This window comes from Gardnerella lacydonensis (assembly GCF_048545055.1).
GTDB lineage: Bacteria > Actinomycetota > Actinomycetes > Actinomycetales > Bifidobacteriaceae > Bifidobacterium > Bifidobacterium vaginale_C.
Genome location: NZ_JBKQXT010000001.1, coordinates 288,358 through 403,700, shown reverse-complemented (window position 1 = coordinate 403,700; position 115,343 = coordinate 288,358). Strand labels below are relative to the sequence as shown.

General features: G+C 42.7%; 98 protein-coding genes and 10 tRNA genes (1 of these 108 running past the window's edge). 18 read left to right on the top strand and 90 right to left on the bottom strand.

Annotated features, from left to right (window positions below; translation table 11 throughout):
- The first annotated feature begins 102 nt into the window (after nucleotides 1–102).
- Nucleotides 103–175, top strand: a tRNA-Thr gene (locus ACJV45_RS01850).
- 36 nt (nucleotides 176–211) lie between these two features.
- Nucleotides 212–292, top strand: a tRNA-Leu gene (locus ACJV45_RS01845).
- Between the two features lie 89 nt (nucleotides 293–381).
- Here the strand turns inward: ACJV45_RS01845 and ACJV45_RS01840 are convergent.
- From ACJV45_RS01840 to ACJV45_RS01815, 6 genes are all read right to left on the bottom strand, one after another.
- On the bottom strand, nucleotides 382–2,310 hold the full coding sequence (locus tag ACJV45_RS01840; RefSeq protein WP_419397513.1) for a glycoside hydrolase family 25 protein: 1,929 nt from the start codon (nucleotides 2,308–2,310) through the stop codon (nucleotides 382–384).
- 175 nt (nucleotides 2,311–2,485) lie between these two features.
- Nucleotides 2,486–2,559: transfer RNA gene (locus tag ACJV45_RS01835), tRNA-Gly, on the bottom strand.
- 320 nt (nucleotides 2,560–2,879) lie between these two features.
- Nucleotides 2,880–3,356: a holo-ACP synthase gene (locus ACJV45_RS01830; RefSeq protein WP_419397512.1), complete on the bottom strand. Its 477-nt coding sequence runs from the start codon at nucleotides 3,354–3,356 to the stop codon at nucleotides 2,880–2,882.
- A gap of 257 nt (nucleotides 3,357–3,613) precedes the next feature.
- Complete coding sequence (locus ACJV45_RS01825; protein WP_419397511.1) at nucleotides 3,614–13,279, bottom strand: fatty acid synthase subunit beta domain-containing protein; 9,666 nt, start codon at nucleotides 13,277–13,279, stop codon at nucleotides 3,614–3,616.
- A 153-nt stretch (nucleotides 13,280–13,432) separates the two neighbouring features.
- Nucleotides 13,433–15,085, bottom strand: a complete 1,653-nt coding sequence (locus ACJV45_RS01820) for an acyl-CoA carboxylase subunit beta (protein WP_419397510.1) — start codon at nucleotides 15,083–15,085, stop codon at nucleotides 13,433–13,435.
- Nucleotides 15,082–16,929, bottom strand: coding sequence for an acetyl/propionyl/methylcrotonyl-CoA carboxylase subunit alpha (locus ACJV45_RS01815; protein WP_419397509.1), 1,848 nt, complete (start codon nucleotides 16,927–16,929; stop codon nucleotides 15,082–15,084). The genes ACJV45_RS01820 and ACJV45_RS01815 overlap by 4 nt, the downstream gene beginning before the upstream one ends.
- Before the next feature lie 150 nt (nucleotides 16,930–17,079).
- Between ACJV45_RS01815 and ACJV45_RS01810 the strand changes: the two genes are divergently transcribed.
- The gene (locus tag ACJV45_RS01810) at nucleotides 17,080–17,745 is read left to right on the top strand and encodes a biotin transporter BioY (protein ID WP_419397508.1); all 666 of its coding nucleotides are present in this window, start codon (nucleotides 17,080–17,082) and stop codon (nucleotides 17,743–17,745) included.
- Between the two features lie 411 nt (nucleotides 17,746–18,156).
- Here ACJV45_RS01810 and ACJV45_RS01805 read toward each other — a convergent pair whose 3' ends face one another.
- The 3 genes from ACJV45_RS01805 to ACJV45_RS01795 all read right to left on the bottom strand — a co-directional run bounded on the left by ACJV45_RS01805 (nucleotide 18,157) and on the right by ACJV45_RS01795 (nucleotide 21,006).
- Complete coding sequence (locus ACJV45_RS01805; protein ID WP_419397507.1) at nucleotides 18,157–19,179, bottom strand: linear amide C-N hydrolase; 1,023 nt, start codon at nucleotides 19,177–19,179, stop codon at nucleotides 18,157–18,159.
- Nucleotides 19,180–19,225: 46 nt separating this feature from the next.
- Nucleotides 19,226–20,197 carry a DMT family transporter gene (locus ACJV45_RS01800; protein ID WP_004114440.1) on the bottom strand — a complete coding sequence of 324 codons (972 nt, stop codon included), beginning with the start codon at nucleotides 20,195–20,197 and terminating at the stop codon, nucleotides 19,226–19,228.
- 65 nt (nucleotides 20,198–20,262) lie between these two features.
- Nucleotides 20,263–21,006: a glutamine amidotransferase gene (locus ACJV45_RS01795; RefSeq protein WP_004114439.1), complete on the bottom strand. Its 744-nt coding sequence runs from the start codon at nucleotides 21,004–21,006 to the stop codon at nucleotides 20,263–20,265.
- A 275-nt stretch (nucleotides 21,007–21,281) separates the two neighbouring features.
- Between ACJV45_RS01795 and ACJV45_RS01790 the strand changes: the two genes are divergently transcribed.
- On the top strand, nucleotides 21,282–22,268 hold the full coding sequence (locus ACJV45_RS01790) for a LacI family DNA-binding transcriptional regulator (RefSeq protein ID WP_116692303.1): 987 nt from the start codon (nucleotides 21,282–21,284) through the stop codon (nucleotides 22,266–22,268).
- 567 nt (nucleotides 22,269–22,835) lie between these two features.
- Here the strand turns inward: ACJV45_RS01790 and ACJV45_RS01785 are convergent.
- The 3 genes from ACJV45_RS01785 to ACJV45_RS01775 form a co-directional block, all read right to left on the bottom strand.
- Nucleotides 22,836–23,750: a hypothetical protein gene (locus tag ACJV45_RS01785; protein WP_415681240.1), complete on the bottom strand. Its 915-nt coding sequence runs from the start codon at nucleotides 23,748–23,750 to the stop codon at nucleotides 22,836–22,838.
- A 171-nt stretch (nucleotides 23,751–23,921) separates the two neighbouring features.
- Nucleotides 23,922–25,397, bottom strand: a complete 1,476-nt coding sequence (locus ACJV45_RS01780; protein WP_419397506.1) for a hypothetical protein — start codon at nucleotides 25,395–25,397, stop codon at nucleotides 23,922–23,924.
- 497 nt (nucleotides 25,398–25,894) lie between these two features.
- Nucleotides 25,895–27,130: an ROK family transcriptional regulator gene (locus ACJV45_RS01775; protein WP_020761145.1), complete on the bottom strand. Its 1,236-nt coding sequence runs from the start codon at nucleotides 27,128–27,130 to the stop codon at nucleotides 25,895–25,897.
- Nucleotides 27,131–27,365: 235 nt separating this feature from the next.
- Here ACJV45_RS01775 and ACJV45_RS01770 point away from each other — a divergent pair, with 235 nt between their 5' ends.
- Nucleotides 27,366–28,874: a xylulokinase gene (locus ACJV45_RS01770; RefSeq protein ID WP_419397505.1), complete on the top strand. Its 1,509-nt coding sequence runs from the start codon at nucleotides 27,366–27,368 to the stop codon at nucleotides 28,872–28,874.
- Nucleotides 28,875–29,095: 221 nt separating this feature from the next.
- Here ACJV45_RS01770 and mmsB read toward each other — a convergent pair whose 3' ends face one another.
- The 10 genes from mmsB to ACJV45_RS01720 all read right to left on the bottom strand — a co-directional run bounded on the left by mmsB (nucleotide 29,096) and on the right by ACJV45_RS01720 (nucleotide 44,095).
- Nucleotides 29,096–30,325: a multiple monosaccharide ABC transporter permease gene (gene mmsB, locus ACJV45_RS01765; RefSeq protein WP_004116257.1), complete on the bottom strand. Its 1,230-nt coding sequence runs from the start codon at nucleotides 30,323–30,325 to the stop codon at nucleotides 29,096–29,098.
- Nucleotides 30,326–30,391: 66 nt separating this feature from the next.
- Complete coding sequence (locus tag ACJV45_RS01760) at nucleotides 30,392–31,936, bottom strand: sugar ABC transporter ATP-binding protein (protein ID WP_032834003.1); 1,545 nt, start codon at nucleotides 31,934–31,936, stop codon at nucleotides 30,392–30,394.
- A gap of 132 nt (nucleotides 31,937–32,068) precedes the next feature.
- Nucleotides 32,069–33,181 (bottom strand): substrate-binding domain-containing protein, encoded by a 1,113-nt coding sequence (locus tag ACJV45_RS01755; RefSeq protein WP_004120993.1) that lies wholly within the window; start codon nucleotides 33,179–33,181, stop codon nucleotides 32,069–32,071.
- Nucleotides 33,182–33,401: 220 nt separating this feature from the next.
- Nucleotides 33,402–34,751: a xylose isomerase gene (xylA, locus tag ACJV45_RS01750; protein ID WP_004120995.1), complete on the bottom strand. Its 1,350-nt coding sequence runs from the start codon at nucleotides 34,749–34,751 to the stop codon at nucleotides 33,402–33,404.
- Nucleotides 34,752–35,443: 692 nt separating this feature from the next.
- The gene (locus tag ACJV45_RS01745) at nucleotides 35,444–37,564 is read right to left on the bottom strand and encodes a glycoside hydrolase family 36 protein (protein ID WP_419397504.1); all 2,121 of its coding nucleotides are present in this window, start codon (nucleotides 37,562–37,564) and stop codon (nucleotides 35,444–35,446) included.
- A 49-nt stretch (nucleotides 37,565–37,613) separates the two neighbouring features.
- Nucleotides 37,614–38,663, bottom strand: coding sequence for a LacI family DNA-binding transcriptional regulator (locus tag ACJV45_RS01740; RefSeq protein ID WP_004116267.1), 1,050 nt, complete (start codon nucleotides 38,661–38,663; stop codon nucleotides 37,614–37,616).
- Nucleotides 38,664–38,747: 84 nt separating this feature from the next.
- Nucleotides 38,748–39,521, bottom strand: a complete 774-nt coding sequence (locus ACJV45_RS01735; RefSeq protein ID WP_419397503.1) for a carbohydrate ABC transporter permease — start codon at nucleotides 39,519–39,521, stop codon at nucleotides 38,748–38,750.
- Between the two features lie 128 nt (nucleotides 39,522–39,649).
- A complete protein-coding gene (locus tag ACJV45_RS01730) occupies nucleotides 39,650–40,537 on the bottom strand; it encodes a carbohydrate ABC transporter permease (RefSeq protein ID WP_004573746.1) in 888 nt (295 codons plus the stop codon).
- A 133-nt stretch (nucleotides 40,538–40,670) separates the two neighbouring features.
- Entirely contained in the window at nucleotides 40,671–42,014 is a 1,344-nt protein-coding gene (locus ACJV45_RS01725) for an ABC transporter substrate-binding protein (RefSeq protein ID WP_192382370.1), read from the bottom strand.
- Nucleotides 42,015–42,598: 584 nt separating this feature from the next.
- A complete protein-coding gene (locus tag ACJV45_RS01720) occupies nucleotides 42,599–44,095 on the bottom strand; it encodes a hypothetical protein (protein WP_419397502.1) in 1,497 nt (498 codons plus the stop codon).
- 233 nt (nucleotides 44,096–44,328) lie between these two features.
- Here ACJV45_RS01720 and ACJV45_RS01715 point away from each other — a divergent pair, with 233 nt between their 5' ends.
- On the top strand, nucleotides 44,329–44,751 hold the full coding sequence (locus tag ACJV45_RS01715) for a hypothetical protein (RefSeq protein ID WP_419397501.1): 423 nt from the start codon (nucleotides 44,329–44,331) through the stop codon (nucleotides 44,749–44,751).
- A gap of 22 nt (nucleotides 44,752–44,773) precedes the next feature.
- Here the strand turns inward: ACJV45_RS01715 and ACJV45_RS01710 are convergent.
- The 42 genes from ACJV45_RS01710 to ACJV45_RS01505 form a co-directional block, all read right to left on the bottom strand.
- Nucleotides 44,774–44,859 (bottom strand) — tRNA-Ser (locus ACJV45_RS01710).
- A 99-nt stretch (nucleotides 44,860–44,958) separates the two neighbouring features.
- Nucleotides 44,959–45,891, bottom strand: a complete 933-nt coding sequence (gene truA, locus ACJV45_RS01705; RefSeq protein WP_004122857.1) for a tRNA pseudouridine(38-40) synthase TruA — start codon at nucleotides 45,889–45,891, stop codon at nucleotides 44,959–44,961.
- 87 nt (nucleotides 45,892–45,978) lie between these two features.
- Nucleotides 45,979–47,259 (bottom strand): Mbeg1-like protein, encoded by a 1,281-nt coding sequence (locus ACJV45_RS01700; RefSeq protein ID WP_419397500.1) that lies wholly within the window; start codon nucleotides 47,257–47,259, stop codon nucleotides 45,979–45,981.
- A gap of 222 nt (nucleotides 47,260–47,481) precedes the next feature.
- On the bottom strand, nucleotides 47,482–47,916 hold the full coding sequence (gene rplQ, locus ACJV45_RS01695) for a 50S ribosomal protein L17 (protein ID WP_004114389.1): 435 nt from the start codon (nucleotides 47,914–47,916) through the stop codon (nucleotides 47,482–47,484).
- 79 nt (nucleotides 47,917–47,995) lie between these two features.
- A complete protein-coding gene (locus tag ACJV45_RS01690) occupies nucleotides 47,996–48,991 on the bottom strand; it encodes a DNA-directed RNA polymerase subunit alpha (protein ID WP_004114387.1) in 996 nt (331 codons plus the stop codon).
- Nucleotides 48,992–49,070: 79 nt separating this feature from the next.
- Nucleotides 49,071–49,469 carry a 30S ribosomal protein S11 gene (gene rpsK, locus ACJV45_RS01685; RefSeq protein ID WP_004105468.1) on the bottom strand — a complete coding sequence of 133 codons (399 nt, stop codon included), beginning with the start codon at nucleotides 49,467–49,469 and terminating at the stop codon, nucleotides 49,071–49,073.
- Between the two features lie 83 nt (nucleotides 49,470–49,552).
- Nucleotides 49,553–49,930: a 30S ribosomal protein S13 gene (gene rpsM / locus ACJV45_RS01680; protein WP_004105472.1), complete on the bottom strand. Its 378-nt coding sequence runs from the start codon at nucleotides 49,928–49,930 to the stop codon at nucleotides 49,553–49,555.
- A 133-nt stretch (nucleotides 49,931–50,063) separates the two neighbouring features.
- Nucleotides 50,064–50,177, bottom strand: a complete 114-nt coding sequence (gene rpmJ, locus ACJV45_RS01675; protein WP_003842636.1) for a 50S ribosomal protein L36 — start codon at nucleotides 50,175–50,177, stop codon at nucleotides 50,064–50,066.
- Between the two features lie 21 nt (nucleotides 50,178–50,198).
- A complete protein-coding gene (gene infA / locus ACJV45_RS01670; RefSeq protein WP_004105485.1) occupies nucleotides 50,199–50,417 on the bottom strand; it encodes a translation initiation factor IF-1 in 219 nt (72 codons plus the stop codon).
- Nucleotides 50,418–50,565: 148 nt separating this feature from the next.
- A complete protein-coding gene (locus ACJV45_RS01665) occupies nucleotides 50,566–51,126 on the bottom strand; it encodes an adenylate kinase (protein ID WP_004114385.1) in 561 nt (186 codons plus the stop codon).
- A gap of 62 nt (nucleotides 51,127–51,188) precedes the next feature.
- Nucleotides 51,189–52,529: a preprotein translocase subunit SecY gene (secY, locus tag ACJV45_RS01660; RefSeq protein WP_004573731.1), complete on the bottom strand. Its 1,341-nt coding sequence runs from the start codon at nucleotides 52,527–52,529 to the stop codon at nucleotides 51,189–51,191.
- A 202-nt stretch (nucleotides 52,530–52,731) separates the two neighbouring features.
- Nucleotides 52,732–53,187, bottom strand: a complete 456-nt coding sequence (rplO, locus tag ACJV45_RS01655; RefSeq protein WP_004114381.1) for a 50S ribosomal protein L15 — start codon at nucleotides 53,185–53,187, stop codon at nucleotides 52,732–52,734.
- 2 nt (nucleotides 53,188–53,189) lie between these two features.
- Entirely contained in the window at nucleotides 53,190–53,372 is a 183-nt protein-coding gene (rpmD, locus tag ACJV45_RS01650; RefSeq protein WP_004114379.1) for a 50S ribosomal protein L30, read from the bottom strand.
- The gene (rpsE, locus tag ACJV45_RS01645) at nucleotides 53,372–54,100 is read right to left on the bottom strand and encodes a 30S ribosomal protein S5 (RefSeq protein WP_415684405.1); all 729 of its coding nucleotides are present in this window, start codon (nucleotides 54,098–54,100) and stop codon (nucleotides 53,372–53,374) included. The genes rpmD and rpsE overlap by 1 nt, the downstream gene beginning before the upstream one ends.
- Complete coding sequence (gene rplR / locus ACJV45_RS01640) at nucleotides 54,097–54,468, bottom strand: 50S ribosomal protein L18 (RefSeq protein ID WP_004114376.1); 372 nt, start codon at nucleotides 54,466–54,468, stop codon at nucleotides 54,097–54,099. The genes rpsE and rplR overlap by 4 nt, the downstream gene beginning before the upstream one ends.
- 1 nt (nucleotide 54,469) lies before the next feature.
- A complete protein-coding gene (rplF, locus tag ACJV45_RS01635) occupies nucleotides 54,470–55,009 on the bottom strand; it encodes a 50S ribosomal protein L6 (RefSeq protein WP_004122847.1) in 540 nt (179 codons plus the stop codon).
- Between the two features lie 16 nt (nucleotides 55,010–55,025).
- Nucleotides 55,026–55,424, bottom strand: a complete 399-nt coding sequence (rpsH, locus tag ACJV45_RS01630) for a 30S ribosomal protein S8 (RefSeq protein ID WP_004114372.1) — start codon at nucleotides 55,422–55,424, stop codon at nucleotides 55,026–55,028.
- A gap of 82 nt (nucleotides 55,425–55,506) precedes the next feature.
- Complete coding sequence (locus ACJV45_RS01625) at nucleotides 55,507–55,692, bottom strand: type Z 30S ribosomal protein S14 (RefSeq protein ID WP_004114370.1); 186 nt, start codon at nucleotides 55,690–55,692, stop codon at nucleotides 55,507–55,509.
- Nucleotide 55,693: 1 nt separating this feature from the next.
- Entirely contained in the window at nucleotides 55,694–56,266 is a 573-nt protein-coding gene (gene rplE / locus ACJV45_RS01620) for a 50S ribosomal protein L5 (RefSeq protein WP_004114368.1), read from the bottom strand.
- Complete coding sequence (rplX, locus tag ACJV45_RS01615) at nucleotides 56,263–56,598, bottom strand: 50S ribosomal protein L24 (protein WP_004114367.1); 336 nt, start codon at nucleotides 56,596–56,598, stop codon at nucleotides 56,263–56,265. The genes rplE and rplX overlap by 4 nt, the downstream gene beginning before the upstream one ends.
- Nucleotide 56,599: 1 nt before the next feature.
- Nucleotides 56,600–56,968, bottom strand: a complete 369-nt coding sequence (gene rplN, locus ACJV45_RS01610; protein WP_004114366.1) for a 50S ribosomal protein L14 — start codon at nucleotides 56,966–56,968, stop codon at nucleotides 56,600–56,602.
- Between the two features lie 90 nt (nucleotides 56,969–57,058).
- Complete coding sequence (rpsQ, locus tag ACJV45_RS01605; RefSeq protein WP_004114365.1) at nucleotides 57,059–57,325, bottom strand: 30S ribosomal protein S17; 267 nt, start codon at nucleotides 57,323–57,325, stop codon at nucleotides 57,059–57,061.
- Nucleotides 57,326–57,327: 2 nt separating this feature from the next.
- Complete coding sequence (rpmC, locus tag ACJV45_RS01600; protein ID WP_004105502.1) at nucleotides 57,328–57,579, bottom strand: 50S ribosomal protein L29; 252 nt, start codon at nucleotides 57,577–57,579, stop codon at nucleotides 57,328–57,330.
- Nucleotides 57,579–57,998: a 50S ribosomal protein L16 gene (gene rplP, locus ACJV45_RS01595; protein ID WP_004114362.1), complete on the bottom strand. Its 420-nt coding sequence runs from the start codon at nucleotides 57,996–57,998 to the stop codon at nucleotides 57,579–57,581. The genes rpmC and rplP overlap by 1 nt, the downstream gene beginning before the upstream one ends.
- A 4-nt stretch (nucleotides 57,999–58,002) precedes the next feature.
- Nucleotides 58,003–58,818: a 30S ribosomal protein S3 gene (gene rpsC, locus ACJV45_RS01590; RefSeq protein WP_004114360.1), complete on the bottom strand. Its 816-nt coding sequence runs from the start codon at nucleotides 58,816–58,818 to the stop codon at nucleotides 58,003–58,005.
- Nucleotides 58,819–58,820: 2 nt separating this feature from the next.
- Nucleotides 58,821–59,180: a 50S ribosomal protein L22 gene (rplV, locus tag ACJV45_RS01585; protein WP_004114358.1), complete on the bottom strand. Its 360-nt coding sequence runs from the start codon at nucleotides 59,178–59,180 to the stop codon at nucleotides 58,821–58,823.
- 16 nt (nucleotides 59,181–59,196) lie between these two features.
- Entirely contained in the window at nucleotides 59,197–59,475 is a 279-nt protein-coding gene (rpsS, locus tag ACJV45_RS01580) for a 30S ribosomal protein S19 (protein ID WP_004114357.1), read from the bottom strand.
- Nucleotides 59,476–59,490: 15 nt separating this feature from the next.
- Entirely contained in the window at nucleotides 59,491–60,321 is an 831-nt protein-coding gene (gene rplB / locus ACJV45_RS01575; RefSeq protein WP_004114355.1) for a 50S ribosomal protein L2, read from the bottom strand.
- A 34-nt stretch (nucleotides 60,322–60,355) separates the two neighbouring features.
- Nucleotides 60,356–60,652 (bottom strand): 50S ribosomal protein L23, encoded by a 297-nt coding sequence (rplW, locus tag ACJV45_RS01570; RefSeq protein WP_004114354.1) that lies wholly within the window; start codon nucleotides 60,650–60,652, stop codon nucleotides 60,356–60,358.
- Between the two features lie 5 nt (nucleotides 60,653–60,657).
- A complete protein-coding gene (gene rplD / locus ACJV45_RS01565) occupies nucleotides 60,658–61,323 on the bottom strand; it encodes a 50S ribosomal protein L4 (RefSeq protein ID WP_004114353.1) in 666 nt (221 codons plus the stop codon).
- A 5-nt stretch (nucleotides 61,324–61,328) separates the two neighbouring features.
- A complete protein-coding gene (rplC, locus tag ACJV45_RS01560) occupies nucleotides 61,329–61,979 on the bottom strand; it encodes a 50S ribosomal protein L3 (protein ID WP_004116043.1) in 651 nt (216 codons plus the stop codon).
- A gap of 15 nt (nucleotides 61,980–61,994) precedes the next feature.
- Nucleotides 61,995–62,303 carry a 30S ribosomal protein S10 gene (gene rpsJ / locus ACJV45_RS01555; RefSeq protein WP_003808013.1) on the bottom strand — a complete coding sequence of 103 codons (309 nt, stop codon included), beginning with the start codon at nucleotides 62,301–62,303 and terminating at the stop codon, nucleotides 61,995–61,997.
- 365 nt (nucleotides 62,304–62,668) lie between these two features.
- Nucleotides 62,669–65,374 carry a bifunctional acetaldehyde-CoA/alcohol dehydrogenase gene (adhE, locus tag ACJV45_RS01550; RefSeq protein WP_004122846.1) on the bottom strand — a complete coding sequence of 902 codons (2,706 nt, stop codon included), beginning with the start codon at nucleotides 65,372–65,374 and terminating at the stop codon, nucleotides 62,669–62,671.
- Nucleotides 65,375–65,745: 371 nt separating this feature from the next.
- The gene (rpsI, locus tag ACJV45_RS01545) at nucleotides 65,746–66,234 is read right to left on the bottom strand and encodes a 30S ribosomal protein S9 (protein ID WP_004114350.1); all 489 of its coding nucleotides are present in this window, start codon (nucleotides 66,232–66,234) and stop codon (nucleotides 65,746–65,748) included.
- 20 nt (nucleotides 66,235–66,254) lie between these two features.
- Complete coding sequence (rplM, locus tag ACJV45_RS01540; protein ID WP_004114349.1) at nucleotides 66,255–66,704, bottom strand: 50S ribosomal protein L13; 450 nt, start codon at nucleotides 66,702–66,704, stop codon at nucleotides 66,255–66,257.
- 266 nt (nucleotides 66,705–66,970) lie between these two features.
- Nucleotides 66,971–69,139 carry a 4-alpha-glucanotransferase gene (gene malQ, locus ACJV45_RS01535; RefSeq protein ID WP_419397499.1) on the bottom strand — a complete coding sequence of 723 codons (2,169 nt, stop codon included), beginning with the start codon at nucleotides 69,137–69,139 and terminating at the stop codon, nucleotides 66,971–66,973.
- A 109-nt stretch (nucleotides 69,140–69,248) separates the two neighbouring features.
- Complete coding sequence (locus ACJV45_RS01530; protein WP_415684407.1) at nucleotides 69,249–69,917, bottom strand: AbrB family transcriptional regulator; 669 nt, start codon at nucleotides 69,915–69,917, stop codon at nucleotides 69,249–69,251.
- 94 nt (nucleotides 69,918–70,011) lie between these two features.
- Entirely contained in the window at nucleotides 70,012–70,653 is a 642-nt protein-coding gene (locus ACJV45_RS01525; protein ID WP_419397498.1) for an IMPACT family protein, read from the bottom strand.
- A gap of 79 nt (nucleotides 70,654–70,732) precedes the next feature.
- Entirely contained in the window at nucleotides 70,733–71,026 is a 294-nt protein-coding gene (locus ACJV45_RS01520) for a metal-sensitive transcriptional regulator (protein WP_004114342.1), read from the bottom strand.
- 165 nt (nucleotides 71,027–71,191) lie between these two features.
- Entirely contained in the window at nucleotides 71,192–74,695 is a 3,504-nt protein-coding gene (locus ACJV45_RS01515) for a hypothetical protein (RefSeq protein ID WP_419397497.1), read from the bottom strand.
- A gap of 321 nt (nucleotides 74,696–75,016) precedes the next feature.
- Nucleotides 75,017–75,103: transfer RNA gene (locus tag ACJV45_RS01510), tRNA-Ser, on the bottom strand.
- Nucleotides 75,104–75,222: 119 nt separating this feature from the next.
- Nucleotides 75,223–76,161, bottom strand: a complete 939-nt coding sequence (locus tag ACJV45_RS01505) for an EamA family transporter (protein ID WP_415705014.1) — start codon at nucleotides 76,159–76,161, stop codon at nucleotides 75,223–75,225.
- A gap of 112 nt (nucleotides 76,162–76,273) precedes the next feature.
- Between ACJV45_RS01505 and dinB the strand changes: the two genes are divergently transcribed.
- Nucleotides 76,274–77,608, top strand: a complete 1,335-nt coding sequence (gene dinB / locus ACJV45_RS01500; protein ID WP_004122837.1) for a DNA polymerase IV — start codon at nucleotides 76,274–76,276, stop codon at nucleotides 77,606–77,608.
- Here dinB and fdxA read toward each other — a convergent pair.
- The 10 genes from fdxA to ACJV45_RS01450 all read right to left on the bottom strand — a co-directional run bounded on the left by fdxA (nucleotide 77,605) and on the right by ACJV45_RS01450 (nucleotide 84,683).
- A complete protein-coding gene (gene fdxA / locus ACJV45_RS01495; protein ID WP_004114327.1) occupies nucleotides 77,605–77,925 on the bottom strand; it encodes a ferredoxin in 321 nt (106 codons plus the stop codon). The two genes, dinB and fdxA, sit on opposite strands and share 4 nt — an antisense overlap.
- A gap of 180 nt (nucleotides 77,926–78,105) precedes the next feature.
- Nucleotides 78,106–79,716 (bottom strand): APC family permease, encoded by a 1,611-nt coding sequence (locus ACJV45_RS01490; protein WP_353582914.1) that lies wholly within the window; start codon nucleotides 79,714–79,716, stop codon nucleotides 78,106–78,108.
- Nucleotides 79,717–79,929: 213 nt separating this feature from the next.
- Nucleotides 79,930–81,213 (bottom strand): FAD-binding protein, encoded by a 1,284-nt coding sequence (locus ACJV45_RS01485; protein WP_419397496.1) that lies wholly within the window; start codon nucleotides 81,211–81,213, stop codon nucleotides 79,930–79,932.
- An 87-nt stretch (nucleotides 81,214–81,300) separates the two neighbouring features.
- Nucleotides 81,301–81,471: a 50S ribosomal protein L33 gene (rpmG, locus tag ACJV45_RS01480; protein ID WP_004114322.1), complete on the bottom strand. Its 171-nt coding sequence runs from the start codon at nucleotides 81,469–81,471 to the stop codon at nucleotides 81,301–81,303.
- 50 nt (nucleotides 81,472–81,521) lie between these two features.
- Nucleotides 81,522–81,595, bottom strand: a tRNA-Met gene (locus ACJV45_RS01475).
- 4 nt (nucleotides 81,596–81,599) lie between these two features.
- Nucleotides 81,600–81,671 (bottom strand) — tRNA-Thr (locus tag ACJV45_RS01470).
- A 1-nt stretch (nucleotide 81,672) separates the two neighbouring features.
- Nucleotides 81,673–81,754 (bottom strand) — tRNA-Tyr (locus tag ACJV45_RS01465).
- Between the two features lie 128 nt (nucleotides 81,755–81,882).
- Complete coding sequence (hisC, locus tag ACJV45_RS01460) at nucleotides 81,883–82,977, bottom strand: histidinol-phosphate transaminase (RefSeq protein ID WP_419397495.1); 1,095 nt, start codon at nucleotides 82,975–82,977, stop codon at nucleotides 81,883–81,885.
- A gap of 185 nt (nucleotides 82,978–83,162) precedes the next feature.
- Entirely contained in the window at nucleotides 83,163–83,456 is a 294-nt protein-coding gene (gene groES / locus ACJV45_RS01455; RefSeq protein WP_004114319.1) for a co-chaperone GroES, read from the bottom strand.
- Nucleotides 83,457–83,648: 192 nt separating this feature from the next.
- Entirely contained in the window at nucleotides 83,649–84,683 is a 1,035-nt protein-coding gene (locus ACJV45_RS01450) for a hypothetical protein (RefSeq protein WP_019261911.1), read from the bottom strand.
- Nucleotides 84,684–84,923: 240 nt separating this feature from the next.
- Between ACJV45_RS01450 and ACJV45_RS01445 the strand changes: the two genes are divergently transcribed.
- Nucleotides 84,924–85,100: an FmdB family zinc ribbon protein gene (locus tag ACJV45_RS01445; protein ID WP_004114314.1), complete on the top strand. Its 177-nt coding sequence runs from the start codon at nucleotides 84,924–84,926 to the stop codon at nucleotides 85,098–85,100.
- 171 nt (nucleotides 85,101–85,271) lie between these two features.
- On the top strand, nucleotides 85,272–85,943 hold the full coding sequence (locus ACJV45_RS01440) for a CpaB family protein (protein ID WP_419397494.1): 672 nt from the start codon (nucleotides 85,272–85,274) through the stop codon (nucleotides 85,941–85,943).
- 7 nt (nucleotides 85,944–85,950) lie between these two features.
- Here the strand turns inward: ACJV45_RS01440 and ACJV45_RS01435 are convergent, their stop codons facing one another.
- The 9 genes from ACJV45_RS01435 to ACJV45_RS01395 form a co-directional block, all read right to left on the bottom strand.
- Entirely contained in the window at nucleotides 85,951–86,154 is a 204-nt protein-coding gene (locus tag ACJV45_RS01435; RefSeq protein WP_004114310.1) for a hypothetical protein, read from the bottom strand.
- A gap of 20 nt (nucleotides 86,155–86,174) precedes the next feature.
- Nucleotides 86,175–89,996 (bottom strand): helicase, encoded by a 3,822-nt coding sequence (locus ACJV45_RS01430; RefSeq protein ID WP_419397493.1) that lies wholly within the window; start codon nucleotides 89,994–89,996, stop codon nucleotides 86,175–86,177.
- Between the two features lie 18 nt (nucleotides 89,997–90,014).
- Nucleotides 90,015–91,472 (bottom strand): FHA domain-containing protein, encoded by a 1,458-nt coding sequence (locus ACJV45_RS01425; RefSeq protein WP_419397492.1) that lies wholly within the window; start codon nucleotides 91,470–91,472, stop codon nucleotides 90,015–90,017.
- A gap of 402 nt (nucleotides 91,473–91,874) precedes the next feature.
- A tRNA-Gln gene (locus ACJV45_RS01420) sits at nucleotides 91,875–91,946 on the bottom strand.
- A 39-nt stretch (nucleotides 91,947–91,985) separates the two neighbouring features.
- Nucleotides 91,986–92,058: transfer RNA gene (locus ACJV45_RS01415), tRNA-Glu, on the bottom strand.
- 183 nt (nucleotides 92,059–92,241) lie between these two features.
- The gene (gene gltX / locus ACJV45_RS01410; RefSeq protein ID WP_419397491.1) at nucleotides 92,242–93,804 is read right to left on the bottom strand and encodes a glutamate--tRNA ligase; all 1,563 of its coding nucleotides are present in this window, start codon (nucleotides 93,802–93,804) and stop codon (nucleotides 92,242–92,244) included.
- A 27-nt stretch (nucleotides 93,805–93,831) separates the two neighbouring features.
- Nucleotides 93,832–94,821 (bottom strand): hypothetical protein, encoded by a 990-nt coding sequence (locus ACJV45_RS01405; protein WP_419397490.1) that lies wholly within the window; start codon nucleotides 94,819–94,821, stop codon nucleotides 93,832–93,834.
- Nucleotides 94,822–94,913: 92 nt separating this feature from the next.
- The gene (locus tag ACJV45_RS01400) at nucleotides 94,914–95,546 is read right to left on the bottom strand and encodes a histidine phosphatase family protein (RefSeq protein ID WP_419397538.1); all 633 of its coding nucleotides are present in this window, start codon (nucleotides 95,544–95,546) and stop codon (nucleotides 94,914–94,916) included.
- Between the two features lie 23 nt (nucleotides 95,547–95,569).
- Nucleotides 95,570–96,079 carry a GtrA family protein gene (locus ACJV45_RS01395; protein ID WP_410312811.1) on the bottom strand — a complete coding sequence of 170 codons (510 nt, stop codon included), beginning with the start codon at nucleotides 96,077–96,079 and terminating at the stop codon, nucleotides 95,570–95,572.
- Nucleotides 96,080–96,195: 116 nt separating this feature from the next.
- Between ACJV45_RS01395 and ACJV45_RS01390 the strand changes: the two genes are divergently transcribed.
- Nucleotides 96,196–96,543: a phenylpyruvate tautomerase MIF-related protein gene (locus ACJV45_RS01390; RefSeq protein ID WP_004124315.1), complete on the top strand. Its 348-nt coding sequence runs from the start codon at nucleotides 96,196–96,198 to the stop codon at nucleotides 96,541–96,543.
- A gap of 104 nt (nucleotides 96,544–96,647) precedes the next feature.
- On the opposite strand, the gene brnQ is transcribed toward ACJV45_RS01390, so the two are convergent.
- Both brnQ and argS read right to left on the bottom strand, forming a co-directional pair.
- Entirely contained in the window at nucleotides 96,648–98,162 is a 1,515-nt protein-coding gene (gene brnQ / locus ACJV45_RS01385; protein WP_419397489.1) for a branched-chain amino acid transport system II carrier protein, read from the bottom strand.
- Between the two features lie 213 nt (nucleotides 98,163–98,375).
- Nucleotides 98,376–100,172, bottom strand: a complete 1,797-nt coding sequence (gene argS / locus ACJV45_RS01380; RefSeq protein WP_419397488.1) for an arginine--tRNA ligase — start codon at nucleotides 100,170–100,172, stop codon at nucleotides 98,376–98,378.
- A 112-nt stretch (nucleotides 100,173–100,284) separates the two neighbouring features.
- Between argS and relB the strand changes: the two genes are divergently transcribed.
- The gene (gene relB / locus ACJV45_RS01375; RefSeq protein WP_115794039.1) at nucleotides 100,285–100,521 is read left to right on the top strand and encodes a type II toxin-antitoxin system RelB family antitoxin; all 237 of its coding nucleotides are present in this window, start codon (nucleotides 100,285–100,287) and stop codon (nucleotides 100,519–100,521) included.
- On the top strand, nucleotides 100,505–100,771 hold the full coding sequence (locus tag ACJV45_RS01370) for a type II toxin-antitoxin system RelE family toxin (protein WP_101890004.1): 267 nt from the start codon (nucleotides 100,505–100,507) through the stop codon (nucleotides 100,769–100,771). The genes relB and ACJV45_RS01370 overlap by 17 nt, the downstream gene beginning before the upstream one ends.
- A gap of 96 nt (nucleotides 100,772–100,867) precedes the next feature.
- Here ACJV45_RS01370 and valS read toward each other — a convergent pair whose 3' ends face one another.
- The 4 genes from valS to ACJV45_RS01350 all read right to left on the bottom strand — a co-directional run bounded on the left by valS (nucleotide 100,868) and on the right by ACJV45_RS01350 (nucleotide 107,010).
- Entirely contained in the window at nucleotides 100,868–103,630 is a 2,763-nt protein-coding gene (gene valS, locus ACJV45_RS01365) for a valine--tRNA ligase (RefSeq protein ID WP_419397487.1), read from the bottom strand.
- A 132-nt stretch (nucleotides 103,631–103,762) separates the two neighbouring features.
- A complete protein-coding gene (locus ACJV45_RS01360) occupies nucleotides 103,763–105,346 on the bottom strand; it encodes an ABC transporter substrate-binding protein (RefSeq protein WP_419397486.1) in 1,584 nt (527 codons plus the stop codon).
- A gap of 157 nt (nucleotides 105,347–105,503) precedes the next feature.
- On the bottom strand, nucleotides 105,504–106,205 hold the full coding sequence (gene nth / locus ACJV45_RS01355) for an endonuclease III (protein WP_004122803.1): 702 nt from the start codon (nucleotides 106,203–106,205) through the stop codon (nucleotides 105,504–105,506).
- 31 nt (nucleotides 106,206–106,236) lie between these two features.
- Nucleotides 106,237–107,010, bottom strand: coding sequence for a response regulator transcription factor (locus ACJV45_RS01350; protein WP_004122801.1), 774 nt, complete (start codon nucleotides 107,008–107,010; stop codon nucleotides 106,237–106,239).
- A gap of 189 nt (nucleotides 107,011–107,199) precedes the next feature.
- Here ACJV45_RS01350 and ACJV45_RS01345 point away from each other — a divergent pair, with 189 nt between their 5' ends.
- The gene (locus ACJV45_RS01345) at nucleotides 107,200–107,925 is read left to right on the top strand and encodes a hypothetical protein (RefSeq protein ID WP_004122799.1); all 726 of its coding nucleotides are present in this window, start codon (nucleotides 107,200–107,202) and stop codon (nucleotides 107,923–107,925) included.
- Between the two features lie 98 nt (nucleotides 107,926–108,023).
- Here ACJV45_RS01345 and ACJV45_RS01340 read toward each other — a convergent pair whose 3' ends face one another.
- A complete protein-coding gene (locus tag ACJV45_RS01340; protein WP_004105658.1) occupies nucleotides 108,024–108,518 on the bottom strand; it encodes an inorganic diphosphatase in 495 nt (164 codons plus the stop codon).
- Between the two features lie 430 nt (nucleotides 108,519–108,948).
- Between ACJV45_RS01340 and ACJV45_RS01335 the strand changes: the two genes are divergently transcribed.
- From ACJV45_RS01335 to ACJV45_RS01315, 5 genes are all read left to right on the top strand, one after another.
- The gene (locus tag ACJV45_RS01335; protein WP_419397485.1) at nucleotides 108,949–111,387 is read left to right on the top strand and encodes an acyltransferase family protein; all 2,439 of its coding nucleotides are present in this window, start codon (nucleotides 108,949–108,951) and stop codon (nucleotides 111,385–111,387) included.
- Between the two features lie 96 nt (nucleotides 111,388–111,483).
- A complete protein-coding gene (gene zwf, locus ACJV45_RS01330) occupies nucleotides 111,484–113,064 on the top strand; it encodes a glucose-6-phosphate dehydrogenase (protein WP_410312094.1) in 1,581 nt (526 codons plus the stop codon).
- The gene (locus ACJV45_RS01325; RefSeq protein ID WP_419397484.1) at nucleotides 113,061–114,014 is read left to right on the top strand and encodes a glucose-6-phosphate dehydrogenase assembly protein OpcA; all 954 of its coding nucleotides are present in this window, start codon (nucleotides 113,061–113,063) and stop codon (nucleotides 114,012–114,014) included. Before zwf ends, ACJV45_RS01325 begins: the two co-directional genes overlap by 4 nt.
- Nucleotides 114,015–114,046: 32 nt before the next feature.
- Complete coding sequence (pgl, locus tag ACJV45_RS01320; RefSeq protein WP_419397483.1) at nucleotides 114,047–114,868, top strand: 6-phosphogluconolactonase; 822 nt, start codon at nucleotides 114,047–114,049, stop codon at nucleotides 114,866–114,868.
- Between the two features lie 262 nt (nucleotides 114,869–115,130).
- A protein-coding gene (locus tag ACJV45_RS01315) for an ATP-binding protein (protein ID WP_419397482.1) crosses the window boundary here: on the top strand, nucleotides 115,131–115,343 show its start. The gene runs 1,125 nt beyond the window's last position; 213 of the gene's 1,338 nt are visible here — the first part of the coding sequence; the start codon lies at nucleotides 115,131–115,133; its stop codon lies beyond the right edge, outside the window.

Sequence of the window (115,343 nt, the reverse complement as noted above, 5' to 3'; positions counted from 1 at the left end):
AACACATGCGAACATTTGCGGCGCGTCATGCTAGACAAATTGCAAATATTAATATATAGTATTTGATTTGTGCGCGAGTCGCGAATGCTTCTCGGGCAAATCGCCACTTTAGCTCAGTCGGTAGAGCGTCTCACTCGTAATGAGAAGGTCGACAGTTCGATTCTGTCAAGTGGCTCTTAAAGTTCTTTTTCGCTTGTTTTAGGCGATTTAAGCGCGAGTGGCGAAATGGTAGACGCGCAGGATTTAGGTTCCTGTGTCTTACGACATGTGGGTTCAAGTCCCATCTCGCGCACAAAAAACAAGGACCAGATGTTATTAGCATCTGGTCCCTTTTTTCTCTTAAACGGAAAACTGGAGAAAATATTTACTCTTAGTCTAAAACTACACTCCAAAAGCGTAAGTCTTAGTATCTTTGAGTATACCACTAGATGTGTACGCTTCAAAGTGTGTCCAATAAATTCCAGGTTTAGGACTCCACAAAGCCCACGGACCCTTAAATTGGCTCACCCATTGTTTGGCGTTATAGTCATATATTTTGATAATAGTGTAACCATTAGGGTTATTTGTAGTAGCACCTAGTAAAACATTGCTACCACGCCAAGCCGCATAAGTGCCAGAAACCACTGTGTCACCTGTAAAAACAGGGGCTGGTGCATTCTGAATCTCATAGTGGAAAGCAATGGTTTTGTTACCCAAAGGCTTCTTAGTGAACGAATCACGAACATCACAATGAAGCCAATAATCACCATTGCTCGTCACCCAAGAAGCCCAATTACTAACGGACCAGTCAGAAATAGTTTTCCACTGCTTATTAAGCAAATCGTAAGCAAGCCAACGGTATTCCATGTGATTGTAAATACTACTGCTTGCTGCAGCACCTACAGCTATATCGTTACTGCGAACAATCCACGTAAAATCTATGTGAGCACGACTTGTAGCAGTAGTTGGTCTAGTACCGAATGCGTTTAAATCAACATTACCTTGAATTCCAGAGACAGAACCGCTAGAAGTGTACTGCCAACCACCTAATGGTGTTGTAATGTTAAAAAGCGTAGTTGCACCATAGCTAGCAACCCAGCTTGTGCGATCGTGAATGTATTGGGAATTAAGCGGACCGTTTAAATAATTCGCATAAGAATAAACACCTAGATTAATGTATCCAGCAGAAGCCAGCTGATTCCACCACGATGCGACAATATTCTGATAAACGTATGGATCAGTAGGTGGTTGATGCCCTGCCCACTCCCATCTTTCCAAATCGTAGTAAACAGGGTATGAAAGGTCACTTGGATTAACTCCAGCACCTTGCAAAAGCCTTGCAACATCGGCACCTTCGGAAGCGCCATCAGAAGGCGTTTCAGCGTAGGAATAAACATAAACTCCAAAAGGAATACCTAAACGCTTGCATTCGTTGATATTTCGCACAGCATACTTATCGTAGCCATTATCCCAACCGTAGCTGATGCGAATTATTGCACCTTCTACTCCAGCGGCTTTAGCAGCAGCCCAATCAATTTCATGCTGATGTTCAGAAACATCTATAACACCTCTAGCGTTATAAGCAAACATGTTTCCGTTGCCATCAAAGAATGATTGAGAACCATTGTAATCTTCCCATTCCACGCCATAATTTGTTACAGGCAAATAGGCTTTGCGAACAATACCATCAGTTGTTGTGGCTGTTTTAGAAGACAATATTGTTGAATCTTTTGCTTTAGCAGAAGATTTAGATTCGTCTGGAATAGGCTGATTTGAGCTTATTAGACGAACCGCGGAAGGATTGGCGGAATTGGCAGAATTGGCAGAATTCGTAGAATTGGCAGGATTGTAGCGCTTAATTGCTTTTCGCAAATCTCCAACAGTAATAGGCGTAAAACGTCTTCCATCGCTCTTAGCAAGAGGATCTGGCTGCTTGTCTTTAGTGCCAATAATTTTAGGATCAGTAACAATATCGCCAGTTTTAAGAGATTTCAAATGACCAGTAGATGTAAGAGCATATTTTGAAGAAACTACTTCGTCACTATTCTTAAATGACGACGCCACTTTTGAAGGCAACTTGAAATCAGGATTATTGGCATCACCATCGGCGAAACCATTCAAACGATTATCTTCAGCAGAATTACCATTTCCATTATCTGCACTTTTTATTGCATTATTTTTGGCACTTCTTAACGAACTTCTTGATGAACTAGAAGCAGAGCCTTCAAAAACATCACGTCCTTCAACATTAATAGATGGAGAAACGTTCATAACAAATGCAGTAGCAACAGAAACTAAACTTGCAATTACACGTACAATAATTTGTCCCACAACTCCTCCAGAGATATGTTTTTACGTGTTTTTACCTCATATAACCATAGCAATATGCGCAAACAGTAAAGAAACAAGTCGCGAATCATATTGAATAACGAAAAACACAAAAATAACTAGGACTAATCACGCCATACTTAGCACAATCGGAATCGAAGAAATCACGGAAATCAAATGGAGCGGATGACGGGAATCGGACCCGCGTCATCAGTTTGGAAGACTGATACTCTACCATTGAGCTACATCCGCAATTGCATGTAATGGAATTTTTATAAGACCCCAAAACAGCGACTCGAACAATTATACAGATGATTTTGACATAAAACAACTAACGACACTCCACTTAGATACTCAAGAGCGTTACAGCACACGATAACATGCCTGCTTTTGTTTACCATCTGACCCAAAACGGAAACAAACACGGGCAACTATTCCTGCTTTTGTTTACCATCTAACCCAAAACGGAAACAAACACGGGCAACTATTCCTGCTTTTGTTTACCATCTAACCCAAAAAGGGAACAAACGCGGGAAAAATAAACAAAACCATACAGTGCAAATCGCAAATATCTAAGCTATTTCTAGAATCACAAACGCAGATGCGATTGCAGATGCGTCTTCAAGCAAACCATCGTGGCTCAAAGAAACATGCCATCTAATAGAAAAGCCATCCTGTGCATTAATCATAGGAACCGTGCTCAAAGATTGCATAAGCTTTTCATTAACAGCAGCATCAAGATGAACACTTGGACAACCACGAGAATCATCTAAAATCTCAATACTCGCCCACGGTGTGTTATCTAGCGTGTAAGGATATTTTGCATCTCCAAACGAAGATAAAGCCTCGCACCAAGATTTTATAACAGCCTCTTTTCCAGCCCAGCGCGCTGCAATATGCATCGCCTCAGCGTCGTTTTTTGAGTGCGCTCGCATGGCGCACTGTCTAAGCTCACGCGTAGAAAATAGCGCGCGCCAACCATCGCCATCATGCATCTGTTGAGCGAATTGTGCAATCTGCACTATGTCGTGTCCAATGCCCGCAATCATCAAACTCACTTCCTAATTACTCGCTAGTGCGCTACTTAGCGTAGGCTATGCGGTGCTTTTGCCCCCGCGTTTGTTCCCATATTGGGCATTTTGGAAAACAAACGCAAGATCACTCCCCCACGTTTGTTCCCATATTGGGCATTTTGGGAAACAAACACAAGATCACTCCCCCGCGTTTGTTCCCATTCTTGGTGTTTTGGGAAACAAACGCGGGCAAAAAGAAACAAAAGCCGCTAGCAATCTAGAAATCTAGCAATCTAGCAATAGTAGCCGCTGGCATCTAGTCGAGCGTCTGGGTTTAGCAGCATAGCTTTTTCTGCCTCATGCCCATCGTAGCGCGACCCGTCTGGCATACGCGTACCGTCTTTAAGCAAACGGCGATTTTCCGCAGGCTCAAACAGTTGCACATGACCCATCATGCCCTCTTGCAAACGTCGCTGACCTGCAGCAAGACGCGCATTCGCCTTGGCTCGCCATTCGCTAAGCGCATCCGCACCTGCAGTAGCAGCCACTGCCGCCTCAAACGCACCAGGATGCACAAGAGCCACAAATCCGCTAACATGCCCGAATCCAAGCGATGTAGCCAGAGCCGCTTTAACCATGCCAACTCGCATTGGGTTTCTCAACCACACCATATGATCATCATGCGCGAGCTTAGGATCCACACAATCAAGCGACATATTCCCAGGAATCACGCCACTTCTAAACAGCTGCGTTAAACCGTTGATTTGGAATATGCACGCACCGCCCTTTGCGTGTCCGGTAAGCGTCTTTTGGCTAATTACAAACAGTGGATTTCCGCTTGTGCGCCCAATAGCATGAGCCAAAGTATTGTGCAGTTCGGATTCGTTCGGATCGTTTGCGTTCGTAGACGTATCGTGCTTAGAAACCACAGCAATATCGTCTGGTGTAACTCCAAGCGCCGCCAAATCGTGCACAAGCTTGGATTCGCGCCCACCCATTCCTGCAGCTAGCGCACCCAATCCTGGAGCTGGAATCGAAGTGTGCACACCATCTGCATAAGAGTGAATAAATCCAACTACGCCAGCAACAGGCAAGCCGAGTTTAAGCGCAATATCTCCTCGCGTAACGAGAATCGTGCCGCCGCCTTGCGCTTCCAAGAATCCTCCGCGTCGGCGATCGTTTGCTCGCGAGAAGAATCGTGGATTTATGCCCTTTGCATACATTTCCTCGCTGTTTGCAGTTGCGTTCATGTTGCCGAAACCAACCACGGACTCAACGCCAATATCGTCAATCGCGCCCGTTACAACAAAGTCTGCTTTGCCGAGAGCAATCTTATCGACGCCTTCTTCAAGCGAAACTGCAGCAGTGGCGCATGCTGAAACTGGCTGAATCATGTTTCCGTAGCCACCAATATATGTTTGCATTACGTGCGCTGCTACGACGTTTGGCAATGCTTCTTGCAATACGTCTGTAGGGATTTCGTGGTTTAGGAAGCGATCTAGATACAGTTTTCGCATAGACGTCATTCCGCCAAATCCTGTGCCTTGAGTCGATGCTACAAGGGACGGATGCACGGCTTGCAAAATTTCCGAAGGCGTGAAACCAGCGGAAATGTAGGCGTCTACGGTTGTTACGATATTCCACAACGCAATCGGGTCTACACTTCCCACCATCGAAGCTGGAATTCCCCACTTTAATGGGTCGAAGCCTTTAGGGAATTGTCCTCCAACAGTTCGGGTCATGGCTGCGCGCCTTGGTACGCGTATCATTGAGCCAGTTTTGCGCGTAACGGTCCATTCTCCCGATTCAGCATCTTGCATAATCGTAGTGTGTTCTTCATCTAGCGCCACGTATTCGCGAGCAATCGTTTCTGTTGGCACACTGAAGCTCACGTCGTGGTCGAGGAAGATTTCGGCTTCTTCTTCGTTTGCTCCGTCTTTGTAGTCGCCACCCATGCCGGTTTCGAATGGTCTAATACCAGAACGTGCAACTACCTCATCTCGATACTTTTCTGCAATATCTTCTTCTGGCACAAGCGTGCCGTCCGCATCATACCATCCTGGTTTTGGCGAGTCTTGCCAAGTTAGCAAGCCCATGTTCCAAGCCAATTCCAATACTGCTCCTGCAGAAATATCAACGGAACCGTCTTCTTGTATTCCAAGTTCTGCTTCGAATCGTGTTCGCCCAGATCCCCATGGTCCAAGTTCTCCAACAGATACTATTACAATCTGGTTTTCTGGTCGCGCTGTAACGTTCTTCCAATCCGCTAGATTTACGTGAGGTTGTTGCAAAGCGTATGGTGTTGGAAGTGCTTTGTTTGTTATTTTTATAGAAGACTTTGCGTTTGGATATGACTCGTCTAAAGCTTGCGACTTTTGAGCGTTAGTTTGGGATAAGTCGCAAGCAGCCGCGCGTTCTTGATCCGCAAGCGCTTCTGCGCGAAGCGCGTTCAAATCAAGAGCATCCTTACCTAATCCTCCTGTAAAATCAACGTCCAGAGGTGCGATTGCAGACTGTTCGCGCGCTTTACGAGTGCACAAATCTAGCAAACGGTTTGCCATTTGTTGAGTTGAATACGTTGTTATGCCGTGTTTTTCTACGACTTTAACAAGCGGATCATTTCCGCCCATTAAGCCGGTTCCACGCACCCATCCAATCTTAGGATGAGCGAATGTAACGCGATCCGACCACACACTTTCTGCATGCGCACGGTTCACAATTGCATCGAATGCGCTCTTGACTTCGCCGTAAGCGCCGTCGCCGCCGAACATACCGCGGTTTGGAGAGCCAGGTAACACAACGTGCATACGATGTTGCACATCTGTATCTGCTCCGATTTGCGCGAATCCTGCGATTGCACGTTCCACACCCCATAGCATTAGGCGAGATTGAGATTCGAAAAGCGCACCAGAATCAGCCAAAGTGCCGTGAACTGGAGGTGCTGCAAACGGGAAGAACATGCTTGGCTCATAAGCTGGCTTCAAAATGGTGGTTGTTGCGCCGCTGACTTTCTTTGAAACTGTGCCAACCCACTTTACTAGAGCATCTACATCTCGGTAGCTAGATAAGTTTGCTGGCACAAGCCATAATTTAGCTCCCATAACAGCGTTTTCACGATACGCTTTTTTCGCCCATGCTTTAACGCTTGGCTTAAAACTGTGAGATGTTGCTATAACTGTTGCTCCACCTCTTAGTAAACCGCAGACGACTGCTGCAGCAATTGAATTTGGTGCAACGCCTGTTACAACCGCAACATCTGATGCGAAGCGATTTGAGAAAATAGGACGAGAATCAAGGTTTTCGCTATTAACTTCTTTAGTATCTTTAGGAAGATCATTAATATCTGTTAATGCATCTTTAGATATGCGCTTGAATACGCAACTCAAATCATTAAGTCCGGTTGCTTGAGACTTTTGAGCGAACCATAATGCTTCTTCAGCAATAGTTTTGCCCGTGCCAACAAAACAACCAAAATTGTTGATTTCAGATAAACCATGGTTTGAACCAGAATTTGAACCAGAGTTTGAACCAAACCCCTGATTAGCCTTATTCGCGTAGTATATTCTAGCCAAATCTTCGCGAGCGCTAGCCCAGCGATCATCGAATAGAATCGCCTTGCGCTCATCGAATCGAGGCTCCACTTGCTTTGGCCAATCCGCTCCAAGCTCAGCTTCTACAGCTGCAACAACAGCCGCATTTTCATCGCTCTCAGCTTCTGCTTTAGGAGCTTCAACACCAAGCTTTGCTAACACGAATTTAGCAGTAGCAGCCAAAACGCCGTCAGCACCAACAACCTTCTGCGCAAACTCGTCTAAGGCTGCAGAATCAACTACTGCGCCGCCTGCTGTGCCCGCGGAACCTGGTTGAGCGAGAGCAATTCCGTGCTCTTTAGCAACCTGATTAATAGCAGAATCGATCAAATCTTGCGCTGCAGAAGTATTCTTTGCTGGCTCTGTAGAAAGTTGCGCCAAGTCGCCTCCGCGTACGCTTGCTCCTTCTCGCGTTTGCAAAATAAGAGCAGCCAAAACGTGTGCTCGCCAGCCTTCACCTAGCTGCCATACTTGTTCAATTCTCTTATCTATTTGCGTAGGCTTAAATCCAGCTGCGCCGAAGAGTGCACGCAAGCGTTCTCTCACAACGTCTGAAAGAACCGCCCCAAAAGCTTTATAACGCGGAGCAACAGAATCCACTAACTTGTTTAGCGCGCTCATCGGAGCTTCTGCAGCACCATCTACGCTTGCCACTCCCAGCTCGGAGCTTATGTCCATTAAAAGCTGGTTTCGTCTAGAGGATACGCCGTTTGTTAGCGTGTCTGTGGTGTCTGCGTCGCCGATTTGGTCGGCGCGAATTTTTGCACTGTAAGCTATAAGTGTTTTTATAGCATCAGACGCTTTAAACTCAATATCTGCCACAGACCCAGATTGCACATTTTGCACATTTTGCACATTTTGCACAGAATTATCTGCATTTATTTGAGTAGATGCTGCACTTGCCGTGGCGGCTGCTTGCGATTTTTCCGCGTTAGTTTGTGATAAGTCGCCAGCAACCGTTGCTTCTGCAACCATAGGTTCTTCGTCTTCAAAAACTTCTGGCACAAGCGAATCCGTGTCTGTCATATAAACACGACCCTCGTCTCTACCAACGTTATAAACGGTAACTTTCTGTCCGCTAAACTGTGGCATAGAAAGCGTTTTTGCTCCAAGATTTGCCAAAGTTGGTGCGTTTCCTAAACCAACCTCAACATATTCTTCTACGCCTAATCCACCGCATGCAGCGCTTTCAAACATAAGCGCCTGCGTTTCAATCCAGCGAACAGGGGAAGCAAACTGCCAGGAAAGAAGCTCCGTAAGCAGCAACCTGCCGAGTTTTTGCTCATCAGCTGCATAAGAATCCCAAATTTCGTCATTTTCTAGCGCAGCCTTAATACGTTCTGAAGGAACAACGTCTAGAATCTTTTGCGCAAATTCGCGCGTAAACTCAAACGGGCATGCAACCAAGTTTGGTATATAACGATCAACCAGCACAGAGTAGTCAATATGTGCTGGAAGCAGAGAATCCAGCTTATCGCGAAACTCTGGCACACCTTTTCTAAGCAGCTTGGAATGGAAAGGCACGTCGATTCCTGGCACAAGCATAAATGGAGGCTTACCGCCATACTCTTTAGCTCGCTTGGCAGAATCTTGAGCCAAAGCTTTCAAACCTTTTATTGTGCCTGCTATTGCGTATTGTTGACCTGCCAAATTGTAGTTTACAATCTGCAAGAATTCGCCAGTTTGCTTAGAGATTCCTTCAACGTACGCGTTTACACCATCATCGTCCACACCGAACTGGTTTGGACGCAAAGCACCCATTCGATAGTTGGATCGGCCTTGCGCATCTCGCTCAATCAAGTGATGCATTGTAGATCCGCGGTGGAACACGAGTTCCAACACGGTTTCTAGCGGAATAATTTGAGCGAAAGAGCTTAGCGCATTGTATTCGCCAAGCGAGTGACCAGCAAAATACGCAGGCCAAATATCGCATCCTGCTTCTCTTAAGCGCGCGGTTTGCGCAAAAGCAACAGTAGCGAGCGCAACTTGAGTAAATTGCGTTAAGTTGAGCAAGCCTTCTGGATGACGATATGTTACGCCATTTGCTGTTAATTCCTTAGGATTATCTCGCACTACAGCAAGAATTGAGAATCCTAGTTTTTCGCGAGTAAGCTTGTCTGCACGCTCCCAAGTTTCGCGCACAGCTGGCGATTTGGCGCGCTCATCCAATGACATTCCTTGTTTTTGAATACCTTGTCCTGGGTATACGAATGCTGCTCGCGGCGCGCGTGTAAGTGCGCTCGCTTTAGAAACTATTTGCCCGTTTACTCGGCATGTGATTTCTAGAGCTAGCCCTCCGCGGCGTACTTTCCCTACTCGTTCTACGGTAATTTCTACCTCGTCGTTAAGCTGCACCATGCCGTACATGTTGTACGTCCAGCCAACAAGATCATAGTGTGCGCCTTTTTCATCCAATGCTTGAGCAACATGCTGAGCTGCTGCTGAAAGCCACATTCCGTGTACTAGAGGTGCGGAAAGTCCAGAGATTGCGGCTCCTCTTTTGGATGTGTGTATTGGGTTAAAGTCACCTGATGTGCGCGCAAAAGCTGTCATGTCTTTAGGTGCGCGAATTACGACGCGTCTAAGCGCTCGTCTAGGCGTGTTGTCTACGCTAAATCCGTGTAATTCTGCCGCATCTCCGTATTCTGGAGCAGACTTTGGTAGTGCTGCACTGTAGCTTCGCCCACGAATCGCGAATCGTTCTGTTTCGTGCGCGATTTTTGTTCCGTCTTGCGCATTGTGAATTATGTGTATTGTCACTACTCGCCCAGAAGCTGATTCGGCGTAATCTTCTGCCCAACCAGTGAGGTTTATGCGTGTTCCAACATATTTTTGCAGGTCGTCTGTAGATACATCTAGTTCTATTAGGTGGTCTAAATGTACTGCGTTGAGTAGTCCTTCAATTACTGGGTATCCGTCTACCATTACGGATCCTAGTGCTGAGTATATTGTTGGCCATGCTGGACCTACTAGCGCGTCTGGCACGATTCTTGATGCTTGTAAACCTTCTGGTAGGCGTCCAGCTGTAGCGGATTCGTGGTCGATTCCTAGGTTTCTAGAAAGCGTGTATGCTGATTTAACCACGCCAAACGGCATTTCGCAGGCTGTTTCACATGTTGTTTCACAGGCTGATTTGTTAGCTTTTCTACAAGCTATTTCTTTTTTAACTTGTTCGCACGCTTCTTGGCTTGCGTCTACTTTTGGCATTTCGCTTAAAACATCTCCAGTAATCGCAGTATTTCCAATGCCTGCGGTTGCTGCCAACATGTTATAAACGTGTTTTGGTAGTCGCTCGCGGTCTACTACTGGTATGCTTCCAGCACGCTTTGCGTCTACAATAAGCGGAATTACTATATCTCTAACAGCATGATTTTTGCCGCTGTTCTTTACGCTATTCTTGCCGCTATTTTCATTGTCTGATTCGTGCTCATCCCAGAACGTGTCTAGTTTAATGTCTAGATCAAGCTTAATTACGCTATTTTCTTCACTTATTACGGTTATAACATAGTTTTCACTATTATTTTGCGTTTTATAAGCAGGATTATTGGTTACGTGACCAATCCAAGAAATATTCGGACATGAGCGTACATATTCTTCAATATTTTGCGCACAATCTATTTGGCTAAACGCGTTTTGATTAAAGCCCAGAGGCAAGTCGCAAGCAGCCGAACGATTTATAACCGCAGCCTCAAATCTTCCTAAAATATCCGCGATTGGCTCATCCATTGTGGTTATTCCTGCAACAGAAATAGGTCCTGGAATTACTCGCACAGCATCCGCAGAATAGCGCGAATCTTCCGACTGCCAAAGCTGATCCTGACCCCACCAGCGAAGAAGATCATTGTCAATTACTGGCACAAATGGCATTGGCTTAGGATATTCACGCACCAAGGTTGGGAACCACGCAGCATCCATTGGAACAACGTTCATCGTGCTCGCATTAGGAAAAACTTGCACAAGAGAATCGAGAGCAGACTGAGGATTTTCAGCAACCTGCTTAATATCTGGCAAAATCGAAGTAAATTCGCCAGAATCTTGGCTTATTAAACGCGCTTCAATTCTCTGCAACAAATGCAGGTAGCGATCCGCGTAAGTAGGATCTGCCCAAGGATAGCTTAAATCAAGGAATCGCTGCGCAAACTGGGTATATGTCATATTTTCAACATCGCCAAAATATGGCTTTGCTGTAGAGTTAAGCGCAGCAATAACCTCGTCTTTACGTAACTCAAGCTCTTCTGGATGCTTCATCATATGAACAAGAAGACGACCACAGCGCGCGGACGCGTTTTCAATCTCGTAAATATCCGCGTGCAAATGGCTTAATCCGCTTGTTACTCCGCCAACAACCTTTCCAGAAGGCACCCAGCGCTCGCCAATAGGAGCAAACGGATCTTCACTTGCGCCAAGACCTTCCACACATGCATCATTTGCTTCTGTGATTCCAGGCGTCTCCACCAACATGCGCTTAACTTGCGCGCTTGTGTGCGCTTCCTTTGCTGTCATTGCTGCAGTGCCGATCATCACAGCATCTACTGGCATATTTGGCAAACCGTATTTATTGGACCATTCGCCACTAATGTAATCGGCAGCTCGCGAAGGAGTGCCGATTCCGCCACCTGCTACAAGCACCAAATTATTGCATTCGCGCACTTGAGCATAAGTGCTAATCAGCAAATCGTCTAGCGACTCCCAAGAGTGGTGGCCGCCTGCAGATCCGCCTTCTACTTGCGCAATAATTGTTGCTGGTTTAACAGCTTTTGCAATGCGAACTACTTGGCGAATCTGCTCTACTGTTCCTGGCTTAAAAGCAACATATGGGAATCCGTCGGCTTGAAGAGTTTCAACAAGTTCTTTTGCCTCGTCTAACTCTGGGATTCCTGCAGATATTACTACGCCGTCGATTGGTGCTCCAGAAGCACGCTTTTTTGGAACTATACGTTTGCTGCCAAATTGTAAATTCCACAAATAGCGGTCCATAAACATGGCGTTGAATTCTACGGTTGCTCCTTCTTGCAATTGCCTGCTCAAAGAGTCCATGTGCCTGTCGAATACTTCTTCTGTTACTTGTCCACCGCCTGCAAGTTCTGCCCAATATCCTGCGTTGGCTGCGGCGGCTACAATTTCTGGGTCTACTGTGGTTGGAGTCATGCCAGCAAGAAGCACAGGAGCTTTGCCTGTTAGCTTGCTGAATTTTGTTACAACTTTCTTTCCAGCTGGAGTATCGATTACTCGCGGCGCAAAATCCGCCCAGCAGCCAGTACGCAATAATTCAGCTTCTGCAGCGCTAGTTGTGCTTGCTTTTGCGCGCGCGTTCATTGTTCCAACTTCTACTACGCCAGCTCCGCTTCCTTGTAGTAGCACGTTTGTTAACTTGCCAAGCACTTCTCCTGGACCCATGTCTAGTACGTATAACTCTCGCGCATTCACGTTATTTAAAACTTTTTCTATTTGCTTCGCCCAATCTACTGGCTCTACTAGCACAGCGTTTGCAATCTTTAGTGCAAGTTCAGCATCTAATCCTGCGTCCTTTGCCCAGGCTTCAACTTGCTCTACAGCAGGTTTCATGATTGGAGAATGGAATGGCACTGTAACATCTAAATACTCTGCGATTGGCGCAAAAACCGATCCGCCTCGTTCCTTCATTTCGCGCATTTTTTTGGAGCGCTGCGACTCTTTCTGTGCCTGATTTTGCACGGCTTCCATGTCTTCTGGATATCCTGATAGCACAATGTGATTTCGCGAGTTTTTAACTGCGATTGATATAACGCCTCTGGTTCTTTCTACTCGCTTAATCAAGGCTTTCGCCTGTTCAAACGTAACGCCTTTTAGCGATAGCATTGGTGTTTTTTCGCCGTTTCCACTGATTTCTAACATTCGCGCTTCGCGGTCTGCTGCCGCTCCGATTATGTATGCGATTGCTATAAGTTCAGCTATTTGGTTTTGCGCGTTTTGCCATGACCCTGCTTTTATACGAGCTTCTACTATTTTTGCGGCTATTATGCCTTGAGAGTGTCCAAGGCTTGCAATCGGCTTGTTTACTTCAAAGTTGTAGCCTAAGTTTGTTAGGTCTCTTACGCTTGCAAGCTGAGCAATTGTGATTCCTGGTACGCTTAATTGTGCGCTGGCTGTGTTGATTTTAGGATTTTCTAAAGCATCGAATACGTTTATGTCAGTTCCAGCATTTGCTAATAACTGTGGATATATGTTTGATAGTAAAGTTTTTGCTAATTTGTTATATTCGCGTAATTCTTTATTTAATTCTGCATCGTTTTGTGTTTCTTTTAAGGCTTGCACCCATGGTGTGGATTGTCCTGCGAAGGTAAGAATGTGTGGTGTTTGTGCGAGCTGGTCAAATAAGTATGTTGTCATTTTATTTTCCTTTGTTCGTGGGTTTAAGTTTTATTTTTAAAATTTATTTGTGTTTTTTGGATTTATTTATCTTTGGTCGCTTTATGCGCGGTTGCTGGCGACTTTTGAGTGTTTTCCAAATAATTCCCGAATTATTCTCGAATTATTCCCAAATCACATTGGCTGGTTTCCATGATGCTTCCCCGTTCTCGAAACACGTTTTTTACTTCTTAAAATCTTCAAAGAATTAGCAATAACATCTCTTGTTTGCTCTGGATCTATCATTGCGTCAATCTGGCCAGTTTCCAGCGAAAGATTCGCGTTTACAGTGGTATTTTCGTAATTCTCAACAAGCTTTTTTCTTAAAGCGTCAACATCTTGTCCGCGCTCTTTTGCTTTTTGCAAATCCTTGCGATGAATAATGTTTACAGCTCCTTGAGCACCCAAAACCGCTATCTGGCTGGTAGGCCAAGCGTAGTTAAAGTCTGCACCCATAGACTTTGAGCCCATTACAATGTATGCTCCACCAAAAGCTTTGCGCAAAATCACAGTAACAAGCGGAACTTGCGCGTTTGCGTACGCGTAAATCACTTTTGCGCCTCTGCGAATAATTCCAGCGTGCTCCTGATCCGACCCTGGCTTGTATCCAGGAGTGTCTACAAGAGTTACAACAGGAAGATTAAACGCGTCGCACAATCGCACAAATCGCGCTACTTTTTCGGAAGAATTAACGTCTAGAATTCCAGCATTGACTTTAGGCTGATTTGCCACTATTCCAACAGGATGACCTTCTATGCAAGCAAAACCGACTACTGCGGATGCTGCGTAAAGCTCTTGAACTTGCACAAATTCGCCATAATCTACGATTGCGCGAATAACGTCTAAAACGTCGTACGGCTGGCGATCATTGCTCGGAACAATAGTCGCAAGCTGCTTAGCGGTTTCTCTGTCTGCGCGCGTGGCAGCGTATGCGAATGTTGGCGGATTTTGATTGCAATTTTGCGGCAAATAAGCCAAGATTGTGCGCGCATAGTCAATGGCGTCCGCCTCGTCTTCGCCCAAGTAGTGAGCAACGCCCGAAGTGGAGTTATGCACATATCCACCACCCAAATCGTCCATGCTAATCGACTCGCCTGTGGCAGCCTTAACAACATCTGGACCAGTTACAAACATGTTGGAGTGTTCGCGAGTCATGATTATAAAATCCGTAAGAGCAGGGCAATAAACTGCGCCACCGGCACAAGGTCCTAAAATCAAGGAGATTTGTGGAATTAAACCGCTTGCTTCACAAGTTTTTTTGAAGATTCTGCCATATTGCGTAAGTGCGTTAACGCCTTCTTGAATGCGAGCGCCGCCCGAGTCGATTAGCGCAACAACTGGAACTGCAAGCTGCAACGCCATGTCTAGAAGATGGCAAATTTTCTGGCCTTCAGCGCGTCCAAGCGTGCCGCCACGAACGGAAAAATCCTGAGCATAAACTGCCACTTTTTTGCCGTACACTTCGCCAAAGCCCGTGATTACTGCGCATCCTGCAATATCGTTATTTATGTCTCCACCGTTAAAGCGGCCTATTTCTTCAAACGTTCCCGTATCAAAAAGCAAATCCAAACGCTCTCTTGCCGTGGATTTTCCCTTTGCATGCTGGCGCTCTAAAGCATTCTGCTCGGCGTCTCTAGCAAGGCGAGCCGCGTGTTCTACGGCTGCTTTTCCACGCTGAGGCTGCGTAGGCTGCGCATTTTGCATAGTTTGTGAGTCTTTATTAACTTGCGCAGCATCTTTATTAACATCTTTTGCAACTTGTGTAGCATCTTTAGTAAGCGCACTCATTTTGCACTACCGCCTTTAGTCACGTCAATTGTTACAAGCTTTTCGCCTGCTTCTACACCATCTCCAGGCCCTACAAAAATGCCAGTAACTACGCCAGCTGCAGGTGCATAAACGTAGTTTTCCATTTTCATGGATTCAAGAACAGCAAGTAAATCGCCTTTTGCTACGCTCTGACCTTCCGCAACGTTTACGCGTGTAATCACAGCTTGCATTGGAGCAGAAATCACGCCAGGAGCATCCTTTGGCGTTTCCGACTTGTGAGTATCTCCTCTTAATCCTCGTCCTCTAAGCGGCTGCGATGCGCGAACCGTGCTTCTAACTCGCGCAGAGCCAGTAAGATTGTCTACAATATCTTGCGGAATCGTAAGCTTTACGCGCTTATTGTCTACTTCTATTACAAAAGACTCCATTTTAGTTGTCTTATTTTGTGATTCTTCACCAGACTTATTGGAATCCAAAGAAGCAGGCTGTCCGCCATTTGCCGCTGCAGCAGTGCGGTTCAAATACTTGCGTTCAAGCCATTTTGTAGAAATATCAAAATCGTGATCTTGCGCCGTAAAATCAGGATCGTTAAAAATTTGCTCAAAAAGCTTCGCAGGAGTAGGCACTCCCTCGATGCAAAGCTCCTTAAGCGCGCGTCTTACACGAGCAATCGCCGCATCGCGATTTTGAGCCGTAACAATAAGCTTGCCCATCATGGAGTCGAATTTTGGAGACACGCTATCTCCAACTTCTACGCCAGAATCCACGCGTATTCCAGGTCCAGATGGCCACTCTATTTTTGTTAGCGTGCCTGCGCTAGGCGTAAGATTCGTTGCTGGGTCTTCCGAAGTGATTCTAAGCTCAAAACTATGCCCGCGCGAAGGATGATTTTGCGTAAGCTCACCGCCGTCAGCAATCGTAAGCTGTTCGCGCACAAGATCTAGTCCGCTAACTTCCTCACTAACTGTGTGCTCCACTTGCAATCGTGGGTTCACTTCCAAGAAGTAAACTTTGTGTTGAGATGTCACCATATATTCGCACGTGCCCAAACCAACGTAGTCAACAGCTTCAAATAGGTTACGAGAATATCGGTGAAGCTGCGCGTTCTCGTCATCGGTAAGGAATGGCGCTGGTGCTTCCTCAACCAACTTTTGGTTTCGGCGCTGCACCGAGCAGTCGCGCGTGGAATATATGGTGAAGTTTCCATGAGAATCGCGGCCAACTTGTGTTTCCACGTGGCGCGCCTTGTCTATAAAACGCTCAATAAAGTACTCGTCAAGGTCGCCGCCTTGCAAAGCGTCGTGGTTCATGTAGAATCCGCGAAGCTCGTCATCGTTGTGCACAACGGTTATTCCGCGACCGCCGCCGCCATCCGTGCGCTTCATCATAACCGGGTAGCCGTGTGTTTGCGCAAAAGTCAACAATTCTCGAATGTCTTTTACAGGCTCCGATATGCCTGGTACGGGCGGCACTTTAGCGCGAGTTGCCACGCGGCGAGCGGTTATTTTATCCCCTAAATCAATAAGCGCTTCTGGCTTCGGGCCAATCCACACAGCGCCAGCATCAATCACCTTTTGCGCAAAACTAGCTACTTCCGATAAAAATCCGTAGCCTGGGTGTACAGCATCCGCTCCGCTTTTATGCAAAATGTCTATAATCGCGTCTTCGTTTAAATAAGTGTCTCTGTACGTGTCTCCAGAAAGCGCGTACGCTTCGCTTGCCATCTCAACATACTGTGCTTGACGGTCGGATGCCGCATAAATAGCTACAGTTTGTATTCCCATTTCTTGAGCAGTGCGAATCACTCTAAGCGCGATTTCGCCGCGATTTGCCACAAGTATTTTTTTGATATTCGTAACCATACGTTACAAGTTATAGGAAATTTGGCTTATAGTATCCGTGAATTTGAACAAAACATTATGCGATTTTTTGTAAACTTCTCCAACGCGCAGCGCTCGATTTTTGTCTAATCTTTGATTCAGCAACGAAAAACAATACGAAAGAAGGATATCGTGGCTAATTTTGAATCTAACTCTGGTGCAAACTCTGGCGCAAGCTCTAGCGCAGTTGCATCTAAGGCTTTTGACGTTAATCGTTTGGCTGTTCCATTTGCTAAGGCGTTTTTGTTTACTGTTCTTATTAGCGCAGCAACTATGGCTGGCGCATTGCCGATTCCTGGAACTCCTGTTCCTGTAACTTTGCAAACTTTGGTTTTGGCTTTGGCTGGTCTTACTTTGACTTGGCGTCAGGCCGTTAGCTCTGTGCTTATGTACCTTGCGATTGGTGCTGCTGGAATGCCAGTGTTTGCAGGCGGAAAGAGCGGCGTTGTGGCTTTTGCAGGTCCTAGCGTTGGATTCCTTGTTGGATTCGTGTTTGGTGTGGCTGCGATTGCGCTCGTAAAGTCTGCGCTCGAAGGCGTTGTTAATGCCGCTATGCCAGAGGATTCTGTTGCTAAGAAATTTGCACGATTTGGCGCGTATTTTGCCGCATCTGTTGTTGGTTCTCTTGTGATTTACGCATTTGGATTTGTAGGTCAATCGCTTATGATGCATTTGCCTGTTTGGACAATCGCCGTTGCTTCCACTGGCTTTATTGTGGGCGATATTATTAAGGCTGCAATCGCTAGCGCTGCTTGCGCAGGATTGTATGGCGCGTTTAAACGCAATCACAATGCGTGATTAATCGCGATAAATCGCGTAATGCGTAACTAATCGCAAGCGTAACGCGCTAACTATCTAAGACCGCAGTCTCGTCGCTGCGGTCTTTTTTGTTCTAAACGCTAATCGCGCAATCCACACTCCCACATTTGTTCCCCATCAACGTAAATCCGACCACAAAACCAAGAACACCTCCCCGCGTTTGTTCCCCAAATAGCCAAATCCGACTACAAAACCAAGACCACTTCCCCGCGTTTGTTCCCAAAATCGCCACATCCGAAAACAAACGCGGGCAAAAATAAACAAACGCAGGCTATCAGAATCAACAAAAAACACAATTATATTAAAAACTTAAATTAATACGACAATACAATGGTGTGCATGCTACGCATATTTACTATGCAAAAGCATGCACACCCAACTTATTTCTAATTACAATTCTTCTTCAAATGGTTCATATGTTTGTTTCAAAACAAAATCAAAATATCTTACATGATCCCATTCGTCAGGATTACCAAAATGTAATAATTTCAAATTGTGATTATCATACGAAAATGCGTATAAATCTTTATTACTTATGTCGTATGCAGACGTATATTGAGTCCATGGGACCAACATCTCATCATCTACCGATATTCGTAGAACTCCCTTAGGGGTGTTCTCCATTGACAACAATTGAAATACTTCATTAATCGCATTCCCGTCATCAACTGGCATAGACATTAATTTTGCATAAGCCGCTCTCAAAAATCGACTTTCTGGTTTATAGTCGCTAGGTATATCGAGTAATCCACTTATGTTCTCATCCAATCCTACATTATTCACAGCTTCATTGTTGTCATAAAGATATTTGCGATTGGTAGAACGTTCAAGATGAGCCTTCAAATTATTAAGATGCCAGTCAAAGGTCGGAGCATTTGTAAATACACCAACTGTATTTTCAAATATTTTAAAACCATTAGAAATAGAAGGTTCTACAACTATAGATCTCCCTGTTTCGTCGGAAAAAACAGCATGTTGCGGAACAGACATCCCCATCATTGGACCAGGTTCATTAACTATTCCTAAATCCGAATTGAGTGAATTAATGATCTCATCGAGAGAACGATACTGAGTTAATATCCATGTAACTAATTCTTCTCCACGAAGCGCAATTTTATTAGAATCATCAATTTCTTTCTTACTCACATATCGGAAGAAGTGATCGAAATAGAAAGACCCACCGCATATTCCGTATTCATTTATTCCATCTAAAATAACAGGGTTCTTATGCACATCTTTAGCCCAAGCAACACCCATTACCGCACATTTAGTAATAAATGGTGTATAGGTTGATTCTATAGAGGTACCAGACGGTATCTTCATACCAGCATATTCAAACTCTTGTTCAAAATCTTGGGTTCTTCCCCAATATGAATTTCCTTGTTTGCTTCTTATTCCAATTCCAGTACACATTGTTATTACTCCTTTATAATAACTAACTGAAAATAAAAACTTTTTATCAATTGACTTGTGAGACTAATTCATCCTGATCATTACGAGCAGAAGGTATTGCAGCTATAACAGCACCTACTAGTGCTACAACTGTTCCAATAAGTGTAATAACGTATACTTTTGCACCTAACGCTGGAACAAGCCAGTCGATCAACACAGACCCAAGTAATTGTCCAGCCGTCGAAGCTAGTCCTAGAAGAAGTAGACCTAATCCTCTCACCAATAAAGCCATTAATGCTATAGACAATAATCCAAGCGGACCACCTAAGTACATCCACCAAGTCAATGGAAGATGGAAAGAAGTCTGACCTGTAGCGATTCTAACAATAAGAGCAATTGCTAGTACGGAAAAACCTACTATAAAGTTCCAAGTTATAGAAACTAACATAGAACCAGTTTCATTAGCCACTGCCGAATTACCAGCAGGTTGCCATCCCGCTAAAAGACCAGCAGCAAATGGTAGAACAGCTAGAAATACAACCGACGGAGCATGCCAGCTTGGTGAAACAACCATAATAGTTGCAACAATTGCAAGAATTGCACCAGATATACGAGGTAAATTAAACGGTTGCTTTGTATCTACACCTATTCCAAATCTATCGCATAATAATCCAGACAAAACCATTCCGCAGATTAAAGTTGTCTGGAATGTTGCAACACCAAGTACGGACGCAGATGCTCCTTCAGAAAAAACAACCATAGCTCCACATAATCCAGCTAGCCAACTCCACCAAGGTATATTATTAGAGCGAATTTTCGAAGGAATTGAAGCAAATTGTTGTCTTGTAGACGCTCGAGAGAGAATTATGATAAACATAACAACAAGTCCCGAACCGAATGATACTACTGCGCAAGCATTGCCATCAGCTAATTCTTTTCCCAATTGTCCATTCACAGCAGATTGCATTGGAGAAAGCATACCAGCCAATACCGTTCCAATGAACAATAAAGGAACCATGTAACGTTGTTTACTATTCATAATGATTATCTCCTTTCATATAATTCTTCACTCTTATAGTGAATAATAATTTTAATTTGCAATTATTAAATTTCTTTAGAAAGCCACTTAACACAATTAGAAAATAGTTGACCATATCCACTCCATTGCATAAACGCTTCCGGAGCCCAATGAGGAGCTATATCTGATGCAAAAGCAATACTTCTGCCTTTATCTACCTCATTAACAATGAGCAAAGGATTATCATCAACTTTCATGAGAATATTAGAACTTTCTTTAGCTAAAAGCTTTTGATATCCAAGAAGAATTGGAATAGGACTCAAATCATTCACAATTGGATGATTGGATACTATTTTAGGAATTACACCTTGAGGCTTTTCAGCTCTATCATCAAATGGACTTATTTCAACAGGAAGCACATCTTCAATAGATGTACCATGATAATGAGCTTTACCTTCAAATCCAGCAAAGGAAAGATATCCGCCTGCCATCATCAGTCCATGGCCTTCACGAACCCATTTAGCTAATAAATCTAAACGATTTACGCATCTTTTTCCTTCACCAAATACCCTATTAGGTAGTAAAAATGAATTACTTCCTATATCTGAAAGTATCACAACATCGTATTTGTTTAATTCATCCATTGTCCATGGAAAGTTTTCTGGAACATCATGAGCTTTTAGATGTGTAACATCGTGACCAAACTTTCTAAGAGCATCAAGAAATTCCACGCAACCAATTTCTAATTTAGTGGATGTGAATTCATCAAAACCTTTATATTCTGTAGTGGATGAAATCCAAGATTCTCCAGCTAGTAAAACTTTTGTCATATAAACAGCTCCTTTGCTTTTAATGAATAAAAACATCTCTACTTTGTAAATCTCACGCATTAAGGATGTTCTTATAAAAAATAATAAATCTTTTGCGCAAATAAAACAAACACAAAAAACGCTAAAAATATGGGCTAAAAGGGCTTCATTGCTAGAATACTATAATATTTTTGCGCAAATTTTTCTATTGTAAAAGTTTTTGCGCAATAGTAGCATTAACAGTATTAAATTACTTATTAAACTATTGCTTTTTCAATAAAACTTATGGAGTCTATATGTCAATTGTTCAAGTGGCTAGAAGAGCAAATGTATCTACATCTACCGTATCGAGATATTTGCATGGTACGTTAAACGTAGAAGACTCTACAGCACAAAGAATTGACGAGGCTGCACATTTCTATAAATACACAACTAAAATAAACTCAAAGACAACTTACAAAGCACTGGCGCTTGTTATTCCTGGATTAAATAACCCATTCTATAGTGAACTATGTCAACAACTATCAATGGCAGCAGATGGTTTAGGATATGCATTAAATATTAAAATATCGCAAGGAAATCCAATAAAAGAAAGAAATATTGTTGAATCCATAATTAAAGAGCAAAAGTATATTGGACTTATATACGCTGGATTAAATAACAATAATATAGCTTTGCGTAAAGTAATACCTTCTGGAATGAATGCCGTTCTAATAGATGAGCAAATGAATGATGAAAAATTATCTAATATATCAACAGTAACTGTTGACAATTACTCTGGAGCATACCAAGCCGTCTGTTATCTACTTTCCCTGGGACATAAGAGAATAGCCTACGTGTCAGGACCAGATGGATTAAGCACAACCTCAGACAGAAAACATGGCTATTTATCCGCTTTATCAAATAGCAAAATATTATACGACGATTCTTTAATATTTTCTGGTCCATATACTGAGGAATTTGGAGAAAGTATATTCCCATACATAGTAAGTAACCCAGATCCACCAACCGCAATATTCTGTAGCTCAGATATTTCAGCACTAGGGTTACTTGGAGCAGCTGAAAGATATGGATTAAAGATACCAGATGATTTATCTGTAATAGGCTGCGATGGAATTCATATTGGCAAATGGGCGCATCCTAGCTTAACAACATTGCAGCAACCATTTGAAGCTATTGCTAAATCTACTTTAGAATTAATAAGTTTTAATGGAGAAACAAAACATATTCAATTACCATTAACGTTAACTATTAGAAATTCTACTTGCAGAATAAAAAATTAAATCATCTGAAATATACGTTTGTTACAAGCTCTCGTAAAAACAGTAATTCATATTGATACCCACGAAAATATTGGAAATAAGATCATATACAACGGCTCATTCGACTACAAAACCAAGAACACTTCCCCGCGTTTGTTTATCAAACCACTAAATTCGACAACAAACGCGGGCAAAAATAAACGAACGCGGGCTATCAGAATCGACAACGTAACATTAAAACAAAGGATTACGAGTATAGTACTCTTTCAAAGAACGATATGCACTTCTCTTTAATAAGTAAAAAGATTATATTGAGTCCGTTAAAACAACCACTTTTTATTAGAACACATGCTTAAAATAAGCAATGTAAATCTAATTTATAAATCTACATTGCTTATTCTGTATGCGCACTATGTCTTATGCACACTTCTTCATGTCTTATTAACAATAAGATATGACTCATGATTGTTCAGAGTAACAACACATAAATCCAGTATTAGCATTGCACTATTCTACATTTTTGCGCTTTTTAAACTTACAGATGTATCTATGGTTTCGGTAAGTATGAACTTCATGCTTAATACTTTTTTAATAATCTAGATGTTTTTCTATAAATTTCTTTATTGATTTTTTACACATGAAAAATATTAGGCATGTTATAGCGTAAAAAATTAGAAAAATAATTATTAAAAATAATCCATTCCATGCATATGAATCAATATTGCAACATTTTAAAAAGTTTTTATTTTTTCCGCCACAATAATTTTTATATAAGGAATTTAGGCATACCATTGATAAAACAATCAACACTTGAGATAGAAGAATCAATACCTTAGTCTTAATTAATTTATATTTATTTTCTTCTGTGTCTTTTATATTTAATCTAAATATTTTCCTAGCCAAAACAGTCAAATTTTCAAAGCTAACTAAAACTGTAAAAAATCCTATTAAGGCAGTAATAAAGAAGGAAATATCATTATTGAATATTCCTCTACTACTAAAAATAATCCCTAAAATTATAGGCAAAAAGGATATCGGTATTATATATTTTGTATTTTCTTTCAAAAAAATTTGGAAAAATCTGTATATAAGAGAACATGTTATTGCAAAATAAATGGCAGCAACTAATATAGCAATAAAATCTCCGATGATAGGAATACGTTGGATAATATTATTCAATACATCCATATACGCAATAGAACATATATACGCACTAAGACTAATTGTAAAGCCACGTATATAACGATCTCTGAAGAATAAATTTATAATAAAAGCAGATACCAGCAATAAAATTAATGAAAAAGCCTCACACGTAGAAAGTTTAAAATTATGTGTAAATATTATTAATATGATAGAAGTAGATAAAAGTACAGTAAATATAATACCTAGAACATTCAATATTGTAGATTCTTTAGGATGATCAGTAATTTTCTTAATACTATTCTTATACAAATCATTCTTATTAGACGAATATGAAGTATCGTTTACAGTTTTATTAAACATAGGCAACGTCGCCTCGATTCAATGAGTAATTTATTTTAGATACAAAAATGGGGGCTGAGAGAACCCAGCCCCCAAGTGATTTAGCGGAACTAAACCACTGAAAGTTGCAACTTACTCAGCTCTACTGCAAGAGCATACGCTCTTAGTTTAGTAAAGCCAAGTAGGTAGTGCTTAGTGACGCATCTTGCGAACAGCAGCACCCATACCAGCAAGCATAGAAGCAGCCAAAGCAGTCAAAGCAACACCAACACCAGCATTACCAAGCTTCTCGCCAGCCTTACCACCATGGCCATTGCCACCCTTGGTAGCAAGCTCACCCTTAGCAGCAGCGGCACCAGCCTTACCAGCGGCAGCAGCTGGAGCAGCAGCCTGAGCCTTAGCCTCAGCCTTCTGAACAGCCTTCTGAGCAGCAGCACCAAACTTACCAGCCAAAGCATCAGCATAAATCTTCTGAGCCTGAGCAAGCTGTGGGAAAGCAGGAGACAATGGATCAACAGCAGTCACAGAAGGAAGCAAAGCAGGATTCACACCAAGCTTGATAGCAGCATTGTAAGCCTCATCATAAGCATCCTTAGCAGCCTTATAAGCAGCCTGAGCAGCCAAATCAGCAGTCTTAGCATCATTGAAATCAACCAAAGCCTTGTTGAAAGCATTAGTAGTACGAACTACATGAGCTTCAGCACGAGCAACAGCCTCTTTCAAGCTCTGCAACTTAGCAGAATCATTCACGCCAGAAGCCTCAAAATCAGACAAAGCCTGCTCTGCAACAGCCTTATCATGCTGAGCAGCATCAAGCTCAGCCTTAGCAGCAGCCAAAGTAGTAGCAGCCTTGGTGTAAGCTTCCTTCTTCTCAGCAAAGTTGTGCTCAGCAGCATCAACATCTACCTTCTTAGCAAGAACATTCTTAATAGCCTCAGTCTTAGAACCTGGCTGAGCTGGCTGAACAGGGGTAGTGTGATCTGGCTTAGTGTGATCTGGCTTAGTGTGATCTGGGGTTGGGGTTGGGGTTGGAGCTGGCTTCCTACCTTCCAATACATCAAGTTCAGCCTTAAGCTTATTCCTCTCAGCAACGACAGCATTGTACCTAGCGTTGAAAGCGTCGCGCTTCGCGGAAGCATTGTTAAAAGCTTCCTGAGCTTGCGCATACTTAGCCTGTGCATCTGTCAAAGCAGCATAAATAGATTTTCCAGTTACATCACCAGAATTATCTACCTTCCATGCACCATCCTCAAACTTAAACTTAACAGTTTCGTCTTTTGTAAAGGTCTTATTCTTATTGGCAGAATCACCGTAGAATAATCCACGAACTGTGTCATAATCACTGGAAGCTTTGCTTACAGCGCTATCAGCCTCACCAAGAGTCTGCTGTGCTTTGTCAAACTCAACAACTACTGCGCTAGAATACAACATCTCGTTGCCATAAGCAACGCCTTCATCACCGTTCTCAAGAGCATTAATCTGCTTCTCAACCATAGGAAGCTGCTCTTTAATTTCCTTGATACGCTGAGCCTTAGCTGCAGGATCAACCTTAGTTTCAGCAGTTTTAGCATCAGTCTTAGCACCAGCGAATGCTGGGGTTGCCATTGCGAAGCCAGCAAGCAAAGTAGCGCCAGCAGCGAAAGCGGCGATAGCCTTCTTATTCATCATTTTAATTTCCTTTCTTCTTCTCCTCCGTGCTAGGAACACGAAAAAGAATTTGCCTTATGCGGTTTCCCGCGTAGCACCAGTTGAACTAGGGATTCACTGGTTGCTGATTCAAAAGATACAACATGCTTTAACAAAAATCAACCAAAACATTCAGCTTACATTCAGGTTTGTTTTGAAGTTTTTCTGAAAATACATAATAATATACCCAATAAAACGTAAAAATTACGACTAATCATATTTAAAAACAGAAAAATATCCAAGACACGCCGTATATAGACTTTTTTTAAGATTCTTTCAGGTTTTTTTAAGGTTTGCATTTAATTGGCGTGTCGTCTATAGCACACTGCCATAGTTATTGCTATTAAAAACTACACAACAATATCTATTCAGACTCATCTACACAACTACAAATAACGCAACAATTATGACAAAAACGAGAAAATTATGATAAAAACAAGATGACTACGATAAAAGGTATAAAATTATAAATTCTCACTTCATTCGTCAATGCTTGATTGCTCAATATAATCTAATGGTTTATCAATAAACCTTCGAAGCGCGACTTGTGCTGCTCCAAGCAATGCAGACCTTCCACCAACTTCTGACATTAATACTCTAACATTTACAGCTTCGCTGCATAATACTTCAGAAGTAAGTTCTTTACTAATTCTTTGCGTAAGACCAACACCAAATCGCTGCCAAATACCACCTAAAATAACCGTATTAATATCCAGTAGATTCACAGCAGACCCAATTACAGATACTAAAGCTTCTACTGCTTTATCGACAGCGCTAACGACTATCTCATCACCAGATTTCCAACGTTCAAGTAAAACATTTACAGCTTCAATTTTTGTTGCATCACACCCACTAGCAATGTGAGCAGTTTCAACCAATGCTCTCCTACCAGCAAATGCTTCCAAGCATCCACGCCTTCCACACCTGCAAACAGGACCATCTAAAGACACAGACACATGACCTATTTCTCCAGCAAAACCATTTTCACCATAAACAACATGGCCATCTCTAACAACAGCACCACCAATACCAATATCTGTTGATATGTAGATAAAAGAATCCGAAGGCTTCATAATGCTATCGTTTTTACGCTGCGTAGCAAAACCAGGAATCTGCGCTATAGCCGCAAGATTAGCTTCATTTGCAGCAAACACATTAAGTCTCTTAACAAGCTCATATTGTCCAAGATTAAGGTTTTTCCATCCTAAATTCGGCGACGCCAACAAGATAGATCCATCAATCACAACACCAGGCAAAGCTAATGCACCGCCGAGTATAACATACCCTAATTCTCTAGCTTTTGTTTCACTATCAAGCACAATATTATTTAAATTATCAAAAACTTCATTAGCGGTGAGCTGTTCCATATCGCAATCAACCCATTGCTCGTCAATAACATCACCATTTATATCAACAGCAGCAAAACCATAACCATCAGTATTTATTTGTAATCCAAAAGCACAAAAACTTCCAACGCTCACAGCAAGTGACGTACCAGGACGACCATAATGCACAGAAACGCTATCTGCCTCATGAAGAACCTTACTAGATATAAGTATTTGCACAAGCAAAGATATTGTAGCCTTGGTTAAACCAGTTGCGCGAGCCAATTCCGCACGAGTCATAGGCTCTACAGAGCGCAAAATAGTGTCTAAAACAACAGACAAATTATGATTGCGCAAATCATCCTGATTTATACTTCGTAAAGCTGACATGCTACCTCTTTCATTACTTGACAAATTCTAATACGACACATAAATCTAACGCACAAGTAATCAACCTGTAAGCCACAAGACTAATGGAAAATTCTCATAAACCGTGTTAAACTTTATTTTAGTTCATTCATCTAACTAATTGCAAATCAGCGAGTGCAGTTTTTGCGCAATTGCCTTCAGATGAATAGAAAAAATAAAAATGTCAAAAAGAATAACAGTCTACACAGGAGTAACTATGACACAAATACTTGTTGCTGGAATTGACACATCAACTCAATCAACAAAAATACGAATTACAGATGCCGAAACAGGAAAATTAGTACGTTTCGGACAAGCAAAACACCCAGAAGGAACCAGCATACACCCAGATAGATGGTGGGAAGCGTTCCTAAAAGCAAAAGAACAAGCCGGAGGACTAGATGACGTCAGCGCACTGTCAGTCGGAGGTCAACAACATGGTATGGTACTTCTAGACAAGCAAGGAAACATCGTTAGAGATGCACTACTATGGAATGATACTCGCTCAGCACCAGAGGCTACACAGTTAATCGAGAGTCTACAAGGTAAATCAGAAAAAAACACTGATAAACAAAGCCAAACCCTTGAAGGAAAGCGCAACTGGGTTCGTGCAGTTGGATCATCCCCTGTAGCGTCATTCACTGTAACAAAAATTGCTTGGGTAGCCAATCATGAACCTGAACTAGCAAATAAAGTAGCGGCTATTTGCTTACCTCACGATTGGCTAAGCTGGAGAATTGCAGGATATGGTCCATCTAGCTCTTCTAATCCTTCTAATAGGGATACTATTGGACTTGATAAACTTTTCACGGATCGCTCAGATGCTTCTGGCACAGGATACTTTGATTCAACCACTAATAACTACAGACGAGATTTGATAAAACTTGCATTCGGTAGAGACGATGTAATTTTACCTAAAGTTTTAAACCCTAATGAAATAGGAGCATATGCAGATCCAGAAATAGCAGGTAAAAATGTGGCTGGAGGATGCTTAATAGCTCCCGGAGGCGCAGATAACGCTATGGCTGCTTTGGGTTTAAACATGGGAATTGGAGATGTATCTATATCACTAGGAACATCAGGAGTAGCCGCAGCCGTTTGTCAAACACCAATATACGATATGACTACTTCAGTTGCAGGTTTTGCCGACTGCACTGGGCACTGGCTTCCATTAGCATGCACAATTAATGGTTCGAGAATAATAGACGCTGGATGCAAAGCGCTAAGCGTCGACTACGAACAATTCGCAAATCTATCAGCACAAAGCATACCAGGAGCACAAGGAATTACACTTATACCATATTTTGACGGAGAACGCACTCCAGATAGACCAAATTCTACGGCTAGTATATATGGGCTAACATTAGCAAACACAAAACCTTCTAACATAGCGCGCGCTTTTACAGAAGGATTGTTATGCTCTCAGCGCGATTGTTTGGAATTAATAAAATCACTAGGAGTCACAGTAAAAAAGATTCTACTAATTGGAGGTGGCGCAAAATCATCAGCAATACGAGCATTAGCACCATCTATATTAGGAAGTGATGTCACTTTACCAAAAACCGACGAATATGTTGCTATCGGTGCTGCAAGACAAGCAGCTTGGACTCTTTCAGGTAAAGAGTATCCACCTATTTGGCAGAATGAAATAGAAACAACTTTGTCTGGAGAACCTAACGAAGAAATATATAAAAAGTATTTACATTACCGCAACTTAGAAAAATAAATAAAATAAATATTCCAATAAGACATTTATTTGAAAATGCTCTGTTATAGCACATTGTTCAATGTAATATAACAGAGCATTTTAATATATGCATGTGTATTTAAAAATATAAAAAGTGCATGCACCTTACGATACATGCACAATTTTGATTACAATAATTTAATTACAATAATTTAATTACAATAATTACTAAAGCTACTTAAGTACATTAATTAATACAATTACTTTTTGCGCTTCTTGCTAATCAAATCATAGGCAACAGCAGCCACAACCACCAAACCTTTAATAGTTTTGACAATAGCGGCATCCGCACCCATAATAGACAAGCCCTGATTGAGAACACCCATAATTAATGCACCAACCATAGCGCCAGGAATCGTACCAGTTCCACCAGAAACAGCAGCACCACCAATGAAGCATGCAGCAATAGCATCCATCTCAAATTCTTGCCCAGTTGCAGCGGTAGCAGATGCAAGTCGAGACAATGTTACGACAGACGCTATTGCTGTAAGAACACCCATCGTTAAGAAAATCTTGAAATCAACCAATTTAGTATTTATGCCAGAAAGAATAGCTGCTTTTCTATTTCCACCAACAGCATAAATATCACGACCAAAAATCATGCGATTCAACACGAACCAAAAAACTCCAACGAGAACCGCAATAATAACCAATACTATTGGAATACCGCCTTGCTGAGAATTTCCAGAAGATGCCAATAAATAAGTAATAAAACCAATAGCTGCAACAGATACAACAATTTTCGTAATAGTAAACGAAAGTGGCTCAATCAATAATCCAGTCTTCAACGACTTCGCTCTCTTACGCAGCTGCACAACAATTACGCCTACAATGGCAAGAGCACCTACAACGATAGTTAATCCATCATATCCGCCCCAGAATCCAAAAATATTAGGAAGATAATCTTTTGCAATAGCTCTGAATTCGCGAGAACGTAATGGAATAGACTCGCCTGCAACAACAGTTGCCAAACCTCTAAAGATCAACATGCCACCTAAAGTGGTTACGAATGCAGGAACTTCAACATACGCTACCCAGAATCCATGCCAAGCACCTATTAGTAAACCTATGAAAAGCATGAAAGCGATTGCAAGCATCCAATTCATTCCCCAATGCTTCATAGCAAAGGCACCTAAGCCGCCAATGAATGCAACAGCAGATCCAACAGATAAATCAATATGTGTAGCAACAACAATCATAAGCATTCCGATTGCCGTAATCATAACATATGCATTTTGTTGGAATAATGCAACAACATTATTTGGATACAACAACCTATTTCCAGTCAACACTTGGAAAATAATGATAACAGCAACGAGAGCAAGATAAATACCGTAAGAACGAGCATTCCCCAGCAATAGCTCTTTTAATCCAGGAGCACCAATAGCTGTATTTTTCTTCTTTGAATAAGCAGATATTGATCCAAACATAATATCCTCTTTCTTTGCTACGCAACGATGCGAAGTTTAATTACTAATAAAATCTGATAGATTGAACTATTCAACGGTAAATGACTTCTCATATTCCAATGGAACATCACAAGTCATATACTTCATTAATTCTTCTTGATTTGTCTCATGAGCATTCAAACAAGCTGTAATTTTGCCTTGACTCATCGTGTATATACGATCACATATACCAAGCAATTCTGGCAATTCCGAAGAAATAACAATTATTGCACTACCAGAATCCGCTAACTTGTCGATAATCTCATAAATGTCATACTTAGCGCCTACATCAATGCCACGCGTAGGCTCATCAAGGATAAGAAGCTTAGGCTGAGTTGCCACCCATTTTGCCAATACAACCTTCTGCTGATTACCACCTGAAAGATTGCCAACAGGCATTTCAATAGTGTTACACTTCATACGAAAATCGTGACGATATTCTTCAGCAACTTTCGCTTCCTTATGTCTATCAATAACACCCAGATTACTAACTGACTTTAAATTAGCTAACGACGTATTTTCTCGAATAGAAGCTAATAAATTCAATCCGTAAACTTTACGATTTTCTGTAGCGTATGCCACAGCATGATCAATTGCAGAACGAACAGAATTGAATTTAACCTCTTTGCCATCTAAGTACAATTTACCAGACGCATTAGTGCCATATTGCCGACCAAAAACACTCATCGCAGTTTCAGTTCGTCCTGCACCAATCAATCCAGCTAAGCCAACAATCTCACCCTTACGCACATTGAAACTAACATCATTAGCAACTAATCGTTTTTCATCCAACGGATGATGCACTTTCCAATGTTCTATTCGAAAAGCCTCATTACCAATTTTTGCAACATGCTCAGGATACCTATTAGTAAGAGGACGACCTACCATATGGCGAATCAACTCATCTTGATCCAATGGATGCTGATCATCAACATCAATATGAGTAATTGTCTTACCATCACGTATCACTTGTACAGCATCAGCAATATAAGCTATTTCATTAAGTTTATGAGAAATAATAATAGCTGTAATACCACGCTCACGACGCAAACGATCAATCAGATGAAGCAAATTTGCAGAATCCTCATCATTTAAGGCTGCAGTAGGTTCATCAAGAATTAAAAGCTTTACATCTTTAGTCAAAGCTTTCGCAATCTCAACAAGCTGTTGTTTACCGACACCAATGTTAGCAATAAGATTACTTGGATCTTCATCCAATCCAACAGTTTTCATAACTTCGCGAGCAATACGATATTGTTCAGTATCATCTATAGCAATTCCCTTTTTAATCCTATTGCTGAGGAAAATATTATCAGCAATACTCATATACGGCACTAAAGCTAACTCTTGATGAATGATAACAATTCCTTTTGCCTCAGAATCACGAATCGTTTTAAATTTACAAACATTACCTTCATAAATAATGTCTCCCTCATATGTTCCATGAGGATATACACCAGAAAGAACATTCATCAACGTTGATTTACCAGCGCCATTCTCTCCACATATTGAAAATATTTGTCCACGTCGGACTTTCAATGTTACGTCTTCAAGCGCTGTAACCGAACCAAAACGTTTCACGATATGACGCATTTCAAGGATGACATCTTGTTTGTCAGTCACTGATTTTTTCCTTTCCTAATGAAATACGATATTGTCGCAACTGAACCAGTATCAAATGCACTCGGCTACATAATTGTTTAGCAGCCGAGTGCTCAACTAGTATCACAAACCAGCATCAGCTGCCGAGATATAGCCAGAATCAACAAGCTCTTTCTTGGCATTTGTTTTATCTACAGATACTGGTGACAGAAGAACAGAAGTAACATCCTTATTACCGTTATTAAAGACATCCTTTGTATTTGGCTTCTTACCATCAACAAGATCTTTAATCATTTTTGCTGTAGCCTTAGCGAGCTTACGCGTATCTTTATACACTGTCATCGCCTGTTTGCCTTGAACAATTGCGGCAACATTAGCCTTTTCAGCATCTTGACCAGTAATAATTGGGAAATAATTCCATCCAGCAGACTCAACAGCGTTGACAGTACCCAACGCAATAGCATCATTTGGCGCAAGAACTGCATCTAACTTCGTACCATCGTTATAGAAGGAATTAATGCGGTTTTCCATTTCAGCCTGTCCCTTTTGCCTATCCCAATTGTCAATACCTATTGACTTCCAATCATCAAGACTCTTTGGAACTTTGCCGGACTTAGATTTCAAGACACCAGATTTAAAATAAGGCTCTAGCACTTTCCAAGCACCTTCATAATAATATCTAGCATTATTATCTGTTGGAGATCCAGACATCAATTCGACATTAAATGGTCCCTTTTTACCTTCCTTAAGACCAAGCTTGTCTACAATGTACTCTCCCTGCATACGACCAACATCTGTCAAAGAGAATGTAGCATAATAATCAACAGCATCAGTGTTCATAATCAAGCGATCATAGGCAATAACTTTTGCACCATTAGACTCAGCAAGCTCAGCAGCGGCTCCAGTAGCAGTTCCATCGATTGATGCAATAACTACATAATTTGCACCTTGATTTGCCATATTCTGAATTTGAGAAGACTGTAAATCAGTTTTACCATCAGCATATTGCAGGGTGACTTTATAGCCAAAATGCTCAAGTTCTTTCTTAAGATTCTCGCCATCAATCTGCCAGCGTTCCAATTGCTGTTCTGGCATAGAAATTCCAACACTAATCTTTCCAGTCTTATTAGCAGCTCCACTAGCACCACCTCGAGTAGAAGGAGCTCCGCAAGCAGCAAATGGCAACAACATAGCCAATGCACCGGCGATACCAATAATCTTTTTCCACTTTTTCATCATTATCCCTTTCGGCTTTGAACGGAATATTATTTAGTAAATAACGACAAATTGTAAAATATCTTTTCAAATACTTACATACAACCAAGCGTGTCACCCCGAAAAAATCAGAGCGACACGCCAAGTTAGGAGGAAGGAAGAGAATGACGCAATAACTCTAACAAATATTTTGTTATTAAATATTCATACTTTTACTCAGTCATACTAGATACAGTTTGAATCACCCTTCTCTTAGAGCATCAATAATATAATTGTTAATCGTTGCCTTCACTGATTCAAGATGATCAGATTTAGTTGCAGCAATCAACTTTTCTTGAGGAATATCCAAAGCATATTCTTCAAGAGACGACAAGCTGGCTGTGCCGTTTTCTACAGTTAAGCCAATACCAGAATCATATGAAGAGTAACGATCTGCCTGTAAATTCTCAATGAATTTATCTTCATGCATTTTTGCAGCTACCAACAAACCTGCTGCAAATGAATCCATACCAGCAATATGAGAACGGAACAAATCCTCAGCATCAAAAGACGTACGACGTGGCTTAGCATCAAAATTAAGACCACCATGAGGACCAATCGACCCTTCTTGCAAAACTTCCCACATTACAGTTGAAGTTTCATAAAGATCGGTTGGGAATTCATCCATATCCCACCCAATAAGCTTGTCGCCTTGGTTTGCATCCAAAGATCCAAGAACACCTGCTTCTCTAGCAGTACGAATCTCATGTTGATAAGTATGACCAGCTAAATTAGCATGATTACCTTCGAGATTCAGCTTAAATACATCCATCAAATCATATGTTCTCAAGAATGCGATTGCAGTCGAAGCATCAAAATCATACTGATGCATCGTAGGCTCTTTAGCCTTTGGCTCAATCAAGAATTGCGCATCGAAACCAATTTCCTGCGCATAATCATGGCACATGTGGAAGAATTTTGCCATATGTTCTTGTTCGCGCTTCATTTGTGTATTCCACAGGTTTTCGTATCCTTCACGACCACCCCAGAATACATAATTTTCAGCACCTAAGCGTTTGCCAATCTCTAAACTATGCTTTAGCTGACCTGCAGAGTATGCATAAATATCCGCAAATGGAGACGTTGAAGCGCCAGACACAAATCTAGGATTTGTAAACAGCGACGAGGTATTCCATAGCAATTTAATACCTGTTGACTTCATATTCTCTTCAATTTTATCAACTACACGATCGAGATTACGATTGGTTTCACGAAGAGTATCACCTTCTGGAGCTATGTCGCGATCATGGAAGCAGAAATATCCTACCGACAATTTCTGGAAAAGCTCAAATGCATAATCGACTTTAGCTAAAGCCTCATCCATAGGATCACTATATTTGCCATAATACGGTCTATGAGCTGTACCAGTTCCAAATGGATCAACAAGAGTTTGGTCGAAAGTATGCCACCATGCAACAGCAAAGCGCAACCAATCTTTCATCTTTTTTCCAGCTACAACTCTATCTGCATCGTAGTAGTGAAAAGCTAGACCCTCCTTTGGACCTTGCGCTCTACCTACATATTCGATCTTATCAATATCCCATAAACTCATATTGCTCCTTTGCTCAAACCAGCACGACTTCATGCCGATATCAATATAGTAAAATGATTAACCTAAGTTTGTCAAATGATTTTACTATTTCGGCGTTTCTTACAAATTTACTTGAGACTAGAAAAATAGCTTAATTAAATCAGCAAGCAACACATGCCAATGGACCGATAACTCACAAATGTAAATTGCACACAAAATCAATGAATTATACGATACCAAATACACAACAATATGATCAAAAGGTCAAAACATGAGAACATAAGGATTAAGCCCGCGTTTGTTCCCTTTTTTAGCAAATATAGGAACAAATGCGGGAATACTTGCTCGTGTTCGTTTCTTTTTTCCCGAGATTGTTTACGTATTTGGTGATTTTGGAAACAAACACGGGCGAATCTACGACTTCGTTCTTAAACCGCGCGAGCGACATGACCACGCTTTACACCAGATTCAACACAAAACATGCACAAATACAAGCAAAGCGGCATGAAGCTCATGTAAAACACAAACTTCATGCCGCCCTATAGGAGAAAGCTACGAGAATTTTGGTTTGCCACTTATACCGTCCACCATAAATCACTCGTAGCCGCGATGACAATGAATCAATAAGTCACATATATAAACCCTTAATTCCGAATTATCAAAAACATATCAATTTTTAAACGCTACATTAACCCCTGCAAAATTTTCTCATTTTAGTCAAAAACAATAACAGCCGCTTCAAAATCATGAAGATTACTTATACACAAGCTATCGCCATCGAACGATATTTTCATACTTTCTGACATAAAAGTTTCTATATTTTTATTCACAAATTGATGCGGAATAGGCAATATAACTTTACAAGGTGATTTAGCAAAAGTATGCAGCACAACAAACAGAGGATTATTACAATCCATAGGTTTCCTTATGATTGCTTGCCAACCTTTAGGACTACGATAGCTGACTATTCCACTACCAATCCAACTGCTTATACCACAATCGATTGTTTTATTAATTTTTTGATACAGACCTATAGCCTTATCTATTAACCTCCATTGCCAATCAGATAAACTTTCAACATCCCCAGATAGGCACAATCTACCTAGAAAACCCGTACAAAGCCTATAAATGACAGCATTCTCATCGAGATTTTCCCTCATCACTGCCCAAATTTGCGATTGTCTCGGCAAAATCATCCTATGCATATTGGCTGCAATGATAGGAGATTCAATACATTCATGTGCATCAGAGAAGCTAGCCATTGAAGCAATTTGCATAAAAGATTGAACTAATCTATGACCACCAGCTGAACATATTTCAATAACAAGATTAGGTAAAGATTTTCGTATTTCATCAAAGAAAGACATAGTAGCTTGAATATGCGAGTAAAGACCATCACCAAGAGAGTTACAATCACACCTATAATCGCAATCTAAGGTTTCACAACCTATGCCTATAGAGTCATTGTAATCCACTTTAAGGTAATCAATTTTATTTTCTTTCAAGAAATTAATTACTCGCACACGTAAGTATTCTCTTACATTTTTATTTCTCATATCCCAAAAACGACGTTGCCCTGACGTTATAGGAACACCATCCCTTTTAAGCAGCCATTGCGTACGATTGAATAAGGATTCTTCATCTTCTCCCACTGCTTCAAATTCAAACCATATTCCAACTTTTAAACCTAAGTTATGAAGCCTTTCTACAACATATTTCATACCGTGAGGAAAAGATTGCTTATCAACACACCATTTTCCGAACCTTATTGCAGTATCAAACGACTCATGATCAAACCAACCAGCATCAATAACAACATAGTCAATATCATGCTTACTTATTATTTTAGATTGCGAAAGAACACTTTTCTCAGTAGGCAATCCCCATGTTGAGCAATATTCATTAAAAATTATAGGAAGATATGCCTTCTCATTTTTCGGCAGAGATAAATTCTCACGAGTATGCTCCAATAAACATTGAGATGCTAAGTCAACTCCACCTTGCACTACAGTTGCGATAGCAGAAGGAGCAGTAAAAGATTCCCCAGGGTTAATTGTATGCATCCAATGACCAAACTCACGATCTGCAATACCTCCAGATATAGAAAGACCATTATCGCGCCTATATATTTCCATCTGCCAGCTAGAAGCATGAGTTGTTGATACAGCCCATGTAACATTATTTACAATATCTTCTATTGCAATAAAAGGAGCCCACTCTCTCACAGGGAAAGACCCTACACTTCCAAACCGTAAAGAATTTGCACTATGTTGTTGCCAATCAGGCTCTAGCTGAAGATCTTCTGGTCTTTCTGTGATTAAACGTCCCTCTGCACTCCAAGTACTATGAAGTCTGTGTATTCTCATGCTTTCTGCTGCAAGACCTGTCAATAATGGCGATAGAGAACCTAAAGTAAAACTCGACAACATCTCTAACGTAACGGGTTTATTTCCACAATTTTTTACTTCTGTAGCGATCTCTATAGTTGACGAACAAGCTCCAAATTGCAAATTATGAATATACTGTACATGTCTACTGTCTTCTAATACTGTAGTAATAAACGAAGATTTGCCTCTCATAACGCAATTCTGAGAAACAAAATGCATGCCCTGCACCGTAGATGAATTTCTCATTGTTCTGCCTTGCGCGAAACCATCTGGATAAGAATCACCAACAATTTTCGCTTGTACTAATGGTTCTGGCTTGCAATCATCACGCATTGCTTTATCGGCAAAGTTCTCTGGAACCAATATAAAATCAACGTTATCGCAACCTATATTTCGATAAATAACCGATATCCCATTATTTGTAAAAATTTTAGTTTTCAACACCATATTTATTCTTTCACCTGATTAACCACTAGCAACACAAGAGCCATATAAACTATCCATTTTTACGATAACGAGTAGATTCACGAATAACTAATTGCTCTGTATTATGACCTATAAAATGTGGCTCATCTTTATCTATTACTGCTTTACCATTTGACTGATCTAGAATTATCTGAGCAGCATAAGCTCCAAAAAGTTCAAAATCTTGGTGCCATGTAGTTAATGCTGGAACAGATAATCTAGCAATTGGGTTATCGTCAAATCCAATAACATTTATATCTTCAGGAACATGTTTACCAACTGAATATAAACCACGCATAACTCCTAAAGCAATTTCATCATTACCAGCAAAAATAGCAGTTACATCATTGCGCCTGCCAAGAGACACACCAATTTTTTCAGCATCTAATGGATCCCACGAGGTTTTATATGGATTTGGTATTACTGCTCCAGCTTCCTCTAAGGCTTTTTTCCAACCAGATTGCCTAGTTTGCTCTTCATCTTCTTCTGGAGGCGCAACATAATAGACAGTATCTGATCCGAGAGATAACAAATATTTTGTTATCGCATATCCACCCTGATCATCGTGAGTGAACAATTGATACTGTCCCTTACGCCTATTCCCACCAATAAGAACAATTGGTAAATCTTTCTGCGCATTTCTAATAATTTCATCACACGCTATTCCATATCGAGGTTGATCAATTATTATTCCCAATGGATTAGTACTTAATGCTGACTTAATACATTGCTTAAGAGTATAAGGAGATTGATGCTCATCAAACAAAATAACGTTAACCACAACTCCTGATTGCGAAGCTATTCTTTCAACGCCTTTTATGCAACCAACAACGCCATATAGTAAATCTTGACCAGCGAAAAATGTTATTACATTAGATCGCTTTGAAGCTAAACCTTGCGCCAGCAATGACGGATGATAATCAAGTAATTTAATAGCATTAGCAATACTTTCCCTCTTAGCTGGCGTTAAACTCTCAGAATGATTAAGATACCTAGATACAGACGATGTAGATACTTCAGCAAGCTTAGCCACATCACTAATAGATGGCGGTTTATTATTATTGTTCGACCTCTTTGTCACAATATAATCTCCCATCAAAACCACAATTTAATATTAAAACTACTAATTAAATCTAACAACCAATGCAACCACAAATAGCAGCTACTACTTTACTGCACCTCCAGTAATACCACTGATTATCTTTCGCTGTGCTATACCAAAAACTATAAGCAATGGCAGACTCATAAGAACTATATACGCAAAAATCAAATGCCAATTATTAAGATACAATCCAGCGCTAGCAACATTATACAAATTAAGAGGCAATGTACTCATCTTTCCAGAAAGTATAAATAGAGCGTAAAAAACGTCATTCCATATATAGAGTATAAGAAGAATGGTTGCAGTAGCAATTGTTGGTGCAAGAAGCGGAAGAATTAGCATGAAGAATATTCTAATAGGCGAAGCACCATCTACCCTCATCGATTCTTCTAAAGCCGTAGGTATAGTACGAATAAATCCAGTTACAAAGAATATAACTGTAGACAAATAAATACCAACATAAACGCAAATCATTCCTACTGCAGTTCCAGAAAGACCAATCATTTTCAACAGCATCATTACTGTAACTACGGCAGGAGGCAATATTAGCCCAGATATACCTACAACATACAAAGCTGCAACAGGCTTAGTTGCACGTCTTGCTAAAACCCACGAAGCCATTGACCCGACAAATATAGCAATAAACACAGATGGTAATGTAACAATTATAGATCCAAAAAATGCCGCTAACATTTTCCCATCACGTATAACAGTCAAAAAATTTTCAAGCAAATGCCATTGTTTAGGAACAGACATACCAAGTTTCAGTGCTTCACTCTGTGTTTTACCAGCGGTAATTATCAACAGCCAAAATGGAATTGCAAGAAATATAATCATGATAAAAATTACAAAAATATCATGAACTACACGTCGAGCAACGCGATTAATCTTTGATAATCTAACAGAACTATTGGAATTTACAATCGTCCGATTGCGAAAACATAAATTTAACAAACGCATTAACATCAGAAAATATTCCTTTCCCTACGGCGTAGAATATATATAACAGGTAAAGCAATAAGTGCTACTAAAATGAAAAGAATCATACTCATTGTTGTCGATTGAGCATATAATCCTTGCCCAAATGTACGCCAAATAAAGATGTTAAGAATTTCTGTAGAACCACCAGGTCCACCCTTTGTCATAGCCTGCACCATATCGAATCCATTTAATGAACCAAGTAAACTTGTTGCAACATTAAACGTGAATGCGGGAGCTAACAGAGGGAATTTAATTTTCCAGAAAATCTGACCGCTACTTGCACCATCGATATAAGCAGCTTCAAGAACATCTGAATCAATAGTTTTTAATCCTGCAAGGAATATAAGCATTGACAAACCCATCCACTTCCATCCTTGAACGAACGCAATTGTAATGATTGCAGTATGGGTATTAGCCAATAATCCAGTAGTTATACTATGACCAAATATACCTGAGAGAATCTGATCTAGCGCACCTGAATTTTTTAAAACTGCCTGCCAAATATATCCAACAGCTAATGCAGACATAATTACAGGGATAAAAAACATTATTCTTGCTAATCTATTTAACAGAGTATCCTTTTCTAACAAAACAGCCAAGAATAATCCAAATACATTTTGAAAAATAGCAATACATATGGCATAAAACAATGTTATTTGTATATCTTTCATTAAGATTCCGTTTTGGAATAATGAAAGAAAATTATCAAAACCATTAAAATTAATCGTATTTTTAAAAGCAGACCAATCAGTAAATGCATAAACAAAATTCATAATTGTTGGAGCAATAAAGAAAACTGTCAGCATAACACCTGCAGGAATCAAAAAAGCTAAGGGGTAATTTTTTCTCATTAAACTACTATGAGTACCCATAATAAATACCTTTCAAATAACTTCACGCAGACAGATGAATATAATTCAATACCCGCTATAGGTGATTAAGAGATTTAAAAAATAAATCTCTTAATCACCTCATTAATGAATATTTTTAAGAATCAAAACTCTGTTAGAATCCTTTTGCACCCTGTGCTTTTGCAATCTGGGCAAACTGATCTTGCGTTGCTTTAGCTACTTGTTCTGGATTCACAGTTCCATTTATCATGTTAGCGAGATTCAAATAAAGATCTGGATTAGCAATAGCAGCTGACTGCATAGATGGAGCACTATGACCAATAGAATTAGCAGCATCAATCAAAGCTTGAGGAACAGTTGATGGAGATGCAACAGTCTTAAGAGCGGAAACAAGGTTACGATCATTAACAAAATTCTTATAACCAACAGACATCCAGAAATTCAAGAATTGTCGTGCAGCAGATTCACGTTGCGCATCACCAGTCTTGAAAGCTACTACTGCGCTTGAAGCTCCAGGAGACAACGACGAAATATTACCAGAAGCAGAAATCGGCAAGAACCCTAAAGTATCATCTATAACTTTCTTATCATTATTGGCTAATGCAGCAGCAATATTAAATTGAGCGTTATTACCAAAAATCATACCTGCTTTGCCTTCAAATAATGCTGCAGCTTGATCATTAAGCGTTGCAGAACCAGCATCATTATTAAACAATCCATCATCAAATAACTTCTTATAATTCTTTATAGCAGTCATAATGATTTTGTCTGTAAACTTCTCTTTGCCGCTATTTACACGATCCCAAAGTCCAGCACGAGCCGATTCTGCAAGTTGAACCTGAACACCCCACTGAGTACCCCATTGAGAACCACCCATTTCGAAGAATGGAGACTGTGCTGCATGCGTCTTTTGTATTTTCTTAGCAGCCTCAAGCAATCCATCCCATCCTTTAGGAAGATCAGTAATACCAGCTTTTTCAAATACTTTCTTGTTGTACCAAACGCCCATAACATTAACTGGGGATATCAAAGCTGCATATCGATGACCCTTTGTTTTCCCTAATTCAGAAATACCAGACGCATAATTTTTAACCCATGGAGCGTGATCCAACTTCTGTAATTTTCCTGTACTAACAAACCCAGCAAGCATAGAATTTGTAGGTTCCCAAGTCGCTAAATCTGGCATATCTCCAGTAGTAATCTTTGTTTGTACATTATTTTCATAAGTGTCTGGAATTGTTTGTAAATCAACTTTTGCGCCAGTAGCATGTTCAAAATCCTTTATAACACGCACAGGTACTTTATTATCAGATTGACCAACCCAAAAAGTCAGCTTAACTCCTGATAATTTCCTATTTGCATTCGGCCAATAATTTGCAGAAGTTGTAGACTCATCAGAATTATTACTCATAGCAGCAGGATTACCACATCCCGACAAAGTCAATCCTAGACTGAGTACACCAACTAATGCCAGCTGTAGAATAGTTTGCCTTTTCATTGAATTCTCCTTTGAACCTTCTTGGCAATAAACTCATACGCCACTCGACAAAGCTTGTGACACCTTTATAGTAACGCATATTGTTTGAAAGCGCTACCAAAATAATAAAAATAATAAAAATATGATTTTTTCTTTATATATAATGGCTTTATTGCAGTTAACGATAAACTTAATAATAAATTTGAAAACGTTTTCAAATAAAAATCGCTGCACTAGTAAGATCAATAATTATTATTAAAAGCTCAAAATTTATATAAAAATTAATTTTTAAATTCACTATCGAAAAATTAATACTCATAGAGTATTAATTATAAAAGCTATCACACACAATAAGCTCTTAAAAACAAAAAATGCTTCCGGTTTTGCAAGCCCCTAGTAGCAAACAAAACCGAAAGCAACAACACTCAACACCCAAAACCCAATAAGCTAAACGAATCAACACTGGGAAGAAAAGAAAAACAATAGCAAACCAATGTTAAAACAATAAAACCAAAGAGAATCGGGAATAAACCAGTGTGATGTTTCCCTACAAAACACCACACTAGTCGTTGAGCGCAAACCTTAAATAAGGTGGTAAATAGTGCTTAGTGACGCATCTTGCGAACAGCAGCACCCATACCAGCAAGCATAGAAGCAGCCAAAGCAGTCAAAGCAACACCAACACCAGCATTACCAAGCTTCTCGCCAGACTTACCATGACCATTGCCACCCTTGGTAGCAAGCTCACCCTTAGCAGCAGCGGCACCAGCCTTACCAGCAGCAGCACCAGCAGCGGCTGGAGCAGCAGCAGGAGCCTTAGCCTCAGCCTTAGCTTCAACCTTCTTAGCCTCAGCCTTAGCAGCAGCAGGAGCAGCAGGGAAATCAGTAGAAACTGGGTTCAAAGTGTTAGGATCAGCAAAGCCCTTAACAGCAGAAGCCTCAACCTCAACAGCCTTATTATAAGCAGAACGATAATTCACAAGAGCAGCATTATAAGCAGCAGCAGCAAGCAAAGCCTTACCACTCTTCTCGCCGAAATCCTTCTCAGCATTGGCATACTCATGAGTCCTATAAGCATTAGCCTTAGACTGAGCAGCCTTCAAATCAATAACAGCAGCCTTGTAAGCATCAGTATCAGTCTTACCAGCCACACGAAGAGCCTCTTCACGATCAGCAGCAGACTTCACCTGAGCATCAAAAGCAGCCATCTGAGTCTTAGCAGCCTCAAAACCAGCCTTAGACTTAACAAACTTCTCCTGAGCATCCTTATTAGTAGCATCAGCCTCAGCCAACACAACCTGAGTACGCATCAACTCAGCAGAAGCAGCAGACTTAGTTGGATCAGCAGTCTGAACAGGCTTGGTGTGATCTGGGGTAGTCTGATCTGGCTTAGTTGAATCTGGCTTAGTCTGATCAGGCTTGGTCTGATCAGGCTTGGTCTGATCTGGCTTAACATCTCCACCAGTCAAAAGCTTCAAATACTGCTGATCAAAATTAAGAGTATTCTGAGCAGCATCGAACAAAGCCTGCTGAACTTCAACATTAGACTGAGCAGAATCAGCAATAGCCTTAAGCGCATCAGTTACATCGCTAAGCTTCTCACCACTTACAGTCTTACCAGCAGCATCAACATAAGAATGAGTCTTAGCATCAACCTTAGCCTGAGCATCAGTTACAGCCTTAGTAAGCTTTTCACGTTCAGCCTTAACATCATTATCTTTATCATAAGCTGTTTTCCACTCTTCGAAGTTCTTAGTCTTAGCAGTATCAGATTTAATCTTCTTCTCTGCGTAAGCAGTAGCAGCATCATCCTTAGCCTTCTTAGCATCCTCAACAGCCTTATTGGCAGCATCAGAAGCAGCCTTAGCAGCAGTATAACGACCATTTGCAACAGCAAGCTCGCCCTTAGCAAGCGCAAGTCTACGAGCAGCCTTATTAAGCGCTCTTTGATCTTTGTGAACATTCTTTTGAGCATGGATCAAACTGAGTTGATCATGAAGATGCTCAGTCTCTTCACTAGCCATTGCTGGGGTGGCCATTGCGAAGCCGGCAAGCAAAGTAGCGCCAGCAGCGAAAGCGGCGATAGCCTTCTTATTCATCATTTTAATTTCCTTTCTTCTTCTCCTCCGTGCAGGTACACGAAGAAAAATCTTAAACATCCAACAACATTCAAAACATTGTGGATAACCACCATCTAGAGCATCTAGCTAGCAGCTGTTATTAACATACCCCCCCCCCGTTTAAAAAAGTCAAGTCCCAACCACACAAAACAAACAGAAAAAAATAATGTTACACACAAACTAATCCACACTAAAAACTATTTTCACCATAATATTTGTGGATTAACACTAATAAAACCGTAAAAACACATTGTTTCAAGGTTTTTAAAGAATTTTCCCAGACTTTTCTCAGGAAACTACTCAAACAAGAACATCAACACTATAAAACCATTGAAAAATCAACATTCCTCACAACCCACACACGCAACACGCCGACACCACATCAACATCAAACTGGCACCGCACAAACATCACAGCAAACCGAATACCACACCGGCGCCACATCAAATGCCACGCTACAAGACAATCGCACACAATTAACTTCCCGCGTTTGTTCCCTTTTTGACCCATTTGGTAAACAAAAGCAAGAACACTTGCCCGAGATTGTTTACGTATTTGGTGATTTTGGGAACAAACACGGGATAAAAGAAACAAACGCAGGCAAAAATACACAAACGCGAACAAAAAAGGGTTTCTAGCAAAAGCCAGAAACCCTATTCGCGGATGAAGCGAGATTTGAACTCGCGGAGGGTGTAACCCTCACACGCTTTCGAGGCGTGCTCCTTAGACCGCTCGGACATTCATCCATTTTGCGCGAACTGCAAAACGCAGAAAGAAACGCAACTTTTCAATTGTAAACCAACCCTAGAATATACACAAATTTGTGTTGATAATTTTGCAAACAATCAATCAAGCTCTTCAAGAGTTCGACGAGCGCGAATCGCATTAGCCCTATCTTCAAGTTGATCTTTCGGAGGATATTCAACATATTCCAAAGTCAAACCATTAGCCGCAATAGGACCAGTAGATCCTTCTCGAATCGGATTTTCAATCTTATCCTTAAACCAGTCAACAGAACGCTTACCGCAACCAACTTGTACACAAGCCTGAACAAGAGAACGAACCATATTATGTGCAAACGCATCAGCAACAATAGTAAACTCAATCAAACCATGCTCAATAGGTGGAATATTGCCAGTTGACCTAGAAACAATAGACGAACCAACAGACTCGCAACCATCCGAACAAACGCGATTCCAAACCGCTTTTTTAACACAGCGAATCGTAGTTCCACCAGGATTTGGACGAGCAAAAGACCCAAAATCATGCAAACCAACAATCATCTGTGCTGCCTGATTCATAGAATTGACGTCTAAATCGTAATCAATTTGCAACACAAAACCACGCATACGCGGATCTAAATTCGCGCGATTTGCAGCATCACTAATCCTATACACGTATGTGCGATCAAGCGCAGAAAAACGAGCATCAAAACCGCTTGGCGCAATGCTTACACTGTGAATCGAAATATCTTTAGGCAAAACCCCACGAAGCCTATATTCTAAAGCTTTTACAGGCGTCAAATTTGTGTGTCCAACACAATTTTGTAAAATATCATTTTCTACATCTAAATGACAAACCTGATAAGAAGCATGAACACCAGTATCCGTGCGACCAGCAACTGTGAGTCGAAGCGGAAAACAAGAATCGCCATCATGCACACGCAAAACTTTATATAAAGCGTCTTCCAAAGTGCCTTGCACTGTTCTTAAATTCGGCTGCCTAGCCCAACCGTAAAAATCACCGCCATCATAAGCTAAATCCAAACGAAGACGCATCAAAAAAACCTTCCAAAACAATTATTATAAAAACCGAATATTAGTTGCCCTAGTCGCCCTAGTCTCCAGACTGCAACAATAATCTTTTCAATTCTTATGTTCTGATCCACCAACACCAGTAAACGCACTCATAATATTACGAATTAACTCATAAGTCTTTGAATCCATATGCGTTGCTATGCTCAATATTTTCGGCAAAAGCTCCGACCAATGCGCAGAAATTTCATCAAAAGTAGGATATCCTAAGCTAGTTAAAGCGTTGTAAACACCATCAATTCTGCGTTTTCTTTCTTCGAAAGACAAATTCAACATCCAATCATTAGCAGCTTTAGAAACAGCAAGCGCACGCGGAGTTACATGATCACAATAGTCAAAATCTCCGTCTTTAACCTGCCAATACATGCCAAAATGTTGCATCAATCCAATCGACTCAGCAACCGTAACTTTATACGGTACGCCAGTATCCATGATCAATCCAATAAAAGCAGATTGTGGAACAACTTTTTCAATCCTAGAAACAACGCGAGAAAAAACCTTTGGATCAACAACATCCGAGCCAAAACTAGGACCGTCCATAGAATAAATTTTACTGACAAGATCACCAAGTTGTTGATTTTCTGCGTCCAAACGCATTGCCGCATATGCAGCCATATTCCCGCCTTTTGAATGACCCACAACAAAAATATTAGAATCATTATTTTGATTCACAATATCGTTTTGCAGCGTATCAGCTTGCGACATATCAGCTTGCTCTGGCTTCTTCCCAAACAAATTCGCAAAATAACCAAAAATCCTATGAAAAATATTATTCTTAACGCTATTATTGCAATAATTTTTATGCACACGCCTTGCTATCGAAAGCAAATATTCTGCAGCAGACTCTTGAGCTGGAACTGGGCAGCGAAAAGCCATATTAAAATCTTCTTTCCACCCAACAAGCGTGTTATCAGTCCCCCTGAAAGCAACAACAAAACATCTATAGCCAACACAATCAGTCAAGTCAAAAGTTACTGCAGCAAACTGCTGTTCACACGAATCGTCAATATTCGACTCATCAAAACGCTCAAGAACCTCACCGACGCGTATTCCCCTATATCGCGGACTAGCCGCAACCGCAAGAAGAAGACTCTTTCGAAAATCATCAACTTTAGCTGAACCAGAGCTAAACATTGAAGAAAAATCCTCAGCGCGCAGCAAGTCGCACAAAGGAACAGTATTCAAATTATCCGAATCATCATAGTATTTTGGAATAGAATCAGGCATGCAAATATAAGCCAGTTCGCAAAAAACGAGCGAATCAACAGCATTAAATTTACGATTAGTAAAATCAGTAAAATCATTGCTCACTAAATCGAGAATATTTGGCATAACTCAATAATAATCGATACTTGATATTACTTAATATTATTTGATGTTGCTTGATACTAAAAGACGTCAGAAACATCAGAAGACATTAAAAGACATTAAAAGATAACTACAAAAACATAAAAACGGGCTGGAGATAAAACTCCAACCCGTTCAATAAATCTAAAACACGACGACTATTCGTCGAAAGATTTACTTACCGATGCATCAAGATGCTAATCTAAACTACTCGGCTGCTTCTTCTTTAGCAGCAACCTTAGCAGCAGACTCAGCTTCCTTAACGACAGCCTTCTTTGGGCTTACTGGCTCAACAACAAGCTCAATAATAGCTTGTGGAGCAGTATCACCACGACGAGGAGCCATCTTAACGATGCGGGTATAGCCACCTTCACGCTGCTTCATCTGCTCAGCAATCTGAGTGAAAAGCATGTGAACAACGGACTTATTGCGAATCACGCGCAACACACGGCGGCGCGAATGCAAGTCGCCACGCTTAGCGAATGTAATCAAACGCTCAGCAAGTGGACGAAGACGCTTTGCCTTTGGCAAAGTAGTCACAATACGACCGTGCTGGAAGAGGCTAGTAGCCATGTTGGCCAGCATCAGGCGCTCATGCGCTGGGCTAGAAGCCAGACGAGGCCCTTGTTTCGGTGTAGGCATTATTACTCCTTATTGTCGCAGAATTCAGGTGGGCAAAAACCCGAACATCCAAAAACCACGACGATTGGCGGTGGATTGTTTACTCGTCTTCTGGCGAGAAGAACGTGCCACCTTCGAGATTATTGGCGTCAAAGCCAAGCGGCGAGGCCTTAAGAGACAATCCCATAGACTGCAATTTCTCTTTAACCTCATCGATGGATTTCATGCCGAAATTACGAATATCGAGCAAATCCTGCTCAGTGTGTACTACCAGCTCGCCGACAGTGTGGATTCCCTCACGCTTCAAGCAGTTGTAGCTGCGCTGCGTAAGATTCAAATCCTCAATCGGGGTAGCCATCTGAGAATCAACTTCTCCCATGACTGGAGCTGGACCAACTTCAACACCTTCTGCATCGACGTTAAGCTCACGGCAAAGACCGAAAAGCTCAACCAAAGTCGAACCAGCAGATGCAACTGCATCTCGTGGTGTAATAGCTGGCTTAGTTTCCACATCCAGGATGAGCTTATCGAAGTCCGTGCGCTGTTCCACGCGGGTAGCTTCGACCTTATAGCTCACCTTCAAAACTGGTGAGTAGATCGAATCCACTGGAATGCGACCGATTTCGCTGTTTTCCTGCTTGTTCATCTGAGCAGGCACATAGCCACGACCGCGCTCCACGGTGAACTCAATTTCAAGCTCGCCATCTTCAGCAAGTGTAGCGATATGCATCTCTGGATTGGCAATAGTGACGCCAGCAGGAGGAGTAATATCTCCAGCTGTTGCTTCACCCTTGCCGCTCTTGCGAAGATACATCACTACTGGCTCGTCATACTCACTTGTAAGTACGATACCCTTAATGTTCAGCAGGATTTCAGTGACATCCTCTTCAACACCTGGCAGAGTCGTGAACTCATGGAGAGCGCCAGAAATGCGTACCGAAGTTACGGCAGCACCTGGAATGGAGCTCAACAGGGTACGACGCAGCGAATTGCCGAGCGTGTATCCGAAACCTGGTTCCAACGGCTCAATTGTAAAGCGAGAACGCTGGGGATTCAGTGATTCCTCGGTAAGTGTTGGACGCTGTGCGATAAGCACTTTTGTATCCTTTCAGCTTCTGGTCGGTGGTGCACTCGCCGCCCATAAGCGGGTTGGATGGATGGATTCGTAAGAGTGCTCAGACGCGGCGACGCTTTGGTGGGCGAACGCCGTTATGCGCTTGTGGGGTGACGTCGGTAATAGAACCGACCTCAAGACCCGCGGATTGAAGGGAACGGATAGCGGTTTCACGACCGGAACCTGGACCCTTAACAAACACGTCGACCTTCTTCAGGCCATGTTCCATTGCCTTACGAGCAGCAGACTCAGCAGCCATACCTGCAGCGTAAGGAGTCGACTTGCGGGAACCCTTAAAGCCGACATCGCCACCGGAAGCCCAAGAAAGGACTGCGCCCGATGGATCGGTGATGGAAATAATCGTGTTATTGAATGTTGATTTAATATGCGCCTGCCCAACCGGTACCGACTTGCGGTCCCGGCGACGCGGCTTGCGCGAGGCTTGCTTTGCAGCTGCCATTGACCCTCGTTTCCTAATGACGAATTAGTTGGTATGTCTAGGCGATGAGAATTAACTCGTGGCCTAGAGCCGACCACCGACTACTATCTGGTGGCCTTCTTCTTCCCGGCGACAGTACGCTTCGGACCCTTACGAGTACGAGCATTAGTCTTAGTACGCTGACCACGCACAGGAAGACCCTTGCGATGACGCTGGCCTTGATAGCAGTTGATCTGAATCTTACGACGAATGTCTGCATCGATTTCACGACGCAAATCGCCTTCAATCTTATAATTAGCTTCAAGATAATCACGCAAAGTGATTAACTGTTCATCCGTAAGATCCTTGACGCGGGTATCCGGATTAACACCGGTCGCGGCAAGCGTTTCCTTAGCGCGAGTACGGCCTACACCAAAAATGTAGGTGAGGGCAATCTCAATGCGCTTCTCATTGGGAATATCTACTCCGGCAAGACGTGCCATTGTAATTCCTTTACTATTACGCAGGTCGTGCACCAAGTCTCCCGCAATTCTGCGGCCTGGGCCTGCGCACCCAGGGTTCAGCTTTAGCTGCGACTTAGCGCCTTATTCCTTTATCTTCGCGGTGGGGATCCACTCAGCCCTGACGCTGCTTATGACGTGGGTTGATGCAAATCACCATGACGCGACCGTGACGGCGGATCACACGGCAATTTTCGCAGATCCTCTTCACGCTAGGGCTGACCTTCATGGTTTTCCTTTGCTTGTACCTTTACTTATAGCGGTACGTAATACGACCACGGTTCAAATCGTAAGGGCTCATCTCCAGCACAACACGATCTTGCGGAAGAATACGAATATAATTTTTACGCATCTTTCCAGAAATCGTAGCCAGTACAATGTGCTCGTTCTCAAGCTGAACGCGAAACATCGCGTTTGGCAGTGCTTCAACTACCGTGCCTTCGACTTCAATCACACCGTCTTTTGCCATGAGCCTCGTTCCGTTCCTTGGACGTACTACTTTACGTATCCGAAGACACGCCAATCTTCTATGATACAGTAAATGCGCCCAATACAACACTCGGCGTGTCGCAAAAGGCGCATTATAAATGTGAGAAAATCTAAATCTTAAATAAATCTCATACCAAAGACTCAACTATGCGATTGTTGATCTCAGCAATATCGCCAACACCATCAACCTCAACAAGCTGACCACGGCTTTCATAAATATCAAGAAGAGGAGCAGTTTCCTTCTCGTAAGTTTCCAAACGAGTAGCAATTACCTCAGGAGTATCATCTGAACGACCCTGCTCAATTGCGCGCTTCTTCATACGCTCAAGCAAAACCTCACGCTCCGCTTCAAGAGCAACAACATGATCCAAAGGAGTGCCAAGCTCCTCAAGCATAAGATCCAAAGCCTTAACCTGAGATGCATTACGTGGATATCCATCAAGAATCCAGCCATTCTTAGCATCATCCTGAGCAAGACGGTCCTTAACAATGCTATTTGTCAATTCATCTGGAACAAGCTCACCCTTATCAAGATAACCCTGAACCTTCTTACCAAGCTCCGTTTGATTCTTCAAGTTATAACGGAAAATATCGCCAGTAGAAATAGCAGGAATCCCATAATGCTCTGCAAGCAAAGCAGCCTGAGTGCCTTTACCAACGCCTTGCGGTCCCATAATTAGCAATCGCATATTAATCTCCTTGTTTCTTATGCTCCATCGCAAATCTTAACAACAAAACCTATCTAGTAATACTACTTAGCAACTTGTTTACTATCGTCATGATCAAACAAGAATCCAGCATACTGGAACTGTTCGGTCTGAGCCTTGGCTTGACGCAAAGTATCCAAACCAACACCTGCGATAATAAGAATCGTAGTACCACCAAATGGAAGCTTCATATTAAGGTGCAAAGACATAATCAAAACTGTTGGAATCAACGCTACGAATAGCAAATAGACAGCACCAACAGTGTTTAATCTATTCATAACATAGCTAAGATAGCGGCTTGTAGCACTACCAGCACGAATACCTGGGATAAAACCGCCGTATTCCTTCATGTTATCTGCAGTTTCATCTGGATTAAAAGTAATCTCAGTGTAGAAGAAGCAGAAGAACACAATCATAACTGTGTACAAAGCTATGTACCACACAGAAGTAGAATTTGCTAAATTGGCATTAATCCAACGCACCCAATCCTTACGACTATCACCAAACTGAGCAAGAAGAGTTGGAATAGCAAGAATCGAAGACGCGAAAATTGGTGGGATAACACCACTCATATTGACCTTAAGAGGTAAGTATGTGGAAGAACCGCCGTACATCTTACGACCAATCATTCGGCGCGTATACTGTACAGGAATTCGACGCTGAGCGAGCTCCACGAAATCAACGAAAATAAGAATTACAAGCAGAACACCACCGACAATAGAGAACTTGGTCCAATCGCCATTAGTACCATTAGTTCCCCAACCAATTTCCCACAGCTTTGGAAGGAAGCCAGAGCAGATAGACATGAAGATTAACACTGACATGCCCTGACCAATACCCTTATCCGTAATAAGTTCTGCCATCCACATGATCAAACCAGTGCCACCAGTCATAATCAAAACCATAACCAGTAAGCTCCACATAGAGCCATCTGGAATAACCTGACCACACTGATAATTAAATAGTGCACCAGAACGTGCAGTAACCAAAATGGTTGTGGACTGCAAAATTGCCAAGCCAATAGTCAAATAACGAGTGTACTGAGTAAGCTTTGTTTCTCCAGACTGACCTTCTTTGTGAAGAGCCTCAAAGCGAGGAATCACAACTCTAAGCAGCTGAATAACAATAGATGCCGTAATATAAGGCATAACACCCAATGCAAAAATAGACAGCTGCAAAAGCGAACCACCAGAGAACAGGTTCACCAAACCAATAAAGTTTTCACTAGAAGAAGCAAGCTTGGCTGTGCAAGCACGTATAACTTTGTAATCAACGCCAGGAATCGGAATAAAGGAACCGATTCTGTAGATGATAATCATTGCGAAGACGAAGAGGATCTTATTCCTCAACTCCTTCGTCCTGAAGGCCTGGATTAACGTTTTCACCTGGGTCTTCCTCCCTTTTTTGCGCTACGATCTAGGCGCAACAGTAAAAAAACAAACTCTGAGGCAATAGTTTATATCACGGTGCATACCGATACAGTTATTCCGTGAGTTTAGTCAATAAAAAATAATCCCTCTAGCCAAAACTAGAGGGATTATTAAACAGTTAAATCACTGCGTTAATTAGCATTATCAGCTGAGTACATTACTCTTCGCTAACAGAGCCACCAGCAGCCTCAATCTTGGCTTTAGCGGATGCAGAAGCCTTAACTCCCTTAAGAGTCAAAGCAACCTTAAGATCGCCATCGCCCAAAACCTTAACTGGATAGCCATCACGCACAGCGCCCTTAACTACCAAATCAGCAACAGTAACTTCGCCACCATTTGGGAAGAGTTCTTCGAGGGCTGCAACATTAACAACCTGGAACTCTTTTTTGAATGGGCTCTTAAAGCCACGAAGCTTAGGCAAACGCATGTAAAGTGGAAGCTGGCCGCCTTCAAAGCCTGGACGAACTTGGTAACGCTTCTTCGTACCCTTATCGCCACGACCCGAAGTCTTACCCTTAGAGCCTTCACCACGACCCACGCGAATGCGATCCTTCTTAGCTCCTGGAGCTGGACGCAACGTGTGCATGTGCAACATTGGTTCTTCATTAGCCATAATCAGTCAACCTCCTCAACGCTCAGCAAGTGGCGAACGGCCATAACCAAGCCACGATTGACTGGATTGTCCTCGCGAACAACGCTCTGGCCAATCTTGTGAAGACCGAGAGTTTGAACGTTCGCGCGCTGACGCTCGGTGGAATGAACCAAACCGTGCACCAGAGTGATCTTCAAGTTAGCCATCACTCACCATCCTTTGCTTGGGCAGCCTTAGCAGCCTGAGCTTCTTCACGAGCCTTGCGAGCTTCGGCAATGCCTGCAGCGCGCTCACGAAGCAATGCGTCTGGTACAACTTCCTCGAGGGAAAGTCCACGACGAGCGCAAATCTCCTCTGGCTCTTCAAGCTTCTTCAAAGCATCCACAGTAGCGCGAACCACGTTAACAGCGGTTGCAGAGCCCATGGACTTGGTGAGGATATCGGTAATGCCAGCGCACTCCATAACAGCACGCACAGCGCCACCAGCAATTACACCAGTACCTGGAGCAGCTGGACGAAGCAAAACTGTGCCAGCAGCATCGTGACCCAACACAGGGTGGGTTACGGTACCACGAATACGTGGAACAGTGAACATATGCTTCTTAGCATCAAGCTGACCCTTAGCGATAGCTGCTGGAACTTCGCGAGACTTACCGTAGCCAACACCAACAGTGCCCTTACCGTCGCCAACAACAACAAGTGCTGCAAAGCTAAAGGTACGACCACCCTTGTGAGTCTTGGAAACACGGTTAATAGTAACTACGCGATCCAGAAGCTCTTCGCCGCGGTTTTCTTCACGACGGTTACGACGCTCTCCGCGCTTACCTTCGCCCTTAGAGCGACGGGAACGGCGATCGTCAGTACGCTCCTCGGCGGATGCCTGAGTGTTCTGAGTTTCTTCAGCCACTTGGGTTTCCTTTTCGTTATCGCTCACAGTGCTAGACCTCCCTGACGGGCGCCTTCAGCTACTGCTGCGACGCGACCATGATACTTATTACCGCCACGATCGAAGATTACAGCGGTAATACCCGCTTCCTTCGCCTTGGCAGCGATTAACTCGCCAACCTTGGTAGCAGCTTCAGTCTTCGTGCCAGTAAAACCAGCGAAGTCAGAAGTCAAGGTGGAAGCACTTACAAGGGTAAGACCCTTAGTATCATCCACAATCTGAGCAACCATGTGACGGTTAGAACGAGAAACTACCAAACGTGGGCGCTCTGGAGTGCCAGAAATGCGCTTACGAAGACGGGCGTGACGACGCAAACGCGCGACTTTGGTACCCTTACCGAAAATCTTAACGCTCATATCACTTACCAGCCTTTCCAGCCTTGCGCAAAATACGCTCATCGCTGTACTTAATGCCCTTACCCTTATAAGGTTCTGGAGCACGCAGCTTGCGAATGTTAGCGGCAGCCTGACCAACGGCCTGCTTGTCAGTACCCTTGACGATTACCTGATTTGCGTTTGGCAATTCAAACTCAATGCCCTCAGGTGGCTGAACGGTAATAGTGTGAGAATATCCGAGTGAGAACTCAATGCCCTTACCCTTCATCACAGCACGATAACCAGTTCCAACAATGTCCAAAGTCTTGGTGTAGCCTTCGTGCACACCTTTAACCATGGACGCTACGATTGCACGAGCCAAACCATGCTTTGCACGAGTTGGACGCAAATCGTCAACTGGGGTTAAAACGATCTTGCCATCAGCAACTTCAGCGGTAATACCTTCTGGAATTACATAGGAATCAGCACCCTTAGCGCCCTTAGCACTAAAGGACTGACCTTCAATTTTTACTTCCACGCCTGCAGGAATGTCGACGGGGAGCTTACCAATATGCGATGCCATTTTCAGCTCTCCTTTCTCACCATACGTAGGCGACGATTTCGCCGCCAATGCCTCTGTCGAGGCATTCCTTCTGAGTCAACAATCCCGAGCTGGTCGAGATAATAGCGATACCGAGACCACCAAGAGGCATAGGCAAAGAATCAGACTTTGCGTAACGACGCAAGCCTGGCTTAGAAATGCGCTTGATGCCCTGGATGGAACGCTGACCATTGGAGCCATACTTTAATGTGACTTCCAAAGTCTGTCCAACCTTGGCTTCCTTAGCAGCAAAGTCTTTAATATAGCCTTCACGCTTCAGAATCTCGGCGATATTCGCCTTGAACTTGGAGTACGGCATTTCCACGGTATCGTGCTTTGCCGCGCTCGCATTACGCAGACGTGTCAACATGTCTGCGATAGGATCTGTCATTGTCATGTTGGGCTAACGCCCTTTCTCGCCGTGGTTTCCACCGCCTGTTTTAGTTATTCTTAAAGCAGTGGACCTTCAGCGTCGATATTTACCAACTGGACTTCGTAACACCCGGCAACTCACCGCGATGTGCCTTTTCACGAAGGCATACACGGCACAGACCGAACTTGCGATACACGGAGTGAGGACGACCACAAACCTGGCAACGCGTATAAGCGCGCACCTTGAACTTCGGCTTAGCGGCCGCCTTGTTTTTCAGAGCGGTTTTTGCCATATCAGTTCTCCTTGAATGGGAAACCGAGGTGCTTAAGTAGCGACTTCGCTTCCACATCGTCCTTGGTGGTGGTCACCACGGTGATGTCCATACCACGCTGATGATCAATCGAATCAGGATCAATCTCGTGGAACATTGACTGCTCCGTAAGACCAAAGTTATAGTTACCCTGACCGTCGAACTGGTTGCCATTTATACCACGGAAATCGCGGATACGTGGCAGAGCCAGAGTGAGCAAACGATCCAAGAATTCCCACATACGATCACCACGAAGAGTTACGTAAGCGCCGATAGCCTGGCCTTCGCGCAGATGGAACTGTGCAACAGACTTCTTAGCCTTAGTAACCTTTGGCTTTTGACCAGTGATCAAAGTGAGATCCTTAATCGCACCTTCGATAAGCTTGGAATCACGAGCTGCAGCGCCAACGCCCATAGAGACGACGACCTTCTGCAAACGAGCCACCTGCATAGGATTAGTGTGGCCAAATTCCTTTTCCAAAGCTGGAACGATTTGATCATTGTATTGCTGCTTTAAGCGCGGAGTTGCCGGCGCCTCAACTGTAGTATCGGTCATGCCAGCTCCTTTCCGGACTTCTTAGCGACACGCACGCGCACGGTCTTTACCTTGCCGTCACGAGCCTCTTGCTTGACAATCACGCCCACGCGGGTAGGCTGCTTGGTCTCTGGGTCAATCACCATAACGTTAGAACGGTGAATTGGAGCCTCAACAGAGACGATGCCTGCCTGCTGACCCTGCTGGGTAGCACGCACGTGCTTCTTAACAACCTGGACACCCTCGACGATCAAACGGTCTTCGGCGAGTACACGGAGTACTTTGCCTTCCTTACCGCGATCTTTGCCGCGGATAACCTTTACCTGGTCGCCGGACTTAATCTTGGCTACCATCTCAGATCACCTCCGGGGCGAGGGACACAATCTTCATGAAGCGCTTATCACGCAATTCACGACCGACTGGTCCAAAGATACGAGTGCCCTTTGGTTCACGGCCAGAGCCGAGAATAACAGCGGCGTTCTCGTCGAACTTAATATAGGAACCATCAACACGACGATGTTCCTTGACAGTACGGACGACGACAGCCTTAACTACGTCGCCTTTCTTGACCGACCCGCCAGGGATAGCGTCCTTGACGGAGGCGACGATGATGTCGCCGATGCCGGCATAGCGTCGCTTCGATCCACCGAGCACGCGGATGGCAAGTAATTCCTTAGCACCCGTGTTGTCGGCGACATGAAGCCGCGTTTCCTGCTGAATCATTGATTCTCCTTAGTCGAGCTGGTTCTCCCCGCTCACCCGTACCTACTAAACAACAGGCACAGGTGAAGCGCGGAGCCTTGCTGAACTTGTTTACTTGGCGCGCTCGATAATCGAGTCGAGACGCCAACGCTTGGTCTTGCTCAAAGGCCGAGTTTCCATGATACTCACGAGATCGCCAATATGCGCCTCATTGTGTTCATCATGTGCCTTGACCTTGCGTGTGGAGCGGACGACTTTACCGTAAAGTGGGTGTGTCGAACGCTGCTCCAGCTCCACGGCAATTGTCTTGTCCATGGCCTCGGACACGACGTAGCCGCGACGAACCTTGCGGAAGTTGCGCTCTTGGTTCTCAGCCATGCTTACTTCTCCTTGACCTCAGTGGCGCCAGGCTCTTGGCTGATGCCGAGTTCACGCTCACGCAGGATAGTATACATCCTGGCTATGTCGTGCTTGACCGCCTTGAGGCGAGCGCTGTTTTCGAGTTGACCAGTTGCTGCCTGGAAGCGCAAGTTAAAAAGCTCTTCCTTAGACTTCTTTAAGAAGCCTTCGATTTCAGCATTAGTCTTCTCGTTTAAATTCTTGATGGTGTAGTCTGCAGTTCCGACTGGCATCAGATGTCACCGCCTTCACGCGCAATAACACGGCATTTCATTGGGAGCTTGTCGATAGCGCGGCGCAAAGCCTCGCGAGCGACGTCCTCAGAAACACCACCGATCTCGAACATTACACGACCTGGATGGATGTTAGCAATCCAGAATTCTGGAGCGCCTTTACCGGAACCCATTCGTGCACCAAGCGGGTGCTTGGTTAATGGACGATCAGGGAAAACCGTAATCCACACGCGACCACCACGCTTAATATAGCGGGTCATTGCGATACGGGCTGCCTCGATCTGACGGTTAGTGATGTACGCCGGAGCCAGCGCCTGAATACCGAAATCGCCGAAAGCGATAGCGGTTCCACCCTTAGACATGCCGCTACGGGTAGGACGGTGCTGCTTGCGATATTTAGTCCTTTTTGGGATAAGCATCTGCTCACTCCTTCGTTTCCGTTGCGGCAGGAGCTTCAGCAGCTGCAGCTTCAGCTGGCTTTTCAGCCTGTGCTTCGGCAGCCTTCTGCTGGTTAGCAGAGCGTGCGCCACGACGTGGACGACGATCGCCACGACGACCCTCACGCTTACCCTGCTGGGCCTGCTGCTCTTCGAACTCACGCTCGGTCATATCACCCTTGTAAATCCATACCTTTACGCCGATACGGCCGTAGGTAGTCTTAGCTTCAAAGAAGCCGTAATCAATAAGGGCACGCAGGGTCTGCAGTGGAACGCGACCCTCACGATAGAACTCAGAACGGCTCATTTCGGCGCCACCAAGGCGACCGGAGAGCTTAATACGGATACCCTTTGCACCTGCGCGCATTGCATCCTGCTGTGCCTTACGCATAGCGCGACGGAATGTAACGCGGTTGGTTAACTGTTCCGCAATTCCCTGAGCAACCAATTGAGCGTCAAGTGCAGCGTTCTTCACTTCGAAAATGTTGAGCTGTACTTGCTTACCAGTGAGCTTCTCAAGCTTTGCACGAACACGCTCGGCTTCTGCGCCACGACGACCGATAATAATACCTGGACGAGCGGTGTGAATATCAACACGAACGCGGTCACGAGTACGCTCGATAACGATGCGGGACACGCCTGCACGTTCGAGGTCATGGCTCATTTCCTTGCGAATCTTGTCATCCTCAAGGACGAAGTCACGGTAACGCTCGCCGGCTTTAGTAGAATCAGAGAACCACCTAGAGCGATGATTCTCGGTAATGCCCAGGCGATAGCCGAAAGGATTGATCTTCTGACCCATCTTTAGCGATCCCCTTCCTTAAGCGAGACGATAACAGTGATATGGCTTGTGCGCTTGTTAATGCGCGCAGCGCGACCCTGTGCACGAGCGCGGAAACGCTTAAGCGTTACACCCTCATCCACATAGGTTTCCTTGATGACCAAGTCTTGCTCACGGAATGGTTCTCCAGCCTTTTCAGCCTTAACGCGAGCGTTAGCGATCGCGCTTTCAAGAACCTTACGCACTGGTAAAGATGCGTCCTGAGGAGCAAACTTCAAAATGGTAATAGCTTCGCTTGCACGCTTGCCTCGGATGAGGTCGACCATGCGGCGAGCCTTGCGCGGCGTCACACGTACGTGACGAGCGATTGCTTTAGCTTCCATGTGTCCTAACTCTCCTTTAGCGGCGTGCTTTCTTGTCGTCCTTCACATGACCCTTGAAGGTCTTGGTTGGGGCGAATTCACCGAGCTTATGACCAACCATTGCTTCGGTAACGAATACCGGCACATGCTTGCGGCCATCGTGTACGGCAAAGGTGTGTCCAATGAAATCAGGAGTGATCATCGAACGACGCGACCACGTCTTGATGACGTTATGCGTGCCCTTGTCGTTTTGTTCGTCGACTTTCTTCTGTAAGTGGGCGTCGACGAAAGGGCCCTTCTTGATGCTACGAGTCATCTGTTCGACACTCCCTTACTTGCGGTTCTTACCATTCGGACGACGACGAACAATCATCTTGTTCGAAGCCTTCTTCGGACGGCGGGTACGAACCTCGCCCTTGCCCCATGGAGAAACAGGTGGTTTACCACCACGGGTACGACCACCATGAGGGTGATCAACAGGGTTCATAGATTCGCCTCGGGTGATTGGCCTGCGACCAAGCCAACGAGCACGACCTGCCTTACCAAGCTCGATGTTAGCGTGGTCGGAGTTACCAACCTCGCCGATTGTAGCGCGGCAACGAGCGTCCACGTTACGAATTTCGCCAGATGGCATACGCAACTGAGCGTAAGCGCCATCCTTAGCTACGAGCTGAACGGCAGCACCTGCGGAGCGTGCAATCTTTGCGCCACCAAGTGGACGAAGCTCGATTGCGTGCACCACGGTACCAGTTGGGATGTTCTTAAGAGGCAAGTTGTTGCCTGGCTTAATATCAGCCTGGGCGCCAGTCTCGATAACATCTCCCTGGGAAATGCCTTCAGGAGCGATAATGTAGCGCTTCTCACCATCTGCATAATGCAACAATGCGATGCGAGCGGAACGATTAGGGTCATACTCAATATGAGCAACCTTTGCTGGCACGCCATCCTTGTCCCAACGCTTAAAATCGATGAGACGATACTGACGCTTGTGTCCGCCGCCGCGATGGCGGGAAGTCATGCGACCGTAAGAGTTACGACCGCCAGTTTTGCTGAGTTTGCGTACCAACGACTTTTCAGGAGTGGAACGCGTAATCTCGGAGAAGTCCGAAACGGATGCGTTACGACGTCCTGCAGTCGTAGGCTTATAAACGCGGATAGCCATAATGTAGTATTCCTTTACTTTTCTCGGCTAGCCTTCAGTTACCAAAGATATCGATTGTCTGACCTTGTGCCACGGTGACAATAGCACGCTTCTGATTCACACGACGACCGAAGCCGGTGCGAGAGCGCTTAAGCTTGCCAGCGCGATTCAAGGTGTTAACATTCGTTACCTTGACTTTGAAGATTTCTTCGATAGCCTGCTTGATCTGAACCTTGTTAGCATTTGGAGCTACAACGAAGGTGTACTGACCACGATCGGAAGCTGCATAGCTTTTTTCAGAAACAACTGGCTTTAAAATGATGTCATGTGCTGGGTTATGGACTGCGACCATTTAAATCAGGCCTCCTTAACTTCAGGCTCGGTCTTAGCTGCAACGAAGGCTTCGAAACCTTCCTTGGAGAAGACTACGTACTGAGCGGTGATGACATCGTAGGTGTTGAGCTGATCAGCGAAGATCACATGCACCGTTGGAATGTTACGAACAGACATCCACTCATTGATGTTTTCACGAGAGAGAACAACAGTGGTGAACTGATCCTTAGTTACTGGTGTAAGTGCTGCAACTGCTGCTTTGGTGGATGGAACATCCTTAATACCAAAGTCCACAACTGCAATGCGACCAGCATTTGCACGATCCGAAAGAGCATAACGAAGAGCAGCTGCCTTCATCTTCTTTGGAGTACGCTGATCGTACTTGCGAGGAACTGGACCATGTACAACGCCACCATGTACCCACTGTGGAGCACGAATGGAGCCTTGACGAGCACGACCAGTGCCCTTCTGCTTCCATGGCTTCTTACCGCCGCCAGATACATTAGCGCGATTCTTAACCGCGTGAGTACCCTGTCGAGCAGCAGCAAGCTGAGCAATAACGACCTGATGAACCAATGGACCGTGAGCCAAAACGTCTTCGTTGGAGATGCCGAAAATCTCAGCAGGAGCTTCAACAGTTCCGTTTGCATTGCCCTTGGTGTCAGTTACGTTCAGAGTTACGTTTGCCATTTAAATCAGGCTCCCTTCACTGCCGAACGGACGAGAACGATAGCACCTTTAGGTCCTGGAATAGCACCCTTAATAGCTAAAATACCGTTCTCAACATCCGAAGAAACGATTGTGAGGTTGAGCGCAGTAGAAGTCACATGACCCATGCGACCAGCCATACGCTTGCCCTTCAAAATGCGGCTTGGAGTTGCACATGCGCCCACAGAACCTGGACGACGTTCATTCTTGTGCGAGCCGTGAGTACGACGGTAAGACTTGAAGCCCCAACGCTTGATTGTGCCAGCAAAGCCTTTACCCTTTGTAGTACCCGTTACGTCGACTTCGGCACCTTCAGCAAATACTTCAGCGGTCAATTCCTGACCTGGCTTGTAATCTGCTGCATTTTCAGTGCGCACCTCAGCGAGGTGACGACGAGGAGTCACGCCAGCCTTTGCAAAGTGACCAGCCAATGGCTTGGTAACCTTGGTAGGATCAATCTGGCCATAACCGAGCTGTACGGCGCAATAACCGTCAGTTTCTTCGGTCTTAACAGCGGTAACTACGTTAGTAGCAACCTCAACCAGAGTTACGGGGACAAAAAGGCCGTTCTCATCCCAAACCTGGCTCATGCCCAGCTTACGGCCGAGCAAAGCAGTGCGATTCTTATTTTGCGACATTATTTACCCCCCTTCCTACAGCTTAATCTCGATATTTACATCCGCAGGCAGGTCAATGTGCATCAAAGAATCCACAGCCTTTGGCGTTGGATCAACGATGTCAATGAGGCGCTTATGAGTGCGCATCTCGAAATGCTCGCGAGAATCCTTATATTTGTGAGGAGAACGGATAACAACAAACACGTTCTTCTCGGTCGGCAGAGGAACCGGACCCACTACTGTGGCGCCCGCGTTCGTCACCGTCTCGACGATTTTCTTCGCCGATTGGTCGATGACCTCATGGTCATAGGACTTAAGCCTGATGCGGATTTTCTGTCCCGCCATTGCCGTCCGCCCTTTCTAGCGATTCGTTTACTGTTTACCAACCTGTATCAAAGGGCACCGGGAGAATAGACACTAAAGGTCATTCCACATCAGTGCGCAGCCTACAAAAATCAACAAAAATTGCGATTTCTGTTTCTGCGCTCGCTTTTTTGAATTACAATATGCGAGCCTTAAAAACAGGCAACTAAGTAATTAAACCATCAACCTTGGATTAACAAAAATCGGGCGTGTCGGCTATTTTCCAACGAAAAATGGCAGAAACTACAGCTAGTGCAGCCTCTGCCATTTGCAACTAAATATACAATAAATCACTCAATTATCATCTAAATAATCATTCGAGAATCACTTAGATAATCATTCAATAATTACTTAGATTCGCGCTCTAAACGCATACGATGTCCTTCTTCTTGGGAAACACCATAATACGCTGCAATCGCAATATCCTTCATATCTTCGATTTGAGGAATACGCGGATTTGCAGGAGCGCACTGATCTTCGTAAGCACGCATACCAATCTGATCCAACAAAGACCAATAGTATTCTTCATCCACGCCGCACGCCTTAAACGAAGCATCCATACTAAGAAGATTATCTCGATAATTTTCAACAGCGCGCGCCAAATTCTCAACGCCCTCTTGAGGAGTTTTACCAGGATCTACGCCAAGATTCTTTGCAATCTGCTGGTAGCGCTCTGGAGCGATGTAGCGATTGTACTTTGGCCAGCTTGTAGGCTCTTGTGGAATTTGACCATTGTAGCGAATCACGTATGGAAGCAAAATTGCATTTGTGTGGCCGTGTGCAACATGGCACAAAGCGCCGATTGTATGCGCCATTGCGTGGCACATTCCAAGGAACGCCGAACCAAACGCCATTCCAGCCATAGTAGCAGCGTTATGCATCTTTTCTTGGGCTTGAATCTTGCGCTCGGAATCATTTGAATTCACAGAATCGCTAAGATTATCCCAAATCAACTTTGCTGCATGCAATGCCATTGCGTCCGTAAAGTCGTTAGCATAAACAGAAGCAAAAGCTTCCATAGAGTGCGTCAAAGCGTCAAAACCAGAATCGCAAGCCAAACGACGAGGCTGTGTGCGCGCCAAAACTGGATCCACGATTGCAACCGAAGGCGTAATCGCATAGTCCGTAATCGGGTACTTGTAGCCAGTCTTATGGTCTGTAATAACTGCAAACGGAGTAACTTCCGATCCAGTTCCAGAAGACGTTGGCACACAAATCAAGCAAGCCTTTTCACCAAGAGGCGGAATCTTAAACGCGCGCTTACGAATATCGAAGAACTTTTCTCGCAAATCTGCGAAGGAAATTTCTGGATGCTCGTAAAGGAGCCACATAATCTTTGCAGCATCCATAGGAGATCCACCGCCAACAGCAATAATCGTGTCTGGCTGGAACTCTTCGCGCATCATTTCCGCGCCGCGCTCAACAGTTTCAACGCTTGGCTCTGGCTCAACGTAGTCAATAATTCTAAACGTTACGCGGTTATCTCTAGCGCGAAGCTGATCAATCACCTTGTCTATAATTCCAAGCTGTTCCATCACTTTATCGCACACAATAACTGCGCGCTCAATGCCATACATATCTCGCAAATAGCGAACAGCATTCGGCTCAAAATACGTTTTGGCCGGAATCTTGAACCATTGCATATTGTTATTCCTTCGCGCTATGCGCTTTATATTAATAAGATTTACTGCTTGAACGTTTCCAGAAACAGAGTTTCCACCATAAGAACCACAGCCCAAAGTGAGAGAAGGCGCGATTGCATTGTAGATATCGCCAACACCACCCAAGGATCCTGGAGAGTTCCAAATGATTCGGCAAGCATGCATACGGCTACCATATTCGCGAGCAAGCTGCTGATTGTTGGTATGAATCACAGCAGTGTGACCAGCTCCGTGCACAAGCATTTTCTCGCACATTTCAAAGCCTTGTTCCTTATTTTCAGCGCGAAGCAAAGCGTGAACAGGAGCCAACTTCTCCATTGTTAGAGGCTCCATTTCGCCAACTTCCTTGCACTCTGCAATCAAAATCACAGCATCCTCAGGAACCTCAAACCCAGCTTCATGAGCAATATATTGAGGAGATTTTCCTGGAACAACTGAATTAAGCTTAGGAGTTTGACCTGAATACGAAGTGCAACCAAACATATATTGTTCGAGTTTCGCTTTTTCATCAGCGTTAACGAAATATGCTTTTCTGCGCTTCAATTCCTTTAACAATGGCTCATACACGTCTTTATGCGCAATAATCGCCTGCTCAGTTGCGCAAATCATACCGTAATCGAAATGCTTTGAAAGCACTAAATCGTTTGCAGCACGCACAACATCTACATCCGCATCAACATATGCTGGAGCGTTTCCTGCACCCACACCTAATGCTGGCTTTCCCGAAGAATAAGCAGCCTTAACCATTCCAGGACCGCCTGTTGCAAGAATTGTTGCAACATCTGGATGCTTCATTAAAGCTCCAGTTGCTTCGATTGATGGATGTTCAATCCACTGAATGCAATTTTCTGGTGCTCCTGCTTCTATCGCTGCATCGCGCACAATTCTTGCAGCTTCTGCGGAGCATTTTTGAGCGAATGGATGGAAACCAAAAATAATTGGGCAACGAGTTTTAAGAGCGATTAGCGATTTAAAAATGGCTGTAGATGTTGGGTTTGTAACTGGAGTCACGCCTGCTACTATGCCTACTGGCTCAGCGATTTCATCGATTCCAAGAACGTCATCTTCTCGAATAATTCCTACTGTGCGCTGACCTGCAAGATAATGAGTAATATGTTCGCATGCAAAAATGTTTTTTGTGGCTTTATCTTCAACTAATCCACGACCTGTTTCTTCAACAGCCATTTTTGCTAAGACTAAATGCTTGTTTAACGCTGCAATAGACGCTTTGGCTACGATTCTGTCTACTTGCTCCTGATTTAATTTTTCAAACTCTTCTAAAGCAACCTTTGCTTTTTTAGCTAATTCATCTACTTCTCGTTTGGCTGCTAATGCTGCTTGCTCTTTTTCATCAAGCACTGTTTCTTGCGCCTTTTCTTGCGCCTGCGCCATTTGGTCCTCCTCGATCATTCATATATTTTATATTTACATTTCATATGCAGACATTTACATGAAGAATCTTCTTTATAAACACATCTTAAATGTCTAACAATGTGATACAGTTCACAATCTACTTGATTTACTGTACTATTTTGGATTTGCAGCGAGTTGCGCTATTTATGAGCGAGGTTTATCCTCTAATGTTCATTATTTGTTATTATTTGTGACTATTTATGTGCGATTATCCTCTAAATTTTCTAGAATGTTAGATTTAATGATTACTTATAAACGATTAATAACATTTAGAACATTCAACCGCATTAGATACAAAAATGGCTTCCAGCAAAAGCCAGAAGCCATTGAAAATATAAATTCTTCGCAGCTTAACGCTTTGAGAACTGAGGTGCACGACGTGCCTTGTGCAAACCAGCCTTCTTGCGCTCCACAACGCGAGCGTCGCGAGTCAAGAAGCCAGCCTTCTTCAAGGAAGCACGGTTTGCATCACGGTCAATAGCGTTCAAAGCACGAGCAACACCCAAACGGATTGCACCTGCCTGACCAGTGGTGCCGCCACCGTCTACCAAGACGACAACGTCGAACTTACCTTCAAGCTTCAAAAGCACAAATGGGGAATTAACTTCACGCTGCAATAAGCGAGATGGGAAGTATTCCTCAAGAGCGCGACCATTAATAGTCCACTTGCCAGTACCTGGAATCAAACGAACGCGAGCAACGGCTTCCTTACGACGACCAGTGCCATAGCCTGGAGCAACGGCAGAAGTACCAGTGCCTGCGCCAGCGTTTGTCTCAGTTGTATAGCTAGTCAGTTCTTCTTCATTCTCAAGAACCGCGGAGTTGTTGTTATCTACCATAATCATATTCTCCTTACGATTCACTTAGCCTGCTGAGAGACCTGAGAGATCTCGAAGACCTGTGGTTTTTGCGAAATATGAGGATGCTCAGCACCAGTGAACACACGAAGGCGATCAAGCTGAACCTTAGCAAGACGATTCTTTGGAAGCATTCCCCTCACAGCGGAAACGATGATGCGCTTTGGATTCTTCTCCAAAAGCTCAGCATAGCTGTCGCGACGAAGTCCACCTGGACGACCAGAGTGAGAATACAATTCCTTGCTCAACTTATTGCCAGTTAAAGCAATCTTATCTGCGTTAATGATAATGACGTGATTGCCAGAATCAGCATGAGGAGCAAATGTTGGCTTATTCTTACCACGCAGCAAAATGGCTACCTGGGAAGCCAAACGACCAAGCACCACATCAGTGGCGTCGATAATATACCAGTCATGAGTTAAATCTGCTGGTTTCGGTGTGAAAGTCTTCACAATCGTACCTTTTCTCTATTGTGTTTCGAGCTTTATATCTTCTTGGTTTATAGGAGATATGCTGCTCATAATCCGTGGGCTCCCTGAAAGTCCTCGATGGCGAGTGGGAAAAGCGCTTTGAAGGACCCCTTAGGGAAACACAACAATCTGCAAGTATATCGCTATATGACGACTATTTGCAAGTTTCTATTTTACATACAATGCGGACTGCAACGCTCGCGAATATCGGCAAACGCTGCAGCCCGCAATTAATCACACATCTAGAACTACTTATTCATGATTTGCGCTAAAGACTTAACTCTAGGCAAGTCAAATAAGTTGTCTAAAAGAACAGGATTACAATTAGCATCAGCCAAAGGAATACGCCAATTTGGATATTCATCATTGGTGCCAGGCTGATTCTGAGCACGATGTTCACCCGTTGCATCAACAATGGATGCAGCAAGCAGCTTGGAAGGAGCAGCTTTAAGCGCTCGATATAACGCTTCCACAATCTCTTGCTCATTCTCAGATTCATTTTCTAGAGCCTTCTTGTCTAAGAAACCTCCAGAAACAAGCATTTTCAACATTGCATTATGCTCTTTAACAGCCCCAGCGCGGAATTCTTCTACGGATCCCGAAAGAAGATTCAAACGCTCACGAATATTAACGTGCTCGTAGTTTAAGTATCCTGCAGCAGGCGGCAAATCGTGAGTGTTTACAGAAGCAAGTGTCATTTCACGCCACTTCTTAGGCTCGCGGAATTCGCCATCCCTTTGTTCAAACCACTCAACTGTGCATCCAAGAACCTTATTCTTAGCCAAAACTTCCAAAGTTTCAGCTGGCACAACGCCAAGGTCTTCTCCAACTACAACACCATTTGCGCGCGTGGCTTCAATCGCAAGAATGCCAAGCATAACATCTGCATCGTAGTAAACGTAAGCTCCGTCACCTGGAGTAGATCCTTCTGGAATCCACCACAAGCGGAAAAGCCCAAGAATATGGTCAATTCGCACAGCGCCAGCAGACGCAAACATTCCGTGAACCATATCTTTGTACACTTTAAATCCAGTGCGCTCAAGCTCGAATGGATTAAGCGGAGGCTGAGACCAGTTTTGACCCTGCTGATTGAAGTAATCAGGAGGCGCACCTACGCAAGCACCATTGGCAAATCGCTCTGGATTCCACCAAACCTCGGAGCCTGCAGGATGCACACCAACAGCCATATCCGACATAATGCCAATGCGCATACCCGCATTTTTAGCTGCAACTTGAGCATCATGCAATTGCGTAAACGCAATCCACTCAAGCCAACGATAAAACTCTAGAGTATCTGGGAATTGTTTACATAAAGCGCTAATTTCATCGGAATCTTTAGTAAGATGCTTCTCCCAGCAGTCTTCTCCCTTAGGAGCACCCCACTTATCGTAGCAAAGGCACCAGGTTGCATAAGATTCAAGACGCTCACCCATGTCCTGCTTAAATGCTTCAAATTCTTCGGAGCGTTCAGCAGAAAGCCCAGACTTAAAAATAATCCACAAAGCATGCATTTTTACTCGCCACATGGAGTCACGATCAACAATTTGAGCATCATTATTAAGAGGCTCTACTTCATTATGAAGATCGTCAACAGTCTTACGATCCTTATCATTAAGCGAATCGTATTCTGGAATGATTTCTGGGCGAATATAAGTTACATTAACCATTCCTCTTGCAACTGGCAAATAAGGAGATGGTGTTAACGGCGCAACTGGTTCACCTGCATGCAATGGGTTTACAAGCACAAAATCTGCGCCTGTTTTTTTCTTTGATTGCACAAGAAGATCAGCCAAATCTGCGTAATCGCCAACACCCCAAGACTTAGAAGAACGAATGGAATAAAGCTGAGCCATCCATCCCCAGATCTGCTTTCCATCTTTTTCAAGTTTTTCTAGAGTATCGATGCTTTCTGGAGCACTAATAAGTGACGCCTCTTCTACTCGATCCGCGACGCTTATTCGTAAAGTGTGATACCCCATAGGCACGTCTGCTGGAATTGTCAACAAAGAGCTTGCCACAAAAGTACCATTAACAGGGAACGCAACATCATCTTTGCATGGAGAAATCTGCAAGTCACCTTTGTACTGTTCTCCATCTTCCAATATCAAAGTCGCTGTAGGATACTCCAAAATACCCGTGTTGATTATAACAGTGTCTTCTTTACCAACTGTATGCAACACCGTCGGAGCAACTAAACGTGTATGACGTTCCAAAAGAATCTTCTGCATTGATTCTTCAATCGCTTTATCGGTGCTTGCATCTACGCACAGCGAGCGCAATACTTTTACAAGCACGTCATCAGCAATCTGATGTTCTACTCCATCCGATCCAACGAATTTGGAACGTACTCCCATTAACTCAGCCAAACGCCTTAATGGGCTTGTCTGCTGAGTACTTTCTTCATTTTTATTGTTCATAGTTTCCATCGTAGTATATATGTGAGTTTTTTATGCAAACGTATGCAATTATTGTTTAATTTAATTTTACACTCAAGACTTATCTAAATTTTTTTATTTATTTAAAACTTTATTTATTTAAAACTTCTAATGCTGCAGAGGAAACATCTGGGTCTTTGTCTTTTGACAAAGCCATCAATGTTGGCTGCGACACACCAGGATTAAGCGCCACTGCTCTTCTTACCATTGCGGAAAGTACTGGCGAATCCTTACTTTCTTCACCTACACCAAGTGAGGCTAAGTAATCTAATGTTTTTGACCCAACGCCTTCGGTTTGAGCACCCTCGAGACGCATTTTCCATGATGTCTGCGGATTGCACAACGCAGCATCTCTAACTTCTCCGCAAGAATCTTTAGTAAGTCTTCCTACTAGCCAATTTTTAGCATTACGATTTTTAGCAACAGCTAAACGAACATTATCAGATTTATCTTGTGAAAGTTTAACCAAAATATTAGGGAATGGCATCACTGTTGCGAGATGAATACGATCTTCTTCTGGAGTATTTATGTTCCCTGCTACAGCTTCTAGTAATGCCGTAGCCCTAGAAAATTCTGCTTGATCCGCTCTATCTGGGAGTTCTTTTACAGCAAATTCGTGAAGCTCTTTAGAGTTACTGGAGTGGCGTAAACGCTCATAAATAGATGTCAAAGGCTCATAAATTTCATTAGAATCATCATGAGAATTACTACGCGAATCATCATTGTGTTCAAGATTATTTTGATCTTGTATATCACTCATAATCTACTCACCAACCTTTTAGCTACCAATGTCCAATATAATGTATCAGTTTTACGACACAAATTCTAAAACAGACAAGGTGAGAAAAACTTTATCAGGAAATCCTACTGTAAACACCACATGATTTAGGAATTACTATAGCTGAAAATGTATTTTTTACTGATTCTAAAAATCTGTCTGACTCTTCAAAAGGAACACAAACCTTTAAATCTACAGAAATTCCGTATTCTTCATCCATAATTTCTGCGTTATGTTTTAACAATAAGTTTTTAAACATTCTTAGCTGAGTATATTCGACTTTGCAAGAAAAACAATTACATTCTATGATATCTGCCATTTTGCTCGATTGTATAGCGCCAGCTGCTGCACGTGAATAAGCTCGCATCAATCCACCAGAGCCAAGCAAAATACCACCAAAATAGCGCGTAACTGTTACAACTGTATCTGTAAGATTGGAAGCTCTTACAACATCTAGAATAGGTTTCCCAGCAGTACCTGAAGGCTCTCCGTCGTCACTCATGCGCTCGCACAGTCTGCCATTATTGTCTCCGCACACAGCAGCATAAGCCACGTGCCTCGCCTTAGGATGTTTTAGCCTAATAGACTCTACAAAATCTATTGCTTCTTCAAGAGTTGTTATATGGCAAGCATCTGAAATAAATTCAGACTTCTTTTCCACGAAAGCAAAGTGCGCAGACTCTTCAGATAAATCAGTTACGGTTCGCATACTCTTCATACTTAATATTCAAGTCGTTTTCAATTCAAACAGTTTTAAACGCTACAAATAAATCATACGAAACCGTTAGAATCACAAATCACGATTTATCGTATCTCATTAAATGATCTACGACATCAACAAGTTCAGCAACTTTCTTGTCGGTAACTTTTTGATCTGAAGCATTTTGAGCAGCCTCTAAAGCTTTTGAGATTTCCTGATGAGCAACTATAAGAGCAACAGCTCTAAGAGCCGCCGTAGAAGCAGAAAGCTGCATAAGAATATTTGTGTAATCTTCTCCCTTTTCGATCATATTCTCAACAGCATGAACCTGTCCACATACCCTATGCAGACGAACCAACATTTTTTCTTTATCTATGTTGTAGTCGCTCATATAAAACCTCGTAATATAAACAGCACTTCTTACATATTGTCTATATCAAAATTGTGCGTTGTATAGTATGCATGCATAAACTACACCACGTCAATAAACCATATCTATAGAATAAATTATGCATATTATACAACGCAACAATTTTTATTTGTATTTAATATTTTGTTAATATACAACGCGATATATATTTTTGCCCAAAACTATAGCACCAGCAATAAGTAATACTGCCATAGAAAGCATCAAAACACTCTCAATTTTTATACCAGCATTAAATAAAGATGTGGCACTTACAGCACCTGCACGGGCATGTCTGTGCTTATTCCTTTTTGTATTTGTAGACCCTGATTGGCTTTCTGCAAACGACTCAGATCCTAAACCAGATGCTCCTTCTTCATATTTATTATCATTCTGTTCATCAGTATTTAAGCTAGAAACTGCTGCAGAAGCTGCTTTCTTTGTTGTGCGAGCATCTTTTTTATCATTATTCGTATTGACTTTATGCCCAGTTACGCTACTACCAGAATCTTTCTTAGATGACTTATCTGCTTTATCACTGTGAACATTTTTGCTACTCAAATTCTCATTACCTGTGTTTTCTGTGTTATCAGCATTCGCATCTGATTTACCAGCGTTTCTTGCTTTATCTTCTTTATCTGCTTTACCAGAATTCTCTGCTTTACCAGCATTATCTGCTTTACCAGCGTTTGTTTTATCTACTACGCCAGCATTATTTTCTTTATTACTTTTATCTACTTTATTACTTTCATTATTCTTTTGCGAAGAACCGTTTACATTTGTATTATCACCGTTAACAGCAGAATGAGAATCAGAACCACTCTGAGAATTATCTACATTAATATTGTTATCTTGTTTACCTTCAGTATCACCAGTTTGCTGATGTTGTTTTTGCGAACCAGAGTTTTTGTCACCTTGATTCTGCGCAGTCTGGGTACTATTGCCTTGACTTTGTGTATTTTGATTAGTATTTGACTGCGTATTTTGTTTATTATTTTGTTGATCACCTTGATCATGAGAGTCTTGCTTGTTAACGATATTGTCTACAACAGCGCCTCCAGCAGACGTTTTTGGATCTATCTCATTCTTAGTGACTTCACCAGATTCTTCCCCACTATTATCATTGTTGTCTACTTTATTATCATTTTTATTATCATTGTTATTCGTAGATACGTTATCACCTTTATTAACACCATTCTGAGTATTCTGACCAGAGTTGCCACCCTGCGAATCCACACTAGGCTTAGACCCACCATCTGGCTTATTACCATCTGGCTTAACGTCACCATTTGGTTTCACATCACCACTCGGCTTTACGTCACCATTTGGTTTTACATCACCATTTGGTTTTACATCACCATTTGGTTTTACATCACCATTTGGTTTCACATCACCGCTCGGCTTATCACCATTCGGCTTATCACCACCATTTGGCTTTACATCTCCGCTTGGCTTATTCCCACCACTCGGCTTATCACCATTTGGCTTATCACCATTCGGCTCATTTCCACCATCTGGCTTATTACCATCTGGCTTAACGTCACCATTTGGTTTCACATCACCACTCGGCTTATTCCCACCGCTCGGCTTGTCACCACCATTCGGCTTGTCACCATTTGGTTTCACATCACCACTCGGCTTATCACCACTCGGCTTATCACCACTCGGCTTTGCGTCACTCGGCTTTGCGTCACTCGGCTTTGCGTCACCAGTATTACCTGCAGAATTATTATTTACTGTTTTATGCTCTTCTTTTTCTTGAGTAAATCTGCTTCTACTGTCTTCATCGTTATATGCCGTTTTAAACGCTTCTGCTCTAGAAGATCCAGGGAAATCATATACAAATACATACAATCCAGATTTTCCAGTATTACCAGCATTTACGTTCACAATGCTGGCTAATTTTTCTACTTTTTCTTCTGCCGAGGAATTTTCTTTGTACTTCAACATAATTTTTCCGTCAGCAAGTGTATATGTACCATTTCGCAATGCAACTTCCCACTCTCCAACCTTACTGTGATTGGAATCTTCATTAGGTTCTGCATCTAATTTTTCATCTAAATTAGCATTCCACCAAAGTCGAACTTTCATCTTTGCATCGCTGCTAAAACCGTAGTCTTTACTGCCATTAAACTTTCCGTAGTCTTTTGGCACACCACTAACAACTATTGTGTCTGATACATTATTTGAATCTTTATTCTTAGTATCTTTTATATGCTTTATGCTTATTTTTGCTTTATGTGCCGATGTAGATTTAGTTTTACCAAATCCTTCGATGAAATCAGTAGCTACAAAACCTTTAACATCATCTTCTTGTTCATCTTTAGAAATAGTCCAAACCCATGTTCCAAATAGTCCAGCGTCCTCATTAGTAACCTTATATTGTGCAGAATTTTTGAGGTTTTCTGGATTCATGTCACCATTTGTTATATGAGCTATTGCTTTAACTTCTTCACCCAATTTGTTAAAGTAAACATCACTTGCAGCTACTTGTCTAATAGTAGAATCGGCGCGCAAATTCTTTATATAATTTGATACATTGTCACCTGCTGCTCGTTCTTTTAGAATGCTGTCATATGAGCCGACAAAGTAATACCCACGTGCGCGAATCTTCTTATTTTCTATCCACGGATTTTTATCTTCATGCTTAACACCGATTTTAACCTTATCTTCAACCGAATCACCTAGTTTTAGCTCATTAATATCTGATTTTGAAGTAACAGTTGGGTAGAATTCTCTATGAACATCAACCGACACTGAACCATCAAAATCATATTTCACAGTGGATTGCGATAATCTAAGCAAATAACAACCATGTTCTGTATTTTGTTTCTCTAAGTTCGGGAGATAATACTCGCCTTTAATATTAACTTTTCCTTCTCCATTTGCAATCCACTTAAAATTATCTGCATAGTCTTCGCTTGTAGATATAACACCATTTCGTTCTTTTGTTTTTTCTTTACTGCCATAATAAGAATTATCTTGGAATACAACATTATTATTAGATGCTGTTATTTTGAATTTAACACCATCTTTTCTGTCATATCTTGTTCTAGTAATACCTTCTGCTTTTACCTTTATTTCACCAACATCACTTCCATACCAACTTTCATCTTTGAATAAAACCTTTGTAGGAATTTTGCCAGCGGCTTCTTCCCAAAGTTCATTAGCTTTAGCAGCTATTTCACTAAAATCATTAGTACTGAACGAACGCCTTTTAGCATCCTCCCATTTAGATTTATCAGAATCAAAATGCTCATGCATAGCATAGGCAATTGCTACTTTATCTCTATACTGGTTTTCACGATTGCTGAGCTTTATCATCATTGCAGCGATCGCAACTTCACGATTATTTATTACAGGATTCCAAGAAGTATCCGCATACAAACTATTCCCAGCATAAGTATCAACGCAATACGTGTCTCTATCGTCTACTGCATATAATCTCTGATAATTACTCACAACTCCACAACCAGTAATTGTGTTTGAATACGTAGGAATCGTATCGAATGCATATGCTCCGCTAATTACACCGTTACCAACCACAATGGAAATTGAAGCAGCTAGTGCTGTAAATAATGAGAAAAGTCTTACGCGCTTACTTCTCATACTTCTCAGTAGGATTGGCGGTTTTTTATCACTATGTTTTCCCATAAAAAACTCCTTAACATTGTTTCAATTAATGTAACCAACATTTTGCTAGTCACGATGAGCTACAAGAACACTCATGGGTCTAACTATGGTTTAAGGAATTTCATATGTAAATAAAAATCTATCAATGTGGTTAAAGCCTATTTTAAAGGCGACTTATCCACAGAGTTATCCACAATTCTTGCGGTTGCTGGCGACTATTCAATGGAAAACAACCTGGGGAATAGCCCAAAATATCTCAAGGAAAAATTGTAATTACGGGAATCTGCATAAACGCAAAAAGCTCTAAATCATTGAAAAATCAACGATTTAGAGCTAAAACCGCGGAGTCAGAGAGATTCGAACTCTCGAGCCGCTTACACGACTAACACCTTAGCAGGGTGCCCCTATCGGCCACTCAGGCATGACTCCACTTTGTAGCTATTCAAGATAGCAACAGATTCAGACTATATCACCTCTTGAGGACGTGCACAATGCTTCAGCGACACACCAAACACACAAAAGTGGATTGAATAGCCAAACAGCAAGATTTATGCAGGATTATGGTCTCCCGAAAATGTAATCGCAACAGCCAACATAACTAGAGCCATTCCACAAACGTCAATCCAAGTTGGCACTTCTCCAAATCCCATTCCAACAACTGCCGCAATAGCAGGATATAAAGCCTGCATAACAGAATATCTTGCCGAAGACACGCGCTTTAAAAGAACTTGATCCAACAGCGTAGGAATAAAAGATGCGCATATCGCAATAACAACCATCAAAGCTAAAAGCTTTATAGAACCGCCAGACTGTGCAGCCCAAGTAGCTCCTGGCTTAGGGTATATAACATGAGAAATAGCAGGAACGGCAAGTACGCTAGACTGCAACAACCATCCAATTAGAACAGCTACACTAACTCTGTCTATGGCATTAGAACCTCTAGCCAACATTCGCCCAGAAACAATATACATTCCCCACATGGATCCGCCAATAAGAATTGCCACTAATCCAACAAGAAAATGCGGGCTTTCGTTAGACCCCATCGACGCGCTTGCAAGAAGCACGATTCCACACGCAGCAATAACTATACCAACGCGCTCACGCCACGTTTTACCTGTTATAACAGCAACCATAAGCGGTCCTACAAACTCGATAGTAACCGCGACCCCCACAGCCATACAGCTAATAGCTAAATAAAACATGGTGTTCATAAGAACTACAGACACGCCTACAGCAACAACAACTAACCATTCTTTTAACGTTTTAGGCAAAGAATTGTGCGCACGTTTTTTGTGCGAAAAAGGTCTTCTCCAAGCAAGCAAAAACAAAGTCATAAATCCAACGCGATACCACACAGAATACAACGGATCGAGCTGGCTAAACGCGACTTTTGCTATTGATGTTGCTAAATAAACCATCGCCGCTTCTGCAACAACAATAAGCAAAACAGGCATGCGATTTAGCGCGTTCACTATGATTTGTTTCATACAGCATACCCTACACGGCAGTAGTTATATTTGCATATTTTGACTATATTTTTCGTAAAATTTATTACGACACACTATAGATAAAATCGAACGTTTGTTCTACTATAAATCCATGAGCACAGCACCGCGAGTTACAGCAGCTAAACGCGACTGGGGGCATGACACGTCTGGCTGCACAATACTTCATATCGATATGGATGCGTTTTACGCGTCACTCGAGGCGGCGCGTAATCCTAGGTTGCTTGGTAAACCTGTGATTATTGGTACAGGCTCGCGCTCCGTAGTTTCGGCAGCCAGCTACGAGGCACGTAAGTATGGCGTCAATTCAGCTATGCCTGCAGCGCGAGCACGAAGCTTGTGCCCTAATGGCATTTTCTTACCGGTAGATATGCCATACTACGTTTCCATTTCATCTAGGATTTTTAAGGAGGTTTTTTCAAAAATCACAGATAGGGTTGAACGAGTCTCTGTAGACGAATGTTATATGGATGTTAACTCCGCACTTTTACGCTGGCATACACCTATTGCTATAGGCGAATGGATACGAAGCGAAGTCGCGCGTAAGTTTCATATCACCTGCTCAGTGGGAATAGCATCCAATAAATTAATAGCAAAAATGGCATCAACAAATGCAAAGCCAAATGGAATGCTGGTTGTCCCCCAGAACCGCAACGCTGACTTTGTGTCAATAATGCCATTACGAGCAATACCAGGAATTGGACCAGCTCTGGCAAAAAAGCTAGCAGCATGGGGAATAAATAGTATAGAAACACTAAGAAATATAGATGAAAAGACTCTGGAACGAATTGCCGGCTCTAAGATTGTTGCACAAATGCTTTATAACACTTCGCGCGGAATCGATAATCGGCAAGTCATGCCCCATGTTCCAGAAAAATCCATTGGTACAGAACAAACTCTCAATTCTGACACCACAGATATTGCAGCAGTGAAAAACCTGATCAGGCACTGCTGCAATGATGTGGCACAAGAACTACGCAAACGCAATATGGCAACCAAAACTGTTACGTTAAAGCTACGATTCAGCGATTTGCACTATGTTACTAGATCTAAAACGTTAAGAAATGCAACAGATTCTTCCCATGAATTATATAAACACGTTGACGCATTGTTAATGGACGCAAACCCTATAATACACAATCATAAATTAGGCGGAAATAATATTTGCTTATTAAGCCCAGTTAGACTGGCAGGAGTAAGCGCTAGCAATCTTGTAAAATGCAGCAAAACGTTCATTCAACCAACCATTAATGACATTCTTGAAGAAAGCAAAAGAGAAACCGCAATAAACAACGATACATACAAAAATTCAACACCAATTAGAGAAAACGCAGTAAAAAATACTTATGCACGAATAAGTCACGCAGAACATGTTTTAGATGCTGTAAGAGAAAAATATGGAAACAATGCGGCGCAACTAGGTATTTAAGCATCTCTTTTAGGAAGAGCAGCTACACGATCTTCATCCCAGCCAGATGGACCAGCTTCTTGCGCTCCGCCTAAATCGCCAAGTTTGTTGAAATACTCTACAGCGGCGTCTTTATACCATTCCCATTCTTCTGGAACATCATCCTCGTAGAAAATGGCTTCTACAGGACAAGCTGGTTCACAAGCACCACAATCAACACATTCATTAGGATTTATATAAAGCGTACGATCGCCTTCATAAATGCAATCAACAGGGCACTCGTCAACACACGCTTTATCTTTAACGTCAACACAAGGTTCTGCAATAACATAAGGCATAACAAACGCCCCCTTTCTGCATTAATTTTGCACTAATGAAACAATTTAACTTTTCTATTATAGTGCAAACACGGCGCGCAAAACTAATTGAGTCGACACGCGTAAAACCGCATGCCGACTCAACATGATTAGAATCAATAAATCTAAAATAAGATAATATCTTAATTCAAGATTTTATAATCAATTATTACCTGTCTCTTGAGCAGCTTCTGCACGAGCCTGATCTTCAGATTCTCCCTGAGCCATCTTTTCAGCTGCAACAGCATCTTGAGCAAACAATGACTCTACAGGAACACCAAGCTTCTTAGCCTTGCGTAACTGCCTTCCAAGCAAAGAATTGCGGTAGGAATAGCCGAAGTACACTGCAAAGCCAATCGCAAGCCAAATCGCAAAACGAATCCATGTAAGCACGGAAAGGTTTAGCATAAGCCAGAACGTAGAAAGCGCAGCAAAAATAGGCAAAACTGGATTCCATGGAACCATAAAGGATCGGTGCAAATCTGGCCTACGCATACGCATAATCGGAACACCTGCAGAAACAAGCAAGAATGCAGAAAGCGTACCGATATTCACCATATCAGAAAGAATTCCAATATCTAATGTAGAAGCGATTATAGCAACTACAACGCCAGAAACAATCTGAATACGTGCAGGAATACCGCGCTTGCTCACCTTAGAGAAGCTACGAGGAAGAAGACCATCGCGGCTTACAGCAAACACGATACGCGTAAGACCAAGAAGAAGAACCATAACAACAGTTGTTAAGCCGATTACAATGCCAAGAGAAATAATCTTTGCTGCCCAAGTTGCGCCTACAAGCTCAAAGCTTGTAGAAAGCGAAGGAGCCTCTTGCTTAGCCAAATCCTTGTATGAAACCATGCCAGTTGTAACAACAGCCACAAGAATGTACAGAACAGTCACAATCAAAAGACCAAGACCAATGCCCCTAGGGATATTCTTGTGTGGATCCTTAGTTTCTTCTGCAGTAGTTGCAACAACATCAAAACCAATAAAAGCAAAGAACACAAGAGCTGCGCCAGAAAGAATACCCGTAACGCCATAAACAGCTGGCTGCATACCAGTAATCCACTGCCAAAGCGGCTGGCTCATGGTGCCAGAAACGTGAATACCCTTAACGCTAGCAACGTCTGTTGCAGGTGGAACGAATGGAGTGAAGTTAGAAGCCTTAATGTAGAAGAATCCAACAACAACAACAAACAAAACAATACCAATCTTAAGAATTGTTAAAGCACCGTCAAAACGAGCAGAAAGTTTTGTTCCAACAACAAGCATAATCGTAAAGAACGCAACAATAACTACTGGAGCAAGATCAAAAGTAAAATTACCAAGCTTTACCGAAGTAGATACGTTAAGACCAAACAAGTGCATTAAATCGTTAAGATAAACGCCCCAATATTTGGCTATAACGGATCCTGCCATAAGCATTTCCAGAATCATATCCCAGCCAATAATCCAAGCAATAAGCTCGCCTACTGTGGTATATGTAAACGTGTATGCAGAACCTGCAACAGGAATCATCGAAGCAAACTCCGCGTAGCACATTGCAGCCGTTCCGCAAACAATACCAGCGATGATAAAGCTAATAATAACTGCAGGACCTGCGTGGAAAGCTGCAGCCTGAGCACCAACGGAGAAGATGCCAGCACCAACTGCCACAGCTACGCCCATAACTGCCAAATCCCATGCATTTAACGTACGCTTAAGATGGCGATCACCATCCATTGTTTCTGCAATAGTCTGTTCAACAGACTTTTTTCTCCATATTTGCATAATCCAACCTTCTCTAAAACTACGTCTAAAACATTCCATATAAGGGTATATATGTTATTAATCGCAAAAAATACAGTTCAACACACATTAAGTGCCATCAAACAATAATTTTTACGATATTAAAAGAGCATAGTACTGTGTTCAGCGGAAAATCACAACACAAATCGCGATTTATTATGTTAAATTATGCTAAATTTGTGTTAACAACTTACATTAACAATCTAAGTTAATGCCGATCAGTACAGGCTCTGGAACAAGTTTTACGCCAAAAGAATCATAAACACCATCTATGATTTTGCGCGCTAAATCAACAATATCTTTGCATTTTGCATTATTACGATTAGTCAATGCCAAAGTGTGCAAAGAAGACAACCCAGCCTCACTTTTTATGCCATCGTTTTGCGTAAGCCTAAATCCTCTATGGAATCCAGAATGATCTATCAGCCATGCTGCAGAAGTTTTAACGCCCTTAGAACCATCTGGCAAAGTGGCATCAAATCGCGGAGCGTCTTCTGGGAGCAACTCTGCCTGAGATTCTGTCAAAATCGGATTCATAAAGAAACTTCCACAACTATGACGATCGGCATACTTAGAATCGCCTTCTAACAAATCTCCACAAACATAGTCTTCATTTTGAAGACTAATCGCAGACTCAACACCGCTTTCATTTTTTGCGTAGCACATCCACTTGTTTGCGTAGCGCATAGCATCTTCAAGCATGCCCTTAGATGCTCTAACACGCAAAACTTCGCGACGAATCTCAGCTGTTTCCATTCGATCCCCAACCTGCACTCCAAGCGCATGAGCAAGCTGCGAATGAGCAACAACACCAGTTTTTGAATGCTTTAAACAAAAAGTAACAGATAAAACAACGTATCTAGGCGTTGGGAAAAAGCAATCAGCAGGAACACCAGGCGCCCTATACATGCTTTGCTTAAGAACAGACGTACGGTAACCAAATTTAAGGTCTTTTAGATTCATATAAAAAGTGGTTTTGTCTTTACGATCCCAAACCTCTACGGATTCAACACTTTTCGCTACTTCTGACCCATATGCGCCAATGTTTTGCACCACAGATGCCCCAACAGTTCCAGGAATACCAGAAAGTGCTTCTACGCCTTCCAATCCAAGCTGAATCGTGTGCGATACAAAATCATCCCAATTGCATCCTGCTTCTGCACTAACGTGAACTAAACAATCTCCACTATCCTTATCAACGCCATCTTCGCTAGGAGCAGCCTCATCTAAAACACAAATTTCACGCCGAGCATCACGAACAACAACTCCGTTAAACAACTCATCACTAACGAGCATGTTAGATCCGCCACCAATAACGCACAATGGCAATCCCGCACAATCGGCATCTTCTACAGCTTCAATAACAGCCACCCTGCTATTAGGTTCTACAAAACGAGCAATAGTACCCCCAACTCCGATTGTTGTAAGGTCTGCGAAAGTTGGATTATCAGATCCAGATAAGGATGATTGCATACTCATATGCCTAATCCTAACAGCACTAAATAACAAAAAACCCCGCAAAACGCGGGGTAATAAAGCTACAAAACTTCGCCGAAGCTCACTCGCTTAGCGAGTCTCGCGATGGAGAGTATGCTTGCCGCAACGTGGGCAGAACTTGCTCAACTCGAGACGATCAGGCGTATTACGACGATTCTTCGTCGTGATGTAATTACGCTCCTTGCACTCCGTGCATGCAAGCGTAATGCCTGGACGGATGTCTGCGCTCTTACTTGCCATTTCGTTCACCTCTAGAATATTGTGTGTTGACCAACTCCTGCTGGCCATTGTAGCGAGGAAGAGACTCGAACTCTTGACCTTACGATTATGAGTCGTACGCTCTAGCCAGCTGAGCTACCCCGCCAGAGAGCCTCGAGTGAGAATCGGACTCACGACCTCTTCCTTACCAAGGAAGTGCTCTACCACTGAGCTATCGAGGCGTGGCGGGTAGTGGATTTGAACCACTGAAGCACGAAGCAACTGATTTACAGTCAGTCCCATTTGGCCGCTCTGGTAACCCGCCAATGTTTCCGAGCGGAGAGGAATATCTCCAAACGGCAACTTTGTTATTTTGCCACGAACGCGAGACTAATGCAAGATTAAGACACGCCGAAAGGCAAAAATCACATCTAAATGCGGTCAAAAATATGATTATTTAAGCGAAAAACCATCTTTCTTTAAAGACTCGCATATTTTAAGAACACGGTCATTTGCTTCGGTTTCTGCGATTGTGATGCGAATACCTTCACCAGCAAACGCTCGCACAGAAAGACCTGCCTCAACAAAACGCTGATTAGCTCGCTCTGTGCCTTCACCAAACGGCATCCAGAAGAAGTTTGCATACGGCTCAGCAATATTCCAACCTTGCTCACGCAAGCCGCTTACAACGCGTGCACGCTCCTTAACAAGCGCATCTACGCGATTGCGCATTTCTACAAGCGCTTGAGGTTCCAAAGACGCAAGAGCTGCCACTTGTGCGATTTGGCTTACTCCAAACGGAACAGCCACTTTTCGCATTCCTTCTACAACATCTGCTGCAGCAACAGCATATCCAATACGCAACCCAGCCAATCCGTAGGCTTTAGAGAAAGTTTGAGCAACAACAACATTCGGATATTCACGGTAAAGCTGCATGCCATCCGCCGTACCCTTTGCGTTGTTAAATTGCACATACGCTTCGTCAATAAGCACCAAAACGTCGCTTGGTACAGCATCCAAAACCTTTCTAGCATCCTCATCAGAAAGTTGCGCGGATGTAGGATTGTTTGGATTGTTCAAAATAACAAGACGCGTGTGCTCATTAATTGCATCAATCATTGCGTCCACATCGTGCGATCCATCTGCACGATTAGGAATTTGCACACTTGTAGCACCAGCACCCGTAACAATAATTGGATATGCCTCGAAGCTTCTCCATGGGTATATAACTTCGTCTCCAGGACCTGCAACTAAGTCTACGAGTTGCGTAATAACCTCCGTGGAGCCACAGCCAAGCACAACTTCATCTGGTGTAACGCTAAACTTTTTAGCTAACTCCTCTACGACTTCTGTGCCACGCATATTTGGGTAACGATTAATAACCCCAAGCGCACGGCTAGAAATGGCGTTTTTCACACTTTCTAACGGCTCAAATGGGTTCTCGTTGCTAGAAATCTTATATGCGCGAATACCGTCTAATGCGGGCGCTGGTTTGCCTTGCTTGTAATTTGGCAAAGTATCTAGAATACTGCGATGTTTATAATCCATGATTTTATAATAGTCGTGTCTTAAACAAATTAAGAAAAATTAGGCAAAATAAACAAATTAAACAAATTAAACAAAAAACGCTGAAAACAGCGGCGAACCGTTATTTTCAGCGTTAAATAGATTCAAATATTGTTTGATTAATTACAAATGATTAATAAAGAAATTAACCAAACAATTAATCAAAATCAGCCAAGGATTGCGAGAACGTCACGAGACGAAACAATCAAATAATCTTCGCCTTCGTAGTGAACTTCTGTGCCACCATACTTGGAATATAGAACCTTGTCTCCAACTTTAACGTCCATAGGAATGCGCTCACCCTTGTCGTCGCGACGACCTGGTCCAACAGCCAATACTTCGCCCTGTTGTGGCTTTTCCTTAGCGTTATCTGGAATATACAAGCCAGAAGCAGTTTGAGTTTCTGCCTGAGCTTGCTTAACAATAATCTTATCTTCCAACGGTGTGAGCTTAATCGACACTGTCGCCACCTCTTTCTTAAGAGAAATGTAACTATTCGCACAAATAATATTGACGAGGCTGACGATCACGTCAAAACTATCGCGCACTGTGACTTATAATAGCGCGTTTTTAGCACTCTACCAACTAGAGTGCTAAAATTTTGGAAAATTTTTTAAAAATATGTGTATTTTAATCTGCTTTTAAGCTTATTTTCATGCGGCGCGACGAGCTAAAACATCTCGCAAATCAGCTTTTCCTAATGAATCTTCAGTACTAACTGGTGGCTCCACATTATTATCGGAAGCTTCTTTAGTAGAAAGCGGTTCTTTAGCTGAAATTGCTTTAGCAACCTGCTTAGTGGACTTTATTTCTAAGCTTAACGGACCATTATTCTTGTCATTTGAAGAAGATTCTGTAGAATCAGACCCAAACGAGAAAGATATTAAATCTTGATGAGATTTAGAAGAATCAGACGAATCAGACACATCAGGCAAAGACGATGACTGATTACCAGCAGCAATATAATCATTAGCATTCTGCGAGTTGACGCGTTCTAAAGCCATACTAATTTCACGCTGCTGCATAACAGAAGTTTCTGTATTGTCTTGAGTATTCGACGAATATTGTGTAACAGAGCCTGATGAATAATTTTGATACTCTTCTTCATGAGTTACAACAGAATTGACAATCGCGTCAAAAACTGGTTCCACAATAGATTCACCAGATTCACCATAGCTTTTTTGACCATAATTTTGCGGCACGCCAGCAGATTTGTTATAGGCAGCAACTCGCGCTTCCCAATCTCGCGCATGCTTTGCCGCAATAGAGCCAAAGTAAAGAACTGTTGAAACCAAAGCGAACGGTATAAGAGCGAACCAAGCAGAATATAATCCAGACAAACCAGCTACAAGAACCACAAGTGTCAAGAAAACAAGAGAAAAAACCAAAATACGGCGACGACGAACCGCAGCGCGACGAAGAGCACGAATACGAGACACATGTTGCGGAGTAAAATTATCTCTTAACACCTTTGACTTATTGCTCTTATTTTTAGTGTTCTTATTTTTATTCGATCGCTTCTCTGACGGTTGCATTCCAACCCCTTTCGCCATCGCACCACTACACTCATGGAACAGCGAAGCACTACGCTCATCCACAATATGCAGCGAAGGTGAATACCTATCTTCGCTGTGTTCCAACATTGACTTCATGCTGTTAACAGTGCGCTTAGGCAACCAACCAAACATTAAGGCTATGATGATGATTAATACAATTAACGCACTCACCGATTCATAACCCATACGTATAAATATAAAGTGCGTTACGGATGTGAAGAGCCAAAATCAATTCGGCGTGTCGCAATTATAGGAATTATTACATTAAATTTTTACAAATTACTGCGTCTTTTTGCGTATATTTTAAGTCATCTTTCATGCGGTGCGGGCATGAGCTAGGATATGTGATGGAAATAAAGATCGGAGGAACCGTTGCCTACTTATCATTACCGTTGCAAGCAATGTGGATATGATTTTTCGGAATATCAATCGTTTGAAGATGACCCAATTACAGTGTGTCCAAAATGCGGAAAACCAGAACTTCGTAAGGTGTTTTCTGCGCCACCAATCAATTTTAAAGGTAGCGGATTTTATCGCACTGATAAATAATTTTTCAAGCAGGAACAAACAATTTGTGGAAATGTGCATAAACAATTTCGCTTATTAGCAAATTTGTGGAAAAGTGCATAAAAATCGTCTGATTTACAATAGAAAATAACCTTTAACCACATTGACAAAAATATCTTGTAGAAGCATCACCTTTTATTAGATGATGCTTCTATGAGCATGATATCAATATTAAAAAACACATCTAGCACACATGATGCGCACGAAAATCAAGTGCCAGCCATGCTTTTAAAACGCAGGCAGAAAGCACTTTTGTTAAATGCGCTTACCGTATTTTTTATTAGCGTTGCAACACTTATTGCAATAAATATGATTACGAGCTGTCAAGAAACGCAAATCATACCTGTAGCAATTAGAGATATATCTAAAGGCACTCTTATTAAACAAGATGATTTGTCTTATGTTAACGTGCCCAAAAACAGTGTTTTTAATAATGTTATTAACAAAGATTTGATCAAAAATGCTATTATCGCAACCTGCAATATCAAATATGGCATGCCTATTTTTACTAGTCAGATTACACAACAAGCAAAAATTCCACCAGGATTTACAACGATTTCAATAAAACTGGCAAGCAACAACCAAGATTTAAACATTGGCGAAAATATTTCAATAGCATTTAGCAAAGTTTCAAGAGGAGATAATAACGAGAATGACATTATTCAAGAAAACAAAAACATTTCATTTATCCGCGACGTAATAGTAGTCAAAACAGGTAATTCATCTCAAAACGCGTTACTAGCCATGTCTGCAGAGTCTGCGTTACAGATAATAAATACACAATCTATTATTCCAAACCTTGCGGTTATTGCAATACGAGGATAAAACAGCCTTATCTACCACGTTCACTAAAAACTGCCCAATGAGGTGGAAGCTCTCCAAGAATACGATTATCGTCATCTTTAGAGCGCTGGTCTAAAGTCTGAAAATCCGAAGGCTCCAGCTTAACGCCATCAGCATCAAAAAGCTCAGAGCCTTTACGAACTACTCGATTATGCGTTCTAGAACATCTACGATTGGGATTATAGTCACTCACCTATAGTCACCTACCACAGCTCACTGATCTTCACCGTAAAGCTCGCCTATTCTAGAAACAACTCGCTCAACCTCTTTTTCAGGATTTACGAATGCTCCAACGCTCCAAACATTCATAACAGACCAGCCAAGATACTCTAAATCTTGAGCAAACATGCGATGACGTTCACGCGTTGATTCTATATTCATGAATCTCATATCATCCGTTAAAACGGCAAGAGCAAAAGGCTTATCTGGCAAACCAACAACAAGAGGAATACTGTGTTCATTATCAAATCCGTAATTCACCGCCACGCACAATCCGCGAGCGCGAATACGATCCGCCAAATCAGTAAACAAAACATTATTAAAACTGTCTACTGAAGAATCAAAAGCCTCCACACGTGTACCTGCAGATTCTGACTTATCTTCTGACTTATCTTGATCATATTCAGGTTTTGGTTCGTCAAAATCAGTTGGATTTACTGGACTATCATCCAGCTGCTCAGCCCAAATAAGCAATTCTTTAAGTAGCTTAGGACCATCCTGATGCAAACGTTCATCTTCCATATCACTAGATTTAAACGCGCAAACAATATCTAAATTCCTACGAGCTAATGCTAACGAATCAAGCAGTATGCCCTTACCGCCTTCTTCTTCCAAAACACCAAATTGTTGCAAAAGCCTACCGTGCGAAGTTTTTGCATAACATAATGAAAGAATAGCATCCGTAGCGGTAGCACCAACAGACTCACTAGCATCTACAAGACGAACATGACGAAGGAATCTATTCATATTTTCATCTTTAATAGCAAGAGCCTTAAGCTCCGCTCCTAAACGATTCCTAAACACACTTGTAAGAGTTACAACTGCAAGAACATAGCTGGAAGGAACTACAGTGAAAGTCGCAGCACGCTGTTTTATCAAGGAAACAACCTCGTCAATTTCCCTCTGGCTGCTCTCAATCAAACCAGTAGACATAACAGGAACACCAGAAGCCTCAACTTGGTGAAGTTTAACTTTACCTTGCATTCTATCTACAGGAACATCGTGGCGAAGCGAACCATAACCATGATTTTCAAGGAAATTAGCAAGACGAAGCGAACGCCTAGTAGCACGAGATTTAACATGTACAGAAGGCAAAACACTAATCAAATCGTTAACACTCTGCGAACTTACCGTATTCTTATGAGCAATGACCACAACTTGGCGTGCACGAGCAAGAATGCTAAGAAGCTCGATATTACTCAAATGCTCAACAGAATCAAGGATTACAATGTCTACAATCGGCTTAAATTCAGTCATCATAGTCAAAGTAGAAGGCATAGCCACCATAATTGGCTTAGCAGCAAGAAGAAGATCTGCATGAGAATTCATCAATTTGGTAAAAGTCACGCCAGAACTATTACTTGCTAAGGTTGTGTGAAGCTGATTAGCTTCCTGAGACCTAGCGAAAAGAAGTTCACACAAACGCTTTAGAGTCTCTTGTTGAACCATAGGTCCCACAGAACGCACATGCTCAGTATCTACCTGAACAAAACGGTCAGAAGCATCTTGCATAGCCGAACCATCTTGGTTAGAAATAATCGCAGAAGAATTAACGATATCTTCAAAAACCGTAGTCCACCAAGCCAAGTGAAGCTCACCATCTAACGCAGAACCAGTGACATTACGCCTACGCAAATCGCAAACAAGGTCTTCTAAACCAACACCGCGTAAATCGCGCTCAATCACGCACCTACCAGGTAAAGTATCTAAGGAAGCGCGATCGTCATGTAAAGCCTGCAAACGCTCATCAAGTTTAGTAAACTCAACATTTTCAAGATCAGCACCCAAACGCGTGGTGGAAAGAACAGCGTCAAGAGCTACAAGATTACGATCCAAAAGCTCCTGAGTGCTAACAATCTCATCTAACTTAGGCGGCAACACAGGCCACCCCCCATGAGGAACAAAAGTACGCCACTGAGCAGCTTGCTGAGCAACAATCTTCAAAGCCTCATGCAGATCATCTACTTTAGCTCCTACACGCAAAAGACTACGCGCTTCTTTAATATGACGTCTACGCTCCCAGAAGCCCATTACTGTACCTTCACGCTTGCGAACAGCTTTAGGCTTACTTGCTTCAATCATCGCGCTAAGATCACGTTCAAAAATATCTGCTTGGAAAACATCTAAAACTCGGCGAAGATTCTTTAACACCGTAACCTGTCTACCCCATTCACGTGCGGTAACAGGAACAGGAAAACCGCAGTTTTGAACAGTTGATTTAACATGTTCGCGTGCTGCAGGAAGAAGCTTTAGTAGAACATCTACAACGCGCTGATATACAGCAACAGCCTCATTCTCATTGAACAAAGACGCGCCAAACCACGGGGTATCTTCAGGCTTTATAGTAAATTCTCCAAGCTCATCTGCTTGATGTAATTTTTGCGCCCATTCATCTAAATGACCAGAAAGCGATCTTGCAGCAGCAACATCTAGTCTTACATGAGTACAAGGATGAGTAGGCAACATTGCAATAGCAGCAAGATTTTGCATTGTCTGATATGCTGATACGCCCCAACGCTCATCTACTCCGTGCAAGTCTCCCAAATAACGATTTAAGCGAGTTTTAACACCAACTAACTCGTCACAAACTTGCTCAAAACGGCTAGAAGCAACGCTTTGACGCGCCCCAACTGCAGCTATGAGCTGGGAATCCACATGTTTTGCAAGGTGAGAATCCGAAACGTCTAGCGCAAGCGAAGAAATCTCATTCGCACTGAGAGCGTGACGGAATCGACGCTGTTGTTCCATAACATTTGGAACATATAAAATGGACTTTCCAGCAAGAACACAGCGTGAAGAAATTGCAGCTGCGATAGAAGCAGAATCAGATCCAGCATCCACGTCTAGCGCCAGAGAAACACCATTAGCGGCTAAACCAGATGCATAACGTACAACATTATCTACATCACCGACTTCATATTCACCATGAGGGTCTACATCTAGAGGAGAATACTCTTGCCTATCATTTGCCGCCAACTCTTGAAGCGCACGCTCATCGCCAGCAACCGCATCAATCATAGTGTTTCCAACATTCCCAACTTTAAGCGCCTGCAAAATCTGAGCGCTTTCAGCCAAAAATCTGGATCCCGAATCAGTAAAACATCCAAGAACAATATCTCGTTCAATATCAAAATCTGGGAACACGCTGCGAGCAGATGCACAAATTGCATCAAAAACAGCTGACGTTTCTGGTGTTCCGCTCTCATAGTTTGCGCCGTCAAAAAGCGCATCTTCACTAAGATTCACGCCTCTCTCTTGCAATCTAAGAACAAGAGCATGGTTTAAGCGCACATTGCCAGAAAAGTAGATTGTTGCGTATGTTTCATCCTTGCCAGAGTCTCGAATAACTCTCACTGGGTATGTTAAAACTGGCACATGATTACCGCTCCACGATGCCACTCCAACAACAAGCGAAAGCTCCGAAACACCATTTTCGTGCGCCTTATTATCTCTATCTTCAAAAACCCTGTCTAGTCTGCGCCCTGCCGCGCGCAACATTCCAGAATCGCGGAATAACGCCTGAAGAGTTACTTTTCCACTCGCAAAAAGTTGCGCTATCCCAGATGGGTGAGCATGCGTTAATTCTAATTGTGCGGAAAGTTTTGTTATGTCTTCAAGTGGCGAAGGCGCAAGCTGCGACTTGTATTGTTCACGCCAAGAGTTTATTCGCCTTAACTTTTCATCTCGCAAAGCTGTAGCCTGCGCACTTTCCTGCTTCATTTGCGCATTCTGCTCGTAAGCTTCTTGATAATTTTGTTCACTCGCATTATGCGCTTGATTTACTTGGCTTATAAAATCATTCTGTTCGCCGCTCATACTACTAAACTCCCCTGTTTATAAACCTACTGCGTTGCGGTAAGCGTTATACCCGCTATTTTGCGCTAAAGCTTCATCTACGTCTGCATTGCCTTGAGCTGAAAGCCAAGCGTATAAATCGTCATAAAGACCTGTATTCATGGCTAAAAATGGAAGTAATTCTTGATATTTTGCTATCTCAAACTGCTTAGAGAAATCAGTGGTTTTCTGAGCTTCTTCCGAAGTGAATCCACCTGCTTGTACAATTTCTTTATGCGCGTTGAATTCTCCATTTGACACTTTTTCGAACACAGACCCTGGTTCAAAAGCTGGAGTGTATTGCGAATCTTCTTGAATATTGACTGAATTGGATCGAATGAATTGTTCATGATTTAGTTGAATTTGAGACTCATCTTGCAATGAATTGTCGGTTGCTGGCGACTCATCTTCTGCCCCATCTTGTAATTCATTCTCATCTTGATAATTGATTTGAATTTCTGCTATCTCTTCTTGTTCAGTATTCTGATCTTGCGTTGTGTGATCCTCGTTTTCAACATCTACATTTTGCGAGTCCAGAATTTTAGAATCGTCTTGAACATCGTGAGAATCAAAAGAATCATTTGCAACAACACTGTTGTCAGAAATAGCAGCGTTACCTGCAACAGCACTGTTATCCACAATATTATCTGGATTTACAGTTTCATCACTATTAGTTTTGTCACTACTAACTTGTGCTGCATTAACTTGTGATGCATTAGCTTGTGCTGCATCATCAAAAAGATTACGAGGTTCTGCAGCAGACTCAAAATCTTCACGCACAACAGGAAGAACAACCTGACTAGCAATCACGGGATCGCTTTGTTTTACAGGATTTACTGAAATATCAGCCTTGCTTGCACTATAAACATCATCAGCTTTACCTGCAGCATTTAATTTTGACTGATTATCCCACACTAAATTAGGGTGTGAAACAGATTGTGCACGGAAAACGCCTGTTGGCTCTCCAGCACGAATATCAAGAATATCATCGACCGACAAATCCGAAGCATCTGGCTCTTTAATGGAACCGTCAGCAGCATAAGAGAACAAGTCGCGCACAGGCTCCGCACTATTTTCAGCCAAAGGAGCTGGCTCTTCTATACGCACAAAGTCAATTGGCACGTCTCCAAATTGCATGCGAACAATGCTGTCTGGCATATGAAAATCAACATCTGGATCTAATCGCAGCAAATCGCCGCTTTCGTTTACAAGATAAGTTCCGTTTGTAGAATGCAAATCTCGAATAGTCGCCACGCCACTTGTGTCTACTATAAGAAGCGCATGCCTTTTAGACATTGAGCGCTTATTGTCTACAATGTCTACACGCATGAAACCGTCTTCGCGCAAAGGTCGTATAGGCTTTCTGCCGATCTCTACAGACTGACCCGCTCCAACGCGCGCCTGCTCGACACCACCTACTGTAATCATCCAACGCTGTAAGGTTTGTCGACTTCCCACGGAACCTGCTCCCTTCAAAAAACACACTACATACTATTGTGTCATGCTTTGTGTATATTGCGCGAATCGACGACTTCGAGCTGCACAATGCGCGAGATCACCTCGATTCGCTGAGACTATTAGAGCAGAAGCAATAGCTTGCGTTATATTTGTAGCTCACATGATGCAAATATAACGAAAATCAGTCAAAAAACGTTACAAATGCCTCATGCATGAGACATTTGTAACAAATCTCAGTCAAAACGCAAAGTCGTAAATTTGCCCACGTTTGTTCCCTATTTCAGCCAATACGACAACAAACACGGGAAAAGTTTGCAAAAAGCTTAAACATTTTGCGGGAAATAGCCCAAAATTAACACGCTATATAACAAAAAAGCCCTCGCAAAATACGAGGGTTATTCGCTGGGGTACCTGGACTCGAACCAAGAATGGATGAACCAGAATCACCTGTGTTGCCAATTACACCATACCCCAATTGGCAGGCTTCGCGGCTCTTGGAACCGTTCCGTCTTGTACCCCCGACCGGATTTGAACCGGTGTTGGCGCCGTGAGAGGGCGTAGTCCTAGGCCGCTAGACGACGGGGGCTTCATTTATCTGCTACGCCTCTTGACGCAACAAATGTCGACTTTACAACATAACTGCTCAATACGCAACCGCGGCGTGTCGAAAATATACTAAAACGCATAAAAACAAAAAGCGGAAATGCAGAATTACACTACATTCCCGCTTTATACAAAATCTACTTGAGATTTAAAAGCTGCTTACGATTTACAAATGCTCACGCAATCCAGCCAAACGCGCCAATGTCACGTCTTTGCCCACGATTTCCATGGACTCAAACAGTGGCGGAGAAACACGACGGCCAGAAAGTGCAACTCGCACAGGACCAAATGCCAAGCGCGGCTTGTACCCAGCTTCCTCAACAAGCTTCTTGTTCAAAAGCTCGTGCAAGGAATCAGTATGCCAATCAGAAGCATCAACACCATTCAAAGCAGAGATAGCCGCGTCAAGCACAGCTCCTGCAGATTCCTTCAACTGTTTACGCGCATCGTCATCTGGCTCAATGTAGCCATCTTCGCTTAACAGACTACCGACCATACCAGCAACTTCGCCAAGCAAGCGCACGCGAGGCTGAACAAGAGGAGCAGCAGCGGTGAGCACTTCACGCTCGCGATCAGTTAACGCATCCCAATTGTCCGCGCTAACTACGCCATCCTTATGCAAGTAAGGCACAGAGCGATTCAAGAAATCTTGCGAATCAAGCATGCGAATATGCTCAGCGTTAATGGAAATCGCCTTGTCCAAGTCAAAGTGTGCAGGATTTGCCTTAACGTCTCGCACATCGAACTTTTCAATCATCTCGTCCATAGTGAACACATCGCGATCAGGCGCAATAGACCAGCCAAGCAAAGCCAAATAGTTCAGCAAGCCTTCTGGAATAAAGCCGTTATCTCTATGCAAGAACAAGTTGGACTCAGGGTCTCTCTTAGAAAGCTTCTTCTTGCCTTCGCCCATAACGTAAGGCATGTGTCCGTAAAGCGGAGTTTCCTTAGCAATGCCCATTTCCATAAGATAACGGTAAAGCACAATCTGACGAGGTGTGGAGCTAAGAATATCCTCACCGCGCAAAACCACGTTCACGTCCATTAATGCGTCGTCAACAGGGTTCGTAAGCGTGTAAAGTGGATCACCATTCGGGCGCACAATCACATAATCTGGAACAGATCCAGCTTTAAAAGTGATTTCACCACGAATTAAATCGTTAAAAGTAATGTCTTCATTTGGCATCTTCAAGCGAAGTGCAGGCTTGCGACCCTCCTCGCGGAAAGCTTGCTTCTGCTCCTCAGTAAGGTTCCGATCATAACCATCGTAACCAAACTCAGCTGGCCGCCCTGCAGCAATATTGCGCTCTTTAATTTCTTCAGGAGTAGAGAAGGACTCATAAGCGTATCCTGCATTAAAAAGCTTTTGCGCTACATCTTTATAAATTTCCATACGCTGGGACTGGCGGTATGGCCCGTTATCTCCACCAACGTCAATACCCTCATCCCAATCAATATTGAGCCAGCGAAGAGCCTCAATAATCTGCTGGTAGCTTTCCTCGCTATCGCGCTCATTATCAGTATCTTCAATGCGGAACAGCAATTTGCCATGAGTATGGCGAGCCTCTGCCCAGTTAAACAGCGCGGTACGAACCATACCTACGTGAGGTGTACCAGTTGGCGAAGGGCAAAAACGCACGCGAACATTCTTTGGAAGTTCAGGCTTTGTGGATTTTGTTGCGTTATTAGCAACTTCTTGAGTTTCCTCGATATCAGTCATAGGTTCCATTGTGCCGCGCGTTACGGACGTGCCAATCTAGTCAAGAGCTTGCGTTGATTCCTTATTACCTTCCACATGCGCAAACTTAGCAGCAAGCGCTTCGCGAGACTTTCTATCGTCTTCTTCTTTTGCCAGCTTCTTAGCCTCTTCTGGATCCCAGAGTACGTCTTCCTTATGCTTTACCCATTCACGCTCAAGCAATGGAGCCGCAAATTCAACCAGCGCGCTCATATTATTTTCACTATTTTCACTATTTTCGCCATTTTCGCCATCATCGCCAGTCTTACCACTTTTTACGCAATCAACAAGCTCACGCCACTGATCATCCTTAAACATCATTCGCGGAACTCCAGCGCACTCGCACACTTCGTTAACATATAGGAATATAGGCAAAGTTTCGTAAATGTTGCTGGTTTTTTCAATAAGACTTTTAAGAATAGACAGTATTGCTGTAATTTTTTGCGATTCTACAAGATTTAACGCGTAAAAATCACGCTCTTGTTCATATGATTGTTCGCACTCTTGTTTTGCGCATCTAACAGCATCCTGCAGACTTTCAGCACACCAATTTCCTGCAACACCTAAAGAATCCGCTGCACTATTTATTGCATTAACGTCTTTAGGAATATTAGATTCAAGCTTGTTGAAAATGGCACTAACATCATTCGTGTTATTTTCTAGTTCTTCTTGCGCTTCACTATAGTCTGGGTCGTAGCATAAATCCATATCGTCGTAAGCGTTTGCTGCTGCCAAAAGAGCATCAACTATCTCCTGCGGACGCCCTGGAATCACATCTGCACCCTCATACACAAATTCTGCATCTGGAACAGTAACGTCTAAATCCGTAACAATTCGAGCAATAGCGCGAATCGCCCTGACCTCAAGGTTTTCAGCATATTTTGCGTCATTATCTAAATGGCGTGCTTCGCTTAAAGGCCACAATTTAGTTAAATCCGCTGCAGCAATGGATGCGGCTTTAAGCAAATCTAAAGCCTGTGAATCCAGCTTTTCTACAGAATCACCCATAATAACGTCCTTCGCATTAAGCTTTAAAAAACACGGTTTCTACGCATCTTTCACGCATATTTTTAAGTCTACTGATTATTATTCCACACGTTCTACTGCACACGCGCCGCAGGATCCACATATGTGATGGAAAGCACATTCATATTTTCGCAATCATATGTAATTGACGTAATTGACGCCAAAGCCGTTTTGCGTAAAAGCATATTGTGCTCAGCGTGACCCGTTTCTAGCAAATGACGATAAGACCATATTGGCGATTCGTGCGTTACAGCTACGATTTGTTCACCTGGGTGATTTTTCACTTGTTCGCGCGCAAAATCGCCAACACGTTCCGCAATACTTTTGTAAGATTCTCCCCAACTCGGCTTCCACAAGTTAGATACAAGCTTCCAATTGTCGTTTTTCCACAAAGCGCCTTCGCCGTAGCCGATTCTTTTTCCTCGAAAATTGTTTTCCGCTTCGATGAGACGATTGTCTAAAATAATTGTGCTGATTTGTAAAGCGTTTGCGATTTGTTGCGCCGTTTCTTGTGTACGCTCCAAAGGAGACGAATAAATCGCACTAATTCCGCGCATTTGCGGAACAGTCGCAATATATTTGGCTGTAGCGCGAGCCATTTTTAAGCCACGATTAGATAAGTGAAATCCCGGGAGTCTCTCGTAAAGCACGTGATTTGGATTTTCCACTTCTCCGTGGCGCACAAAATGAATAGTCGTGGCTTTCATATTTTCTAAACCTACTTCCAAACCTACTTCCATCCTTTTGGAGTGTGACTTAACGACCACTCGCCCAACTTATGCGCAAAAGTATTGTCCTTAGCGACATCATAACCAGGTTTTTGCGATTTTGTATCATCTAAAAGCCATTTTCTAATAACAAAATTCCACACTGCTACAACTACTGTTGCAATAAGCTTGCCAATGTTTGTGCGAAGCATGTAAATCGCAGTACCGCGCAAAGTTTGCGCCATTCCAAGCGTGCTAAGCCAAATAATCGCATCGTTGATAAGCAAACCAATAACTGCAGAAATAACAAAAATCAGCAATTCCATCCAACGAGCCATGTCTTCGCGGTGTTTAAACACGTACTTCATGCTGGCAATGTAGTTAAAAATAAGAGAGATTATAAAAGATATTGTTCCAGCAACAACGTTATTAAAATGTACAAGAAGCAACAGATTCAACAACGCTACGTCAATGATCAGCGCAATAATGCCTACGATTCCAAACTTAACAACCTGTTCAATAAGTTTTTTCATACATTCAATTAAACACGCGGAGGCTAACAATTCACTATAATTATTGCGTAACGCAAGTTGCGTGATACAAGTTTATAAAACTTAGCAAATTCATAAAACTTAGCAAAGGAGCGATTATGCCAGTTATTCACACTCACGTTTCCGTAAGCACTACACCTGCTCAGCGCGATGCCTTAAAAGCAGCGTACGGCAAGGCGATTAGCGCAGTTCCAGGCAAAAGCGAGCATTGGCTTATGTGCCCATTTGAAGACAACATGCCAATTTATTTTGCTGGAGATAATACCAAGCCTGCAGCTTACGTTGAAGTGAACGTTTTTGGTTCTAGCGTTCCAGGATCTGCTTGGGAAAAGTTGACTGAGCAGATTATGGCAGCTTTGAATCGCGAGCTTGGAATTCCACAAGATCGCACTTACATTCGCTACACTGCAACAACTGACTGGGGTTGGAACGGCGGCAACTTCTAGTCGCAAGTCGCAAAAATCGCCATATCTTGTTACGTAAAATACGCACCAAAATATGGCGATTATTTATTATTACAACTATCTATACAAATAGATACCAATAGTCACTAGGATTTATTGCCAAAATTAGGCTCGTCAAACTCAGAGCTGCTTGAAGAATATTCATCACTACTAGCAACACTGCCTTCAAGATCTGGGCCAGCAGCTACGCGAGCCACTTCTTCCATACCTTTGTTGTCACATAAAACCATGCGAACATAGCCAACAACAAATCCAACAACAGCAGGGCAAACCCAAGCCATGCCAAATTCCGAGAACGGCAACCAGTTTTGAGCAACAATCAACATATCGTTCATATGCAATGCGTCGCGCAAAGCTGTTGGCAAACTATTCAAAAAGTCAAATACAGCTGCAACACCAGTAAAACCAAGTGTCCAAGCGTACACGACCTTGGAATTTCCAAAAAGTCGACCACATAAAGCCAAAAGAATCAGCACAATTGACAGTGGGTACAAGAACATCAATACTGGAACCGCGTATTCGATGATTGCACTCAGACCAAAGTTTGCAAGGCCAAACGAAACAAGCGTAATCAATACAGCCCAAACACGGTAGCTAGGACCCTTAGGGAATAACTTAGAGAAGGTTTCCGAGCAGCTTACGATTAATCCAACCGCAGTCTTTAAGCAGGCAAGTGTTACAGTTGCAGCAAGCACGAATAAGCCAGCATTTCCAAGATGATAGCGTGCAACTTGTGCCAAAGTTACGCCACCATTTTCCGCAGGTGGGAATAGCGCGCGGCTACGCACACCAACAACAACAATTGCAACGTAAATCAAAGCCATTAGCAAGCAGCTAAAGAATCCAGAGCGAGCAGTATTTACTGCCACATCTTTAGGATCTTTTACACCAAACTGGCGAATGGTACTAACAACCACAATTCCAAATGCCAAGCTAGCTAAAGCATCCATTGTGTTGTAGCCATCTAAGAATCCTGTAAAGAATGACTTATTAACGTAATTTCCCATAGGAGCAGCATCTGAAGAAGCACCGCTTATAGGGGAAAATAGTGCGGTAAACACCAAAATCGCTAAGAAAACAAGGAAGATTGGCGTAAGAACTTTACCAACCCACGTGAGTATGCCGCTTGGTTTCATAGCAAAGAAGAACGCGAGCGCAAAGAATACTACAGAGAACAAGAACAAGTACAATTGACCGTTCCCGTCTTGCGGAATAACTCGCTCCAATCCAACAGTGTATGAAGTTGTTGCACAGCGCGGAATTGCAAAGAACGGGCCGATTGTTAAATAAAGAACGCATGTAAAGAACATGCCGTATTTTTTGCTAGCTTTGCTTGAAAGTTCAAAAAGACCGTTTGCACGGCTCATTGCAAGAGCAGTAACGCCTAACAATGGCAAGCCAACGCCAGTAACAATAAAGCCTAATGCTGCAGGAGCAGAATTGTTTCCTGCGTTAGCACCAAGGAATACTGGGAAAATCAGGTTTCCAGCGCCAAAGAACATGCCAAACAACATGACCGCCACGTACGCGGATTCAATAATTGTCAAGTTCCTTTTTTTCGGGGCACTGTCTGTGCTGACACTTTGTGTTGTGACGCTCATGCTTACACCTCCTATATGGTGAAAATTGTTTAAGCATATTATTTAACGCATTGAATAACAAAACTGAAACCGAAAAATAATATTAGGGGGTATATTAATAAATCGCATGTACTTAATCGAAAAAAATTTGCAATTTCGCGCGTGTCTTTTTGTAAAAATAAAAGGACGCTAACATAAAAGCTAGCGTCCTAAATAAAGGGCAAATGCGCTAAATCACATCTTGTCTGGAGCAGAAACTCCAAGCAAATCAAGGCCAGAGGCGATTACTGTGCGCACAGCAGCATTAAGCTTTAAACGCGCTGCTGCACGTGCTGCCTCTGGGCATTTTGCGATGCGAACTGCCTCACGCTCCGCTTCTGGCAAGCGATTTTCTGGGTCGCTCAACTCCATTGGCACTACGCGCTCAAGGTTGTACCACTTGTGGTAGCTTGCAGCCAAATCCTCAAGATAATGCGCAACTCTGTGCGGAGCGCGCAAATCGCCAGCTTGTGCAAGAGCTGCAGGCCATTGAGCCAAAGCAGCAAGTACTTCGCCATCTGCCTCAGTATTAAGCAAGCTTAAATCAGCTCCGTCTGCACTAATTCCAGCGTCTGCCGCGTTTCGAGCCACATTGCAGCTGCGCGCGTGGGCATATTGCACGTAATACACAGGATTATCGTTGCTGTGAGAAGCAAGCAAATCCAAATCAATATCAACGCTTGTGTTGTAGTCGGTGCGAGCAAGCGAATAACGCGAAGCGTCAACACCAATTGCATCAACTAAATCGTCAATCGTAATAACGTTTCCAGCACGCTTGCTCATGCGTACTGGCTTGCCATCCTTCATAACGTTTACCATCTGACCAATAAGAATCTGCATGTTTTCGCCTGGCTTGTCTCCAAAAGCCGCGCACATTGCCATCATTCGGCCAATATAACCGTGATGATCCGCGCCGAGCATGTAGATTGCTACATCCGCAGGATTCTGTTCACGGTGACGCTTGTTGCGATAGTACGCAATATCAGCAGCAAAGTAAGCGTAGTTGCCGTCGGACTTAATAATTACGCGATCCTTGTCGTCGCCATGCTTAGTAGACTCAAACCAAGTTGCGCCATCTTTTTCAAAAATATCTCCACGCTCACGCAAGTCCGCAATAGCGCGCTCAACTTCGCCGTCCTCGTACAGGCTGTTTTCGTGGAACCACACGTCAAAACCAACACGAAAATCACGCATTGATTTGCGAATTTCCGCAAACATCATTGGAACTGCGCGCTTGCGGAATTCTTCTCGCTGCTCGGAATCGCCTTCGCCAAGTGGCAAGCCTTCTTCGTCTTTTCCAAGATCGATTCTAGGCAAAGAAAGAACGTCAACACCGTCCGCATTTGCTTCTTTTATAACAGCGTCTGCGATTTCGTTAATATACGCGCCTTTGTAGCCGTCTGCAGGCGTTTCTTCGCCGTGAGCTGCAGCAACTAAAGACTTTGCAAAACGGTTGATTTGCTCACCATGATCGTTGAAGTAGTATTCGCGCACAACTTTTGCGCCGTTCGCTTCCAAGACTCGAGCCATAGAATCACCAACTGCAGCCCAGCGCGTGCCACCAATGTGGATTGGGCCAGTTGGGTTTGCGGAAACAAACTCAAGATTCAAAGTTTTGCCGCTCAAATGCGTATTTTTGCCAAAATCAGCACCCTGATTTAAGACTTCGTCAACAACAGCCGCTGCAGACGCGGAATCAAGCGTTATGTTAATAAAGCCAGGGCCTGCCACTTCTACGCGCGCAATACCTTCTGCTTCTTGCAAACGCTCGGCAAAAAGTTCGGCTAAATCATGAGGCTTCATACCAGCTTTTTTAGCGAGTTGCATAGCAACGTTCGTGGCCCAATCGCCGTGTGCGCGATCTTTTGGTCGCATAACTGCAAGTTTTTCGGCAGCAGGAATCAAATCTTCTGTTAGATTGCCAGCTTTACCGCTTGCTACTAAATCTTTAGCAATTTTTTCAATTAATTCACTTAAGCTTTCTGGATTCATGGTTTACAGTCTAGCGTTACCGCGCGATGCTTATCGATTATAACGTATTGGATTGCGTTATTCTGCATATAAGGTAATATATGTTTTACATGTTTTACAATGGAGATTAGAAATGGCTGCAACAATTACAGGATTAAGAGTACCGTCTAACGTTTTAGATCGTTATGATCAGCTCGCTAAAACCACTCACCGCACTCGTTCATTTTACATGAATCAAGCGCTAGAAGCTCAAATCGATGAACTTGAACATGAATATGGACTAATGGCAGATATTGAAGCATACAAACGTGGAGAATTAGAAACATCTCCACTCGACGACGTGGTGAAGCGCCTTGATTTGGAAGATTAATTTATCTAAAAGAGCTGAAAAACAGCTAGGGAAAATTGACAAAACAATTGCTAAGCAAATCGTTAAGGAGCTTCGCGAAATTAGCAATCTCGACAATCCTCGAATCAGAGGCAAGGCACTAACTGGCAACTATTCGGGGTTTTGGAGATATAGGGTAAGGGATTACAGAATAATTTGCGCAATTGAAAATAATGTACTGACCGTTTTTGTTGTGGATATTGATCATCGCAGCAGAATTTATAGCAAGTGACGCTGCTTCGCGATTGCAATACGCAAAAAGCGCTGGAGTCGAAGATTGACTTCCAGCGCTTTTGTTTTGCGACTAATTATTTTCGACTACTTGCAACTACTTCTTTTTTGCAGGAGCTTCGCCGAGTTCGCTTTGAGCAACTGAAACGTTTACGTTAGCTGCATCAGATTCTGCAGAATCTTCAGCAGATTCAGTATCAGCAGCAACTGCTGCCTTAACAGCGTTAAGCTTTACTTCTCCAGTAACGCGTCCAGCTTCAGCAACGTCATCCAAAGTTTCCTCAACAGCCTTATAAGCATTATCTGCAACATTCAAAGTCACTTGCAAAATAGGAGTCTTCATAGAAACTTTTGCTTCAGACTTAATCTTGCGCAAAGTAGCCAAAGCCTCGCCCGCGTAAGCCAAAGTGTCTGCAGAAACTCCGTTTGCAGCAGCCTCATAAGCCTTAGCGCATGGCCAGCTAGCACGATGTACAGAACCTTCGCCATCATGCATCCAGCTCCACACTTCTTCAGTAGCGTAAGGCAAGTAAGGAGCAAGCAAGCGAGCCAAAGCATCGAGTGCAAGACCAAGAGTTGTGCGAGCAGACTTTACAGCAGATTCACTTGGAGTGCGTCCAGTGGATTCTGCAGTACCATAAGCACGATTCTTTGCAAGCTCAATGTAATCGTCACAGAACTCCCAGAAGAAGGTTTCGATTGCTTCCAAAGCCTTAGAATGCTCATAAGATTCAAGCGCATCAGTTGCGGTACGAATAACGGATGCAAGCTTTGCCATAACAGAGCGATCCAAAACTTCCGTAACATCTGCAAAATCCCAATCCGCACTGGCAGACTCAAGAACCTGATGCTCCTCGTTTTCGCGACCAATCGCGAGCGCAAACTTTGTAGCATTCAAAAGCTTAATCGCAAGGCGTCGGCCAATCTTCATTTGGCCTTCGTCGTAAGTTGCATCCAAGCCGAGCTTTGCAGAAGTTGCCCAGTAACGCACAGCATCCGCACCAAACTCTTCGATTGGCTTATTTGGCACAACCACGTTGCCTTTAGATTTAGACATCTTCTTATGGTCTGGGTCTAGAATCCAGCCAGAAAGCGCAGCATGCTTCCAAGGCAAGCAGCCGTTTTCAAGATGCGCGCGATCAACCGTACTAAACAGCCAAGTACGAATAATATCCTGGCCTTGCGGACGCAAATCCATTGGGAAAGTAGCCTTAAACAGAGCTTGATTTTCCTCACCTGGCTCTTCCCAACGAGTCACAATTTGTGGAGTTAAGGAAGATGTGGCCCAAGTGTCCATAATATCCTGCTCAGCAGTAAAGCCATTTGGCTGGTCTCGCTGAGATTCATCAAATCCTTCTGGAACGTCAATAGTTGGATCGATTGGTAAACGGTCTTCACTAGGCGTCAAAGGATGCTCGTAATCCACTTCCCCATTTTCGTTTACTGGATACCAAAGTGGGAATGGAACGCCGAAGAAGCGCTGGCGAGAAATAAGCCAGTCACCATTCAAGCCGTGAACCCAATTCTCATAGCGCACGCGCATAAAGTCTGGATGGAAGTTAAGTTCCTTACCGCGCTCAATAAGCTCAGCGTTCAGCTTTTCGTCCGTACCGCCGTTCTTTAAATACCACTGGCGAGAAGTGACGATTTCCAAAGGCTTATCGCCCTTTTCGTAGAAGTTCGTCATACGCTTTGTTGGCTTTGGATCGCCTTCCATATCTCCAGCTGCTTGCAAAGCTTCAACAACTTCCTTGCGAGCAGAGAACGTGGTTTTGCCAGCAATCTTCTCGAACATTTCGCGACCGGATTCATCCGTAATCCAATCAGGAGTAGTCATTACAATGCGGCCGTTTCGCTGAATGATTGGTCGGGTTGGCAAGCTCAAATCGCGCCACCACTCAACGTCTGTTACGTCACCGAAAGTACAGCACATTGCAATGCCAGCACCCTTGTCCATTTGAGCTGCAGGATGCGCCAAAATCGGAACCTTCACCTTAAACAGCGGTGAGTAGACTTCCTGACCAAAGTACTTCTTGTAACGCTCATCGTCTGGATGCGCAATCAAAGAAGTGCAAGCAGCAAGCAATTCTGGGCGCGTAGTCTCAATATAAATTGGCGTACCATCTTCAAAGCGGAATGCAATCTTATGGTAGAAGCCAGGATATTCGCGCGCTTCAAGCTCAGCTTGTGCAACTGCGGTCTGGAAAGTCACATCCCACAAACCAGGAGCATCTTTTTGATAAGCCTCTCCACGAGCAAGATTGCGCAAGAATGCTTTTTGCGCAACTCTGCGAGGCTGCTCGCCAATAGTGTGGTAAGTTTGCGACCAGTCTACAGAAAGACCAAGCCTGCGCCACAAAGCTTCAAAAAGCTTCTCATCTTGAGAAGTCAAACGCTCACAAAGCTCAATAAAGTTCTGTCTGCTTACAGGAACCTGGTCTTTTGCCTCAATTTTCTTGCCTTCTGTGCCTTCAAATGGCGGCTTAAAATCAGGGTCATACTTAAGCGAAGTGTCTACGCGCACGCCGTAATAGTTTTGCACGCGGCGCTCTGTTGGCAAGCCATTATCGTCCCAACCCATTGGGTAGAACACGTCAAAACCTTGCATGCGCTTATATCGCGCAATCACATCAGTATGCGTGTAAGAGAATACGTGACCAACATGCAAATGGCCACTAACGGTTGGAGGTGGAGTATCGATAGAATATACCGCCTTGCGATCGCGAGAATTATGGAATGCGTAAGTCTTAGCTTCGTCCCAATTGCTACGCCACTTGTCTTCAAGACCATCAACGCCAACTTTGTTAGGAAGAGGCGTTAAATGTGCGTGTTTTACTGTGTTATTATCCTGTTCACTCATGAACTGAATATTAGAAACTCAGCGCGACAACGTCAATATTTTTACTAATATTTGTAAAAATTATTCAAATCAACGGTTGCTTGCGACTAATACCAAACCACACGCACTTATATCCTTGAAATAATCTTGGATTTATTTTACGTTTACATCGTGCAATGGCAAAAGCTGATCAGTCATGTTTGTAGGATATCCACTAACATTAGATTTAGCTACCACAATGCTCTTTCGCGCATACATCCAGTCAGAAACAGCGTAATTATTCAACTCTCTAGCATACTGTTTGATATTTGACTCATATCCTTCTGCATTGGTTGATTTCATTGCTTGGGCAAAATATTTCTGAGACTCGTGATCTTGGAACAAATAAGTAGACTTTGTGTCTGCATACGCTCCAGAATCCAAAGTGTGATTCATCCATGTGAGTGCTAAATCATATTTACCATCATGAATCCGCTGTTTCATGGTGTTCTCATCTACTTCTTCTACAGTCACACGGAAACCGCCAGTAGCGTTTAGCTGAGAACCAAGCGCATTACCAATATTGCTCATTCCAAGAGGTACGAGGAATGTAATTTTACCAAGGTAGGCAGCAGAGAAATATGAGAATAGAGATCGAGCTTTTTGAGGATCATGTGGATAAGTGCCGCTTAAATCCTCGTATCCTGGCGACAATGGGGAAATTGGTCCGCGCACAATTTGACCGCCGAATGGATCAGCCGATAAAACAGTGTTTATATCCATTGCGTAACTGCTCGCTCTACGAACGTGCTGATCGCAGAAAATAGACGATATTCCAGTGTTATACGCAATCATTCGTATTCTAGTGCTCTGACCTTCAACAAGCTGAGTATTTGGCATTGACGCCATACGCTTGTTTTCATTGCCATCAAGAGGAACTGCCATTTGAATATCGCCATTCTGCATGGCATTTGCTAAAGATGTATCGTCATTAAAGTATTTAAGAGTTATGCTAGCGCAGCCAGATGTTGTACCCCAATACTTGTCATTTCGCACAAGAACAAGGTCTGAACCTTTACTATAACCGTTAACTTTAAAAGGCCCTGTTCCCATCGCGTCCGAAGCGTAGTTTAATGAAGCGCGAGTATCATATACAATTCCAGCTCTACCTGCTAACCTTCGCAGCAGTAATGGATCTGGCATTTTTAATGAAATGCTTAGAATATCAGGTCCTGAGTTAGATACGCTTGTAATATTCGTCAACTTTTCATAGCCTGGATAGCTTTTTGTAATACCTTGCTGAAGTGATTGCAGTACGGAGCCAGAGTCCATTACGTCTCCATTTGCAAACTTCACGCCTGAACGAATCCTAAACTTATAATTCAAACCGTCGGAAGATACGCTCCAAGACTGAGCAAGACCTGGTTTTAAAGCATTATTGCCGTCTCGTTTAATAAGCGTTTCATAAACGTTTTCAATAAGAGCTTGTTGCAGTGAATCACTGTCGTCAGTCCTAATATCTAAGGATGCTGGGGCTGTACGCAAGCCTATTTTTAAAACTGAGCTTGATGCCGGAACAATACTCTCTGGAATAATTGATCTTCCATCTAAAAATCGCCATCCGCCCCATGCAACAACAGACATAATGGCAATTAAGACTATAAAAATAACCCATGAGGACACGCCTTTTTTAGCTTTTTTTGCATAACGTGCTTTTCTCAAATGCGAGCCAGATGAGTATCTTTCAAATTCAGACATAGCCAACAGTCTATATCATCGATTGAATCATACGTAGAATTTATGCAGAAAATAATCTAAAAATACCCTAAGAATATTCTAAAAGTTGATTATATGAGATATTAGAAAAATCCGTTACGACAACCACAACGCAGCTACGACAAAACCTACAACATAGCTACAGCGAAACAGATGGGCACAGAAATCTTAGAGGGCAGTCAGCACAATGCGGATTCCTAGCTGTACATATTTTTCTACCATGAAGAATAAGTCGGTGAGACAAATTAGTCCATTCTTCTGGCGGAAAATAAGATGTAATTTCACGCTCAACTTTTATAGGATCTGACTTAGCAATCTTCCAATCACTTCTCCATCTAAGCCTTGACGTTACACGCATAACATGGGTATCTACTGGAAACCCTGGGATACCAAAAGCATTGCCTAATACAACGTTTGCTGTTTTTCTTCCTACACCTGGAAGTTTTGTGAGATCATCCATATTATTTGGAACTACACCATTGAAATCGTCCATAAGTTTTTGCGAAAGCTCTATAATATGCTGCGCTTTTACTCTATAAAATCCAAGTTGATGAATGATCTCTTGTACCTTATATATTGGTGCGCGCGCTAAATCTTTTGGAGTAGGATAAGTTCTAAAAAGTTGTTCTGTTACGATATTTACACGTCTATCAGTGGTTTGTGCACTAAGAACAGTGGCCACTAGTAGTTCAAATGGATTTGTAAAATTTAATGCACACTTTGGATTCGGTATTTCTTCACATAAAATCCGATACTCTTCGCTCATCCTAGCAATTTTTTTAGATTTTCTAGGATCGGAAGATGATTCTTGACTACTATTCACGTTTTGTAATTTAACCAATATAATAAACCACTAATCCGCTACAGGAATTCTAGTCGGAAGCCGCCGACGAATCATTATTATCAGAATCTGCAGAATCTACAACTTCATCCTGAGACTCTAAAGGATCGAAACGATACCCAACATTCCTAACCGTTCCAATAACGTGCTCATATTCAACGCCTAATTTCGCACGTAGCCTACGAATGTGGACATCTACTGTACGAGTTCCACCGTAATAATCGTAACCCCAAACCTCTTGAAGTAAGTGAGCACGAGTGAATACTCGCCGAGGATGCTGAACAAAGTATTTAAGAAGCTCAAATTCTTTATACGCTAAATCAATAGGCTTTCCGTGCAAGCTAACCGTGTAACTTTGCGTATCTACGACTAAATCCCCAGAGCACATTTGACCGCTACTGTTAATTTCCACGCTACCAGAATCAACTGCATGTTCTTTAGAAGTAGATTCAGCCGACCCACCTCGTTGAGAAGCTAGTCTAAGTCTACCTTCTACTTCGGCTGGCGAAGCGGTTGTTAGCATAACATCGCTAACACCCCAAGATGCATTAACAACCGTGAATCCGCCTTCTGTAAGAATTAAGATAACAGACATTGTTAAATTAGAAGCACGAACAATAGAGCATAAAGATTTCGCCAAAGACAAATCTTCTCTAGCATCTACAAGAAGAATAGTGTTTTCTGGCATCTTAAGAATACTAGACGGTTCCATTGGGAGCACTCGCACTCTATGCGAAAGTAGAGTCAAAGATGGCAAAACCTTTGCAGGCGCGGCACAAGAGGTCATCAATGTAATATCCGTCATATTGATACCTCCAGAACGCATAGAATTGAATAACAAATTCAAAATCAAGCTGTTAAAAGAGAATTGTAATCCATACTTAAGATACTTAATACGAATCGGAGCATGCAAGTGTACGCTTACATATAAAATAAGTTAATACGGCTAAATATTTTATTAAAATTATCTTATAAAACGCGATAGGAGCGTAATATGAGCAACGATAACATCGCACATAATGCAATGCATAATCACATTACGATTGTTGTAACTCAATTCGTTGCTATAGCTCTTTTAGCAATTGCGGCCATTCTGCCAATAGCCACAGCAAAAGCCGTTATAACAGTTTGCGTGATTATTCTTCTTGCTCTAGTTACTTTCTGGCCGCTACAAGGTTCTACAGCAGATAAAGCTATTCCGCTTTTTGCTGGAATCGCATCTATGTGGTGCGCAGCATTAGCTTTAAAAGGTTGGCTTCCTAGCAGCGTAATCGATAATACAGAAGTTAGTATGGATAAGTTCATTGCAGCTATTCACCCATATGAACGTTGGGCTGTTAGCTTTGCTCTAATTCTTGTTGCTGCAACTTTTGTTAGCTTTGGTCGTCAAATGCTTAGGGAAGAGAGATCTAATCTGGTAAGAAATATTTCACATTCTCTTACCGCAAGTATCGCTTGTGCAGCTCTTCCAGGATGGCTTTTTTTGCCTTCGATTATTCGTTTCACATTCTCCGTGCGTATTCTAGAACTTGGCGTACTGGTAGCAGTATTGGGTTTGCTTGCCGTAATTGTTCTAGCTGGGCTTTCTCATCTTTGGGTTAAAGATGCAAAATACAATACTGACATGCTTTTGCCACAAGTTGGTACTGCTTTGATTCCCGTGATGATGGGCGGAATGGTTGTTTACGCAACTGGTTTAGGAATGCTACTAATAGCTTAATTTTTTAGAATAAAAAAGTGTCTAACACATAAAAATGTGTTAGACACTAGCAAACGCGTTTCTAAAACGCTCGGAAGATTCGCGACTAATCTCGAAAACTACTTTTCGCTTTCTTCAAGACGCTTGCGAGCTGCGACAATTTCCTTTTCAGCCTGCTCGACTCCAGCCCAGAAGTCACCAGGAAGAACTTCCTTACCTGGCTCCAAAGCCTTGTACTGCTCGAAGAAGTGCTTGATTTCAGCCTTGTGATACTCATTCACGTCATCAATATCCTTGATGTCGTCGAAACGAACATCTGCTGGAACGCACAAAACCTTATCGTCTCCGCCAGCTTCGTCAACCATGTGGTACAAGCCAACAGCGCGGCACTCAACAACGCATCCTGGGAACACAGAGTTTGGAATCATAACAAGAGCATCGAGTGGATCGCCATCTTCGCCCAAAGTTCCATCAATGTAACCGTAATCATCTGGATAACCCATAGCTGTGAAAAGGGTACGATCCAAGAAAACACGACCAGTTTCGTGATCAACTTCATATTTATTCTTGGATCCGCGTGGGATTTCTACCACAACATTGAATGTTTCTGCCATGTTTACTCCTTAATGCGTAAAATAATGCGTAAAACACACTGTTTATCAATCTAACGTTTATACACCTAAATTAGACTGTTCAGTCTAACTCTAGCGCGCAGCAAAGAGCACGTAAAACGCGTTGTATAACATTGGCATTTTAGCAAACAAAAGTCGAAAGCAACCGCACTAAAAAAATAGCAGAGAAAAATCTTAATAAAAACGAATAATTACCTTGAAAAATATTTAAATTCATATTAAAAAATTTTATAAAACTTGCAAAAAACATAAGAAAAATCAAGGAAAAACTAGGGAAAAACTAAGACACGCTATAACTAACTACAGTGTCTTAATACGTAGATAATATGACTACGTTTTGGGCGATGTTAGTCATAAAACAATTCATGCCCACAACCAAAATTAAACCACGTATTAGCAAGTTGCAGGCAAAATGACAGAGATAAACAACGCAGCTAACACTACAAGCAAACGTAACGCTGCAATAGATGGCATGCGTGCTATTGCTGTTATTGCGATTGTAGCGTTCCACCTACGTCCAATAGTACTTCCAGGAGGATTCTTGGGAGTAACAATGTTTCTTGTTATGGCTGGATACTTCAGCACTGTATCTCTGCTAAAAATGTTTGAAACATCAAATGCACAAAAGTCGCCAGCAACCAACGAACAAACCAAAACACAAACAAAGTCTAAAATAATTGCCTACTTAAAATACTTGCTTAAACGCGTAAAACGAATTTGGCCGTCTACTATAGGGATTATTGCTCTGGGTGCACCACTAATGTGGCTATTTTCACCAAGTCTTTTAACAAAATTGCAATCTGACGCACTAACAGGCGCTAGCTTTACAAGCAATATGGCGTATATTTTGCGAAAAGTATCTTACTTTGAACAATCAGGACTACCATCCCCAATAAAACACCTTTGGTATTTGGGACTTATTATGCAAATCTTTGTATTTTGGCCGATTATACTATGGGTGATTCTTAAAATTGTGCACTCTAAATTTGTAAGAATGTGCGTTACTGCGATTCTTATGCTTGCATGTTCGTTGGCAAACCTAGCAATTACCCTTTTTTATGGAGATGGTCAAACCATTGCTCGCGTGTATTACTCTATTGACACTCGAGCTGGAGAATTCTTAATTGGTGCATTACTCGCAATGTATTTCACATGGTTTAGTGGACGTTCTATTCTCAAAATTATTGCGGATGCTTGTAGATATATTTTTGGAAACAAAAGAGAAAAAACACAAATCGAAAAAATAGAGGATTCATCAGAGATAGAAGCGCAAAATGCGCAAGATAAAAGCCAATACTCAGAAGTCTCGATACCAGCTGATTTACGAGCAGGATTGCAAATAAACATGATGGAATCTGATAAAGATGGCGAACCCGATGAATCTAATAATGAAATTGCTGGGGAAAAGTGGCAACAAACCAACGAATCAGAAAACAATGATAACGTAAAAACTGATCTAAAAAATAAATCAGAATCTGGTAAATTCGCAAAAATAGCAAAAACTCTTCAAAAACCTCTAAGCACACTACAAAAATCGATTATAGGATTGGTTGCGTTAATTTTTATTCTATGGTGCTTAGTGAAAGAAGACGGTTCAAAAACCTGGATTGTTTACGGCGGATACACGATATTCGCAATAGTTTGCGCGATTTTAATGTGGTCATGTCTACAGAAAAATAGTATTTGCACTAAAATACTTGAAATTGCTCCACTGAAATATATAGGAGTAAGATCTTTTGCGATTTACATAGTCCACTTCCCTATTTTAGAAATACTAAACCCTGCTACAAGAACCACACAGATAACTCTTTGGGAACAGGCAGGACAATGCGTAATAGTTATTATTGCAGCAGAAGTTTTTTACAGAATATTCGAAATGCCTATTGCCAATAAACATATAACTCTTAGCATTAGCCAGAAAGGCGATATTATCTCGGATAATATTGACGCGAAAAACCCTGATTTATCTCCTGATTTATCTTCAGAGACGTTAAACGTTAAAAGCAAGAATATAAGATTGCCGTTTGTTTTGAGAAGAACGGTAATAGTGATTTGTGCAATCGTTGGACTAGCAATAATTGCAGCGCCAGTTAACTGGAATAGTATTGCGCAAGCGCGAGCAATACAATTAAGACCAGAATTAAATGCACAAGACGCGAATACGCAAAACCAAACTGCACAAAACCAAACTCAAGAAAAAAATACACAAGAAAAAAATTCCGCTAATACGAAGAAAAAAACAAGCGGAAAGCGCGAGAACATAGAAAAACAAACGCTTCCAACAAAACCATCTGACCATAGGATTCTCAACCCAATTGCAGAAAAAGTGCCAGAAAACATAAATACAAAACCGTGGAAAATAGACTCAAAACGCAATGTTTGCACTGCAGACATAACAATGGTCGGAGATTCCGTAACAGAAGGCGCAAAACCATACCTTATGCAAGCATTACCAAATGCTTGGATTGACGGAAAAGTGAGCAGACAAATATTCCACGGAGCGGAAGATTATCAACAAGATTTAGTCGAGAAACACCCTGGAAGCGTCGTAATCTATGAGCTTGGAACAAACGGACCTCCTAGGGATGAATCTGTTTTGCAAAATATGGTAAATGTTACAGGTGGCAAACCAGTGTATTTTGTAACAACTCGCGTTCCACAACCTTGGCAAGACGAAACAAACGCAAGACTGCGCGCTTTTGCAGCAAAACGCAAAAACGTTGGAATAATAGACTGGTATGGTTTAAGCGCAGGACACTCCGAATTCTTAACAGACGATGGAATACATCTGACTCCTATTGGAGGTCCACAATACGCGCGAATGATAAGACTAGCCGTGTGTGGAGGATGATTTACTGGTAAATCCTAGTGAGAATCCTGGTAAGACATGCGCAAATCTTGGTAAGTCCTGCGCAGCAAATCAAGTCGAAACATTACGATGGTATACATGACTGAATTAAGAACCACAATATGCTCGACGGCGCATAGCGAAGAAACCACAGCTTGGAAAAATCCGCTACGCGATCCACGAGACTTACGTTTGGCTCGTATTGCAGGACCATGCAGTTTAGTAATCTTCGGAATTACCGGCGATTTAGCGCGCAAAAAACTGATGCCAGCCGTATACGATTTAGCAAATCGAGGGCTTTTGCCACCTGGATTTGGCTTAACTGGCTTCGCAAGACGCGACTGGACGGATGAACATTTTGTAAACTTTGTGCGTGAAAATATTCAACAACATTGCCGCACACCATTTCGTGAATCAACATGGATTAACCTTGCTAAAGGCATACGTTTTGTTCGCGGAACATTCGACGACGCAAGCGCATTTGAACGCTTAAGCAAAACAGTAAGCGAATTAGACAGAGATCGCGGAACTCGCGGAAATCACGCGTTTTACATGTCAGTTCCACCTTCTAGCTTCCCTGTTGTGGCACAGCAGTTAGCAGCATCGGGGCTTTCACATTCCTCCGAAAACGCATGGAGACGAGTGATAATCGAAAAACCATTTGGCCACGATTTAGCAAGCGCTCAAGAGTTGGATCGCGTAGTTTCCGAAGTTTTTGACCCTAATTCTGTATTCCGCATAGACCACTATTTAGGCAAAGAAACTGTGCAAAATTTGCTAGCTTTTCGTTTTGCAAATGCAATGTATGAGCCAATTTGGAACGCTAATTATGTTGATCACGTGCAAATCACTATGGCAGAAGACATTGGAATAGGCGGCAGAGCTGGATATTATGATGGAATTGGAGCAGCCAGAGATGTTATTCAAAATCATCTGCTGCAACTAATGGCTCTTACTGCTATGGAAGAACCAGTGAGTTTTAGTGCTAGCGACTTGACGGCTGAAAAAACGAAAGTTTTATCCGCAATCCGACTACCTCAAAACTTGGCTTCTAATACTGCGCGAGGACAATACGCAGAAGGATGGCAAGGATCGTATAAGGCTATTGGATATTTACAAGAGCAAGGCATAGATCCTAAAAGCACTACGGAAACATACGCTGCCGTGCGTTTAGATGTAGATACTCGTCGCTGGGCTGGAGTGCCATTCTACTTGCGAACGGGCAAGCGCTTAGGCAAGCGCGTTACAGAGATTGCCGTGATTTTTAAGCGCGCTCCACACTTGCCTTTTGAGTCCACTGCTGTGCGTGAACTTGGTAGTAATGCGATTGTGATTCGCGTGCAGCCAGATGAAGGCGTGACAATGCGGTTTGGGGCAAAAGTGCCAGGCGGAACATCTATGGAAGTTCGCGATGTTTCTATGGACTTTAGTTATGGAAGATCTTTTACAGAGAACTCTCCAGAAGCCTACGAGCGCCTTATTCTAGACGTTTTACTTGGCGAGCCACCGCTTTTCCCAACTACACAAGAAGTTGATTTAAGTTGGAAAATTTTAGATCCTATTGAAGATTTTTGGAGTTCGCTTGGCACACAACCTCAGCCATACCGTGCTGGAACGTGGGGTCCAGCAGAAGCTGACGCTATGCTTGCTCGCGATAATCGCCATTGGAGGCTGCCATGATTATTAATCTTCCTGATACTAATACAAGCAAAATCTCTGCGAAAATCGACGAGCTTCACGAAGAGCGTGGAGAATCTGCAACTGGACGCGTGCTCACTCTTCTTATTGACACCACTCTTAACGATTTGGAAAATGCACTGGGAGCAGCAAATTCGGCTAGTCGAGAGCATCCTTGCCGAGTTATTGCCATTGTTCGAGAATCACAAGTCAATACAGCAGATTCACAAAGCGAAGAAATGCCAAACTTAGACGCGCAAGTGCGTTTTGGTGCAGATGCTGGAGCTGGGGAAATCATTATTCTCTACCCTCATAATGGCTTAGTTCGACATCCAGATACGCTTGTTATTCCTCTGCTTGTCCCAGATGCGCCAATTGTTGCGTGGTGGCCTACAAATGCACCAGAAAATCCTGCTAAGGACTTACTTGGAGCTATGGCAAGTAGCAGAATCACTGATGCTCAAAATGCGGACAACACTCTTGAAACTGTGAAAAATTTGCGCAAAAATTGGTCTTCTAAAGATGTTGATCTTTCTTGGACTCGTCTCACTCCTTGGCGTGCAATGCTAGCTTCTATGCTTGACCAGCCTCCGCATTTACCTGTTATTAGCGCTAAGGTTAGCGGTCCAAAGCATTATGTTCCTATGCATTTGCTCGCGCAATGGCTAAAAATATCGCTTAATGTTCCTGTTGAAATTGTTGAAGATCCAAGCGCGCATGCGATTACGGAAGTAAGTCTTAAAAGACAAGATGGCGAGCTTTCTTTGACTCGTCCTTCTGGAGAAGAACAAGCAATGATAAGCCTTCCAGGACAAGCAACACAGCCAATTGCCATGCCAATTAGATCTTTAGAAGATTGCTTGAGTGAGGAATTGCGTAGAATCGATCCAGATGAAATCTATGCTCAACTTGTTCACGCAGATTGTTGCACAATGCAGGATAACGAACTTTAATACAACGTGTAAAAATAATAAAAGGATTCATTATGGCTGAAGATTTTAGATTTGCACACAACGCAACCGTATACGGATACAATAATCAGGATATTCTAGCTGCAGTTGCCGCACAAAAACTTGTGACTTTGATTATGCAATGGCAAAACAATGTTGAAAATCTTAATAAGCCATTCCATCTTTTGCTAACAGGTGGAACAGATTCGATTCGCATGTTTCAAATGCTAGCTAGCAATCCGTTACTTCCAGCAATCAACTGGTCTAATGTGCATATTTGGTGGGCAGATGAACGTTTTGTAGCTTATAACAGCGACGATCGCAATGCGCGCAAGGCTCGCGAGCTACTTCTTAACATGCTTAGCGATCACAAAGTTTTGCAGGAGTCTCATATTCACGAAATGCCTGCAGATGAGCGCAATGCACAAGAAATTTCGAGTGCTAGCGACGCTGAAAATGATGCGATTTTAGACGCTTCAGCACGCGATTACGAAGAAGAAATTATAGAATTACTTGGGCCAGAGCCTCACTTTGATTTGGCGATTCTTGGCATGGGACCAGATGCGCATATGGCTTCACTTTTCCCAGGATTACCACAGATTCATAATCGCGAGCGCATTGTTGTTGGCGTGAATCACTCCCCTAAGCAGCCGCCAATGCGATTATCGCTTACAGTTCCTGTGCTGGCTCACAGTCGCCGAACTTGGTTTTTAACAGCTGGCGAGCAAAAAGGAAAGGCTTTAATGAATTCACTTTCTGGAGCTAATAACCCAGACTATCCTGCGTCTTTTGCCAACGGCACGGATGAAATCGCATGGCTAACCACTGCCGAAACTTTGCGCGCTGCAATTCAGTAATCTGCATAATATTCAATCAACTAAAAATTGAATAAACATAGCCTAGATGTCGCATTTGCGAAAATATGGCTTTCAAAACATAGCGCATTGGGGAAAAACAGCCCCTAAAAACATGGCGCATTTGGGAAAATCCACTTGACAAAACATGGCGCATTTGGGAAAATCTTTATAAAACCATTGAAATATCAAGGAAAACTACACTCTGCAACAATTGAACAAATCAAGCACAAATTTATAATCCAAGAAAGAGCGCAAAAACCACATGTTTGATAGAAAGATATACAAAGAAATGCTGAAATGGAAGCATGAATATGCACCAAATTATGCGCTTTTTCTTAAGGGAGCAAGACGAGTCGGTAAAACAACGTTAGCAGAAAAGCTTGGAAAAGAAGAATACAAGTCTTATATTCTGATTCGTTTCGATCAAACCGAAGAAGATATTAAGCAGCTTTTTATAAACAGTCTAAGAGATTTA

Coding starts and splice junctions, on each gene's coding strand:
- infA (WP_004105485.1), bottom strand. CDS start 50,417: ATGGCAAAAGACGGTGTGATTGAAGTCGAAGGCACGGTAGTTGAAGCA.
- rplE (WP_004114368.1), bottom strand. CDS start 56,266: ATGACCGATACTACAGTTGAGGCGCCGGCAACTCCGCGCTTAAAGCAG.
- ACJV45_RS01755 (WP_004120993.1), bottom strand. CDS start 33,181: ATGAAAAAGTGGAAAAAGATTATTGGTATCGCCGGTGCATTGGCTATG.
- ACJV45_RS01720 (WP_419397502.1), bottom strand. CDS start 44,095: ATGATGAATAAGAAGGCTATCGCCGCTTTCGCTGCTGGCGCTACTTTG.
- ACJV45_RS01325 (WP_419397484.1), top strand. CDS start 113,061: ATGATTATTAATCTTCCTGATACTAATACAAGCAAAATCTCTGCGAAA.
- ACJV45_RS01725 (WP_192382370.1), bottom strand. CDS start 42,014: ATGAAAAGGCAAACTATTCTACAGCTGGCATTAGTTGGTGTACTCAGT.
- ACJV45_RS01405 (WP_419397490.1), bottom strand. CDS start 94,821: ATGGGTGATTCTGTAGAAAAGCTGGATTCACAGGCTTTAGATTTGCTT.
- ACJV45_RS01450 (WP_019261911.1), bottom strand. CDS start 84,683: ATGTTTGGTTGGTTGCCTAAGCGCACTGTTAACAGCATGAAGTCAATG.
- ACJV45_RS01335 (WP_419397485.1), top strand. CDS start 108,949: ATGACAGAGATAAACAACGCAGCTAACACTACAAGCAAACGTAACGCT.
- gltX (WP_419397491.1), bottom strand. CDS start 93,804: ATGGAACCTATGACTGATATCGAGGAAACTCAAGAAGTTGCTAATAAC.
- rplC (WP_004116043.1), bottom strand. CDS start 61,979: ATGTCGCAAAATAAGAATCGCACTGCTTTGCTCGGCCGTAAGCTGGGC.
- ACJV45_RS01770 (WP_419397505.1), top strand. CDS start 27,366: ATGACACAAATACTTGTTGCTGGAATTGACACATCAACTCAATCAACA.
- ACJV45_RS01430 (WP_419397493.1), bottom strand. CDS start 89,996: ATGAGCGGCGAACAGAATGATTTTATAAGCCAAGTAAATCAAGCGCAT.
- rpmC (WP_004105502.1), bottom strand. CDS start 57,579: ATGCCAGTCGGAACTGCAGACTACACCATCAAGAATTTAAACGAGAAG.
- ACJV45_RS01730 (WP_004573746.1), bottom strand. CDS start 40,537: ATGGGTACTCATAGTAGTTTAATGAGAAAAAATTACCCCTTAGCTTTT.
- ACJV45_RS01735 (WP_419397503.1), bottom strand. CDS start 39,521: ATGATTATATTTCTTGCAATTCCATTTTGGCTGTTGATAATTACCGCT.
- ACJV45_RS01340 (WP_004105658.1), bottom strand. CDS start 108,518: ATGGCAGAAACATTCAATGTTGTGGTAGAAATCCCACGCGGATCCAAG.
- pgl (WP_419397483.1), top strand. CDS start 114,047: ATGGCTGAAGATTTTAGATTTGCACACAACGCAACCGTATACGGATAC.
- rplB (WP_004114355.1), bottom strand. CDS start 60,321: ATGGCTATCCGCGTTTATAAGCCTACGACTGCAGGACGTCGTAACGCA.
- rplF (WP_004122847.1), bottom strand. CDS start 55,009: ATGGCATCGCATATTGGTAAGCTCCCCGTCGACATTCCTGCAGGCGTG.
- rpmG (WP_004114322.1), bottom strand. CDS start 81,471: ATGGCAAGTAAGAGCGCAGACATCCGTCCAGGCATTACGCTTGCATGC.
- ACJV45_RS01505 (WP_415705014.1), bottom strand. CDS start 76,161: ATGAAACAAATCATAGTGAACGCGCTAAATCGCATGCCTGTTTTGCTT.
- fdxA (WP_004114327.1), bottom strand. CDS start 77,925: ATGCCTTATGTTATTGCAGAACCTTGTGTTGACGTTAAAGATAAAGCG.
- ACJV45_RS01400 (WP_419397538.1), bottom strand. CDS start 95,546: ATGAAAGCCACGACTATTCATTTTGTGCGCCACGGAGAAGTGGAAAAT.
- ACJV45_RS01780 (WP_419397506.1), bottom strand. CDS start 25,397: ATGATGAATAAGAAGGCTATCGCCGCTTTCGCTGCTGGCGCTACTTTG.
- ACJV45_RS01820 (WP_419397510.1), bottom strand. CDS start 15,085: ATGAGTGCGCTTACTAAAGATGCTACACAAGTTGCAAAAGATGTTAAT.
- ACJV45_RS01520 (WP_004114342.1), bottom strand. CDS start 71,026: ATGAGCGACTACAACATAGATAAAGAAAAAATGTTGGTTCGTCTGCAT.
- rpsH (WP_004114372.1), bottom strand. CDS start 55,424: ATGACAATGACAGATCCTATCGCAGACATGTTGACACGTCTGCGTAAT.
- relB (WP_115794039.1), top strand. CDS start 100,285: ATGGCTGCAACAATTACAGGATTAAGAGTACCGTCTAACGTTTTAGAT.
- ACJV45_RS01745 (WP_419397504.1), bottom strand. CDS start 37,564: ATGGTGTTGAAAACTAAAATTTTTACAAATAATGGGATATCGGTTATT.
- rplW (WP_004114354.1), bottom strand. CDS start 60,652: ATGGTCGCAGTCCATAACCCAGCACATGACATCATTTTAAAGCCAGTT.
- rplV (WP_004114358.1), bottom strand. CDS start 59,180: ATGGAAGCTAAAGCAATCGCTCGTCACGTACGTGTGACGCCGCGCAAG.
- ACJV45_RS01800 (WP_004114440.1), bottom strand. CDS start 20,197: ATGAATAGTAAACAACGTTACATGGTTCCTTTATTGTTCATTGGAACG.
- argS (WP_419397488.1), bottom strand. CDS start 100,172: ATGAATCCAGAAAGCTTAAGTGAATTAATTGAAAAAATTGCTAAAGAT.
- ACJV45_RS01700 (WP_419397500.1), bottom strand. CDS start 47,259: ATGCCAAATATTCTCGATTTAGTGAGCAATGATTTTACTGATTTTACT.
- rplQ (WP_004114389.1), bottom strand. CDS start 47,916: ATGCCTACACCGAAACAAGGGCCTCGTCTGGCTTCTAGCCCAGCGCAT.
- rplX (WP_004114367.1), bottom strand. CDS start 56,598: ATGGTAGCCAAGATTAAGTCCGGCGACCAGGTAAAGGTTATCCGCGGC.
- ACJV45_RS01785 (WP_415681240.1), bottom strand. CDS start 23,750: ATGTTTAATAAAACTGTAAACGATACTTCATATTCGTCTAATAAGAAT.
- rplR (WP_004114376.1), bottom strand. CDS start 54,468: ATGAGCGTTAAGATTTTCGGTAAGGGTACCAAAGTCGCGCGTTTGCGT.
- rpsQ (WP_004114365.1), bottom strand. CDS start 57,325: ATGGCTGAGAACCAAGAGCGCAACTTCCGCAAGGTTCGTCGCGGCTAC.
- rpsJ (WP_003808013.1), bottom strand. CDS start 62,303: ATGGCGGGACAGAAAATCCGCATCAGGCTTAAGTCCTATGACCATGAG.
- ACJV45_RS01775 (WP_020761145.1), bottom strand. CDS start 27,130: ATGTCAGCTTTACGAAGTATAAATCAGGATGATTTGCGCAATCATAAT.
- rpsK (WP_004105468.1), bottom strand. CDS start 49,469: ATGGCAGCTGCAAAGCAAGCCTCGCGCAAGCCGCGTCGCCGGGACCGC.
- ACJV45_RS01390 (WP_004124315.1), top strand. CDS start 96,196: ATGCCAGTTATTCACACTCACGTTTCCGTAAGCACTACACCTGCTCAG.
- xylA (WP_004120995.1), bottom strand. CDS start 34,751: ATGAGTTTATGGGATATTGATAAGATCGAATATGTAGGTAGAGCGCAA.
- ACJV45_RS01350 (WP_004122801.1), bottom strand. CDS start 107,010: ATGACGGATATTACATTGATGACCTCTTGTGCCGCGCCTGCAAAGGTT.
- ACJV45_RS01825 (WP_419397511.1), bottom strand. CDS start 13,279: ATGACAACATACTTATTTGACCAGCTCGCACAAACACCACACATTCTT.
- ACJV45_RS01515 (WP_419397497.1), bottom strand. CDS start 74,695: ATGGGAAAACATAGTGATAAAAAACCGCCAATCCTACTGAGAAGTATG.
- ACJV45_RS01815 (WP_419397509.1), bottom strand. CDS start 16,929: ATGGTTACGAATATCAAAAAAATACTTGTGGCAAATCGCGGCGAAATC.
- rpmJ (WP_003842636.1), bottom strand. CDS start 50,177: ATGAAGGTCAGCCCTAGCGTGAAGAGGATCTGCGAAAATTGCCGTGTG.
- ACJV45_RS01530 (WP_415684407.1), bottom strand. CDS start 69,917: ATGAGTGATATACAAGATCAAAATAATCTTGAACACAATGATGATTCG.
- truA (WP_004122857.1), bottom strand. CDS start 45,891: ATGCGTCTTCGTTTGGATTTAGCTTATGATGGCGGTGATTTTTACGGT.
- hisC (WP_419397495.1), bottom strand. CDS start 82,977: ATGGATTATAAACATCGCAGTATTCTAGATACTTTGCCAAATTACAAG.
- ACJV45_RS01395 (WP_410312811.1), bottom strand. CDS start 96,079: ATGAAAAAACTTATTGAACAGGTTGTTAAGTTTGGAATCGTAGGCATT.
- rpsI (WP_004114350.1), bottom strand. CDS start 66,234: ATGGTAGATAACAACAACTCCGCGGTTCTTGAGAATGAAGAAGAACTG.
- rplD (WP_004114353.1), bottom strand. CDS start 61,323: ATGGCAAACGTAACTCTGAACGTAACTGACACCAAGGGCAATGCAAAC.
- ACJV45_RS01790 (WP_116692303.1), top strand. CDS start 21,282: ATGTCAATTGTTCAAGTGGCTAGAAGAGCAAATGTATCTACATCTACC.
- malQ (WP_419397499.1), bottom strand. CDS start 69,139: ATGAACAATAAAAATGAAGAAAGTACTCAGCAGACAAGCCCATTAAGG.
- rpmD (WP_004114379.1), bottom strand. CDS start 53,372: ATGGCTAACTTGAAGATCACTCTGGTGCACGGTTTGGTTCATTCCACC.
- ACJV45_RS01760 (WP_032834003.1), bottom strand. CDS start 31,936: ATGCGTCATATCGTGAAACGTTTTGGTTCGGTTACAGCGCTTGAAGAC.
- rplP (WP_004114362.1), bottom strand. CDS start 57,998: ATGCTTATCCCAAAAAGGACTAAATATCGCAAGCAGCACCGTCCTACC.
- rpsC (WP_004114360.1), bottom strand. CDS start 58,818: ATGGGTCAGAAGATCAATCCTTTCGGCTATCGCCTGGGCATTACCGAG.
- rplN (WP_004114366.1), bottom strand. CDS start 56,968: ATGATTCAGCAGGAAACGCGGCTTCATGTCGCCGACAACACGGGTGCT.
- rpsM (WP_004105472.1), bottom strand. CDS start 49,930: ATGGCACGTCTTGCCGGAGTAGATATTCCCAATGAGAAGCGCATTGAG.
- valS (WP_419397487.1), bottom strand. CDS start 103,630: ATGAGTGAACAGGATAATAACACAGTAAAACACGCACATTTAACGCCT.
- zwf (WP_410312094.1), top strand. CDS start 111,484: ATGACTGAATTAAGAACCACAATATGCTCGACGGCGCATAGCGAAGAA.
- brnQ (WP_419397489.1), bottom strand. CDS start 98,162: ATGAGCGTCACAACACAAAGTGTCAGCACAGACAGTGCCCCGAAAAAA.
- mmsB (WP_004116257.1), bottom strand. CDS start 30,325: ATGTTTGGATCAATATCTGCTTATTCAAAGAAGAAAAATACAGCTATT.
- ACJV45_RS01360 (WP_419397486.1), bottom strand. CDS start 105,346: ATGTCTGAATTTGAAAGATACTCATCTGGCTCGCATTTGAGAAAAGCA.
- ACJV45_RS01490 (WP_353582914.1), bottom strand. CDS start 79,716: ATGCAAATATGGAGAAAAAAGTCTGTTGAACAGACTATTGCAGAAACA.
- adhE (WP_004122846.1), bottom strand. CDS start 65,374: ATGGCGCAGGCGCAAGAAAAGGCGCAAGAAACAGTGCTTGATGAAAAA.
- rplO (WP_004114381.1), bottom strand. CDS start 53,187: ATGGCTAATGAAGAACCAATGTTGCACATGCACACGTTGCGTCCAGCT.
- ACJV45_RS01345 (WP_004122799.1), top strand. CDS start 107,200: ATGAGCAACGATAACATCGCACATAATGCAATGCATAATCACATTACG.
- ACJV45_RS01625 (WP_004114370.1), bottom strand. CDS start 55,692: ATGGCAAAAACCGCTCTGAAAAACAAGGCGGCCGCTAAGCCGAAGTTC.
- dinB (WP_004122837.1), top strand. CDS start 76,274: ATGAGCACAGCACCGCGAGTTACAGCAGCTAAACGCGACTGGGGGCAT.
- ACJV45_RS01525 (WP_419397498.1), bottom strand. CDS start 70,653: ATGAAGAGTATGCGAACCGTAACTGATTTATCTGAAGAGTCTGCGCAC.
- ACJV45_RS01830 (WP_419397512.1), bottom strand. CDS start 3,356: ATGATTGCGGGCATTGGACACGACATAGTGCAGATTGCACAATTCGCT.
- ACJV45_RS01485 (WP_419397496.1), bottom strand. CDS start 81,213: ATGAGTATGCAATCATCCTTATCTGGATCTGATAATCCAACTTTCGCA.
- rpsS (WP_004114357.1), bottom strand. CDS start 59,475: ATGACTCGTAGCATCAAGAAGGGCCCTTTCGTCGACGCCCACTTACAG.
- ACJV45_RS01665 (WP_004114385.1), bottom strand. CDS start 51,126: ATGCGATTGCTAATTATGGGACCGCAAGGCGTTGGTAAAGGCACTCAG.
- ACJV45_RS01805 (WP_419397507.1), bottom strand. CDS start 19,179: ATGTGTACTGGAATTGGAATAAGAAGCAAACAAGGAAATTCATATTGG.
- ACJV45_RS01795 (WP_004114439.1), bottom strand. CDS start 21,006: ATGACAAAAGTTTTACTAGCTGGAGAATCTTGGATTTCATCCACTACA.
- ACJV45_RS01440 (WP_419397494.1), top strand. CDS start 85,272: ATGAGCATGATATCAATATTAAAAAACACATCTAGCACACATGATGCG.